We start from the raw sequence: 114,220 nt of genomic DNA on the forward strand, positions 1-114,220 counted from the left end.
AACCTCCTGAGTCGGGCTCTTGCGTGGTTTGCCGTGATTCAGTCTGACTCGAAAAGCGGACGATCGAGAGTAACAAGTGTGACGCCATTCGCGAGCGGATGCATTCTTAAGCAACGCTCAGGCACACGAGGCCTGCAGCGCATGCATCGTTTTCCAGTACGTGAAGAAGCGTCCGGCGAAGATGCCCGCGACGATGCCCGATACGGCGGCGTCGATCATCGTATAGGTCGACAGTGCGGCCAGGTTCGTCGCAGTCGCGAGTTCGAAGCCGAGCCAGAACTTCGCGATGAAGGTCGCGGCGATCAGCGCCATCGGCAGAAGCGAGCCCGGCAGCATCACGGTGCGCGCCACCGGATCGACGATGAAGCGGCTGCGGCTCGCGATGAACACGCCGCCCACGATGCCCGCGCCCAGCATGACGATCCACACAGCGATGTCGGTCCATCCCGCGAGCGGCGACGACATCAGATGCGAGATGCCCATGCCCGCGAAAATCACCGGAATGATCGCGAGCTTCGACAGCGGCGCGGTGCTGGCCTGCATCGCCTTGAAGCCGCGAAAGAGCAGGAAAGCGAGCAGCACCCAGACCCACGTCGGCGTGCCTTGAATGATGGCGATTGGCGTCATGTTCATCTCCTTGCGAGCGGTTGTTTGATGCGCATCATGACGCCGCAGAATTAGCCGCGAATGAGCCAGAGAATCGCGCTTGCATCGTGCGAATTAAGCGGCTTCAGAATAAGCGCCGCGCGCCGGGTAAAATGCGGCGCCAGCCCGTTATCCGGCCGCATACGCGTGTGACCCGCGCGCAGCGGCGTTGCGGGCCGCGTCCGCCTCACGAAGGCCACGCATCGTGCGTTCGCGGCGTCCGGTCATCCCGCGCGCCGCCGCCACCGCCGGCACACACACGAGACACACGACCCACCCGACCCACCCGACACACCCGACACGCAACGACATTCGAGGAACGTTTTCATGCTTGCCCGCATCACCCGCCTTTTCCCGCTCTGGGCCGTGCTGGTTTCCATCGCCGCCTACAGCACGCCGTCGTCCGTGACGGGCATCGCGCCACACGTCACGACGCTTCTCACGGTCATCATGCTGTCGATGGGCGTCACGCTTTCCATCGACGATTTCAGGCGCGTGTTCACGCGGCCCGCGCCGGTCATCGCGGGCATCGTGCTGCATTACCTCGTGATGCCGCTCGCCGCGTGGGTCATCGCCAAGGCGCTGCGCATGCCGCCCGATCTGACGGCGGGCATGGTGCTCGTCGGCAGTGTCGCGAGCGGCACCGCGTCGAACGTGATGATCTATCTCGCGCGCGGCGACGTCGCGTTGTCCGTCACGATCAGCGCGCTGTCGACGCTCGTCGGCGTGTTCGCGACACCGCTGCTCACGCGTCTTTACGTCGATGCATCGATCACCGTCGACGTGCACGGCATGCTGATGAGCATCCTGCAGATCGTCGCGTTGCCGATCGTCGTCGGCCTCGTCGTGAATCATTTGTTCGGCAAGTTCGTGCGCAAGATCGAATGGATGCTGCCGCTCGTGTCGATGGTGTCGATCCTGCTCATCATCGCGGCGGTCGTCGGCGGCACGCAGAAGAGCATCGCGTCGGTCGGCATGGTCGTGGCGGTGGGCGTCGTGCTGCACAACGGCATCGGCCTGCTCGGCGGTTATTGGGGCGGGCGGCTGCTCGGCTTCGACGAAGCCGTCTGCCGCACGCTCGCGATCGAAGTCGGCATGCAGAACTCCGGTCTGGCGGCGACGCTCGGCAAGCTGTATTTCACGCCGATCGCGGCGCTGCCGGGCGCGCTCTTTTCCGTGTGGCACAACCTGTCCGGGTCGATGCTCGCGGGTTATTGGGCAGGCCGTCCGGCCAAGGGCGCCACGCGCGATACGGAAACCGAAAGCGCCGTCGCGCGCCACGGATAACCGCCGCGAGCAGGAACGGACACGGAAAGCGCGCCCGCTGCGGCGCGCTTTTTTTTCGATCAGATCCGTTCCGCTTTGTATCGCCAAGTATCCGCCGACACCGCCGACACACAGCGATGCACAGCGCGCCCATTCCGAAATTTCCGCGATACATGACGACGCTGAAATACGGCACATGGCCCGATGTGCCCATTCCATTTTTTCCGGAAGACCGATCTCATGTCCCTCATCGTCATCGCATTCCTGGGCGGTGTGTTCACCGTCCTCAGTCCCTGCATCCTGCCGGTCGTGCCGTTCGTCTTCGCGCGCTCGGACCGGCCTTTCGCTACCGAACGTCTGCCGCTCTTCGCCGGGCTCGCGGGCGCGTTCGCGCTCGTGACCGGCATCGGCGTCGCCGGACTCGCGGGCGCCGCGCAACTGAATCAATACGGCCGCTGGATCGCGCTCGCGACGCTCGCGCTGTTCGGCGCGGCGCTGCTGTTGCCGTCGCTTGCCGAACGCCTCACGCGGCCGTTGTCCGCGCTCGCGGATCGCATCGTCGCGCGCTCGCAGACGCAAGGAACGACGCGCCGCATTGCTTCATCGATATTGCTGGGCGCCGCGACCGGCCTCCTGTGGGCGCCGTGCGCGGGTCCGATCCTCGGCGTCATCTTCACGGGCGCGGCGCTGCACGGCGCGAACTGGCATACGGCCGCGGCGCTCGCTGCGTATGCCGTTGGAGCGGCGAGTTCGCTTGCCATCGCGTCGAGTCTCGGCAAGCGCGCGCTGGACCGCGTTAAGCGAACGCTCGGCGTGGGCGAGCATGTGCGCCGCGCGATGGGTGCGCTCGTCGTATTGAGCGTGGCCGCGATCGCGACGGGCCTCGATACGCGTCTGCTCGCGCTCATTCCCGGCACGCCGACGAACGGCATCGAAAGCAGGCTCGTCGGTGTGTTGAACGCGAAGCACACGCCGCACGATGCACGGCCCGGCGCACGCATGATGCGCGTGTCAATGCCATCGACGCTGCCGGTGCAAGGCAGACTGCCGTCGCTCGATGGCGCGACGACGTGGCTCAACACCGCGCCGCTCTCCGCCGATGCATTGCGTGGCAAGGTCGTCGTGGTCAACTTCTGGACGTACTCGTGCATCAACTGTCTGCGAACCTTGCCGTATCTCAGGACCTGGTCGCAGCGTTATCGCGATGACGGGCTCGTCGTGATCGGCGTGCATACGCCCGAGTTCGGCTTCGAGCGCGATACGGGCAACGTGAAGCGCGCGCTCGCGAACCTGAACATCGGCTATCCGGTCGCGGTCGATAACGCGTACGACATCTGGCGCGCGTTCGGCAATCAATACTGGCCGGCGTTCTATATCGTCGATGCACAAGGCCGCGTGCGCTTTCATCATTTCGGCGAAGGCGGTTATCGCGAAGCCGAGGACGCGATCCGTCAGTTGCTTGCGGATAACGGCAAGCCGATGCCATCGCACGATGCGCAAACAGTGCAGGGCAGCGGCACACAGGCCGCGGCCGATCCCGCGAACATCGGCTCGGACGAAACTTACGTGGGCTACGCGCAGGCGCAAGGTTTCGCGTCGCCGCAACGCGTGAAGCGCGATACTGTCGATACTTACTCGTTGCCCGCGCAACTGCCGCTCAACGATTGGGCGCTTTCAGGAAAGTGGAACGTCGGCGCGGAGTCGGCCGTTCCGGCTGCGGCACAGGCGCGTATCGCGTTTCGGTTTCATGCGCGCGATCTGCATCTCGTTCTCGCGCCTTCGACGGACGGCAAGCCGGTGCGTTTTCGCGTGACGATCGACGGCGCAGCGCCGGGCGCATCGCATGGCGCCGACATCGCCGCAGACGGCACGGGCGTCGTGACGAACGCGCGTCTTTATCAGCTGGTGCGTCAGTCCGGGGCCGTCGAGGATCGGACCTTCGAGATCGAATTTCTCGACCCGGGCGCGCAGGCGTACAGCTTTACGTTCGGATGAGCGCAACGGTTCCGATGCGGCCCATTGCAACCCGCACCGCGTCTGCTTTTCAATGATCCGTGACGAAGGTCGGGTGACGCGTGCGAATCTCGTCCACCTGACTGAGCGTGCCGGAAAGATGCTTGCGCAACGCGGCATCGGCGGCGTCGGCATCGCCTTTTTCGATGGCATCGACGATCTTCGTATGGTCGCGCACCACGGCCTGCGTCTTGCCGTCGACCGGCAGATGCAGTCGCCGCAAACGATCGATATGGCCGCTCAGTCTGCGCACGAGATCCCATAGCTGCGGCACGCCCGCGGCCTCATACATCTGCCGATGAAACGACTGATCGAGGGCCGAGAACTGCTCGATGTCCTTCGGCTCCATCCATTCCATTTGTTCGGCGATCGTCGCGCGCAGCCGCGCGACCAGCGACGCCCTGTGTTCGCGCGCGAGCGTGCGCACGACTTCGAGTTCGATCGAGCGCCGGAGAAAATGCGCCTGCATCGCCGACGCCACGCTGATCCGGCTCACGACCGTCGCGTGCTGCGGAAAGATATCGACGAGTCCTTCCTCGCCGAGCTTCATCAACGCGTCGCGCACGGGCGTCTGACTGAGGCCGTAACGCGTCGCGAGTTCGGTACGCGACAACACCGTGCCGGGCTCGAGTTCGAGCGACAGGATCATCGCGCGCAGCCGCTCGAAAACTTGCGGCGCGGCATGACGAGAACGGTCGAGGCGATGAACGGACGCGGAATTATTCATATCGGATCGAAAGGGAGCGCACTGAAACATTAGTACTATAGCCGCGCCGATCTCCAATTGGTAAGCCAGAGACGGATGGGCGTTTACCCGACTCACGCACTGATACATTAGTGCTTTACCATGCGGTATTCCACTAATTTCCGGAACGCCGACATGACTCGCGATATCGCCATCACCCAGGTTCGAATCACGCCGATCGCATTTCGCGACGGCCCGCTGCTCAACGCGGCGGGCATCCACGAGCCGTGGGCGTTGCGCGCGATCGTCGAACTCGAAACAAGCGATGGCCGCGTCGGCATCTCCGAAACCTATGGCGACGAGCCGATGCTGCGCGTGCTCGAACAGGCGAAAGACCTGGTGATCGGCTTGTCGCCGTTCGACCTGAACCGGATGGAAGAACGCGTGCGCGCGACCATCACGGCGACGCCCGGCGCGGTCGAGTTCGAGCTCGCGCCCGGCTCGCATGCCGCGAAGAACGCGCCGAAGGTCATCAGCACACTGGAAGTGGCGATGCTCGATCTGCAAGGGCAGATCGTCGGCGCGCCGGTCGTCGATCTGCTGGGCGGCAAGGTCCGCGACGCGGTGCCCTACAGCGCGTATCTGTTCTTCAAGTACGCGGAGCACATCGACAAGCCGTATGCGCCCGATGCGTGGGGCGAGGGCATCAGCCCGGAGCAGATCGTCGCGCAGGCGCAGCGCATGTTCGATCTGTACGGTTTTCAGAGCATCAAGCTGAAGGGCGGCGTGTTCGAGCCGGCGCATGAAATCGCGTGCATGCAGGCGCTTGCGAAGGCGTTCCCCGGCATGCCGCTGCGTCTCGATCCGAACGCGAACTGGACGCTCGAAACCAGTATCGAGGCCGCGCCGCAACTCGACGAAATTCTCGAATACTACGAAGATCCGTGCCCCGGACTCGAAGGCATGGCCGAACTGCAGAAGCACACGAAGCTGCCGCTTGCGACCAATATGGTGATCACGACAATGGAGGACTTTCGCCGCGGCTGCAACATGGGCTCGATCAAGGTTCTGCTCTCCGATCACCACTACTGGGGCGGTCTGCGCGCCACACAGACGCTCGCGCGCATGGCCAAGCTCTGGGGCTTCGGCATGTCAATGCATTCGAACTCGCACCTCGGCATCAGCCTGATGGCGATGACGCATGTCGCCGCGAGCGTGCCGAACCTCACGTATGCGTGCGACACGCACTATCCGTGGCAGGAGGAAGAAGTCATCAAGGGTGGCCGCGTGAAGTTCGACAACGGCGCGGTCCGTGTGCCGACGACGCCGGGTCTCGGCGTCGAACTCGATCGCGAGAAGCTCGCCGAACTGCACGAGCAATACAAGACGTGCGGCGTGCGCAATCGCGACGACCTTTCGCAGATGCGCAAGTATCAGCCGGACTTCACCGGCAAGAATCCGCGCTTCTGAGTCCAAGAAAAAACGCAGCGCCCCATTCAGGTTTCTGGAGACGAACCAATGAGCAGTTCCAGCGTGCTCTCGAGCGCCGTTCGCAAGGTCAAGTGGCATGTGCTGCCGCTTTTCGTCGTGATGTTCATCGTCAATTACATCGACCGCGTGAACATCGGCTTCGTGCGTCAGCATCTGAGCGCGGATCTCGGCATCGGCGCGGCGGCTTACGGGCTCGGCGCGGGCCTCTTCTTCGTGAGCTACGCTGTGTTCGAAGTGCCGTCGAACATGTTGATGCAGCGCTTCGGCGCAAAGGCGTGGCTCACGCGCATCATGATTACATGGGGTCTTGCGGCCGTCGGCATGGCGTTCGTCAAGGGCGAAACCTCGTTCTACGCGATGCGTCTGTTGCTCGGTGCCGCCGAGGCGGGCTTCTTTCCGGGCGTCGTGTTCTATTTCACGCAATGGCTGCCGCGCGATGAACGCGGCAAGGCGATGGCTGTCTTCCTGAGCGGCTCGGCGCTCGCATCGGTGTTTTCCGGGCCGATCTCGGGCGGGCTGATGCTGATCGAAGGGGCGGGCCTGCATGGCTGGCAGTGGATGTTCATCATCGAAGGCATGGCGTCGGTCGTGCTCGCGGGCTTCGTATGGATCTGGCTCGATTCGAAGCCGCGCGATGCGAAGTGGCTCACGCCCGCCGAGCAGGATGCGATCGTCACCGAGATCGAGGACGAGCAGCGCCGCCGCGATGCGGTACACGCAATGAAGCCGTCGTCATGGAGTCTTTTGCGCGATCCGCAAATCCTGATCTTCTGTCTGATTTATTTTTCGGTTTCGCTGACGATCTACGGCGCGACGTTCTGGTTGCCGAGCATCATCCGCAAGATGGGCCATCTGAACGATTTCCAGGTCGGGCTGTTCAACTCGATCCCGTGGCTCATCTCGATCGTCGCGATGTATATGTTCGCGGCGCTGGCGGCGCGCTTCAAATTTCAGCAAGCGTGGGTTGCGTGCGTGTTGCTGATCGCGGCGGTCGGCATGTACGCGGCCGGTCAGGGCAGTCCTGCCTTTTCGTTCGTCGCGATCTGCTTTGCGGCGATCGGCTTCAAGGCTGCGTCGTCGTTGTTCTGGCCTATTCCACAGGGCTATCTCGATGCACGCATCGCCGCGCCGGTACTTGCGCTTATCAATTCGATCGGCAATCTCGGCGGCTTCGTCGCGCCAGCGGCATTCGGTTTTCTGGAACAGAAGACGGGCTCCATTCAGGGCGGATTGACGGGGCTCGCGGTGATGTCGGTCGTGGCGGCGGGCGTCGTGTTCATCGCGCGGATGGCGCCCCGGGAAGGGCGCGGCGTGCCGGCGTTGCAACCGGGCGTGCATAAATGATTCGACGTGCGCAGCATTGACGCGCGGCACGGGATTTGCGGCTCACGTGGGCTCGTCACAGGGCTCACTACCACAGGAGGCGCCATGAGTATCTTTTCCAATATCCTGAACAAGATCTTCCATCACGACAGCGCACCGGCCAGCGCCCCGAGTACGGGCCAGGCCGCCGCACCGCAGTCCGCGCCGGCGGGCGGCACGCCGCAGGCCGCGCCCGCTACATCGACCGCTGCCTCGACTCCGGCGCAATCCGCCGCGCCGATGCAGGAAGTGGACGTCGAAGCGGTCCTGACGCAAATGCAGGCCAATCACAGCGAGCAACTGAACTGGCGTACGTCGATCGTCGATCTGATGAAACTGCTCGGTCTGGACAGCAGCCTGTCCGCGCGAAAGGAACTCGCGTCGGAACTGCATTACACCGGCAATACGGAAGATTCCGCCGCGATGAACATCTGGCTGCACAAGCAGGTAATGCAAAAGCTCGCGGAAAACGGCGGCAAGGTGCCGGACGATCTCAAGTAAGCACGTGCCTTTTAGCGCCGCGCACGCCGTTTCTTCGGCTTGCGCGGCGGCGTCAGCGCGGCTGTCAGTATTGTCGACGCTTGCCGCTTCGCTTGCGCGGTAGCGCGGCCTCGCGTCGACCCGATTATCGCGTTCGCCCCGGAAAGCCACATGCTGAGGAACGGGTTCTTTTTCGTCCAAGGGTTCTTCATCATGGGCCTCCGGTAGCGTGCGCGTGCTCAGTGCAAACGCATCGTGTTGTCGCCGGCGTCCTTCGGAATCTTCGCTTCCAGTTCTTCCTTGCGCTGCATCAGCTTTGCACCCAGCGCGTCGAGATCGGCGCCGGACTTGCGCAATTTCGGAAAGAGTTCCGATTCTTCTTCTTCGATGTGGTGACTTACCATCTCGCTCATCACCTTGAACGTCGCATCGAAGCCTTTGTCGCCAGCCTTCAGTTTCGTGAACTTTTCGATCAGCACTTTCACGAGGTAGTGTTCGACGTAAGCCTCTTCGACGTCAGGCCGATCGTCTTCATCCAGCGCTTCCTGCGCGGCCGGATACAGCAGTTCTTCCTCGATCATCGCGTGCACGGTCAGTTCTTCGCAGGCGCGTCGGACGAGCGTGGTCTTGGCGTCGAGATCGTTTTCTTCCGCTTTCTCGAATGCGTCGAAAAGTTTCTGCACGGCGCGATGATCGTCGATGAGGATCTGAATCGCGTCCTGGGAAGACGCGCTGCGGGTTGCGGTAGCGGTCGTCGGTTCGGTGGGGGTTTGGCGCGCCATCGTGATCTCCTTTTTTCGGAAAGTGGGGTTCACGAACCTGAGCAAAGCGCGGGCCTAGCTTGCAGCCGACTGACGAAGCCGCCTCCGAACTTTCCCTATGTCACGATCCTAACAAGAATGCTATAAACTGAGATCAATCTATCAAAAACTGTTGTGCGTCGCACAAGACGCCGGCATATCGATCTCATGCTGGAAACTGCATCGAAGTCCATCGTCGCGTGGCCCGGAAAGGCCCAGGCTCACAGCGCCCGCAATCCCGGCGTGCCGTTCGATTTATCGTGGCTCGACGGTCTGCGCGTCAATCAGTCGGCGGTGACGCGCCGTGCATCGACGCTCGGCACGCGCCGCGCCGTCAAGAAAGATGCGCAGGCGGCGTGGCTGCTGAAGGCCATCACCTGCATCGATCTCACGACGCTCTCCGGCGACGATACACACGGCCGCGTCGAACGTCTCTGCGCGAAGGCGCGCCGTCCGTTGCGCGACGATCTGCTCGACGCGCTCGGCATGATGCCGGCGTCGATCACGACAGGCGCGGTGTGCGTCTATCACCGTTACGTGAAGACTGCCGTCGATGCGCTCGAAGGCAGCGGCATTCCGGTGGCGGCCGTATCGACGGGCTTTCCCGCCGGCCTCAATCCGCACGATCTGAAGTTGCGCGAGATCGAGGCGTCGGTGAAAGATGGCGCATCCGAGATCGATATCGTCGTCACGCGCGAGTATGTGCTGACAGGAAACTGGAAAGCGCTCTACGACGAGATGCGCGATTTTCGCGCGGCATGCGGCGACGCGCACGTGAAGGCGATTCTCGCGACCGGCGATATCCGCACGCTCTCGAATGTCGCGAAGGCGTCGATGATCTGCATGATGGCCGGCGCCGATTTCATCAAGACATCGACGGGCAAGGAAAGCGTCAACGCGACGCTCGGCGTGTCGCTCGTGATGGTCCGCATGATCCGCGAGTATCTCGCGCGCACGGGCGTCATGATCGGCTTCAAGCCGGCGGGCGGCGTATCCACCGCGAAGTCCGTGCTCGAATATCAGATCCTTATGAAGGAAGAGCTCGGGCGCGAATGGCTCGAAGCGGACCTGTTCCGCATCGGCGCATCGAGTCTGCTCGCGGATATTGAGCGCCAGCTCGAACATCATGTGAGCGGACGCTATTCGTCGTTCAACCGCCATCCTGTGGCCTGATTCAACCGACTTCACTACACAGCCTCATGAGCGTTGCCGAATACTTCTCCTCGATGGAATACGGACCCGCACCGGAAGACGATCGCGCCGCGCGCGCATGGCTCGATCAGCACGACGGCCGCTTCGGTCACTTCATCAACGGCGCATGGCGCGACAGCGGCGACGCCGCACGCTTCGACTCGCGCGAACCCGCGACGGGCCGCGTGCTCGCATCGATCGCGCAAGGCAGCGAGGCCGATGTCGATGCCGCCGTGCAAGCCGCGCACGATGCTCTCGAAGGCTGGCAAGCCATCGGCGGCGCTGGGCGCGCGCGTCATCTGTATGCGCTTTCGCGCATGGTGCAGCGGCATAGCCGTCTCTTCGCCGTGCTCGAATCGCTCGATAACGGCAAGCCGATCCGCGAGTCGCGCGACATCGATATCCCCCTCGTAGCAAGGCATTTTCTGCATCACGCGGGATGGGCGCAGTTGCAGGACAAGGAGTTCGCGGACTGGGCGCCGCTCGGTGTGATCGGTCAGATCGTGCCGTGGAATTTTCCGCTGCTGATGCTTGCGTGGAAGATCGCGCCCGCGCTCGCGCTCGGCAATACGGTCGTGCTGAAGCCTGCCGAATTCACATCGCTGACGGCGCTGCTGTTCGCTGAACTCGCGCACCGCGCGGGCTTGCCGAAGGGCGTGCTCAACATCGTCACCGGCGACGGCAGCACGGGCGCGGCGCTCGTCGAACATCGACGCGTCGCGAAGATCGCGTTCACGGGATCGACCGAAGTGGGCCGTCAGATTCGCGCGAATACGGCGGGCTCGGGCAAGTCGCTCACGCTCGAACTCGGCGGCAAGTCGCCGTTCATCGTGTTCGACGATGCCGATATCGACAGCGCCGTCGAAGGCGTCGTCGATGCGATCTGGTTCAATCAGGGACAAGTATGTTGCGCGGGCTCGCGTCTGCTCGTGCAGGAAGGCATCGAAGCACGCTTCGTCGAGAAGCTCAAGCGCCGCATGGATACGCTGCGCGTCGGCACGTCGCTCGATAAGGGTATCGACATGAGCGCGGTCGTCGACGACATTCAGCTCGAACGCATTCGCGCGCTCGTCGATAAAGGTGAAAGCGAAGGCTGCGAAATCTATCAGTCGCCGCGCGCCACGTTGCCCGAGAGCGGCGCGTTCTTTCCGCCGACGCTCGTCACCAACGTCGCGCCCGCATCGACGCTCGCGCAGGAAGAGATCTTCGGCCCGGTCCTCGTGACGATGAGCTTCCGCACGCCGGAAGAAGCCGTCTCGCTCGCGAACAACACGCGCTACGGCCTCGCCGCGAGCGTGTGGAGCGAGAACATCAGCCGCGCGCTCGACGTCGCGCCGCGTCTTCAATGCGGCGTCGTGTGGATCAACGCGACCAATCTCTTCGATGCGGCCGTCGGCTTCGGCGGATATCGCGAGTCGGGCTTCGGCCGCGAAGGCGGACGCGAGGGCATCTACGAATACCTAAAGCCGCGTGCATGGTCCAAGCTGCCGGTTCGCGGCGAAGCGAAACCGTTGCAGGCGCAGCCGGATTCGCTCGTCGATGCGGGCAACGTCAGCGCGCTCGATCGCACGGCGAAGCTCTTCATCGGCGGCAAGCAGGCGCGGCCCGACAGCGGTTATTCGCGGCTCGTGCGATCGCCTGCGGGCGAGATTGTCGGCGAAGTGGGCGAAGGCAGTCGCAAGGACATTCGCAATGCAGTCGCGGCTGCGCGCGGCATGACGAAGTGGTCGTCGGCGAGCGCGCACAACCGTGCGCAGGTGCTGTACTACCTCGCGGAAAATCTGAGCGCACGCGCCGATGAATTCGCGAAGCAACTCGTTACGCGCGCCGGTTCGAGCGAGCGCGATGCGAAGCGCGAGGTCGAGGCATCGATCGCGCGATTCTTCACGTATGCCGCATGGGCCGACAAGTACGATGGCGCCGTGCATGCGCCGCCGCTGCATGGCGTTGCGCTCGCGATGCACGAAGCGCTCGGCGTGATCGGCATCGTGTGTCCGGATGAAGCGCCGTTGCTCGGCTTCGTGTCGCTCGTCGCGCCCGCGCTCGCGCTCGGCAATCGCGTGGTCGCGGTGCCGAGCGAAACATGTCCGCTCATGGCGACGGACTTTTATCAGGTCGTCGAGACATCGGATGTGCCGGGCGGCGCGCTGAACATCGTCACCGGCGATGCGCGCTCGCTGGCTCAGACGCTCGCGCAACACGACGATGTCGATGCGCTCTGGTGCTTCCACGGCGCGGCGCTGTCGGCGATGGTGGAGCGCGAGTCGATCGGCAATCTGAAGCGCACGTTCGTCGATCAGGGCCGCGTGTTCGACTGGCACGATGCCGCGAGCGAAGGGCTGCCATTCCTTCGTCAGGCAGTGCAAGTAAAGAACATCTGGGTGCCGTACGGAGATTGATCTAAAGAATTGACCGGGCGCAGAACTCGATACGAGACGCGCTCACGCATGGAGGAGACGCTGTGCTGAAGAACATCGATCCGCTTTTGAACGCCGATATCCTGTACGCGCTCGCCGCGATGGGCCACGGCGATGAAGTCGTGATCTGCGACGCTCATTTTCCCGCCGATTCCGTCGCGCGCAAGACCGTGCTGGGCCGCGTGCTGCGCATGGACGGCGTGAGCGCGCCGCGTGCGGTGCGCGCCGTGCTTTCGGTGCTGCCGCTCGATACGTTCGTCGACGATCCCGCGGGCCGCATGGAGATCGTCGGCGATGCAACCACGTTGCCTGCCGTGCAGCGCGAAGCGCAACGCGAAGTGGACGAGGCCGAAGGACGCGCATTGCCCTTCGCACCGGTCGAACGCTTCGCTTTCTACGAGCGCGCGAAGAACGCATATTGCGTGATCGCGACGGGCGAGGCGCGCGGCTATGGCTGCTTCATCTTCAAGAAGGGCGTGCAGCTCGCGCCGGATGCGCCCGAAGCCGCGCACGGAGGCACGCGATGAGAAGCGTCGTCATTCTCGGCATCTATGTGACGGACCTCGCGTTTCGCGCGCAGCGCATGCCGTTGCTCGGTGAAACCGTCGCGGGCTCGGCGTTCAAGATGGGTCCGGGCGGCAAGGGCTCGAATCAGGCCGTGGCCGCCGCGCGCGCGGGTGCGGACGTGATCTTTCTAACGCGCATCGGCGCGGACGCGTTCGGCGACATCGCGCAATCGACGTGGGGCGCGGAAGGCATCACATCGCGCGCGATCGTGATGAACGACGTCGCGACGGGCGCCGCGCATATCTATGTCGACGAGAACACGGGCGGCAACGCGATCATCGTCGCGGCGGGCGCGGCAGGCGCGCTCGTGCCCGAAGACGTCGATGCGATCGAAGACGATATTGCCCGTGCCGGCGTCTTCGTCACGCAACTCGAACAACCGATTCCCGCCGCGCGGCGCGGACTCGAACTCGCGCGCAAGCATGGCGTGACCACGGTCTTCAATCCCGCGCCGGCACTGCCGCTTCCCGACGATATCTATGCGCTGTGCGATTACATCACGCCGAACGAAACGGAAGCGGCCGCGCTGACCGGTGTTGCCATAACGAATGTCGATGACGCACGCCGCGCCGCCGATGTGCTCTTGAAGAAGGGCGTGCGTGCCGTGATCGTCACGCTTGGCGAAGCGGGCGCGCTCTTGCATACACCGCTTGAATCGACGCTCGTGCCCGCGTTCGATTGCGGCCGCGTCGTGGAGACGGCCGGCGCGGGCGACGGCTTCACGGGCGGTTTCGCGGCCGCGCTCGCACGCGGCGAAGGTCCGGCCGATGCAGTACGCTTCGGCTGCGCGCTCGCGAGCATTTCGGTGACGCGTCCCGGCACCGCGCCGTCGATGCCGCGTCTCGATGAGATCAACGCATTGTTAGCGGAAAGGAGCGTCACGCAATGAAAGCGTCGAAGTGGCTCGCCGATCGTCAGTTCAATTTTCTGATCGGCGTGAACGTGCTCGTCGTGATCGTCGCAACGTGGATGTCGCACGGCCAGTTCCTCGACATCGACAATCTTCAATCGATGGGCGGCCAGTTGCCCGAGCTCGGCCTGCTCGCGCTCGGCATCATGTTGTCGATGGTGTCGGGCAACGGCGGTATCGATCTGTCGGGCGTCGGCCTCGCGAATCTGTCGGGCATGGTCGCCGCGATGCTGTTGCCGCATATGGTCTCCGCCGACGATTCGCCCGCGCTCTATACGGCGGTGTTCGTCTGCATCGTCGTGGGAATGGGCGGGATCGGCGGCTTGCTCAACGGCGTCGTGATCGCGAAGCTGAGGCTCACGCCGATCCTCTGCACGCTCGGCACGCAACTGCTCTTCACGGGCATTGCGGTGGTGTTGAGCAACGGCGCGTCGGTGCGCGTGGAGTATGTCGATCCGCTGTCGAACATCGGCAACGGCACCTTTCTGCAAGTGCCCATCTCGCTGTGGATCTTCATCGCCGCCGTTCTGCTGCTCGGCTGGATACTCAAGCGCACGCCGTTCGGCCTGCGTCTCTATCTGATGGGCACGAACCCCAAGGCCGCGTTCTATGCGGGCATTCCGCGCGCGCGCATGCTGATTCTCACGTATGGCATGTGCGGCGTGCTCGCATCGCTCGCGGGTCTCATCAGCGCGACGCATACGTCGAGCGCGAAGTGGGACTACGGCAACTCGTATCTGCTGATCGCGATCCTGATCGCGGTGATGGGGGGCGTCAATCCGGCGGGCGGCTATGGACGCATCGTGTGTGTGTTTCTCGCCGCGACGGTGTTGCAGTTCCTGTCGAGCCTCTTCAATTTGCTCGGCGTATCGCAGTTCTTCGGCGATTGCGCGTGGGGCTTCCTGTTGCTCGCGTCGCTTGCTTTCGCGGGCGGCGAGCGCGTGCGCGCGATCTTCGGCATCGGCGGTGCCGCGCCCAGGCGCAATGTTCCACCGCCGCCCGCATCGACCGGACGTTAGTGTTGCGTGTGATGTTCAAAGAAACCAATCGATAGATCAAGGAGACAACGCAATGAAGCTGAGCAAACTGGGCACCGCGCTCACCGCGGTCGCACTCGCGGCGGGCGCGATCGCTGCGGCACAGGCCGCGACGAACGAGACCATCGTGACGGTCGTGAAGGTGACCGGCATCAACTGGTTCAATCGCATGGACGAAGGCGTGAAGGAGTTCGGCAAGGCGAATCCGAACATCAATGCGTATCAGACGGGACCGGGCCGCGCCGACGCCGCGCAGCAATTGAAGATCATCGAAGATCTGATCGCGAAGAAGGTGACGGCGATTGCGGTCGTGCCCTACGATCCGCCGACGCTCGAACCCGCGCTCAAGAAAGCGATGGATCGCGGCATCAAGGTCGTCACGCACGAAGCAGACAACGCGAAGAACACGATGGTCGACATCGAAGCCTTCGACAACACCGCATACGGGGCGGGCCTGAACGAGCGGCTCGCGAAGTGCATGAACAACCAGGGCAAATGGGCGGTGCTGGTCGGCTCGCTCGGCTCGCGCTCGCAGGTTCAATGGGCCGATGGCGGCATCGGCAATGCGAAGGCCAAGTATCCGAAGATGGATCTGGTCGAGCCGAAGCTCGAAACGAACAACGATGGCGAGCGCGCCTATCAGGTCGCGAAGGAAGTGCTGCGCAAGCATCCGGATCTGACGGGCTTTCAGGGTTCGTCGTCGCTCGACGTGATCGGCATCGGCCGCGCGGTCGAGGAAGCGGGCAAGGTCGGCAAGATCTGCGTGTACGGCACCGGCCTGCCGACCGAAGCGGCGAAGTTCCTCGAAAGCGGTGCGATCAACGGCATCGCGTTCTGGGATCCGAAGCTCGCCGGTCTCGCGATGAACAAGGTCGCGCAGATGCTCGTCGACGGCAAGGAAGTGCAGAACGGCGCGGACCTCGGCATCACCGGTTATAACAAGGTGACGGTCTCGAAAGGTCCGGGCAAGGGCGTGATCGTGCGCGGCACCGGCTGGGTCGATGTCGACAAGTCGAACTACAAGCAATACAACTTCTGATGCCATTCGCGAGGCGCACTGCGGTGTGCCTCGCTCAAGTACACGATATGACACCGCTCCTCGAAGTCGTCGATATCCATAAGCGCTTCACCGGCGTGTATGCGCTGCGCGGCGTGAGCCTTTCGTTCGAACGCGGCCAGATCTATCACTTGCTCGGCGAGAACGGTTGCGGCAAGAGCACGCTCATCAAGATCATCTCGGGCGCGCAACCGCCCGATGAAGGCGAACTCGTCATCGAAGGCGTGCGTCATACGAAGCTCTCGCCGCTCGAGTCACTTTCTGCGGGTATCGAGACGGTCTATCAGGATTTGTCGTTGTTGCCGAACATGAGTGTCGCGGAGAATGTCGCGCTGACCTCGGAACTGGCGGAACATGCGGGCAAGCTCGCGCGCACGTTCGATCGCCGTGCGCTCGCGCAAACGGCCGCGCGTGCGCTCGAAGCAGTCGGCCTGCCAGGTGATGGGGAGTTCCAGAAGACGCTCATCGAACAACTGCCGCTCGCAACGCGTCAGCTCGTTGCAATTGCGCGCGCGATTGCGAGCGAAGCGAAGTTCGTCATCATGGACGAGCCGTCGACATCGCTCACGCAGAAGGAAGTCGATAACCTCATCGCCGTGCTGGCGCGTTTGCGCGCGGACGGCGTCGCCGTGCTGTTCGTGAGTCACAAGCTCGACGAGTGCTATGCGATCGGCGGCGAAGTGATCGTCTTGCGCGACGGCCAGAAGATGACGCAAGGTCCGATCGAAAACTATACGAAGGCGCAGATCAGCGAGCTCATGACGGGCAAGCATCTGTCGACGGAACGCTATCGCGCGCAAGGCGACGAAAGCGCGTCGCAGATCGTACTCGACGTGCAAGGTCTCGGCCGCAAAGGCCAGTTCGCCGATGTGGCGTTCAAGCTGCACAAGGGCGAGATTCTCGGCGTGACGGGGCTGCTCGATTCGGGCCGCAACGAACTCGCGCGTGCGCTTGCAGGCGTTGCGCCCGCCGACATGGGCGCCGTGACGCTCGACGGCATGCGCGTGCGCCTGCATTCGCCTGCGGATGCGAAGGCGCAACGCATCGGCTATGTGCCGGAAGATCGCCTGAACGAAGGCTTGTTTCTCGACAAGCCGATTCGCGACAACGTCGTCACCGCGATGATCGCGAGCCTGCGCGACCGCTTCGGCCAGATCGACCGCAAGCGTGCGCAAGCGCTCGCGGAGCGCACCGTGAAGGACTTGCAGATCGCGACACCCGACGTCGACAAGCCGGTGCAATCGCTATCGGGCGGCAACCAGCAACGCGTCCTGATCGGCCGATGGCTCGCGATCGATCCGCGCGTGTTGATCCTGCATGGTCCGACGGTCGGCGTCGACGTGGGATCGAAAGACATCATTTATCGCATCATGCAGCGGCTGTCGAAGGAGGGCATCGGCATCATTCTGATCAGCGATGACTTGCCCGAGCTGCTGCAAAATTGCGACCGTATTCTGATGATGAAGAAAGGCCGCGTCGCGAACGAATATCGCGCGGATCGCTTGAACGAGGCCGAGCTTTATCACGCGCTACTTTCAGAGGCAGCATGAGCATGAGCGAATCCATCCGCCGCACGGGAAGCGAGACGATGCCGCAGCAGGCGGCGCAGGTCGCGCCGCGCGTGCGCAAGGGCAATCTGTACGCGCAACTGATGCGCAATCCGGAGTGGTTCACGGTCGGGCTGATCGTGGTGACGTGTCTGGTCGTGGGCAGCATCAACCCGCGTTTCTTCCAGTTCGCGACGCTGTTCGACATGCTGCATTCGGCGACGACGGTTTCTCTGTTCGCGCTCGGCACGCTCGTCGTATTAGCGTCGGGCGGTATCGACGTGTCGTTCACGGCGATCGCCGCGTTGACGATGTATTCGATCACCAAGGCCGTCTTCGCGTGGTGGCCCGAGTGCCCGTTCGTGCTGATCCTGCTTGCGGGCGCAATCGGCGGCGTGATTCTCGGCATCATCAACGGCATGCTCGTGCATAGGTTGAAGGCGCCGTCGCTGATCGTGACCATCGGCACGCAATATCTGTTTCGCGGGTTGCTGCTGACTTTCGTCGGCACACAGTTCTTCATGAACATCCCGCACAGCATGGATACGTTCGGGCGCTTGCCGCTGTTTTTCTATCACACGTCGGACGGCTTGCGCGCGGTGCTGCCGGTGTCGGTGCTCGCGCTCGTGATCGCGGCGGTCGTCACGTGGTGGCTGCTCAATCGCACGATGATGGGCCGCGGCGTCTACGCGATGGGCGGCTCGCTTGCGATTGCGGAACGTCTCGGCTACAACCTGCGCGCGATTCATCTTTTCGTGTTCGGCTATACCGGCTTGCTCGCGGGCGTCGCGGGCATCCTGCACGTATCGACGAACCGGCTCGCGAATCCGTTCGATCTCGTCGGCACGGAACTCGATGTGATCGCGGCGGTGATTCTCGGCGGCGCGCGCATCACGGGCGGCACCGGAACGGTCGTGGGCACGCTGCTGGGCGTCGTGCTGGTGACGCTCATCAATAGCGTGCTGATTCTCATCGGCGTGCCGAGCACGTGGCAGAAGGTCATCATCGGCGCGTTCATTCTGGTCGCGGGGACGTTGTTTGCGCTGGGACGCAGGCAGTAAAACCGTTCAGGAAAAAGCGGAACAAAAAAAGGCTCGTTCGAATGTGGAACGAGCCTTTCCGTTTTTTATCGGAACGATTCAGTCGCGTTTGCGATGCGACTGTCCTTCCTCGGTAATCACGGAATCGAATTCGGAAAGCTGCGAGAAGCGCACGGCCTTGACCTTGCCGAATTTGCTCGCATCGACGACCAGATGACGTTCCACCGCGCTCGCCATCGCAGCCTGCTTGATGGCGACTTCATGAAAGTTCCAGCACGTGACGCCGCGTGCTTCATCTACGCCGCCCGCCGACATGAACGCCTTGTTGATCCCCATGCGCCGCAAGGTCTCGACGCTCTCGTCGCTCGCGAACGATTCCGACGACGGCACGTACACGCCGCCGAGCAGGATCATCCGCACGTTCGGCTTGCGCCGCAGGATCTCCGCGACGTTGAGCGAATAACACACGACGGTCAGATGCATCTCCGTGGGAATCTGCCGCGCGAGTGTGGTCAGGGTCGTGCCGCAATCGATGAAGATGGTTTCGCTGTCCGCGAGCAGACGCGCCGCATGATTCGATGCGACGGCCTTCGCCTGCGCGAAATGATCCTCCTCTTCCTCGATGGTGTAGCCCGCATTGGGCACGTCGGCGGCGCTGACGATATAGCCGCCGAGATAGGTGAACTGGCCGGGATGCGCCGCGATATCACGGCGCACCGTCATTTCCGATACGCCGAGCAAGGCGGCCGCATCGCGCAGACGCATGACGTTCTGTTTTTCGAGCGCGCCGGAGAGGGCGCGCAGGCGGTCGTTCTTGGCCATCGGAGCGGCGCTGTGTGATGTTAGATTCTATTCGCGGGATGAAAGAATTATAACAATGCAAGCCGCGCTTTTAGCGGCTTGTGGCGGGTCGCGCGGGTAAATCCCGAGACGTCAGGACCTGCGTGTGTAGCGCAGCCAGACGACGTCGTGTTCCAGTTTTTCGACGGAGTCGAGCTTGAGATAGGCGGGCGCTTTCCACTGGTCCATCGCGACTTCGAACGATGACGTATGCGCTTCGCGTCCATCGACCAGCGGAATGATCAGCACGCTGACTTCGTCGGCGAGTTGCGCATTGACGAACGCGCCCGACACATGACCGCCGCCTTCAACGATCAGCGTTCCGATCTTTAGTTCGCGTTCGAGCGTATCGACAACGCGCTTCAGTTCGATATCGTCCTTGCCGCCGAACACATACGACGCATCGATTGATTGCAGATACGCGAGGTAGTCATCGTCGACACTCTCGGCCAGCACTTCGACGATATGTGATTCGAGCGCCGTATTGCTCTTCCACGCGACACGTCCCTTCGGATCGATGGAAATGGCGTACTGGTTCGCGTCGCGCCTGGCGAAATGATCCGTGCGAGCTATCGGCCCCTTCGCGAGTCCGCGCGGATAGTCGCGATCCTTGCCGTGCGAGATTTCCTGCATCGTCACGCGGCCGCACACCCAGGCATCGGCGTTGAACTTCGCGGCGGTGTCTTCGTATGTCGGCGACGCGTATTCGAGATTCCAGTTATCGGTGAGGCTGCGGCCGTCGACCGACGACATCATGTGACAGACGATATGCATTTCGTTCTCCAGGGGCTAAGGCGGGAAAGGGCTTCGTGCATCGATCGGTGCAAGCGCCGTGCCGCCTGCGAAGATCACGCAAACGCGAGAAAATATGTACTTGTTCCGCTTTTTTTTGAAACGCTTCCAGTCATGTCAGATATCGCCACCACCATGCCGCGTCGCGCGGACATCAACCCGAAGCCGCTCGCCGTCGCGGCGCTGCTGATCGTGCTCGGCGCGGTGTATCTCGGGCAAACCGTCGGCGCGCGTCAGGCTGCGCTGTATGTCGTCGGCGCGCTGCTAGGCGTCGCGCTCTATCACGCGGCATTCGGTTTCACGTCGGCGTGGCGCGTGTTCATCGCCGATGGACGCGGCGCCGGACTGCGCGCGCAAATGTTGATGCTCGCGGTCGGTGTCGCGCTGTTCTTTCCCGCGCTGTCCGCGGGTACGCTTTTCGGAACACCCGTGACCGGGCTCGTGTCGCCTGTGGGCACCTCGGTGATCGTGGGCGCGTTTATCTTCGGTATCGGCATGCAGTTGGGCGGCGGCTGCGCGTCGGGCACGCTGTACACGGTCGGCGGCGGCAGCACGCGCATGATCGCGACGCTCGTTGCGTTCATCGCGGGTTCCGTCATCGCGACCGCCCACATGCCGTTCTGGACCGCGTTGCCGCAATTGCAGCCGATATCGCTCGTGAAGACACTCGGCGCCGGCCCCGCGCTCGCCGTCAACTGGATCGTGTTCGCGCTGATCGCGGCGGTGAGCGTCGTCATCGAGAAACGTCGTCATGGCAAGCTCGTCGCCGCGCACGTGCAGCCGGCGCATACGTCGCCGTGGCTGCACGGGCCGTGGCCGCTCGTGGCGGGCGCCATCGCGCTCGCCGTGCTCAACTTTGCGACGCTCGCGCTGTCCGGTCGGCCGTGGGGCATCACGTCGGCGTTCGCGTTGTGGGGCGCGAAGGCGGCGGCGCTCATCGGCGTCGATACCGCGAACTGGCCGTACTGGACGAGCAAGGCCAACGCTGCCGCGCTCGCCGCGCCGATTTCGCGCGATGTGACTTCAGTGATGGATATCGGCATCGTGCTCGGCGCGATGCTGGCCGCCGCGCTCGCCGGCCGCTACGCGCCCGTGTGGCGCGTGCCGATGCGCTCGCTGATCGCGGCGATCGTCGGCGGACTGCTGCTCGGCTACGGCGCGCGGCTCGCGTATGGCTGCAACATCGGCGCGTATTTCAGCGGCATCGTGTCGGGCAGTCTGCACGGCTGGCTGTGGCTCGTCGCCGCGTTTTTCGGCAATGTCGCCGGCACACGGATGCGTCCGTTTTTCGGACTCGAAGTCGAACGCCTGCGGCCTACGTCCTGCTGAACATCACGCGCGCGATGTATTTTTGAGCGTGAAGTTGGCGACCTAGCCGTCCGGATGCAGCGAATCGCGCCTGAAGCAATGCTGCGCGCGCGGCCGAGCGCCGCTTACGCGCGTGGCCTCAAAGCGATCGCACGATATTCCGGAACGTTTCGGATCATCGGGAAACGAATTGCGTGTGCGAGACGCATCGGACTGCCGGACGATGTGCGAAAATCGCCGGCATGAAAAAGACCATTCTGCTCGTAGTTCCGGTGTTGCTGATCGCGCTTGTTCCGCTTGCGCGAGCGAGCGTCGAATCGGGCGCGCACCAGTTCAAAGAGGACGTGAAATCGGCGGGGCGCCAGACCGGGCACGCGGCCCGCGATGCTGCGCATGCTATCGGCGACGGTGCGAAGTCGGCGGGTCATGCCATCGCGGATACGTCGAAGCGCGGCTATCATGCGACCAGGAAGTGGGTGACCGGCAAAGAATAAATCGATCGTCGCCGCTCGACATCCCCGCGCGTGGCGAAGCGGAGATCGACCTCTTATTCGATGAAACGTCAGTAGACGAACCTGTTCGGCCACGCACTGCGCGCAGGGCCAACGCGAGGCTTTCGCATCGCGGGGTAGTGCTGTCTTGTGCTCGCGTTGCGCTTCGTCGTCGATCATGATGGATAGGGCGCTCGCGCTCGTCGGCTACAGCGTTGCACGAGTCCTGCGACGGGCCTCGTGCTCGGCGGCCTCATGGTCTATGAGCGCCTTGGCGCGCTGAGCGATGCCGTCACCAGCCGTGAAAGCGCGGCCATTCGACCGTGCTGCCATCGCTCGACAGCCCGTGATACGCGGGATATTGCGCGCCCGTCGCGCATGCGTGATTCGGCAGAATGCGCAGCTTCATGCCGATGGGAAAGCGCCCCGCGAGATCATCGCAATTCGCAACGGCGAGAATGCCGTGCTCCTGATTGGCACCAACGAGCTCGCAGCCTTCGAGCGGGGTGCCGTCGAGCGCGCAAGCAAGCCCATAGCCATAATCACGCGTCTGCTTCGACGTGCCGCGATCGCGGCTCATCGCCATCCATCCTGCATCGACGATGACCCAGCCCTTGCCGGGCTGATGACCGATGACGCTCGCAAGCACGCTCAACGCGATGTCGCTCGAATCGCAAACGCCGACGTTCGCCATGACGAGGTCGAAAAGCACGTACACGCCGGCGCGCACTTCGGTCACACCTTCGAGATGCCGGGCGGCGAGCGCGGTCGGCGTCGAGCCGATGCTCACCGTTCTGCACGGAATGCCCGCGTCGCGCAGACGTTGCGCCGCGTGCACGCATCCGGCACGTTCCTGTTCCGCGAGCGCGGCGAGCGCCTCGGGATCGTTCAGTTCATAGCTTGAACCCGCATGCGTCATCACGCCGCCTACTTCGATACCGCCGTCGTGCAGCACGCGGCCGATGGAGACGAGCGCGTCATCATCGGGTGTGAGACCCGAGCGATGACCATCCGTATCGATCTCCAGCCACACTTCGAATGTATCGTTCGCCGCTTTGCAGAACTCGACGATCGCCACGGCCGCCGCCACGTTGTCCGCGATGATCTTCAGATCGCAGCCGTTTTGCTTGAGCGCCAGCGCACGCGGCAGTTTCGCGGGCGCCATGCCGACGGCGTAGAGAATGTCCGCGACGCCCGCCGCGAAAAATTCCTCGGCTTCCTTCAACGTCGATACGGTGATGCCGCGCGCGCCCGCCGCAATCTGGGCACGCACGACATCGGCGCACTTGGTCGTCTTCACATGCGGGCGAAACGTCACGCCGAGTGCGTTCAGATGCGTCTGCATCCTGTCGATGTTGCGCTGCATTCGCGCGATATCGATGATGGCGGCGGGTGTGTCGAGTTGTTCGAGTTTCATGATTGCATTGTCGAGCGATGGTCAGGCGATGTCAGGCGATCGGTCCTTCGGGGAGCTTGCGTTGCCATGCGACGGCGATCGCACTGCCCACGATCAGCGCGATGCCCGCGAGCGAAAGCGGCGCGATGACCTCGCCCCACGCGATGTACGCGAAGAGCGCCGCCCACACAATGCTCGTGTAGTTGAAAGGCGCAAGCGTACCTGCGTCGGCGCGCCGAAAGGCCACCGTCATCAGGATCTGCCCGGCGGTCGCCAACGCGCCGAGCAACGCCATCAGCACGAGCGCGTCGAGCGCCGGCGTCTTCCAGCTGAACGGCAACGTGGCCGCGGTGACGACGGTTCCCACCATCGTAAAGAACAGGACCGTGGTGCGTGAATCGTCGGTCGAGCGGATCCGTTTGATCTGAATGATCGAGAGCGCGCCGCACAACGCGCTGCACAGCAAGAGCGCCGGCCCGAGCCAGTTCGACTCGCCGCCGCCCGGGCGCACGACGAGCAGCACGCCTGCGAAGCCGGCGAGCGCAGCCACCGCCGAGCGCGTCGTGAGCCTATCTTTCAGCATGAAGGGCGCGAGCACGACGACGAGCAACGTCTCCGAATACGCGATCGCCACGGCCTCGCCGAGCGGAATGTACGGCAAGCCCGCAAAGAAGAAACCAGATGCGCCGAGCAACGTCAGCGCGCGCCAGGTCTGTCCCCTGAAGTCGAGGCGCTTCATGCGATCCATCAGCGAACGCTCGCCGACGCAACACGCCGCGATAGCCGGAACGAGGCCGAACAACATGCGGAAGAACGTGAGCTCATTTGCCGGATAGTGCAGCGCGACGGCTTTCGCGAGCGTATCGACGATAGCAAAGCACAGCATCGAAGCAAGGATGAAGCCAATGCTCGCAATCGGCAGAGGGTTCGTGCGTGTGACGACGGTGGAGGGCATGACGCTCGAGGTCGTGTAGGAGCCTCGAATCATCGCATAGTTGCACCTGCCGCACGGACGTGGACCCGTTCGGGCCCGATCTCTACGGGAAAGCCATTATTTTTGATCGGTTGACTCGACGAAAAGTCCTGCTAGCATAGCTTCAACAGATCATCAGCATACTGATTGATTTCCGAAGGGGCGACGGATGGCACTCAAATTCGCGGCGAAGCTCGCCGATCTCGTGGAAGACGAACCGCTCGGCGTGACGATCGGCGAGGAGCGCATCGCGCTCTATCTGCTCGATGGAGACGTGCACGCCACGCACAACGTTTGCACGCATCAGTTCGCGCTGTTGAGCGATGGCTATATGGAAGACGGATGCATCGAATGTCCGCTGCATCAGGGGCGTTTTGACATCCGCACGGGCGCCGCGCAGTGTGCGCCGGTCACGCAGCCGATCCGCGTGTACGGCGTGCAGGTGGAAGGCGGCGAGATCTACGTCGATCTCTGATACGCGTGAAGACCATGACGCAGACTGTACTCATCATCGGCGCGGGGCAGGCGGGTGCGCGCGCGGCGCAGGCGTTGCGCACGCACGGTTACGAAGGGCGCATCGTGCTTGCCGGCGATGAACGTCATGCTCCGTATGAAAGGCCGCCGCTGTCCAAGGACGTGCTCATCGCACCGGACGACGACGATTGCTTCAAGGGCTGGGTACATACCGCCGAGCTTTACGTCGATGCGCGCATCGAATGGCTCAACGATCGTGTGTTGAAGCTCGATACCCAAGCGCATGTCGCGATGCTCGAACGCAGCGGCGCATTGCGCTACGACCATTGTCTCCTGACGACGGGCGGCCGCGCGCGCCAATTGCCGGGCGCGATCGAAGGCCCGCATGTCTTCTATCTGCGTACGCTCGACGATGCGATGCGTCTGCGTGCGCGGCTCGCCACCGCGCGATCGGTCGCCGTGATCGGCGGCGGATTTCTGGGGCTGGAATTTGCGGCGAGCGCGCGAACGCGCGGCATCGACGTCAGCGTGTTCGAAACGGGATCGAGCTTGTTGGCACGAGCATTGCCGCCGGTGCTCTCCGAACGTTTGCGCACGAAGCACGAGTCGCACGGCGTGCGCTTCATGTTCGATGCGAAGGCGCTGCAAGTCGACGCGCACGCAACCGGCGTGCAGATCAACGCGGAGAGCTTCGATCTGTGCGTGATCGCCATCGGACAGACGCCGAACGACGAACTCGCGCGAGACGCGGGCATGACGACGAATAACGGCATCGTCGTCGATCGTCATTGCCGCACATCCGCGCCCGATGTCTACGCGGCAGGCGATTGCGCGAACTTTCCGTTCGGCGAGAACGATCGCGCGACGCGTCTCGAATCGTGGCAGAACGCGCAGGAACAGGCGATCGTCGCGGCGCGCAATATCACCGGCGATGCAGTCGCCTATGCGCCGACGCCGTGGTTCTGGACCGATCAATTCGACTGGAACATCCAGATGCTCGGCCTGCCGGATAGCGCGGCCGATCGATGGATCGAACGCGCGGGCGCCGATGGCAGGACCGTGCTCATGGGCCTGCGCGATGGCGTCATCGCTCAGGTTGTCGCGATCAATCAGGGGGGCGAGTTGCGTGCGATAAGACGGCTCGTCGAAGAGGGCGTGCCGGTGGACGCCGCCATGCTCGCGGACCCCACGATCAAGCTGCGTCAGCTCGATAAGCTGCTTCGCTCCACACACTCGGGAGATCAAGGTGTACTCGTCTGAAACGATCATCGGCGTTCATACGCCTCAATCCAAGAATCCGCCGATCGAAGGTCTCGCGTGGCCCGAAGAAGGGCTGCAATGCATCCCCGACTGGGTCTATACGAGCGAAGCCGTCTATGCACGCGAGGTCGAACGCATCTTTCATGGCCGCACCTGGAACTTCGTCGCGCTCGAAGCGGAAGTGCCGAACGCGGGCGACTACAAGCGCTCGTATGTCGGACCGACGCCGGTTGTCGTATCGCGCGCGGAAGACGGCTCGATCAACGTGTTCGAGAATCGTTGCGCGCATCGCGGCGCGGAGTTCTGCCGTCACAGCCGCGGCAACAACAAGGAGTTCGTGTGCCCGTATCACCAATGGTCGTATGACCTCAAGGGCAATCTGCAAGGCGTGCCGTTCAGACGCGGCGTGAACAAGCTCGGCGGCATGCCGAAAGACTTCCGCAACGACGCGCACGGCTTGCGCAAACTCGCGGTCGCGACACGCAACGGCGTTGTGTTCGCATCGTTTTCGCACGACATGGAATCGCTCGAAGACTATCTCACGCCCGAGATTCTCGAAGACTTCGACGCCGTGTTCAACGGCAAGCGTCTGCGCGTGCTCGGCTTCTACAAGAACGAGCTGCCGTGCAACTGGAAGATGTATCACGAGAACCTGAAGGATCCGTATCACGCGACGCTGCTGCATTCGTTCCTCGTGGTGTTCGGCTTGCTCGTGGCGGGCAATCGTTCCGCGATGGTCGCCGACAGCAAGTACGGCATCCACGGCACGATGGCCTCCGCGAAAAGCGAATCGCTGTATGCCACCATCGACGAGGACAAGAAGAAGGAGATGCGCTCCTTCCACGACGGCATGACCTTGCGCGATGAACGCTTCCTCGAATTCATCAAGGAGTTCGATTCCGAATGGTCAGTGACGATGCAGACCATCTGGCCGAATCTCATCGTGCAGCGCGAGATGAATACGCTCGGCGTGCGCCATATCGTGCCGAACGGCCCCAACAGCATGATCATGCTCTGGACCATGTTCGGCTATGAAGACGACACCGAAGACATGGTGCGGCACCGTTTGCGTCAAGGCAATCTGATGGGACCGTCGGGCTTTCTCGGCCTCGAAGACAACGAAGCGATGAAGTTCGTGCAGGAAGGCGTGCGCCGTTCGGTGAGCGAGCGCAGCGTCATCAAGCTCGACGGAGACAAGATCGGCACCGCCGACAACCTCATCTCCGAAGCGGCCATTCGCGCCATGTACAAACATTATCGTGAAGTGATGGAGTTCTAGATGTTGCCAGGATTCGAGAAACAGGACATCGCGCACGACAAGGCGCTCATCGCGCGCGCGGCGGTCGAGGACTTTCACGCCGAATACTGCGCGGCGCTCGATGGCGGCGACATCGAACGCTGGCCGGAATTCTTCACCGAGAACTGTCTTTATCGCGTGACCGAGTATGAGAACGCCGCGAACGGCTATCCCGTCGGGCTCGTCTATGCGGAAGGGCGCAACATGCTGCGCGATCGCGCGGTGGCCATCGCACGCACGCAGATGTTCGCGCCGCGCCAGATGCTGCACTTCGTCTCGAACGTGCGCATTCTGAACGCGACCGACGAGGAGATCGTCGCGCAGAGCAACTACATGCTGCTGCAAACGCTCGTGGAAGGCGCAACGACCTTGCATCAGGCAGGCCGTCTTTTTGACCGGTTCGCACGCAATGGTAACGTGCTTCTTCTGAAGGAAAGACAGGCGGTCTACGATACCGCGATGATCGCCAACGATCTCGCTTACCCCGTCTGAACCTCGCTGGGAGAGAGCGCATGAGTGAATCGGAACACATGGAAGCGCCGGCCGAAAGCGGTGGCGTCGGCGCGCGCGTGAGGCGTCGCGAAGACGAACGGCATCTGCATGGCAAGGGCAAGTTCGTCGCGGACTACACATTCCCCGACTTGCAGGAAGTGGCGTTCCTGCGCAGTCCGGTTGCGCATGCGCGCATCGTCCGTATCGGCAAGCCGGCGGATCGCGCGGGGCAAGTGATCGTGCGCGGCGACATGCAAGGCGCGACCGATATCGTCGCCGATTCGAGTCTGCCCACATACAAGCCATCGTCGCATCCGCCGCTCGCGTCGGGCAAGGTGCGTTTCGTCGGCGAACCCATTGCGATGTGCTTTGCGAAGACGCGCGCGCAAGCGGAAGACATCGCAGAAGAAGTCGAACTCGATCTCGACGAACTGCCGGCGTTCCCGAACGCGTTCGTTGCACGCGACCGTACCGATGTGCGCGTGCACGATCACTGGACCGACAATCTCTTTCTCGACCTCAAGGCCGACATCGACTTCGACGAGCGTTCGAAAGACGCGCCCGTCGTCGTGAAGCAGAAGGTCGATCTCGCGCGTCAATGCATGGTGCCGATGGAAGGCAAGGCCGTGCTCGCGTACTGGGATCACACGCATTCGCAACTCGTCGTCATCACGTCGACGCAAGTGCCGCACATGATTCGCACGGTGCTCTCGCAATGTCTCGGCATCGATCATGCGCAAGTGCGCGTCATCTCGCCCGATGTCGGCGGCGCGTTTGGCTACAAGTGCGTGCTGCAGCAGGAAGAGTTGTGCATCGCGTGGCTTGCGCTGACTTACAAGAAGCCATTTCGTTTCATCGAGGACCGGCGCGAACATCTGATCGCCGGCGCGAACTCGCGTCAGCATCATTACGAACTCACCGCTTACGCCGATAAGAACGGCCGCTTGCTGGCACTCGATGCAGAGCTGCTGATCGACGGCGGCGCGTATTCCGCATGGCCCTTCACGATCGGTCTCGAAACGGGACAGGCGCTCGGCAATCTTCCCGGACCCTACGATTTCAGGGGTTATCGTTGCCGCACGCAATGCGCGGCGACGAACAAGCCGGGCTTCCTGCCGTATCGCGGCGTGGCGCGCACAGGCGTGTGCTTCGCGATCGAACTGACGATGGACGCCATCGCGCGCGCCGTCGGGCGCGAAGCATGGGAAGTGCGTCACGACAACCTCGTGCGCGGCGCGGACATGCCTTACACGAACGTCGTGAAGAAGCACTACGACAGCGGCGACTTCCAGGAAAGCCTGCGACGCGCGGTAGCGCAACTCGATGTGCCCAAGTGGCGCGCGCGGCAAAAGTCGGGCGAGAAGGATGGCCGGCTCGTCGGCATCGGTTTCGCGACGTTCACCGAGCAATCCGCGCATGGCACCGCGGTGTTCGCATCGTGGGGTCTGCCGGTCGTGCCGGGCTACGATCTCGCGACCGTTCGCATTACCGCCGATGGCGGTCTCGAAGTGCGCGCGGGCATACACTCGCACGGTCAGGGCATGGAGACGACGCTCGCGCAGATCGCGAACGAAGTGCTCGGCGTGCCGCTGCAGAAGATCAAGGTCGTGCATGGCGATACCGCGCTCACGCCGTATTCGACGGGCACGTATGCATCGCGCAGCATCGTGATGGCGGGCGGCGCGGTTGCGACGACATGCCGCGAGCTCCTGCCGCGCCTCGTTCTCATCGGCGCGCATCTGCTCGGCGAAGCACGCGACGCGGTGCGTTTCGAGCACGGCGAAGTGATCGGCGCAACGGGGCGCGTGTCGATCGAAGACATCGCGTCCGCATGGTATCTGCGGCCCGAACGCCTGCCCGCCGATGTGAACCTGGCGGGCCTCGAAGCGACGCAAGGCTTCAAACCGAAGGTCGATACGGGCGCGTTCAGTTATGCGACGCACGCGGCGGCGGTCGCCGTCGATCCGAAGACGGGCGATGTCGAGATCCTGGATTATGTGATCGTCGAAGATTGCGGACGCATGATCAATCCGATGGTCGTCGAAGGACAGACGATAGGCGGCACGGCGCAGGGCATCGGCACCGCATTCTATGAAGAGACGCTCTACGACGACAACGCGCAACCGCTCACGTCGACGCTCGCCGATTACATGCTGCCCGGACCGACGGAGTTGCCGTCGCTCAAGATCATTCATATGGAAACGCCGTCGCCTTATACCGAGTTCGGCGCGAAGGGCGTGGGCGAAGGCGGTGCGATCGCGCCGCCGGCCGCGCTCTTCAATGCCGTCAACGATGCGCTCGTGCCGATCGGCGCGAGCGTATCGGAAACGCCGTTGACGCCGCGTCGTCTGCTTGCGGCGATCCATGCGGCGAACGCGCGCAAGGCGGCGAGCAAGGAAGAACTGAGTCAGGAGGTGGCGGGATGAAAGCCGCTGCGTTCGAATATGTGAGGGCGACGTCGTTGCCCGATGCGCTCAGGGAACTGAGCGGCGCGAAGCCGATATCCGGCAGCCAGTCGATGGGCCCGATGCTCAATCTGCGTCTCGCGCGGCCGGGACGTGTCGTCGATGTCTCGCGCATTGCGGATTTGCGCAGCGTGTCGGAAGCGGGCGAATACGTGCGCATCGGCGCTTCAGTCACGCATGCCGAGATCGAGGATGGCAAGCATGCGCTGCTGCGTCATCCGTTCATGCAGCATGTCGCGGGCGGCATCGCGTATCGTGCGATACGCAATCGCGGGACGATCGGCGGCAGTCTCGCACATGCCGATCCCGCTGCCGACTGGCCGCTCGCATTGTCCGCGCTCGATGCGCGTCTGGAACTGTCGAAGGCAGGCGGCACGCGGCAAGTGCGCGCGAGCGAGTTCATGCTCGGCGCATTCACGACGTTGCTCGAAGACGGCGAGATCATCACTGCCGTGTTGATGCCGAAGCTCGGCCCGACGTTGCGCTGGGGCTATTACAAGCTGTGCCGCAAGACGGGCGAATTTGCGCATGCGAGCGCGGCCGCGGCCTTCGATGCACGCACGGGACTCGCCCGCATCGTGCTCGGCGCGCTCGATGGACCGCCGGGCGCACTCGACGATCTCGCACGACAGATCGCGCAACGCGGCCCCGACGCCGCTACCACAGATGCGCTCATGCAGGCCGTGACGAACGCGATGCCCAACGCCGACGCCATCGACAGGCAGATGCACACGGCCGCGCTCGAACGTTGTCTCGCGCAGGCGTTCGGCGTATCGAACGCGCATCCCGTTTAGAAGATCAGAAGAGACTGCAATGTCCGTCATCGAACTCACCATCAACGACCGATCCGTATGCAGCGATATCGAATCGCGTGTGCATCTCGGCGACTTCCTTCGCGACACGCACAACCTTACCGGCACGCATCTCGGTTGTGAGCATGGCGTGTGCGGCGCATGCACCGTGCTCGTCGATGGCGAGCCGGTGCGCTCGTGCATCACGTTCGCCGTCGCGTGCGAAAAGCAGAAGGTTCGCACCATCGAAGGCTTCGACGACGACGAGCTGATGAAGCGCCTGCGCCGCTCGTTCTCGATTCATCATGGCTTGCAATGCGGCTACTGCACGCCCGGCATGCTGATTACCGCGCGCGATATCGTGCAACGCTTTCCCGATGCCGACGAAGCGCGCATCCGGCTCGAACTCTCGGGCAATCTGTGCCGATGCACGGGCTATATGGGCATGGTCGCGGCGATCAAGGCGGTGCTCGCGGATCTGAAGGACAACCCGACTGAGCAAGCGCCCGCTGCACGCGCAATAACGATCGATGCGACGGTCGCCGCGCCCGCGTTCGAGACGTTCGCGGCAGCGCCGTCGGCGGCGCCGCAAGCGCCGGCGTCCGCGAGTGCGGCACCCGTCGATCAACCCGCTGCGCTTCGCAAAGGCTGGACCGCGATCGACGATAGCTTCGTCGTGCCCTTCGCGCTCGACAAGGTGTGGGCGTTCATGGGCGATCTGCCTTCGGTCACGTCCTGTCTTCCGGGCGCGGAACTCGTCGAGCACGATGGCGAAAGCGTGAAGGGCAAGATCGCGATCAAGTTCGGTCCGATGTCGGCGAACTTCGCGGGCGCGGCGCGCCTCGAACGCGACGACGCCGCGCATCGCGCGGTCATGCGCGGCGCGGGGCAGGACAACATCAGCCGTTCGCGCGCGAATGGCGACGTGACGTATGCGCTGACGAGCGAAGACGATGGCGCACGAACGCGTGTCGCCGTCACGCTCGAATACATGTTGCAAGGACCGCTCGCGCAGTTTTCGCGTTCCGGTCTCGTGAAGGATTTCGTGCGTCGCATGATCGCGGATTTCGGCGCGCGCATCACGGCGCAACTCGGCGGAGGCGACGCGCCCGAAGCAGCGGCAGCGGCATCGTCGGCGAAATTCAATGCGGGCAGCCTCGTATGGAGCGTCGTCTGGGGGCGCATCAAGCGGCTTTTCGGAAAGGGCGATTAAGCTTGCATGACGAGCCGCGCGAGGTTCGTCGTTCGATCATATCGTCAGCCTACTGATCAAATGGAGTTCAAATGAGCAAGCGGATTCGCAAGATCGCCCTCGAAGAGCATTTCGGCACGCCGGGTTTTCAGGGTTATTCGAAGAGTTTCACGCAGCATATCGCGCCCGAGGTCCTGCGCGATCTTGCCGCGCGCCTCGCTGATTTCGACGAGCAGCGCATCGTCGAGATGGACCGCGCGGGCATCGACTACACGATTCTTTCGCAGACCGGGCCGAGCGTGCAGGGCGAACCCGATGCCGCGCTCGCGATCAGTCGCGCGAAAGAGAGCAATGACTTTCTTGCGCAGCAGATCGCGCGTCATCCGTCGCGCTTCGGCGGCTTTGCAACCTTGCCGATGCACACCGCGCAAGCCGCATCCGATGAACTCACGCGTGCGGTCCGCGAACTCGGCTTCAAGGGCGCGCTCGTCAACGGTCATACGCTCGGCACGTATTACGACGACCGCGCCTACGATCCCTTCTGGGCGACGATGCAGGACCTCGACGTGCCCTTGTATCTGCATCCAACCGATGCGTTCGTGAATCCGCGCGTGCTCGATGGTCATCCCGAACTCACCGGCGCGACATGGGGCTGGGGCGTCGAAACCGGCAGCCACGCACTGCGCCTGCTCTTCAGCGGCGTGTTCGATCGCTTCCCGAATCTGAAGATCATTCTCGGTCACATGGGCGAAGGTCTGCCGTTTTTGCGCTGGCGTTTCGACAGCCGCTTCGCCGTGTACTCGCATGGCGTGAGCCTCGAACGCGCGCCTTCCGATTACATCGGCACGAACATCCTCATCACGACCTCGGGCGTGTGCTCGGCGCCCGCGCTCATCGGCGCGATCGGCGAGATGGGCGCGCAGGCGGTGATGTTCTCGGTGGACTATCCGTATGAATCGACGCAGATCGCGGCGGACTTCATCGAACGCGCGCCGCTCGACGACGCGACGCGCGCGCTGGTCTGCCACGGCAACGCGGAACGTCTCTTTCGCCTTTGACATCACGAAGAACCCAAGGACATGGAGCAGCATATGACGAAGCTTTACCGCATCGGCCAGATCGTGCCGAGTTCGAACACGACCATGGAAACCGAGATTCCCGCGATGTTGCTCGCGCGACAGACGATCCGGCCCGAGCGCTTCACGTTTCATTCGAGCCGCATGCGCATGAAAAAGGTCGTGAAAGAAGAGCTCGCCGCGATGGACGCGGAGTCGGATCGCTGCGCGGTAGAGCTGTCCGATGCACGCGTCGATGTGCTCGGCTATGCGTGTCTGGTTGCAATCATGGCGATGGGGCACGGCTATCATCGCGTGTCGCAGCAGCGCCTGCATGAGCGCACGATCGAGAACGGCGGCGCTGCGCCCGTCATCACGAGCGCGGGCGCATTGGTCGATGCGCTGAAGGTGATCGGTGCAAAGCGCGTCGTCGTCGTCACGCCGTACATGAAGCCGTTGACCGAACTCGTGGTCGACTATATCCGCAATGAAGACTACGACGTGATCGACTATCGTGCGCTCGAGATTCCCGACAATCTCGATGTCGCGCGTCATGATCCGAACCGCCTTCCCGAGATTGTCATGTCGATGCGCTATCAGGAAGCCGATGCCATCGTGCTGTCCGCATGCGTGCAGATGCCTTCGCTGCCGGTCATCGCGAAAGTCGAAGCGATGACGGGCAAGCCGGTCGTCACCGCGGCCGTCGCGACCACTTACGCGATGCTCAAGCAACTCGGACTCGAAGCCGTCGTGCCCGGCGCGGGCGCGTTGCTGTCGGGCGCATATTGAGCGAGGCGCGCATGTCGACTTATCTATACGGCGCGAATGTTCAGGCGAACGGCATTCGTCAGCACTATCTACGCTATGGCGGCGCGCGCAACGAATGCGATCCCGTGATCGTCGTGCCGGGCATCACGAGTCCGGCGGTGACGTGGGGCTTCGTCGCTGAACATCTCGGCAAGGTGTTCGATACGTATGTGCTGGACGTGCGTGGAAGAGGGTTGTCGTCGGCATCGGATGCGCTCGACTATAGCCTCGACGCGCAGGCGGCCGATTTGATCGCTTTCGCCGCCGCGATGGGCTTCGAACGATACAGCGTGATCGGTCATTCGATGGGCGCGCGCATCGGCATACGCGCGGCGCGTTCGCAGCCTGCGGGCATGGCACGTCTTGCGATGATCGATCCACCAGTGTCCGGTCCGGGACGCCGCGCGTATCCGTCGCAATTGCCGTGGTACATCGATTCGATCCGGCAATCGCGCGAGGGCATGAGCGCGGACGCGATGCGCGCCTTCTGCCCGACGTGGACCGACGATCAACTCGCCTTGCGCGCCGAGTGGCTTCATACATGCGATGAACGCGCGATACGCGCGAGCTTCGAAGGCTTCCATACCGACGACATTCACGCCGATCTCGCGCATCTGCGCATACCCGCGCTGCTCGTCACGGCGGGCAGAGGCGATGTCGTGCGCGATACGGACGTCGACGAGATCCGCGCGCTCGTGCCGCATCTTGCGCGCACGCGCGTCCATGATGCAGGCCACATGATTCCGTGGGACGACGAAGCCGGCTTTCATGCGGCGCTCGGCGATTTTCTCGGCGCTTCGATTCCGCCGCTCGTTGAAGGAGACGCACATGCCGGTCAGTGACTATCAGATGGTCGATGCGTGGACGAAGGTGCTCACGCTCTCGCGTCTCGAAGCGGGGCAGACGGTCACCATTCTCACGAGCGCGTCGACGCATCCGCAGACACTTTCGACCGCGCTCATCGCAACGCAATCGATGGGCGCGATCGTCAATCGTCTCGACTTGCCGCCGGTGAACGGCGAGAAAGCCTTGAGCCGCGATTCGCTCGCATACCTCGGCACGACGCCATTGACGGGTAACCGTGCTGCCATCGCCGCACTGAAGGAAAGCGATCTCGTGCTCGATCTGATGACCTTGCTGTTCTCGCCCGAGCAACTCGACATCCTGAAGAGCGGCACGAAGATACTGCTCGCAGTGGAGCCGCCGGAAGTGCTCACGCGTCTCGTGCCCACGCCCGCTGATCGTGAACGCGTGCTCGCCGCGCAGGCGCGCATCGCGCGTGCGAAGGAGATGCATATCGTGTCGGCGGCGGGAACGGATTTTCGCTGTCCGCTCGGCGAGTTCGAGCCGATCGCCGAATACGGTTACGTCGATGAACCCGGCCGCTGGGATCATTGGCCGAGCGGCTTCGCACTGACCTTCCCGAACGATGGCAAGGCGCATGGCCGCATCGTGATCGATCGCGGCGATATCCTGCTGCCGCAGAAAAGCTATGTGCAGGAGCGCATCGAACTGACCGTCGAAGGCGGTTATGCGACGCGCATCGAAGGCGGCATCGACGCGCAGTTGCTCAGCGAATACATGGCGACGTTCGACGATCCGGAAGCCTACGCGATCTCGCATATCGGCTGGGGCTTGCAGCCGCGCGCGCACTGGTCGACGCTCGGTCTCTACGATCGCGAGGCGACCATCGGCATGGACGCGCGCGCGTTCGAAGGCAACTTCCTGTTCTCGCTCGGGCCGAACAACGAAGCCGGCGGCAGCCGCACGACGACCTGTCATATCGACATTCCGCTACGTCATTGCGATGTATTCCTCGACGGCGAGCCCGTCGTGCGCGATGGCGTGGTCCTCGACCGCTGACACGAAAACACGCACATGTCCCACGATATCGAAACCTACAAGCGTCAGAGCTTCGGCTCGACGCTCGAACCGGTGGCGCCGGTCGGCCTGCTGATCGTCGATCTGGTGAACGGCTTCGCGAACCCGGAAGTGTTCGGCGGCGGCAACATACCACAGGCCATCGAGAACACCGTGCCCTTGCTCGCGCATGCGCGCGAGATGGGCTGGCCGGTCGCGCATAGCCGCATCGTATTCGCCGACGATGACGCCGATCACAACGTCTTCACGATGAAAGTACCGGGCCTGCTCGCGCTGAAGGAAGATTCGCACGACAGCGCGATCGTGCCGCAACTGACGCCGCGCAGCGGTGAACTCGTCGTGCGCAAGACGGTGCCTTCGGCGTTCTTCGGTACATCGCTCGCGGCATGGCTCACGCAGCACGGCGTACGCACGCTCGTCATCGCGGGCGCGGTGACGAGCGGTTGCGTGCGCTCATCTGTCGTCGATGCGATGCAATACGGCTTTCGTCCGTTCGTGCTGTCGGATTGCGTTGGGGATCGCGCTATTGCTCCGCACGAAGCGAATCTCTTCGACATGGCGCAAAAGTACGCCGCCGTGATGAAGCGCGACGAAGCGCTCGATTTGCTGAAGGATTTCTGATCATCCGCGTTTCAATCGGCGTTTCAGTCCGCATGGGATCGATATGGCCACGTCTCTTTCGGAGCGGTCGCAGCGCGTAGTTACGCGTCACGAGTTCACGCTGATCATCGCGTCTTCGTTCGGCGCGCTGCTCGAATGGTACGACTTCTATATCTACGCGGCGCTCGCGGGTACGTTCGGCATTCTGTTTTTCCCGAGCGGCAACGATACGGTCGCGTTTCTCGCGAGTCTTGCGACCTTCGGCGCGGGCTTTCTCGTGCGTCCGCTCGGCGCGCTTTTCTTTGGACGGCTCGGCGATCGAATCGGACGCAAGTACACGTTCATGGCGACCATCGTGTTGATGGGCGTCGCGACCATCGGCGTGGGCTTGCTGCCTTCGTTCGAGAAGATCGGGATGATGGCGCCCGTCTTGCTCGTCGCGCTGCGGCTCCTGCAGGGCTTTGCGCTCGGCGGCGAAACGGGAGGCGCGGCCACTTATCTCGCGGAACATTCGCCCGCGGACAGGCGCGGCTTCTATACGAGTTCGCTTCAGACCACGGCGACGCTCGGCCTGCTCGCATCGATCGGCGCGGTAAGCATCAGCCGCGCATCCATGAATGAAGCCGCGTTTCAAAGCTGGGGCTGGCGCTTGCCGTTTCTCGTATCGATCGTGCTGCTCGCGATATCGGTTTATCTTCGGACGAGACTCGCCGAATCGCCGACCTTTCGGGAGATGAAGCAGGGCAACAGGTTATCGGAGTCGCCGATAGGGGAAAGCTTCGGCCAATGGAACAACCTCAAGTACGTGCTCATCATGTTGTTCAGCACGGCATCGGGCGTGGGCGTGGTGTTCGGCACGGGACATTTCTATTCGATGTATTTCCTCCAGAACACGTTGAAGGTCGCGCCGAACTCGGTGAACCTGTTCCTTGCGATTGCATTGATCGGGGTGTTTCCGTTCTACCTTCTGTTCGGCTGGTTGTCGGATCGCATCGGAAGAAAATGGATCATGATGCTCGCGTGCCTGTTGCTCGCCGCGACCACGCAACCGATCTTCCACGCGCTCACGCATTACGCGAATCCGCAACTCGAAGCGTTCCAGAAGAGCGCGCCAGTCACGGTGCGCGCGAACGATTGCCGCTTCTCGTTGTTCTCCGCGCCCGTCACGGAGTGCGACCGCATACGTTCGTTCCTGAGCGCATCCGGTGTTTCGTATGACAGGGCGCCGTTGCAGGCGGGTCAGACGGCATCGACGGAAATAGGTTCGATCGTCGTGCATGGAAGCGACAAGCGCGAACTGGAGAAGGCGTTGATCGCATCGGGATGGTCGGCGCGCGCTGATCCATCGAAAGTCGATGCGCCGATGGTCGTCTTCCTGATGTGGCTCCTGCTGCTCTATCTCGCGATGGTCTATGGCCCGATGGCCGCGTTCATGGTCGAACTGTTTCCGGCGCGCATCCGCTATACGTCGCTTTCGCTGCCGTTTCATCTCGGCTCAGGCTGGTTCGGCGGGATGCTGCCGTTCGTCGTCTCGGCGATGGCGGTCGCGCGCGGCAACGTCTATTTCGGGCTGTGGTATCCGATCGTCATTGCCATCGTGTCGTTCGCGGTCGGTGCGCTCTTCGTGCCCGAAACGTACCGCCGCGACATCACGCAGTAGTTAGCGCACAGTAGTCAGTCGAAATGCTTGAGCGAAGTGCGCCCGTACTGGTTGTTGCCTTCGACGAGCCGCATCATCATGCGCACGAAATGAACGCGTTCTTCAGGGCTCAGCGGGTCCAGAAACTTGACCTGGGCTTCTCGCATGCTGCCGTACATGTCCTTCATCACGCGCCGTCCTTTCGCGGTGATGTTGGCGATCTTGAGGCGCCCGTCGTGAGGGCTGGGCTCGCGCTTGACGAGGCCGCGCTCCTCGAGACGGCGCAGCACGTCCGCCATCGTCGTGCGATCGACGCCGACTTCCGCGCACAGCGATGTCTGATCGAGCCCGGGCCGCTCGCTCAGCGTGGTGAGCAGGCCGTATTGCACGGGCGTGATGGCGAAGTCCTTGCAGCTCTCGAAGAAGAGCGCGATATGAATCTGATTGAGCCGCCGGATCAGAAACCCCGGGCGCTGCCACAAGTGTCCGGTCTCGACGCCGCCATCGGAAACAGCAGCTTTTTTCTCGGCAACGGTGCCCATCCTTAACCCTTTTATCGAAGAAGTTTCAGTCACGCGGGAATCCAGAGATTGTAGGTGCAATCACAGTTGCGCTTCCAATTTTTTCCGGATACAAATCTATCCATCAGCGTACTGACGAAATGCTGAGGGCCGGAGCACCGAATGTCAATCATGGAAGTCAACACACGAAATCGATAGAACGATGCGTCGCTCAGGCGTCGTGCGCTAACGAAGCAAGAGCGCATGATTAATCAGCATGCTGATTAAATGGCGAATGCGTTGAACGTCACCTCACCCAGAGTTTGGAGCCAAAGATGAGTTCTACCCCTGTACAGACGGACGACGTCGCCATGCACGGGCGATCGATGTCACGCAACGATATCAAGACGCTGATGCTGGCGTCGCTCGGCGGTGCGCTGGAGTACTACGATTTCATCGTCGCGGTGTTCTTCACTAAGCTGCTCGCCACTGTGTTCTTTCCGCCGCAAACGCCCGAATGGCTCGCGCAGCTCGAAGTGTTCTGCATCTTCGCGGCGGGCTATCTCGTGCGTCCCATCGGCGGCATCTTCTTCGCGCACTTCGGCGATCGCATCGGCCGCAAGAAGATGTTTGCGCTGAGCCTCTTTCTCATGGCCGCGCCGACCTTGCTCATCGGCTTGTTGCCTAGCTATGCGACGCTCGGCATCGTCGCGCCGCTGCTCTTTCTTTTGTGCCGTGTTTTGCAGGGTCTTTCCGTCGGCGGGGAAGTGCCGGGCGCGTGGATTTTCTGCTCGGAACACGTGCGGCGCGATCGCATCGGTCTCGCATGTGGTCTTCTGATGTCGGGTTTGTGCACCGGCATTCTGCTTGGCGCGTTGTCGGCGAAGTTCCTCATCGGCAACATGGAGCCGGCGGATCTGAAGAGCTGGGGCTGGCGTCTGCCGTTCATCGCGGGCGGCCTGTTCGGGCTGATCTCGGTCTACTTGCGCCGCTATCTGCAGGAAACGCCGGTGTTCGAAGCGCTGCGTGCGAAGCGCGAAGCGGATGCGCGCCTGCCGCTCGCGGTCGTGCTGAAGGAACATCGCGGCGCGGTGATCGTCTCGCTGCTGGCGACGTGGGTCTTCTCCGGCATCTTCGTGCTGTACTTCCTCTACACGCCAACGTTCCTGCAAGCGCAATTCCACTTCGCGCCGAAGGACGTGTTCACGAACAACTCGTGGTCGATCTTCGGCCTGATCGTTGGCAGCACGTTCGCGGGATGGGCAGCGGACAAGATCGGCGGCGGCCGCGCATATGCAATCGGCAGTGTCGCGATGCTGTTCGTCACCGGTGCCTTCTACATGAACCTGAACGCGGGCAGCCAGTCGGTGTGGGCGCTGTATATCCTCGGCGGTTTTCTGATCGGAACGATCACGCTCGGGCCGTACATCATCGTCAAGAGCTTTCCGCCGGAAGTGCGCTTCACCGGTTTCGCGCTCTCGTACAACACGGCCTACGCGATCTTCGGCGGCACCGCGCCCGCGATCGCCTCGTTCCTCGTGGGGCGGCAGGGCATCACGATGGCGCCTGCATGGTACATTGGCGCGCTTTGCGTGCTCGGCGTGATCATCGGCCTCGTGTGGCGTGCGCCCGTGCATGCCGAAGCGGCGGCGCATTGAGGCCGGGCCTTTGAAACGCGGCGTTTTTCGTGTCGACGCCGATGCGGAAAACGCCTCTTTCCGGGCAACCTACATGTCTGTTGGCGGCGCATCCGATACCGGCATCGGCCGGTCGTGGCTTCTGTATTTCTCGCTCGCGTTCGCGAGCATGAGCTTCTCGGCGACGGGACCGGTCGCCATCATCATCGCGGCGTCGCGGCAAGGCGGCTTGAGCTTCGCGCAGACGTCGTCGTGGCTGTTCGCGTCGATCGGCATCAACGGGCTCGCGAGCATCGCGATCAGCTGGAAGATGCGCCAGCCCTTGCTGTTTCTCTGGACGATTCCGGGTGCGATCCTCGCCGCGCCGGTGATCGCGCAATACGGCTTCGGGGCGGCCGTCGGCACCTATCTCGTATGCGCAGCGGTGCTGGTCGTGCTCGGCGTGACGAACCTTGTCGCGTTGCTCGATCGATGGGTTCCCATGCCCGTCGTCATGGCGATGATCGCCGGTCTCTTCATCAAGTACGTGCTCGCCGTCGTGCAGTCGACGGTGGCCGCGCCGCTGATCGGCGCCGGCATGCTGATCGCGTTCTTCGGTCTGATGTGGCTCGAACGGCGCAATGCCGCGCCCATGCCGCCGCTCATCGGGGCGATGCTGGCCGGCGCGGCGATTCTCGTCGCAACCGGCTTTCGCCTCTCCGGCAATGGCGGCGGCGCATGGACGGCGACGCCCGCGCTCGTCGTGCCGCGCTTCGATCTACACGCGATATCGCAACTGCTGCTGCCGATGCTCATCACCGTGCTCTTCGTGCAGAACGCGCAAGGCATCGCGGTGACGCGTGCGTCGGGGTATCGGACGTCGTTGCGGATGGTGACGATCCTGAGCGGCGTATTGAGCGCGATCACCGCGCCGTTCGGCGGCTGTCCCTCAGTGCTCGCGGGGCCGAGCAACGCGATTCTCGTCTCGGGCGGCACGCATGGCCGGCATTACATCGGCGCGTCGATCGCGGGCGTCATATGCGTGGCGATCGGCGTCTTCGCCACGGCATATGTGTTTCTGCTGACGAGTCTGCCCGCCACGTATATCGCCATTCTCGCGGGACTCGCGATGATGGGCGTGCTCGAGAAGTCGTTCGTCGGCGCGTTTCGTTCGACTATGCCGCTCGCCGCGACGATCGTCTTCGTGGTCACGCTGAGCGACGTGACCTTGCTTGGTATCGGCGCGGCGTTCTGGGGCGTCGTCGCGGGTTGTGTCGTTTATTACCTGATCGAGAAGCCGCGCGCGAACGGCGCGCGCGCGTGAGTCATCGCATCGCGCCGGCGAGATTCTCCGCTTCGAGGCCCACGATCAGATCGACTTCGCCGTTGGCGAGCGTCTGCGTCGCCGGTACGCCCGCTGCCTGCAACGCAGCGCCGTCGAGCCGCGATGCATCGCCGAGCGCGACGCGCAAACGCGTTGCCGCGAGCGGTTCGAGTTTCACGATGTTGGCCGCGCCGCCGAGCGCCGCGCGGATCTTCTCCGCGCGCGCCTTCTGCTGCGCGCTGTCCTGCGCAATCGCTGCAACCGGCGCATTCGCTGCATCCGAGGCAGCAACGGCCACCGCGCCCGCAACGGGCAGATCGGCGTCGCTGCCCGCCGTTTTCAGGTAATCCTGCATGTCGGTTTTCATGTTCTCCGACAGCGGCCCGAAGATCGCCTGCACGCCATTGCCGACGCGCACGACGCCCGCCGCGCCGAGCGCCTTCAACCTGGCATCGTCGACGAGCGATGGATCGTTCACCGTGATGCGCAGCCGCGTGATGCACGCATCGAGGCTCTTGATGTTCGATCGCCCGCCGAACGCGAGCACGAGATCGCGCGACCGTCCGCCCGCGCTGCTCGGGCTGACCGGCGCGCTCACGGCGGTATCGTCCTCACGTCCCGGCGTCTTCAGGTTGAAGCGGCTGATGACGAAACGGAACACGACGTAGTAAATCGCTGCATAGATCGGTCCCAGGATGAACACGTACCACGCGTGCGTCGCCTTGTTGCCGATCAGGTTGAACATCAGGAAATCGATCGCGCCTTGCGAGAACGTGAAGCCCATGTGCATGTTCAGCGTATTCGCGACGAACTGCGCCGATGCCGCGAGACACGCGTGAATGAAGTACAGCACGGGCGCGACGAACAGGAAGGCGAACTCGATCGGTTCGGTGATGCCGGTGAGAAACGAAGTCAGCGCCGCCGACACCATCATGCCGCCGACAGCCACTTTCTTTTCAGGCTTGGCGCAATGCCAGATCGCGATCGCGGCTGCCGGCAGACCGAACATCTTGAACAGGAACGCGCCCGACAGAATGCCCGCGGTCGGATCGCCGGCGAAGAAACGGTTGATGTCGCCATGCACGACCTTGCCGGTCGTCGGATCGAGGAAGCTGCCTGCCTCGAAGAAAAACGGAACGTTCCAGATGTGATGCAAGCCGAATGGAATCAGCAGACGTTCGACGAAGCCGTAGACCGTCGCCGCCGTGCGCGGGTCGGAGACGGCGGCCCATTGCGAGAACGCCTTGATTGCACCGCCGATCGGCGGCCATACGACCGACAACACCGCGCCGAGCACGATCGAGCCGATTGCGGTCACAATCGGCACGAAGCGTTTGCCCGCGAAAAAACCGAGATACGGCGGCAGTGCGATGCGGTAATAGCGGTTGAACATCCACGCCGCGAGACCGCCCGCTAGAATGCCGCCGAACACGCCGGTCTGAATGGACGGAATGCCCATGATCATCGCCGGTTCGACGCCTTCGACCTTCGCGATCACGCCGAGCGTCGCCGTCATCACGAGATAGCCGATGGTCGCGGCGATGCCCGATACGCCGTCGTTCTCGGTGAAGCCGAGCGCGACGCCGATCGCGAAGATGAGCGGCAGATTGCCGAATATCACGTCGCCCGCGTTCTTCATCAGGTCGAGCACGATGGCGGGCACATAGCCGTGGAAGTCCGTCGCGCCGAGCCCGAGCAGCAGGCCCGCGACGGGCAACACCGCGACCGGCAGCATCAGCGATTTGCCGACTTTCTGCACCACCCCGAATGCGTTCTTGAACATTTTCATGTCTCCGCTTGTTCCGCTTGTTCCGTTTATTTCGCTTATTCAGCGTACTGGGCGAGCAGGGCGCGCACTTCGGCGGCCGTACCCAGCGTGATGACTTTTGCCGCGAGCGCGCGGGCTTCGTCCATCGTGAGGCGCGCGAGCTGCGCCTTGATCGAGCCGACGGCGGGCACGCTGACCGACAGTTCGTCGACGCCGAGGCCGACGAGCACCGGCACGGCCATCGCGTCCGATGCAATGCCGCCGCAAATGCCGACCCACTTGCCGTGCTTGTGCGCGCCTTCGACCGTCATGCCGATCAGACGCAGCACCGCCGGATGCAGCGCGTCGGCCTGCTTGGCGAGTTTCGGATGCCCGCGATCCATCGCGAGGGCGTATTGCGTCAGATCGTTGGTGCCGATAGAGAAAAAATCGACTTCCCGCGCGAGCGGCTCGGCGATCAGCGCCGCAGACGGCACTTCGATCATCACGCCGACCTTCACGTCACCGATGCGCTCGCCTGCTTCCTCCTGAAGAATGCGCCTGGCCGCGCGCACTTCCTCGATCGCGGCGACCATAGGAAACATGATGTGCAGATTGCCGATCGGCGCGGCCCGCAGAATCGCGCGCAACTGCACGCGGAACATGTCCGGACGATCGAGGCTCACGCGCACGCCGCGCAGGCCGAGGAACGGGTTGTCCTCCTTCGGCAGCGGCATGTAGGAGAGCGGCTTGTCGCCGCCGACGTCGAGCGTGCGCACGACGAGCGGCCGTTCGCGTCCGAGCGCTTCGGCGACCGCGCAATATTCGGCGGCCTGTTCGTCTTCCGATGGCGCGGTGTCCCGGTTATCGAACAAAAATTCGGAACGCAGCAGTCCGACGCCTTCCGCGCCTGCCGCGACCGCATCGCGCGCTTCCTGCGCGTTCCGGATATTTGCAACGACTTCGACGCGATGTCCGTCGGCGGTGAACGCCTCTTTGCCTGCCGCGACTTTTTCTTCGTCGCGCTTTTTCGCCTGACGCGCGATGCGTTCGCGCGCCTTCGCGAGATCGTCGTCGCTCGGGTTGCGCCGCAGGCTGCCATGCGAGCCGTCGAGCACGACGAGCGTGCCATCGGGCAATTGCAGCGCTTCTTCGTCGATGCCGCAGATCGCCGGAATGCCGAGCGAGCGCGCGAGAATCGCGACATGGCTCGTCGCGCCGCCGGTCGTCGTGCAGAAGCCGAGCACCTTGCTGCGATCGAGCGCGGCCGTGTCGGAAGGTGAAAGCTCCTCCGCGATCAGGATCGATTCGCCGGGCACGTCGATACGCGCTTCTTTCACGCCCGCGAGCAGCGCCAGCACGCGCCGGCCGACATCGCGGATATCGCCCGCGCGCTCACGCAGCAGCGCGTTGTCGACATGTTCGAGATTGGCCGCCTGCGTCTCAAACGCGCCGCGCCACGCGAAGCCCGCGCTCTTGCCGTCGCTGATGCCGGCGATGGCCGCATCGTTCAGATCGGGATCGTCGAGCAGTTCGAGATGCGCATCGAGAATCTGCGCCTTCGACGGATCGGTGAGCTTCGCCTTCAAGGCCTCGATCTGCTGACGCGCTTCGTGATGCGCCGCATCGAGCCGCGCGCGCTCGCGTTGCGGCGATTCGCCCGCTTCGGCCACGTCGATGACTTCCCGGCGGAATTGCACGATCTTTCCGACCGCGAGCCCCGGCGACGCCGAGACGCCCGTGAACTCGTTCGCGTCGGCGTGCGCGCGAACGGCCGGCGCGGCCGCAGTGCCAGCATTGACCGCATCGGCTGCGGCGGGCGCGGGCGCATCGCCGGGCTTTTCGCCGGAGCCCGACGCCAGGAGACGCGCGAGCGCGGCAGCGGCTTCGCCCGCGTCGGGACCGGCGGCTTCGACGCGCAGTTTGTCGCCGAATTTCGTCGCGAGCGCCATCAACGCGACCACGGACTTCGCGTTCGCGCTGTCGCTGCCGCGCAAAACGCGGATATCGGATTTGTACTTCTTCGCCTCGGCTGCGAACACGGCGGCGGGCCGCGCGTGCAGGCCTTGCGGATTCGGCAGATCGACTTCGCCGGACTGAATCGCGCCGGTCGTGCCGCTCGCGGCATCGTCGCGTGCGCCGCCGACGAATTCGACCGTCAGCGCGACGTCCTTGCCCGCCGTGACGAGGCCCGTTGCCGGCACGTAGCGCGTAACGAGCTCGCCGTTCGCGATGACCATCTGCGTGAGCAGGCTCACGGCGCGCGCGCCGACGACGAGCGGATCGAAGCGGATCAGCGGCTGGCCGGTCACGACCGTGTCGCCTTCCTTGACGAGCGGCGTGAAGCCTTCGCCGCGCAGCATCACGGTGTCGAGTCCGATATGGATCAACACCTGCAGGCCGTTCTCGGCAGTGATCGTCGCCGCGTGCGCCGCGCGATGCAGCTGCGTGACCGTCCCCGAAAGCGGGGCGAGCAATTCGTCGGAAGTGGGATCGATCGACACGCCGTCGCCGACCATCTTTTGCGCAAAAACCGGATCGGGCACGGTCTCGAGTTGCACCATCACGCCGGAGAGCGGCGCCATCAATTCGATTCGCGCCAAACGTTGAGGAGCTTTCATCTGATCGACTCCTTGTCCTTTAACGATATGAGCTGCAACCGGCCTGAGGTAAATCATAGGCAACGGCTTCATGGTTCGCTGACCGAATGAATGCGCGTAAGACAAAGCCCGGACTTTGTCATGAAACGTTGCATTAGTTCGGAATCTGAAACGCCGCATTCTTCTTCCGGAACGCTGCGGCAAAACGCGCGCTATTGTTTCGCGCCGCAGCAGTGAATTCTAGAGACCGCGCTCGAACCGCAGCGATCCGTCGCAGCGCCCGTCTGACTGTCTCACTAAGCTTGTTATTACTAATGTGCAAGCGAAAGGAGCGCGAATCATGATCTACCGCAATAAAACCGAAGCTTATTGGGAGCCGCTGTTGACAATCGCCCGCGACGAACTCGGCATCGAAACATTCGATTCGACGGGCAAGCCGAGCGCCGATATCCGCCTGTGCCGTGTCGAGGACATCGGACGCGCACTCGAACGCGCTTACGATTTCGGTCTGCTCGTCGGACATACGGTGACGCGCGCAGAGTCGGCGAAGGAACCGTGCGCGTGATCGCAGCGATTGCCGCTTGGCAGTCGATTGGAACGATGTGTGCAGGCGTTCGAAAATTGGAAGGCCCGCCGCCGCCAAGTCATCGCATCAGGTGATTCTTCGTCAGTCGTTGCGTCGTTTTCATAATGACGTTATGATTTTCATCAACTCGCCGCGCTGTCGCACGGACGCACGGACGCGCGGCGCAGGCAAGTACGCATATCGATGTCTTACTTCTGAGCGCACGACCGCGTCGCAGCGGCAACCTGATGAAATCGGAAACGACGAAGCAACAACTGGCACAACAGCCGGCGCAAGCGGTTCCAAAGGCGTTGAAACGCTATCTGTCGCTCGATGACTTCGAGATCGCCGCGCGGCGGCATCTCCCACGGCCCATCTTCGGCTATATCTCGGGCGCGGCCGAGCGCAACGCATCGCTCGACGACAACCAGCGCGCCTATTCCGAATATCGCTTCGTCACGCGCGTGCTTCGCGATGTTTCACGCCGCACGCAGGAAACGACACTGCTCGGGAAGACGTATCGCGCGCCGTTCGGCATCGCGCCGATGGGCATATCCGCGTTATCCGCTTACCGCGGCGACCTCGTGCAAGCGGAAGCCGCACGCGAAGCCGGTATCCCGATGATCATGAGCGGATCGTCGCTCATTCCTCTCGAGACCGTCGCGAAGGATGCGCCGGGCACATGGTTCCAGGCGTATCTTCCCGGCGAATCGCAGAAGATCGAAGCGCTGATCGAGCGCGTCGAACGGGCAGGCTACGACACGCTCGTCCTCACCGTCGACACGGCCGTGCTGGCCAACCGCGAGAACAACATCCGCACGGGCTTTTCCACGCCGCTCAAGCCGAGCGCGAGGCTCGCGTGGGATGGCGTCACGCGCCCTCGCTGGCTGCTCGGCACTGCGCTCAGGACACTCGTCAAGCACGGCATGCCGCATTTCGAGAACTCGTATGCGACCCGGGGCGCGCCCATCTTCTCGGGGCGCGTGGTGCGCGATTTCGGCGCGAAGGATCATCTGAACTGGACTCACTTGCGTCAGATCCGCGCGCAGTGGAAAGGCAAGCTCGTCATCAAGGGCATCATGGCCGCCGATGATGCGATCGCGGCGCGCGATCATGGCGTCGAAGGAATCATCGTTTCCAATCATGGCGGGCGGCAACTCGACGGCACGGCGGCGCCGCTTCGCGTATTGCCCGACATCGTCGACGCAGTCGGCGGCGATATCGCGGTGATGATCGATGGCGGCATCCGCCGGGGCACCGACGTATTAAAGGCGCTGGCGCTCGGCGCGGATTTCGTTTTCGTCGGCCGTCCGTTCAACTATGCCGCATCGGTGGCCGGCAAGGCGGGCGTCGCGCATGCGATCGGCATTCTGCATGGGGAAGTGCAACGCAACCTCGGTTTGCTGGGACTCAATCGTATCGACGAGTTGAGTCCGGACGTGCTCATCAGACTGCCGTCGAGCTTCGCCGCCGCTGAAAGGCATAGCCAATGAAGCAGGCAATGAAGGATGACGAACAGATCGACCGGTCCGTCGCCGCAGTCGATCGCACGCTCTCGTTGCTCGAAGCCTTTCTGGATGATCCTGGCGGGCGGTCGCTGTCGGAACTCGAGCAGCGAACGGGCCTCTTCAAGAGCGTCATCCTCCGGTACATGATTTCGCTGGAAGCGCGCGGATTCGTGCACAAGGAGCCGGACGGGCTGTACCGGCTGGGTTACAGGGCCGCTCAGTTCGGCCGCGCATTCGAAAATGGCGTGGATATGGTGGCGACGCTGAAGCCGGTTGTCGAACGGCTGAGCGAGAGGACGGGAAGCAGCGCGTCGATCTATGTGCGCGACGGCGACTGGCGCGTCTGTCTGTTGCGCGCGGAACCGGAGCGCGATGTGCGCGTCGCGATCCGTGCGGGCACGCGGCGTCCGATGGACAAGTCGGCGTCGAGTCTCGCCTTCAGGCGTTTCGAGCGCAAAACCGTGCAGGCGTTTGCGACGGCGGGCGTGACGGGCATCGCGTCGTCGGCGGGCGTGGGCGATCCGCTGCTTGCGTCGATGGCCGCGCCGCTCTTCGGCATGGCCGATGCGCTCGTCGGCGTGCTGACGCTGTCGGGCGTCATCGGCCACTTTCATGTCGACGATGAAAAATTGCGCGCGCTGCTCTACGAAGAAGCGATCGCGGCCAGCGCGTTGCTCGGCGCGGCGCCGTGAATCCGCTAACGGCGCTCGCCGGTGCCGTACATGCGCTCGCAGAACGCGACGCTCGCGCCGAGCCGCCGGGACAGATCGGACGCAGCCTGGAGTTGCGGCGCAATGAGTTCGCCGGTATCGCGCGCCGCGTTCAGGCGCGATGCCGGACCGGACAGCGTCAACGCGGCCATGAACTCGGCGTCGGGACCGAAGACGGGCGTCGCGAATGCAGCGGTGTGCACGTCGCGCGCGCCTGACGTGAAGAGCGGTAGCGGCGGCGGTTCCGCAAAGATCGGCTCGCGAAGTCCCCAATAACGAATCACCTGGCCGATGGCGGTGTCGTCGAGCGGAAGCGACGTTCCCGCAAGCCGCGTTTCGCGCAGACCTTCCGACGGCTCCGCGCGAAAGAGACACAGCCGCTTCGCTTTATCGAGCACGTAGTAGGAGGCGCTCTCCTTCGTTTGCGCCGCGAGCGCGAACAGTACCGGCTCCACGACCGACGACAGATGAAACGACTGCTCGTAGAGCTTGCCAAGATAAAGCACGCGCGCGCCGAGTGCGTACATGCCGTCGTCGGAACGCACGACATAGCCCATGCGTTCGAGCGAGTTCATCAGCCGGTACACGGTGGTCTTGTGCATGCCTGAAGCGGCAGCAAGCGCGGCAAGCGACAGTTTTTCCTTGCCGAGCCTGAAGCAGTCGAGCAGGCCAAGCGCCCGTTCGACCGCGATCACACCGTCGTTTCCCATCTTGCCTCCGTGTCGTTCATTTCTGCGGTCCGTTTGTCGAGCATTGTACACAGTAAAACGATGGTGCATACAGTAAAAGGGTAAACGCCACTGTCCCAGATAGCTTACGCACGTTAAAGTGGTTTCACTTCGTACACCACTGTTGCACACAGTACAACTTTGCCCTGAGGAAAATTCATGAGCACCGACACGAATCAATCGATCATTCGAGACATCGACCGCGTTTCTCCCGAACTCGTCGAAGCGGCGGCAAAGTTCCAGGCCGCAATCCTCGCCGACGTCGCCGGGCGCCGCGGCACCGTGCACGGCCGCGTGAAGCCGCTGTCGCCGAAGATGAAAGTGGCGGGTCCGGCAATCACCGTCGAGGTCCGTCAAGGCGACAACCTGGCGATCCACGCCGCGCTGGCCATCGCGAAGCCGGGCGACGTGATCATCGTGGACGGCAAAGGCGACGTGAGTTGCGCGCTGCTCGGCGAGATCATGGCGACGCAGGCGAAGGTCAGCGGCATCGCGGGCATCGTCATCGACGCGGCAGTGCGCGACGCGCATGAGCTCGCGAACGGCGACTATCCGATCTTTTCCGCCGGCCTGAATCCGTGCGGCCCGACGAAGAGCGTGGCGGGTCTCGTCAACCATCCGATTTGCGCGGGCGGCACGGCGGTCAATCCGGGCGATCTGGTCGTCGGCGATGCGGACGGCGTCGTCGTGATTCCGCGTGCGGATGTCGCGCGCATCGTCGAACTCGCGCAGAAAAAGCTCGATAGCGAAACGGCGCGCATCGCGGCGATCCACAAGGGCGATGGGCGTGCCGGCTGGCTCGACAAGGAACTGCGCGCGGTCGGCATGCTGGCCGAAGGCGAGGCGCTGTAATGGACGCGAACGTTCAAAAGCCCGTTGTCATCGTCACGGCCGCCGACCTCGCGCCGCAGGCGCTCGAGATGCTCGAATCGTTCGAGGTCGTGTTCGCGGGCAAGCAGCCGACCGAGGACGACATCGTCGCGCTGTGCGAGAAGACGAAGCCGGTCGCGATCATCGTACGGTACGGCAAGGTCAACGCGCGCATCATGGATGCGGCGAAAAACCTGCAGGTCATCTCGAAGCACGGCAGCGGTATCGACGTGATCGACCAGGACGCCGCCGCTGCGCGCGGCATCGCGGTGCGGGCGGCCATCGGCGCGAACGCCGCGGCCGTCGCCGAGCACGCGTGGGCGCTCATCCTCGCGTGCGCGAAGTCGGTGCCGCAACTCGACCTTCGCATGCGCGACGGCCACTGGGACAAGTCGACGCACAAGTCCTTCGAACTCGATGGCCGCACGCTCGGCGTGGTGGGCCTCGGTTCCATCGGGCGGCGCGTGGCGTCGATCGGCGTCGCGTTCGGCATGAACGTGCTCGCCTTCGATCCGTTCGCGAAGGAAGCGCCGCAGGGCGTCACGCTCGCATCGATGGACGAGATCTACGCCGCATCCGACGTGCTCTCGCTCAACTGTCCGCTGACGGAAGAGAACCGCAACATGATCAATCGCGAGACGCTCGCCCGCATGAAGCGCGGCGCGATCCTCGTGAACACGGCGCGCGGCGGGCTGATCGACGAACCCGCGCTCGTCGAGGCGCTCGCGAGCGGCCAGTTGCGTTCGGCCGGCGTCGATAGTTTCGCCATCGAGCCGATGACGCATCCGCATCCCTTCCAGTCCGTGCCCAACGTGATTATCTCGCCGCACGTCGGCGGCGTCAGCGAAGCGGCCTACGTGAACATGGGCAAGGGTGCCGCGGCCAACGTGCTCGCGGTCATCGAGGAAAACGCCCGCAAGGTGGCGTGACTTTCGCAGGAAGACTGAGCATGTTCTATCTCACATCGCCCGAAGTGCGCGAAGCGCAGATGTTCACGCGCATGCCGGAGAAATACCGCAAGCCGGATGCGCAGACCGATTGGGCGCGCGCCAATCGCGGCGGCATGTCCACCGATTCGTTTCTCGAAGGACCGGTCTGGGATCCGCGCGGCCATCTGTATGTGACCGACATTCCGTACGGCCGCATCTTTCGCGTTTCGCTTTCGGGCGAGTGGGATCTCGTCGCGCAGTACGACGGCGAGCCCAACGGGATGAAGCTCTTCGACGATACGCATCTGCTCATCACCGACTATCGCAATGGGCTGATGCTGCTCGATATCGAACGCGGTGAGGTGAAGCCGTATCTGGAGCGTCGCAATTCCGAGCGCTTCAAGGGCGTGAACGACCTGACCTTCGATTCGCACGGCAACCTGTATTTCACCGATCAGGGCCAGTCCGGTCTGCACGATCCGACGGGGCGCGTGTATCGGCTGTCGCCGGACGGCAAGCTCGACATGCTGCTCGGCAATTGCCCGAGCCCGAACGGACTCGTGCTCTCGCCCGACGAAAAGGTGCTGTACGTCGGCATGACGCGCGGCAACTGCGTGTGGCGCGTGCCGCTGCAGGCGGATGGCTCGGTCAGCAAGGTCGGCCAGTTCTTCACGTCCTACGGCCCGAGCGGCCCCGACGGTCTCACGATCGATGCCGAAGGCCGGCTGTTCATCGCGAATCCTGGGCTCGGCCGCGTATGGGTGTTGAATCGCCGCGCCGAGCCGGTCGAGATTCTGAGCGCGCATGAAGGCGTGTCGCTCACGAACCTGTGTTTCGGCGGCGCCGACATGAAGACGCTTTACATGACCGAATCGACGAACGGTCTCGTGTTGAAGGCCGACATGACCGTTCCCGGACCGCTTCCCAAGCGGGCAAAGACCCACTGAGGCTTACTGCGCCGCCGGACAGCAAAGGATCGCGCGGCGTGAATCGAGACATTGCGCCAAAGCAGCGCAGTGGAGGAGCAAGCATGAATCTATCGGAAACCATCGATCAAACCCGCGCCGGGCGCTCGAACAGCGCGACGGGCGGCACGGCGCTCGCCAGCGACGATTTCGCCGCCAGCGAACGCACGCTCGCGAAGGCGTTCAGGCGCATCCTGCCGTTCATCTTCCTGTGCTACGTCGTCAGCTATCTCGACCGAACGAATGTCGGCTTCGCTGCCCTGACGATGAACAAGGATCTCGGCCTCACCGGCGAACAGTTCGGCTTCGCGGCGGGACTCTTCTCGATCGGCTACTTCCTGTTCGAGATTCCGAGCAACCTCATCATGCAGAAGGTCGGGGCGCGCGTCTGGATCGCGCGCATCATGATCACCTGGGGCGTGTGCTCGATGCTCACCGCGTTCGTGGTCGGGCCGAAGAGCTTCGCCGCCGCGCGCTTCCTGCTCGGCATCGCGGAAGCCGGTTTCACGCCCGGCATCTATCTGTATTTCACGCACTGGTTTCCCGGCAAGTGGCGCGCCAAGGTGACGGCGGCGTTTCTCGTCGGCATTCCGGTCGCGAACATGATCGGCTCGCCGATCTCCGGCGCGTTGCTGCAACTGGGCGGATTGCACGGCCTGAAAAGCTGGCAATGGCTGCTGCTGATCGAAGGCTTGCCGGCGGTGCTGCTCGGCATCGCGTGTTTGTTCATTCTCGCCGATCGTCCCGGGAAAGCCACGTGGCTGAGCGATGAGGAGAAGGCCACGCTCGACCGGCGCCTCGCCGCCGAGCAAAGCGATATCGGCAGCAAGCACGGCAGCACGCTGCGCGACGCCATGACCAACTGGCGCGTGTTCGTGCTCGCGTTCGTCAACTTTTGCGGAATCGTCGGATCGGTCGGCGTCGGCTTGTGGATGCCGCAGATCATCAAGCAGTTCGGCGTGACGCATTCGGTCGTCGGCTGGCTCACGGCCGTTCCGTATCTGATCGGCGCGTTCGCGATGCTGTGGTGGGCGCGCGTGGCGAACAAGGCGCACAAGCGCGTGCCGTACGTTGCCGGCGCGTTGCTGATCGCCGCCGCCGCGCTCGCATGCAGCGCACTGACCGATGTGCCGATGCTCAAGCTCATCGCCCTGTGTTTCACCGTCAGCGGAATTCTCGCGTTCCAGGCGACGTACTGGGCGATTCCCTCCAGCTTTCTCACCGGCCGCGCCGCCGCTGGCGGACTCGCGCTGATCGTGTCCGTCGGCAATCTCGGCGGCTTTGCGGGACCGTCGATGATCGGCTCGCTCAAGCAGATGTCCGGCGGCTTCACGGTGCCGCTGCTGGCCGTGTCGGCCGTGCTGCTGATCGGCGCGCTGACGATCGCATGGCTCGGCGATCCCGGCGCGAACGCCGGCGAAGCGCGCGCCGCGCGCAAGTCGTGATTCAACGCATCACCCTAACCATTAAATCTGTCTGGAGACGAAATGTCCGTGAAGAAGGCTCCCAAGAAAGCCAACCTTAAAACCAGTCTTGCGCTTGGGACGGTCGCAGTCGCAAGCATGACGTTCGCGTCCGGCGCCGCGCGTGCGCAAAGCAGTGTGACGCTGTACGGCATCGCCGATGTCGGCGTCGAGTATCTCAACAACACGAGCGCCGGCGGTTCGCAGGTGCGGGAAGTGTCGGGCAATCTGTCGGGTTCGCGCTGGGGTTTGAAGGGCGTCGAGGACATGGGCGGCGGGCTGAAGGCGATCTTCAACCTCGAGGCCGGCTTCAACATCAACGACGGCACCAGTTCGCAATCGACCCGCGGTCTCGGCGCGAACGCAACGACGACGTCGCGTCTCTTCGGCCGTCAGGCGTGGGTCGGTCTCAGCTACAAAGGGCAGCAGTTGACGCTTGGCCGCCAGAACGCGCTGATCTATGAACAGTCCGTGACGTTCGATCCGATGGGCGTGTCGTCGCGTTATTCGGCGCTGTCTCTGGACTATGCGCTGGCTGCGCGTATCGATAATTCGGTGAAATACACCGGCAAGTTCGGCCCGCTGACCGCGCAGGCGATGTACAGCACGCGCTACGACACCGGCTACGGCGCCGAAGTGCCGGGCGCGCTCATCACGGGCCGCTTCTTCAGCGGCGCGTTGACGTACTCCAGCGGTCCGATCGCGGCCACCGCCGTCTACGAACAGCGCAACAGCAACACGCAGACGACGAACACGAGCACCGAACGCCGCGCGCTCGCCGCCGCGACGTACAACTTCGGTCCGGTGACGGCCTATGCGGGCTATCGCTATCTGCGCGCATCGAACGCGTTCTTGCCGACGAATCCCATCGCCGTGGCCAACGGTTCCGACGCGAACGCCGCGAACCTCTACTGGCTCGGCGCGCAATATCTGATCACGCCGTCGTTCCAGCTTACGGCGGTCGGCTACTACCACGACGTACATTCGACGGGCGCGGACCCGTGGCTTGCCGTCCTGAACGCTGACTACTTCCTGTCGAAGCGGACCGATCTGTACGCGAGCGTCGCCTACGCGCACAACAAGGACAACTCGGCGCTCGGCGTGAACGGCTACGGCACGGTTACGCCAGGGCATAACCAGACCGGCGTGACCATCGGTCTGCGCCAGAAGTTCTGACGAGGACACCGCCGTGCAGATCGTCCATGCGCCTCATTTGCCCGTCCGCGAAGAATGGCTCGCGCTGCATCAAGAGCCGATTCTCGAGCCGGATCTGCCCATCGTCGATGCACACCATCATCTGTGGGACCGGCAAAGCGGGCGCTATCTGACGGACGAGTTCGCGAAGGATGTCGGCAGCGGGCATCGCATCGTGGCGAGCGTGTATGTGCAGTGCCGCTCGATGCTGCGTAAGCACGGTCCCGCCGCGATGAAGCCGGTCGGCGAAGCGGAGTTCGCCAACGGCATCTCCGCGATGTTCGCAAGCGGCGCGTATGGACCGACGAAAGCGTGCGATGCGATCGTCGGCGGCGCGGATCTCGCGCTGGGCGATGCGGTCGCGCCCGTGCTCGAGGCCATGCTTCAGGTCACGGGCGGACGCTTGCGCGGCATCCGCAATCCGCTCGCGTGGCATGCGAGTCCCGAGGTGAGTTCGAGCCCCGTGACGCCGCCGCGCGATCTCATGGCGAACGCGGTCTTCCGGCAAGGCGTGGCGAATCTGGCGCGTTACGGTCTGTCGCTGGACGCGTGGGTTTATCACACGCAACTGGCGGAGCTTTACGCGCTGGCGCGCGCCGCGGCGGATGTCACTGTCGTCATCGATCACTTCGGCGGGCCGCTCGGCGTCGGACCGCATGCGAATAAACGAGAGGACGCCGCAGCGCAATGGCGCCGGCAGCTTGCGCGGCTGGCGAGCCTGCCCAACACGCGCATGAAGCTGGGCGGCGCGGGCCTGACCGTGTTCGGCTTCGATTTCGCGTCGCGCGCAACGCCGCCGTCGTCGGAGGAGCTGGCCGCTGCATGGCGACCTTATTTCGAAACGTGCATCGAACTGTTCGGCGTGAACCGCTGCATGTTCGAGAGCAACTTTCCCGTCGACAAGGGGATGTTCAGCTACGCCGTGCTGTGGAATGCCTTCAAGCGGCTTGCGCATTTCCTGTCCGCGGATGAAAAGGCCGCGCTGTTCAGCGGCACCGCCGCGGCGACGTATCGCTTGCGGCTATCAGGAGACGAATGATGAAAACGAGTGCAAACATGGCAGCAGGCGCAGTCGTGCACGAAGAAGAGGGCAGGCGTTACAAGGACATCACGCGCGGCGAATGGCGTTCGCTGACGCTCGCCGGTCTCGGCTGGACTTTCGAGAGCTATGACTCGTTCCTGCTCTCGCTTCTTTTGCCGACGCTCGCGCTGCAATTCGGTCTGACGAAAGCGCAACTCGGGCTCTTCACGAGCATCACGGCGGCGGGACAGATTCTAGGCGGCATTCTGTTCGGCTACGTGTCGGATCGGCTGGGGCGGGTTCGCACGGCGCTGCTTTGCATCGGCATCTATTCGCTGTTCTCGGGGCTGCTTGCATTCGCGCCGAACGAACACTGGTTCGCGACGATCCGCTTTTTCGGCGCACTCGGCATGGGCGGCACGTGGACGGCGGGCGCGGCGCTCATCGCCGAAACGTGGCACGCGAGCCGTCGCGGTAAGGGCGGCGCGCTGATGCAGATGGGCTTGCCCATCGGCGCGATTCTCGCGATCACGATTTCAGGCATCGTCAGCGGCGTCAACGACGGTCTCGCGGGTCACGGATGGCGCGTGCTGTTTCTCATCGGCGCGCTGCCGTTCTTCATCCTCTTCTTCGTCGCGCGCAAGACGCCAGAATCGCCGATCTGGCTCGAACGCAAGCATGCGAAGGCGCAAGCAAAGACCGCTTCCGTCGATGCGAAGCTCAACGTGCGCGGCCTGCTCACCGCCTTCATGTTCATCTTCTTTCTGCAATACCTCTATTGGGGCGTCTTCACGTGGACGCCGATGTTCCTCGTCACGGTCAAGCACCTCGATTTCGTGCATAGCCTCAAGTTCGTGCTCGCATTGCAATTCGGCGCGATCTCGGGCTTTTTGCTGTTCTCCGCATTCGTCGATCGTCTTGGCCGCCGGCCGATGTTCATGGCGTATCTGCTCGTCGGCGCGGCAGCGGTGTTCGGCTACATCCTGTCATCGAACGCGCTCGTGCTGATGGTCGCCATCTTTTTCACGGGCTTCAGCGTCAACGGCATCTTCGCGGGCGCGGGACCGTTCCTCGCGGAGATCATCGGCAATACGGCATCGCGCGGCTTTCTCATGGGCCTCGCCTACAACGGCGGCCGGCTCGGCGGATTCATCGCGCCGCTCGTCATCGGAACGTTGGCCTCGACTGCGGGCGGCTTCGTGCTGGGCTTGTCGACGACCATCGTCGCGTTCATCGCCGCCGCGATCGTCGTGTTCTTCGCGCCGGAGACGCGCGGCAAGACACTCGCATGACGACGGCCGCCAGTCAGCCGGGATGGATCGGCAGGCTCTTTCCCGCCCTCAACGAAGCGCCGCTGCGGCGCTATCTGAGCGGGCAGGTTGCATCGGTGCTCGGAAGCTGGACGCAGAACGTCACGCTGAACCTGCTCGTGTATCACCTGTCGGGATCGGCGGCGATACTCGCGCTGCTCAACTTTCTGCTGTATGGGCCGCAACTGGTCGTCGCGCCCGTCGCCGGATCGCGTATTCGCGCGGAGAACGCGCGCAGCGTGACGCTCTGCGTGCTGACGACATCGCTCGTATTGACGGGCAGTCTCATCACGCTGTCCGCGTTGGGCGTGCTGAACGTGCCGCTGATTCTCGCGCATGCGCTGGCAATCGGCATTTCGAGCGCGATCGAAGTGCCCGCGCGTCAGGTGCTGCTGTTGACGAGCCTGCGCGATACGAGCCTGACATCGAACGCGGTCGCAATGAACACGATGGTCTACAACGTCGGCCGCATGGTCGGCCCGACGATTGCGGGCTTCGTATATCCGACGCTCGGCCCGCGGGCATCGTTTGCGATTTATGCACTCGCGCTCTGCTTCATGGCGGTATGCGTGCGTTCGATCCGGCTCTCCGCCAACGTACGTGCCGCGCGCCCGGACAGCAGCTTGCGCGATGCAGTCGGCTACGTGATGTCGGACGCGTTTTCCGCGCGCTATCTGCCGATTCTCGCGTGCATCGGTCTGTTCGCGGCGAGCTATCAGACGCTCGTGCCGCTTCTCGCGGACCGCGCGTTTCACGATGCCGCGCACTATACCGGCGTGTTCTTCGCGTGTGCGGGCGCGGGTTCGCTGAGCTCGGCCGTGCTGCTGTCGTCGGCGCTCGGGCCGCGTGCATCGGCGCGGTTCATCGCTTGGGCGCCGTGGACCGCGATCGTCGCGCTGCTGGTGCTCGCGACGACGAGCGCGGTGGGCGCATCGATGCCCGCGTTCTACGCGCTGGGGTTCAGCCTCACGTTCGCGGCGACATCGACGAATGCAACGATCCAGCGCCGATGCCCCGAGCACGTGCGCGGCGGACTCGTCGGCATGTACGGCATGGCCTACAACGGAACGATGCCGTTCGGCTATCTGCTCGTCGGCACGGTGTCCGAGGCGCTCGGCGTGCGTCACACATTCGCGGCGATGGCCGTGGTGCTCGCAGTGGGCATCATGTCCATCGTCGCCTGGCAAAGATTCAAAGTACAGCGCGAAGGCGCATAGGATTGGAGACGAACATGGCAATTGCAGGCAACGCGACGCTCGAGCATCAGACGATGCGCAAGGTCATCTGGCGGCTACTGCCGTTCCTCATGGTCTGCTATCTGATGGCGTTCATCGATCGGGGCAACGTCGGCATGGCGTCGCTTCAGATGAATCACGACATCGGCATGTCAGCGAAGGTATTCGGGCTGGGCGCGAGTCTCTTCTTCGTGTCGTACTTCATCTGCGAAGTGCCGAGCAACATCGCCCTCGAAAAGTACGGCGCGCGCGTCTGGATCGCGCGGATCATGATTACGTGGGGACTGGTGTCGGCAGCGACCGCGCTCGTGCATAACGCGACGACGTTCTACATTCTGCGGTTCCTGCTCGGCGCGGCCGAAGCCGGCTTCGCACCGGGCGTTCTGCTGTATCTCTCTTACTGGGTGCCGAAGGCGTACCGTGCGCGCGTGGTCTCGACCTTCATGGTGTCCATTCCGGCGGCGAGCTTCATCGGCTCGCCCATCTCGGCGCTGTTGCTGCAGATGGATGGTCTTGCGGGTCTGCGCGGCTGGCACTGGCTCTTCATCCTCGAAGGCGTGCCGACGGTGCTGCTCGGCATCGCGTGTCTCTTCATGTTGACGGACAAGCCCGCGAAGGCGTCGTGGCTCAACGAAGACGAGCGCACGTGGCTGCTCGGCGCGCTCGCCGCCGACAGCGCACAGCCGAAGAAGGTCGCCGCGATGCCGTTGACGAAGCTCTTTCGCAATCGCTATGTGTTGTGCCTCGCGCTCGTCGATACGTGCGCGTCCGCTGCAGGCAGCACGCTATCCGTGTGGCAGCCGCAATTGCTGAAGTCGTACGGGCTCAGCGTGTTGCAGACGGGCATGCTGAACGCCGTGCCGTATGCGCTGGCATCGGTATTGATGATCTTCTGGGGCCGCCATTCCGACCGCACGAAGGAGCATCGCTGGCATACCGTCGTGCCGATGCTGCTGATCGGCGGCGGTCTCTTCGCCACGTCGCTCAGCGGTTCGCTGCTGCCGACGGTGTGCATGCTGTGCGCCGTGCTCGTCGGCGCGTATGCGTTCAAGGGACCGTTCTGGGCGCTCGCATCGGACATGTTGTCGAACAGCACCATCGCAGCGGGGCTTGCGACGGTCAATGCCATCGCGAATCTGCTCGGCGGCGGCCTGATGGTGAACGTCTACGGCTGGGTCAAGGAAGCGACGGGCAGTTATTCGCTTGCGCTCATGCCGCTTGCCATCCTCACGCTGGTCAGCGTCGCGACGCTGCTGCTCCTGACGCGCAACGGGCAATCGGGGCGCGTCGTCGGCAAGACGGAGGCGGCCTAAGCATCGAAGAATCGGCGCGAGGCGCGCGTCACCCGGGCGGACCTGCGCGTCGTCGTGACGTGCAGGTCCGCTGCCCGCCTCAAGCAAGGCGATAGACGTTCGACACCGTGCCCCGGAACAACGCCTGACGATCTTGTGCGCTCGCATCCGTGGTGAGACGCTTGAATGCATTCCAGCCGTTGCTGAACGGGTAAGAGCCTTTGTCGACCGGAAAATTGCTTTCGAACATGCAGCGATTCGCACCGAACGCTTCGATGCACGTATGCATCCACGGCTTCCATGTCTCAGCGAGTTCGATGGACGAGGGCGGCTTCTCGCCCTGTTCGAAGTCGAAGCCGTTGATCCTCATGCCCGGCCCGCCCAGCTTCACATAAACGTTGGGCAACTGGGCGAGTTCGCGCATGGAGCGCGACCACGCATCGAAGTCTTCTTTCCGATGATCCGTATAGCTGCCGATTCGCACCACGTCACCGCAATGGTTGATCATGAACGGCGTATCGGGATTTGCCTTGGCGAGGTCGAACCGCTCGGGAAGCTGAGGGAAGAAGAGCCACGCATCGTAAGAAATGCCCAAAGACTTCAGTTGCGCCACGCCCGCACGATAATTCGCGTCGAGCAGCAAGCCGCGCGGAACCGCCGAAAGCGGATTCACGAGCGTTGCGTCGGCGTCCCACGTCACCAGATGACGCACGCCTCGCAGGCGGCCGTCGCCCGCTTGCAATTCGGCTTCGAGCACGTCTCGCACCGCGGCCCCGCGCCTGAGATCCGCATATCCGACGATGCCTCTCGCAACCTCGGGCTTATCCTGCTGCATGGGCGCGGTGACTTGCGCGACATACTCGATCTCGCCGACAGAACGAAGCGCTTCCGGACCCGTCGCCGGAGCGTGCGTGTGTCGATTCGCGTGGGCGAAGAGTTCGCCATCGACAAGGGCGCGTCCTGCAAGGTGCTGCTCGCTTTCACCGAGACGCAGGACCCGCGCTGGCAGGAGATTGGGACCAGCTATGGGCGGTCTCGTTTGGCGAGCGTGATCCGGAAACGGCGTCGGCATCGGTGCCCGTGTTCGACTCGTTCGGGAGCTGCAGGGCGCGTTGACGCTATCGGGACCGAAAGGCCGCTTCGACGCTCCGGTGGTCATCAACGAAGCAGTGACGACGCTGCTCGATAGCGCGCGTCGCGCGACCGTCGCACTCGGCGGGAAGGGATCGCGGTACGACCTGAGTATCGAGAACCTTGCGCAGACACCGGTGGTTGTGGGCGGCTCGGTGCCGCGTTGAGGGGGTGAGGTTCGGGCTGCGCGATACTTCCGATCAATGCTCGTCAACGTCGCGCGGGATCGTCGTCGGAAGCCTTTTCGCTGACGATCTCCATATCGACGGTTCGGCCATCGTCGCCGAACGTGCGCGCTTCCCGGCGCAGCGCGCGCGTCTTCCACCACAAGTAGCCGACGACGACCGTGCCGATCCCGAACAGGATGGCGAGCAGGATCAGCGACAGCATCGCCGCTGCCACGAGCACGAGCACGCTCACCACGACGGCCACCGCGCGGCCGAGCCAGCCGGGGCCGCCGGTCCCTGTCTCATTGTCGTAAGCCACGCGTCGTGGCGGTTCGCCGTTATCCATTGCCTGTTTCTCCGCTGCGGTTTGGCGACTGGCGTAATGCACCGGGCGGCGGCCCTGCGCCTGAACCCGGTCCGCCGACGTTGCGAGTGCAAACGTCCTCAATCATAAATCGCTTCGGGAATTGTCGAAGTTTTGCGCGTCCCGATAGGCTGTTACCGGTAACGCATGCGATTGCACGCGCGACCCGCCGTCGCTATACTGGCTCCGCGATCGAGTGGCCTGACCACTACGATTGGCCTGACCGCAAGACGAATCAAGCAGACAGACTGGAAGCGTCGCATCGGCACCCCGTCGATGCGTCCGGAAGGGGCGTGCTGTAGATGAAGTCGCTCGGCGCCGCTCCATAAGAAGAATGAAAGGAGACGACTCGATGTTCCGTAAAGGATCGCAGGTGAGCGCCGCGCTGACGCTCGCCGCTTGTGCGTTCGCTGGCAGCGCGCACGCACAGGTCGCCACGGGCGACACGGCGCAGAAGAAGATCGCGTTGTCGAACAGCTTCGCGGGCAACGCGTGGCGGCAGTCGATGCTCAAGAGCTGGAGCGCCGTCGCTCAGCAGGCCGTGGCGGACAAGAAGGTCGCGGCCGCGCCCGCCTTCACGACCGCCGAGAATCAGGTGACGGAACAGGCGCAGCAGGTCCAGAACCTGATCCTGCAAGGCTATAACGCGATCGTCATCGACGCGGTCTCGCCGACCGCGCTCAACGGCACGATCAAGAAGGCGTGCGCCGCGGGCGTGGTCGTCGTGTCGTTCGACGGCGTCGTTGACGAGCCGTGCGCGTATCGCGTCAATTTCGACTTCAAGGGCTGGGCGGAGCAGGGCGTCGACTATCTGGCGACGAAGCTCAATGGGAAGGGCAACATTCTGGAGGTGCGCGGCGTGGCCGGCATTTCCGTCGACAACCTGATGCACGAAGGCGTGCTCGACGGGCTCAAGAAACATCCGGGGCTGAAACTCGTCGGCTCGGTGAACGGCGACTGGACGCAATCGGTCGCGCAGAAAGCAGTGGCCGGCATCCTTCCGACACTGCCGCAAGTCGATGGCGTCGCCACGGAAGGCGAGATGTCGTTCGGCATCGCGCAGGCGTTCAAGGCCGCGAATCGCCCGGCGCCGCCGATGATCATCGGCAGCACTTATCCCGAACTGCAATGGTGGAGCGAGCAGGCGAAGACCGGTTACGAGTCGCGCTCGCTGTCGAATCCGCCGGGCGCGGTGTCGTTCGCGTTCTGGGTCGCGCAGCAAGTGCTCGCGGGCAAAAAGATTCCGAAGGAAGTGACCATCAACGTGCCGCTGCTCGCCATCTCGCAGCAGGAGTTGCCAGCGAAGCTCGCCGCGACGCCGCCGGGCGGTATCGCCGATGTGACATATACGCTGCCGCAGACCGTGGCCTTGCTCGACAAGAAGTAAGCACGCGACGTCGCCACGCATGGAGGCATGTGAATGGGCGCAACAACCAGCACGGAAGAACAGCGCGCGCTGATTCGCTTCGAAGGTGTCGGCAAGACCTTCGGGCGGGTGCGCGCGCTCGCGGACATCGACTTCGCGTTCATGCGCGGCGAGTGCGTCGGCATCGCGGGACATAACGGCGCGGGCAAATCGACGCTCATGGCCGTGCTCGCGGGCGTCTATCCGCCGACGCAGGGCCGTATCGAAGTGGACGGCCAGAACGCGCCGCACTACAACGCCAACGCCGCGCGCGAAGCCGGCGTGCGCTGCGTCTTTCAGGAGCTATCGCTCTGCGCGAACCTGACTGTCGCGGAGAACATGACGATCGTGCATCCACGCTTGCAGGGACGCGGCTGGCGGCGCAGGGCCACCGCGCTCATGCGCGAGAAGCTCGAGGAAATCTTTCCGGGCAATGGGCTCAAGGGCAACGAACTCGTGTCCGATCTGACGCTTACGCAACAGCAGATGGTCGAGATCGCGCGCGGGTTCACGGTGACGGACGCGCCCGTGCGTCTCGTGATTCTCGATGAACCGACGTCCTCGCTCGATGCCCATACCGCCGATCAACTGCTCGCCTTCGTGCGGCGCGCGGCGGAACGCGGTATCACATGCCTGCTCATCACGCACATGCTCGGCGAGATAGAGCGCGTCGCGGATCGCGTGATGGTGATGCGCGACGGCGGCATCGTCGGCGTGCTGCCGGGCAGCGAGGCGAACCGCGCGTCGATCATTCAGGCGATGGGTCAGCATCTCGAAGCGGAGAAGACGCCGGCCGCAGCACGCCTGCGCAACGAACAGCGCGACGAAAAGCCGTTCCGCTGGCACGTCGGCGCGCGAAAACATACGTCGATCGAGGCATCGCGCGGAGAGATCGTCGGCTTTGCAGGACTTGCCGGGCAAGGTCAGACCGAAGCGCTGCTCGGCATCTACGAGGCAGCGACGGGCCACGGCGCGGGGCGCATGAAGGCCGCGTTCGTCGCGGGCGATCGCGGACGCGACGGCGTGTTCCCCGTCTGGTCCATCGCGCAGAATCTCGATCTGCGCTGGCTCGTCGGCGGCGCGAAACGCAAGCACGGTCTCGTCGATCTCGCGGCGGCGCGCGCGCTCGTCGATACGTGGCGCGCGAAAATCGGCATACGCGGCGCGCCGATGAGCGCGGGCATCCTGTCGCTTTCGGGCGGCAACCAGCAGAAGGTGCTGTTCGCGCGCGCGCTTTCGTCGGACGCGCAGCTCATTCTGATGGACGACCCCACACGCGGTGTCGATGTCGGCACCAAGCGCGACATCTACCGGCTCGTTCACGACGAAGCCGCGAAGGGTCGCACCTTCATCTGGTACACGACGGAAAACGAAGAGCTGTCGCATTGCGACCGCACGTATGTCTTCCGTTCGTCGGCGGTGACGCGCGTCTTGCATGCCGACGAATGCACGGAAGAAGCGCTGCTTGCAGCGAGTTTCGAGGAGCAGGCCGCATGACATCCGCGCGTATAACGTTCCGGGACACGCAAGCGCGTCTGCGCGCGCTGCTTCCCGCCATCTCGCTCGTCGCGGTGCTGGTGCCGATTCTCATCATGCAACCCACGGTGATGAGTTATTTCGGTTCGAGCTTGCTGCTCAATCTCGCCGTGCCGATCGTGCTCGCCACACTCGCGCAGCTCGCGATCATCACCGTCAACGATCTCGACTTGTCCATCGGTCCGTTCGTGAGTCTCGTCGCGTGCATCGGCGCGACGCTGCTCGTCAAGGAGCCGTGGCTCGGCGCGCTCGCGCTCGTCGCCTGTGTGCTCGCGTATGCGGCTGTCGGCGCGCTGATCGAACTGCGGCAGATTCCGTCGATCGTCGTGACGCTCGGGCTCTCCTTCGTATGGAGCGGGCTCGCCATCGTGCTGCTGCCTTCGCCGGGCGGCACGAGCCCAGGCTGGCTCGGCACGGCAATGAGTTACCAGACGCCGTTGATCGCCGCGCCGATCGTGTGGTCGGTGCTGATTGCCATCGTCGGGCATCTTCTCTTGATGCGGACCTCGGCAGGCGTGCGCATTCGCGGCGCGGGCGGCAATCCGCGCGCGATGCGGCGTTTCGGCTGGTCGCTCGTGCGCAGCAAGGCGACGCTCTATGGCATCGCGGGCGTGTTCGGCGTGCTGTCCGGGCTTTCGCTGCTCGGGCTCACGACTTCCGCCGATGCGAACCTCGCGCTGCGCTACACGCTGCTTTCGATTGCGGCGGTCATACTCGGCGGCGGCGAATTCGTCGGCGGGCGCGTATCGGTCATCGGCGCGGTGCTCGGTGCGATCACGCTCACGCTCGCGGCGTCGTTCCTCGCCTTTCTCAACATTTCGGCGGACTGGCAAGTCGGTATGCAAGGCGCGATCCTGATCGTCGTGCTGTCGTTGCGCGTGCTGCTGCAACGCGGGGAGCGGCAATGAAATCGCAGACATCGGGCGAAGCGATCGCCAACGACGACACCGCTTGGGCACGGCTCAAGGGCATCCAGGCGCCGTGGGCGTGGTCCTTCGTCGGGACCGTGCTCGTGTGGTTCGGCATCGTCGGCATCTTCGGGTTCGGCATTGCGAGCAATGTCGCGCAGACGGCGCTCACCTACGGCGTGTTCATGGTGCTGGTCGGTCTCGGGCAGATGCTCGTCATCACGTCGGGCGTCGGCAACATCGACCTCTCGGTGCCTTCGACGATCGCGCTTGCGGGCGTCGTCGGCATGCACGCGATGGGCGGCGTCGACGGGCAGATCGCGCTCGGCGTGGCGGCGGCGCTCGGCGTGGGCGTCGCGGTCGGGATTGCCAACTACATGCTGATCCGGCTGCTGCGCATTCCGCCGATCATCGCGACGCTCTCATCGAGCTTCATCATTCAGTCGATCGCCATCACGCAAGGGCGTCAGCTTCCGCCGCCGCCGCCCGCACTCGGCGCGTTCGCCACGAGCCGGCTCTTTCATGTGCCGTATATCGCGCTCGTGGCGCTCGCGTTGTCGGTCGCGCTTGCCGTGCTGCTTCATCGCGCGGTGTACGGGCGCAGGCTCTCGGCCATCGGGCAGAATCCGCGCGCCGCATGGCTCGCGGGCGTGAACGTGCATCGCACGCGCTGTCTGGCGTATGTGCTTTCGTCGATGATCGCCTCGCTCACGGCGCTTCTGCTCGCGGCGACATCGGGCGGCGCATCGCTCGATATGGGCGTCGAGTACATGCTGATCTCGATCGCCGTGGTCGTGATCGGCGGCACGCTGGTCACGGGCGGCAAGGCGACGATCGTCGGCGTGTGGGGCGCATCGATGTTCCTGTTTCTCACGAACGCCGCGCTCAACGCGATCGGCGCCGATGCGGGCGTGCGCTCGATCGTCTACGGCGTGCTCATCATCGCGGTGACGGTCGCGGCGGGTGGCAAGACGGCGCGGTGACATCGCAATCTGCAAGAACAACACAAGGACAAGGAGACATGAAACCCAGCGATTTCGAAGTGCATGATGCGCGTTTCAGGCTGCTGCTTCAGCCGAACGCGTTCCTTTCCCGCCTGACGGACGAATGCCTCTGGGCCGAAGGTCCGGTCTATTTTCCGGCGACGGACCTGCTCGTATGGAGCGACATACCGAATAACCGCATGCTGCGCTGGGCGCCGGGAATGGGCGTCGGCGTGTTTCGCGCGCCGTCGAACTACAGCAACGGCAACACGCGCGACCGTGAAGGGCGGCTCGTGAGCTGCGAGCATGGCGCGCGGCGCGTGACGCGCACGGAGCACGACGGCAGCGTGACCGTGCTTGCCTCGCACTTCGAAGGCAAGCGGCTGAATTCGCCGAACGATGTCGTCGTCGATTCGAAGGGCGACATCTGGTTCACGGATCCCGACTACGGCATTCTGAGCGACTACGAAGGCTATCGCGCCGAAAGCGAGATCGGCCGGTGCAACGTCTATCGCATATCGTCCGACGGCGCGCGCGTGCAACTCGTCTGCGACGACTTCGTGAAGCCCAACGGTCTTGCGTTTTCGCCGGACGAATCGCGGCTCTACATCGCGGATTCCGCTGCTTCTCACGACGACGCAGCGCCGCGACACATCCGCGTGTTCGATGTATCGGGCGAAGGCGCATTGCGCAACGGACGCATGTTCATCGAAATGCAAGGCGGCGTGCCGGACGGCATGCGTATCGACGAGCACGGCAATGTCTGGACGAGCGCGGAAGACGGCGTGCACTGCTATGCGCCCGACGGCACGCTGCTCGGCAAGATCCTGATACCCGAGGTCGTCGCGAATCTGACGTTCGGCGGGATCAACCGCAATCGCCTGTTCATCGCGGCGACGTCGTCGCTCTATTCGCTTCATGTCGGGGTGCGCGGCGCAGGGCGTTGAGAACATCAATAACGGAGACGAGCATGAAGATCACAACACTGGCCGTGGCGCTGTGCATGGCGACGGCATCGATGGGCGCGTCGGCGCAGGTCGCAACGGGCGATACGTCGTCGATGAAGATCGCGCTGTCGAACAACTACGCGGGCAATAGCTGGCGCCAGCAGATGCTCAAGAGCTGGGCCAACGTCGCCGATCCGGCCGTGAAGCAGAAGGTCGTCGCGGCGGCGCCCAGCTTCACGACGGCCGAAAGCCAGGCGACCGAGCAGGTTCAGCAGATTCAAAACCTCATCCTGCAAGGCTTCAAGGCCATCGCCGTCGATGCCGTGTCGCCCACCGCGCTTAACGGCGTCATCAAGCAGGCGTGCGGCGCGGGCGTGACGGTCGTATCGTTCGACGGCATCGCGACCGAGCCGTGCGCGTATCGCATTGCGGTGGACTTTCAGGGCATGGGCCGCATGCAGGTCGATTATCTGGCCAAGCGCCTGAACGGCAAGGGCAATCTGCTGGAGATTCGCGGACTCGCGGGCGTTTCCGTGGACGACGAGATTCATCAGGGCATCGTCGATGAACTCAAGAAGTATCCGGGGATGAAGATCGTCGGTTCGGTGCACGGAGACTGGACGCAGACGGTCGCGCAGAAACAGGTCGCGGGCATTCTGCCGACCTTGCCGAAGATCGACGGCGTGGTCACCCAAGGCGGCGACGGCTTCGGCGCCGCGCAAGCGCTCAAGGCCGCGGGCCGGCCGACGCCGATCATCATTCTCGGCAACCGGCAGGAAGAACTCGCGTGGTGGGCCGATCAGAAGAAGAGCGGCTACGAAACGATGTCGGTGACGATTCCGCCGGGTGCGTCGTCGTTCGCGTTCTGGGTGACGCAGCAGATTCTCGCAGGCAAGAAGATGCCGCACGACATCCGTATGCCGGTCCTGGAAGTGAAGCCGGAAGAGCTCGACGCAGTACTCGCCAAAACGCCTGCGGGCGCGCTGGCGAACAAGGAATACACGCGCGAGGAAGTCGTCGCAGTGGTGGACGGGAAGAAGTAGAAGAAGCGGGGCATCGCGCGTTCGTCGTCCACTCGCGCGATGCCCGATTGCACCTTCAGCGGGATTCATCGCACCACGACTGGGTCGCCGCTGAACCCGAATGGGTCACGCTCGATGGCGCGCCTCCGCGCCGTTCGAGCCAAGTCTTTGTATTAGCACGAGAAGTTATCGTTGGCACGGACAGTGCATTACGGGTTCAACTTGTATTCAAGATTGAACTCATGAAAGCGACCGCTGCCACCGACGATAACGCTCCGCACACCGTCCCCTCGCAGCGGATCGTCCCGCGCGCATCGCGACATTCGACAAGTTAGGCATCCGTACTAATGCGCCCGGCCGGCTGCGCACGTATCGGCACAGCTTCGTCCCATCACCCAGCGATCAACTCAAACAGGAAGCAACATCATGACCAATCGCCGCCAGTTCATCCAGGGCGCGGGCGCACTCGCGCTCGGCAGCGCGCTGCCGTTCGATCTCGCCTTCGGCGCAAGCAACCTGACCGTCGGCGTGATCTATGTCGGCGCGAAGGGCGATTACGGCTATAACCAGGCGCAGGCGCAGGCCGCGGCGATCATCAAGAAGATGCCGGGCGTGAAGGTGGTCGAGGAAGAGAACGTGCCCGAGACCGTCGCCGTGCAAAAGACGATGGAAGCGATGATCGAGCAGGACGGCGCGACGCTCATCTTCGCGACTTCGTTCGGTTACTTCGATCCGCACGTGCTCAAGATGGCCGCGAAGTATCCGAAGGTCCGCTTCGCGCATTGCGGCGGCCTGTGGAAGCAGGGCAATCCGCCGAACATCGCGAGCTACTTCGGCTATATCGATGAATGTCAGTACCTCAACGGCGTCGTCGCCGGGCATACGAGCAAGAGCAAGAAGCTCGGCTTCGTCGCGGCCAAGCCGATTCCGCAAGTGCTGCGCAACATCAACGCGTTCACGCTCGGCGCGCAATCGGTCGATCCGTCGATCACCACGCATGTCATCTTCACCGGCGACTGGTCGATGCCGGTCAAGGAAGCCGAAGCGGCCAACAGTCTCGTCGATCAGGGATGCGATGTGCTGACCTGTCACGTCGATGGCCCGAAGGTCGTCATCGAAACGGCGGAGAAGCGCGGCGCGATGAGCTGCGGTTATCACGCGAGCCAGGCCGCGCTCGCGCCGAAGGGTTATCTGACCGGCGCGGAATGGGACTGGGCGACGCCGTTCAAGGAACTCGTCACGGATGCGCAAACCGCCAAGCCGCAACCGAACATCCTGCGCGGCGGCCTGAAAGAAGGCTTCGTGAAGATGTCGCCTTACGGCGCGAAGGTCGCCGCCGATGCGAAGTCCAATGCCGACGCGATCAAATCGAAGATGGCCGCGGGCGACTACGTGATCTTCAAAGGTCCGATGAAGGACAACAAGGGCGGCAGCGCCATTGCATCGGGCACGGCCTACGCGCAGACGGACATCAAGCTGGAAAGCATGAACTATCTCGTCGCGGGCGTCGTCGGGCAGATCTGATTCATTCCTTCGCGGAGCGGTCATGCGTTCTTATCCTCTGTTACCGCGCGTGGCGCTCGGCGCATTACCCGTCTTGCCGACGTTGTGCGCGCTCGTCGGCACGTTGCTGCTGTTCTCGCTCTTCCTGCTCGTGCAAGGCCAGCCCGCCAGCGATGCGCTCGTGCTGATCGCGCAAGGCGCATTCGGCTCGTCGTTCGCATGGCAGAGCACGTTGCTGCGCGCCGCGCCGCTGATGCTCACCGCGTTGTGCGTTGCGTTGCCCGCGCAGGTCGGCTTGATCGTGATCGGTGGCGAAGGCGCGCTCGCGCTGGGCGGCCTCGCATCGGCGGTCGTGGCGACCGTCGTGCCCGCCGCGATGCCGTGGTTCATCGCCGCTCCGTTGATGGCGCTCGCCGGCATGATCGCGGGCGGCGTGTGGATCGGCGCGGTCGGCGCGATTCGGCAACTGCGCGGCGTGAACGAGACCATCAGCAGTCTGTTGATGTCGTATATCGCGATCGCATTGTTCAAGCATCTCGTCGAAGGTCCGTTGCGGGATCCGGCGAGTCTCAACAAGCCCTCGACACCGCCCGTACCCGATGCATTCGCCATCGGTTCATTGCCCGGCCTCGACGTGCATTGGGGCCTGCTCTGGGGCGCGCTCGCATGCGTCGCGGCGTGGGTCTTCGTGCGCCACAGCACCAAGGGCTTCGCGATGCGTATCGCGGGCGGCAACAACCATGCGGCGAAACTCGTCGGCCTGCCGGTGAACACGCTCGCGATCGCGGCGTGCGCGATGGGCGGCGCGGCGGCCGGTCTCGCGGGCATGTTCGAAGTCGCGGCGGTGCAGGGCAGCGCGAACGCATCGCTGCTTGCCGGTTACGGCTATGCGGGCATTCTCGTCGCGTTCGCCGCGCGTCAGAATCCGTTGGCGATCATTCTGTGCGCGGTGCTCGTCGGCGGTATCGAAGCAAGCGGTTCGCTGTTGCAACGCCGCCTCGGTTTGCCCGATGCCACCACGCTCGTCCTCCAAGGTCTGCTCTTCGCCAACCTGCTTGCATGGGAAGCGATGGGCGGCCGTCTCGCGGCATGGCGCATCCGGTTGCAGGCGATGTCGGTCGCGCAATCGCCGGTTCGACTGGAGGGCACCCATGTTTGATGCACATTCACCTGTCGCCGTGTTGCTGCTGTCGCTGTTTGCGGGCGCGATTCGCGTGAGCACGCCGTATCTCTTCGTGAGCATCGGCGAATGTCTGACGGAGAAGGGCGGGCGCGTCAATCTCGGTCTCGAAGGCATTCTCGTCTCCGGCGCGATGACCGGTTATGCCGCCGCGTTTCTTTCCGGTTCGCCGTGGCTCGGCGTGCTTGCGGCCGGTTGCGCGGGTTTGCTGCTCGGCTGTCTGCACGGTCTCGTGTGCTCGTTGCCGCGCGTGTCGGACATCGCGTTCGGCATTGCGCTCATGCTCGTCGGCACCGGCCTCGCGTTCTATCTCGGCAAGCCGTTCATCGAACCGCAAGCGCCGATGCTGTCATCGCTCGACTTCGGCGCATGGGCATCGTCGCCGCAGTTGCATAACGCGCTGCATGTCAATCCGCTCTTCATCATCGGCGTGGTATTGGCGTTCGCGCTGCAATGGGGCTTGCGCCATACGCGCTGGGGCATGGCTTTGCGTCTCGTGGGCGAGAACGCGGAAAGCGCCCGCGCGATGGGTTATCCGATCACCCGCGTGCGCATTCTCGCGACGACTGTCGGCGGTTGCTTCGCGGGCGTGGGCGGTGCATATCTGTCGCTGGTGTATCCAGGGAGCTGGAACGAAGGCTTGTCGAGCGGACAAGGTCTGATGGCCGTCGCGCTCGTCATCTTCGCGCGCTGGCAGCCGTTGCGATGTTTGTGGGCCGCGCTGATCTTCGGTGCCGCGGGTGCGCTCGGTCCTGCGTTGCAGGCCATCGGCGTGACGAGCGGTTATTACCTTTTCAATGCCGCGCCCTACGTGCTCACGCTCGTCATCATGATCGTCAATTGCCGTCCCGACCGCACGCTCGCAGGCGCGCCCGGCGAACTGAGTCTCACGCGCTGAACGCTATTTTCACGGAGCCAAACCCATGAGCCGCTTCATCGAAGCACGTCCTTATCCGTGGCCTTACGACGGCAATCTGCGCCCGGACAACACCGCGCTCGTCATCATCGACATGCAGACGGATTTCTGCGGCATTGGCGGCTATGTCGACAAGATGGGCTATGACCTGTCGATGACGCGCGCGCCGATCGAACCGATCAGGAACGTGCTCACGCTGATGCGTGAACAGGGCTTCACCATCATTCATACACGCGAAGGGCATCGGCCCGATCTGTCGGACTTGCCCGCCAACAAGCGATGGCGAAGCCGCCGCGCGGGCACGAACGGCGTGGGCATCGGCGATGAAGGGCCTTGCGGCAAGATCCTCGTGCGCGGCGAACCGGGCTGGGAGATCATCGACGAACTGAAGCCGGTCGAAGGCGAGATCGTCATCGACAAGCCCGGCAAAGGCTCGTTCTGCGCGACGGACCTCGACATGATATTGCGCACACGCGGCATCGTGAATCTGGTGCTGACGGGCATCACGACGGACGTATGCGTGCACACGACGATGCGCGAAGCGAACGATCGCGGTTTCGAATGCACCATCCTCGCAGACTGCTGCGGCGCGACCGATCAAGGCAATCACGACGCCGCGCTCAACATGGTACTGATGCAAGGCGGGGTGTTCGGCACGGTAGCGGATTCGAAGGCCTTGCTCGCAACACTGGGGCGCTGACCATGAACGCCCCGACCAAAGCGATGAGCGTGGAAGTGCTCGGCGCGACGAAGCGCTTCGGCGCGTTCACCGCGCTCGACAACGTGACGCTCAAGGTGCGCGCGGGCACCGTGCATGCGCTGCTCGGCGAGAACGGCGCGGGCAAGAGCACGCTCGTCAAAGGGCTCGTAGGCTACGGCGTGCTCGATCACGGCGAGATCGTCGCGGATGCGCGGCAGGTGAAGATCGCGTCGCCGCGCGATGCGCAGACGCTCGGCATCGGCATGGTGTATCAGCATTTCACGCTGGCGGCGGGCTTGTCGGTGGAAGAAAACCTGCTGCTCGCGCGCGGACGTCTGCCCTGGAAGATCGACTGGCCGAAGGAACGTGCCGCGCTCGATGCCTTCATGCGTTCGATGCCCTTTCGTCTGCCGCTCGATGCGCCCGTTTCCGGTCTTGCAGCGGGAGAGAAGCAGAAGCTCGAAATCCTCAAACAGCTTTATTTGCGGCAGCGTTTCCTGATTCTCGACGAACCCACATCGGTGCTCACGCCGCAGGAAGCCGACGAAGTGCTCGGCCTCATGCGCGACTTTGCCACGCGCGGCGAACTCACGGTGTTGATGATCACGCACAAGTTCCGCGAAGTGATGGCGTATGCGGACGATGTCACCGTGTTGCGCAAGGGCCGGCTCGTCGGCACGAGCGCGGTCGCGGACACGAGCCGCGACAGGCTGGCTGCGTGGATGATGGGCGATGCGGCATCGAAAGAGGACGATCCGGAACTCACCGGGACGCGGCCCGAACGCAAGCCGCTCGATGCTGACGCGCCGGTACGTCTCGCGCTTTCGAGCCTTGACGTTATCGACGATCGTGGACACCGCGCGGTGCGCGACGTATCGCTCAACGTGAAGTCGGGCGAGATACTCGGCATCGCGGGCGTATCGGGTAATGGCCAGAAGGAACTGATCGAAGCGCTCGTCGGCCAGCGCCGCGTGCACGGCGGTGAAATGCGCATGCATGGCGAGCCGTATCGTGCGACGCGTGAGGAGATGACGCGGCTGCGTGTCTTTGCATTGCCTGAGGAACCGCTGCGCAATGCGTGCGTCGCGAACATGAGCATCGCGGATAACCTCGCCTTGCGCGACTTCGATCGCGCGCCGATGAAGCGTCACGGCTGGCGTCTAGATCGCCGTGCGATGCGCGAGCGCGCCGAACGTCTCATCGCCGAGTTCAACGTCAAACCGCCGGTGCCCGCGCGCGCCATCGGCACGCTGTCGGGCGGCAATGTGCAGCGCGCCGTGCTCGCGCGCGAGCTGGGGCAGGCGGTCAATGTGCTGATCGTCGCGAACCCCGTATTCGGGCTCGATTTCGCATCGGTCGCGGATATCCACGCGCGCATTCTCGCCGCGCGCGATGCGGGCGCTGCGGTGCTGCTCGTCAGCGAAGACCTCGATGAACTGCTGGAACTCGCGGATCGCATCGTGGTGATCGCGGAAGGGCGGCTCGTACACGAAACAGCCGCGAGCGGCGCGGATCGCGTCGCACTGGGAAGACACATGGCGGGTCATGTCGAAAGCGCCGCGGGCGAGTCGACAGAGCCGCTCGCCGTTCACGCATAAGGGAGCAAGGAAGAATGAGTTCGAGCGGTCTCGGTGGATTGAACAAGTCGCCGCAAGGCATCGTCGTGGGTCTCGTGCAGTTGCAGAATCCCGATGTCGCCACGCCGGAACAACTGGCCGCGCAGACGCGGCGCATCGTCGAACTGATCGGCAAGGCACGCCGCAATAACCCGTCGATGGATCTCGTCGTATTCCCCGAATACATGCTGCACGGCCTATCCATGGATACGAGCGATGCCATCATGTGCTCGCTGGACGGTCCCGAAGTCGCGGCATTCAAGGCGGCGTGCATCGAGCATCGCATCTGGGGATGCTTCTCGATCATGGAGCGCAATCCGGGTGGCAATCCGTACAACAGCGGGATCATCATCGACGATAAAGGAGAGGTGCAGCTCTACTATCGCAAGCTGCATCCGTGGGTGCCGGTCGAGCCGTGGGAACCGGGCAATCTCGGCGTGCCGGTGTGTATCGGGCCGAAGGGCGCGAAGCTCTCGCTCATCATCTGTCATGACGGCATGTTTCCGGAGATGGCGCGCGAGGCCGCTTACAAGGGCGCGGAAGTCATCTTGCGCACGGCGGGCTATACCGCGCCCATTCGCCATGCATGGAAGATCACCAATCAGTCGAACGCGTTCCAGAACCTCGCGCAGACCGCCAGCGTGTGTCTGTGCGGCAGCGACGGCACGTTCGATTCGATGGGCGAAGGCATGTTCTGCGATTTCGACGGCACCGTGATGGTCGAAGGCAGTCATCGCCCTGATGAAATCATCACATGTGAGATGCGCCCCGACCTCGTGCGCGAAGCGCGCATTCACTGGGGCGTGGAGAACAACATCTATCAGTTCGGGCACCGTGGCTATGTGGCCGTCAAGGGCGGCGCGCAGGATTGTCCGTACACGTTCATGCAGGACATGGTGCGAGGCGAATATCGTTTGCCATGGGATGATGAAGTCGTCGTAAAAGACGGGACGTCATGCGGCTTTCCGAAACCCGAACGCCGATACGAGGGCTGACGCAATGCCTACCCTGACGCATGCTCGACCATCGCCGTTCACTTTCGATGCGGCGCATACGGCATTGATCGTCATCGACATGCAGCGCGACTTCGTCGAACCGGGCGGCTTCGGCGAAGCGCTCGGCAACGATGTGTCGCTGCTCGCGTCGATCGTGCCGACCGTCGCGCAACTGCTCGGCCATGCACGCGAGCGCGGCTGGCTCGTCGTACATACGCGCGAGTCTCATGCGCCCGATCTCTCCGATTGCCCCGACGCGAAACGGCTGCGCGGCGCACCAAGTGCGCGCATCGGCGATATGGGGCCGATGGGCCGCATCCTCGTGCGCGGCGAACCGGGCAATGCCATCGTCGATGCGGTCGCGCCGGTCGCAGGCGAGATCGTCATCGACAAGCCCGGCAAAGGCGCGTTCTATGCGACGCGCCTTGGCGAGGAGCTCGCGCGATTCGGCATCACGCATCTCGTGTTCGCGGGTGTCACGACCGAAGTGTGCGTGCAGACGAGCATGCGCGAAGCGAACGATCGCGGCTACGAATGCGTGTTGATAGAAGACGCGACGGCGAGCTACATTCCGTCGTTCAAGACCGCGACCATCGAGATGATTCGCTCGCAGGGCGGCATCGTTGGATGGACGGCCACGCTCGCCGATCTGGTGGAAAGCCGATGGAACTGAATCGTCCTGAAACGGTGGCTGAAGTCGAGCGGGCGTTCATCGCCTACGAGAAAGCGCTCGTCGATAACGATGTGGCAACCATGAACGCGCTCTTCTGGCATGCGCCGGAAACGGTGCGATACGGCATCGCCGAAGTGCAGCATGGCGGCGAAGAAATCCGCCGGTGGCGTGAGACGTGCGCGCCGGTGCCGCGTTCGCGGCGTTTGCATCGAACGGTGGTGACGACGTTCGGCGTGGACTACGCTTGCGTGAGCACCGAGTTCACGAGCGACGCGACGCCTTTGCTCGGGCGTCAGATGCAGACATGGGCGCGCATCGGCGATGCATCGAATGCGTTCGCCGGATGGACTATCGTCGCGGCGCACGTGAGCCTCATCGAAGCGCCGTGAAAGACGCATCAGCCGGAGACAGCGAATCAACTCGCCCAAACTTACGGATGGCAGCGCCGTGCGCGCCATCCAGAGCGCCAATCCGCTTGCCGAGCAGGTGTATCAGCAGTTGAAGCGTGACATCTTCAGCTTTCGTCTGTTTCCGGGCGACCGCTTTTCGGAGACCGACATCGCACAATACTACGGGGTGTCGCGCACGCCGATGCGCGACGCGCTCTTTCGCTTGTTGCGCGAGGGCTATCTCGAGGTCGGATTCAGGCGTGGCTGGAAGGTATCCGAGATCAACTTCGCCCAGCTCGATCAGTTGTATGACTTGCGTATCGTGCTGGAGACCGCGTCACTCGACAAACTGGCGAGCACCGCGCCGCCGCATCCGGAGATCGATGCGCTCAAGGCGCTCTGGTGCGTGTCGCCCGATGCGCAGCAAAGCGATCCGGTCGCGATGTTCGGCATGGACGAGGACTTTCATCGCGGACTCGTGCGCGCGAGCGGCAACGATGAAATGCTGCGCGTGCATAACGAAGTGACGGAGCGCATCCGCATCGTGCGGCGGCTTGATTTTCTGAAGCCGCATCGCACCATCGCGACCTATGACGAGCACGCGAAGATGCTGCGTTTCATCGATCGAGGCAAGTGCGGCGAAGCGGCCATGCTGCTGCGCGCGCATATCACGCAAAGCAAGCTCGAGGTGCGCAAGATCACGGTTTCGATGCTGACCGAGGCTCGGGACAGGAAGTTGCCGTTCGTCGGGTGAGGGGCGAGGATCTGGCGGCGCTGGTGCGCTTCGCAAAAGTGGTTCGAGTCATACGGCGCCCCGCGCTCATCCCCAGCTAATTCGGCAAGCATAAGCTCGGAGCCAGTTACATGTCCGAGGCTTCGTCATGGCTGACTTCCTGTTCCTGCTCTTCTTTTCCGCCGCGCTCGGCGGGTGTGTGGTCACTCGCATACTGAGCGAGCGGCATTTCCGCGCACGGGAATCGCGCCAGAAAGTGCGCCTGCGACGCCGGCTCGAGTATGCCTACATGCAGGGCGCGATCGATGGACAATCGCAGTCCGTCGATGTCGACGCTTTCCACACGCGCATGGCCGTATGGCTCGCGACGACTAACGCGAGTCCATCGGCAAGCGGGCCGGGCGCATCTTCGTCCATGAAGGGCATCGACGAGAATGCGCCCATCCATCGAAACGTTGCCGCTAACGTCCCGGATGCAGGACCACCTTGGTCCAGCCATGCTCGCGCACGTCGAAGTGCTTGTATGCTTCAGGCGCCTGGTCGAGTTTCAACTCATGCGACACGATGAAAGATGGCTTCGCGCGGCCCGCGTGAATCAGGTTGCGTAGCTGCCGGTTGTACGCCTTGACGTTGCACTGGCCCGTGGCGATGTGCTGGCCCTTGAACCAGCACTTGCCCCAATCGAAAGCGATCTGCCCTTTCTTCGCCAGTTCGTCCTCCGCGCCCGGGTCTTCCGGCACGAACACGCCGACCACGCCGATCCCGCCCGTGAATTTGACCGACGACACCAGATTGTTCATCGTCAGATTGGGGTTCTCATGGCGGTGCGGAGACGGATCGTGACACTGATAGCCGACGCATTCGCAACCCACGTCCGCGCCCATGCCGTTTGTCAGGTCCATCACGCGCTGCACCGGATCTTCCTTCGAATAATCGATTGCAGTTGCGCCGATCGATTCAGCAAGCTTGAGACGGTCGGGATGGCAATCGACCACCATGACGCTGCGTGCGCCCTTTATCATGGCCGAGTGCGCGGCCATCAGACCCACCGGTCCTGAGCCATAGATCACGATAGCGTCTCCGGGCTTCACGCCGGCAAGTTCTGTCGCGTGCCAACCGGTCGGGAATATGTCGGCGCACATCACGCAGATCCGAACCGCAGATGTTGGTAGTGGTGATTCTGACGATGGCGTCGGTCGGACGCTCGATCTTGGGATCCGGCACATCTTCTACTGCGACCTGGCGAGGACCGCGATATACAACGGCTTTCATATCCTTCTCCCGATTAGCGACTGCAACAGGCCGAGGCCGCATGGAAAGGTCTGGCGGACGACGGCGTCGATGACCCGCAAGCGCACCCGCGGAGCGTCCCTCTCACATTTAGACCGGAATCTCGCGAACAGCGTCTGCTATTGATGGTGAACGCGAGAAAGCCTTTAGCCAGCCTAACTAGCTAGTGCCGGACGCTCCGGTTGAGTCGTGTCGGTGCGCGACGAATTCGGCAGCTATCCGCGTGCCCGATTTTTGTCGAACGAGGCTGCTGATGGCCGAGCGTGCCTGGCGCGCCTTTGAAGCGACGGATCGATCAGCGTCGTCGCGGAAAACTGCATCGCCTCTGCATATTTTGCAAGTAGCTGGTCGCCGGCGTCGCATCGGCGATGCGGTCTGGAACGGGCTTGTCCACGACGGCACAGCGCAATCAGCGCGTGCGTCGACGCGGCGCACGTGAGGGCGCCTTCTTGACGTGGACAACGATGAAAACGACCGGCTGACGTTGAAGCGTCCATCGTAGCCGCGCCGTTCCCAAACGTAGCCAATTGTCCTACGATACGTGCTGTCGCGAACAAGTGGAGCAGGGGCGTGGAAGACTTTCAGGTGCTCGATCACATCACGGACGGCGTGATGTTGCTTGACCGGCAATGGAAGTTTCGCAACGTCAACCGCACGGCTGCGCGGCTGCTGAAGCGTTCATCGACGGAGTTGATCGGCAGGGAAATCTGGGCCGAATATCCCGATCTCGTCGGGTCGAGCTACGAGCGGGCGTATCGGCAGGCGGCCGAGACGGGATCGCCCAGCAGCGCGACCGAGTTTTATGCGCCGCTCGATACGTGGTTCGAAGCGCGGGCCTTCCCCTGCGAAGACGGCATCACCGTGCTGGTCCGCGATGTCACCGAGGCACGCGCGATGTCGGAACGCTTGTCGGATCAAGCATCGCATGATTCGCTCACCGGCCTCATCAACCGGCGCGAACTGCTTGCGCGTCTGAACCACATCGTCGATGAAGGCACCGCCGCTTCCGTCGATGTCCTCTTCATCGATCTCGATCGCTTCAAGGAAATAAACGATACTTTCGGCCACGCGGCGGGCGATGAAGTCCTGCATGTCATCGGCGAGCGACTGCTGGCGTGGTGCGGCGGACGCGCGCATGCAGCGCGCATGGGCGGTGACGAGTTCGTGATCTTCCTCGTCGATGCGCCCGAGGGCGAGGCCGCGCGCGTCGCTCGTGACGTCATCGCGCGCATGCGGGAGCGCATCGAGACGCCGTCCGTGCGGGCGTCGATTAGTGCGAGCATCGGGTTGGCGCGCTATCCGGTATCGGCCGCAAACGCCGATGAACTGCTGCGCAATGCCGATGCCGCGATGTACCACGCGAAGCGCTCAGGCGGCTCGCGCACGTGGGCGTTCGGCAAGCATGACGCTCAGCGTCTTTCGCATCGTCTTCGGCTGCGCGCCGATCTGGAGAACGCCAGCGCGACGGGGCAATTCGAGCTGCACTATCAGCCGCAATTGAACCTGGTCACGGGTTGCATCTATGGGGCAGAGGCGCTGCTGCGCTGGAACCATCCTCAACTGGGTTTGCTTGCGCCCGCGAGTTTTCTCGAAGTCCTGCTCGAATCGCCCGCCTACGAGGCGACGGGAGGATGGTTGATTCACCTCGCGTTACGCCAGGCCGCGCAATGGCAGACGACCGGCCGCGCGCCGTTCAAAGTTGGCGTCAATCTTTCGGCGGCGATGATTCAGAACGCCGATCTCGCGGCGCTGGTCTCTAAAGCCGCCGACGCTGCCGGTGTATGCGCTTCGGTGCTCGACATCGAAGTGACGGAGACGGCCGTCGTAAGTGACTTCCTCGCCGCTTCGCGCTCGCTTGCGGCCGTCCGGAAGCTCGGCCCGACCGTCTCGCTCGACGATTTCGGCACCGGTTACTCCAGCCTCTCCTATCTCACGCAATTGCCGGTCGATCGCATCAAGATCGATAAGTCGTTCGTGCAACAACTTACCGTCGACGACACTCGCCGTCAGGCTCGCTCGATGATCGAAGCGATGGTGGCGCTCGCTCGCGCGCTCGATATGCAAACGGTCGCGGAAGGCGTGGAGAACCAGGAACAGCTTGCGCTCGTGAGGCAGCTCGGTTGCGATGCGGCGCAAGGATACTTCATCGGCAAGCCGGTGACGGCCAAGGACATCGATCCGCACGCAAGGATGCAGGGCGCTGGATCGTCGTCGTCACGCGACGCCGCAAGCGGCTCGCGATAGTCGGAAGGCAGCGTCGCGTTGACGCGTTGTTCTCATGCGTCTTATTCGCCGATTGATAACCTAAGAACATCAATCGTTGAGAACATTGCACTTATCGTTTTGATGGCAAAAGCTCATCATCCCGGAAAGACAAGAGCGGGCAGACCGCATATCCGGGATTTCAGGAGACACATCGATGCATCCCTCACCTTCTACCTTTTCGCCGGGCCACTCGAAGGCCGCGGCGGTTTTCCGCGTCACAGCCGGCAATTTCCTGGAGCAGTTCGACTTCTTCCTGTTCGGCTTCTACGCGACGCAAATCGCCAGCGTGTTCTTTCCGGCATCGAGCGAGTTCGCTTCGCTGATGATGACGTTCGCGGTCTTCGGCGCAGGGTTCCTGATGCGTCCGCTGGGCGCGATCGTGCTCGGCGCGTACATCGACGACGTGGGCCGTCGCAAGGGGCTGATCGTCACGCTGTCCATCATGGCGAGCGGCACGATTCTCATCGCGTTCGTTCCGGGCTACGCGACGATCGGCCTTCTCGCGCCCGCGCTCGTGCTCATCGGACGTCTGTTGCAGGGATTCTCCGCGGGCGCGGAACTGGGCGGCGTGTCGGTCTATCTCGCCGAAATGGCCACGCCGGGGCGCAAGGGCTTCTTCACGAGCTGGCAGTCCGCGAGCCAGCAAGTCGCGATCGTCGTGGCCGCCGCGCTCGGCTTCGTGCTCAATCAATCGCTCGACAGCGCGGCCATCGCGAGCTGGGGATGGCGCGTGCCGTTCTTCGTCGGCTGCATGATCGTGCCGTTCATCTTCATGCTGCGCCGCAATCTGGAAGAAACGCAGGAATTCAAGGCACGGCAGCATCGCCCGAGCATGAAGGAGGTGTTTCGCACGCTGGTACAGAACTGGACCGTCGTGATCGCCGGCATGATGCTGGTCGCCATGACCACGTCGAGCTTCTATCTGATCACGGTCTATGCGCCGACGTTCGGCAAGACGGTCCTGCATCTGAGCACCGCGGATAGTCTGCTCGTGACCTTGTGCGTGGCCGTGTCGAACTTCGTGTGGCTGCCCATTGGCGGAGCGCTTTCGGATCGGATCGGCCGCCGCCCGTTGCTCGTCGGCATGACGCTGCTCGCCATTGCGACCGCCTATCCCGCGCTGTCGGTACTCGCGCATGCGCCCAGCTTCATGAACATGCTGCTCGTGCTACTCTGGCTCTCGTTCATGTACGGCATGTACAACGGCGCGATGGTCGTCGCGCTGACCGAGGTGATGCCGGTTCACGTGCGCGTGGCGGGCTTCTCGCTTGCTTATAGTCTTGCGACGGCGGTATTCGGCGGCTTCACGCCCGCGATCTCGACGGCGCTCATTCACATGACCGGCGACAAGGCCGCACCCGGAATCTGGATGAGTTTCGCCGCCGCATGCGCGCTTCTCGCGACATTCGCACTGTATCGCCGGCGCGCGGTGACGCTGACGCCGGCTCACTGATGCGTGGCTCGCAGCGCCGAGACTTTATCGAATCCGACACGACTCCCATCATGAGACATCTGCTTCCGAAACTCTGCGCGGCAGCGCTTATCGCAACTTCAGCCGCCGCGTTCAGCGTGCAGGCCGCCGACCTGCACGTCATGAGCTCGGGCGGCTTCACGGCGGCGTACAAGGCGCTCGGTCCCAGGTTCACGTCCGAGACGGGCAACACGCTCGATACCGCGCTGGGCCCGTCGATGGGCAAATCGCCGGAAGCCATTCCCAACCGGCTGGAGCGGGGCGAGCCCGCCGACGCCGTCATCATGGTCGGCTATGCGCTCGACGATCTCATCAAGCAGGGCAAGGTCGTGCCCGGCTCGCGCGTGGAACTTGCGGATTCGCGCATCGGCATGGTCGTGCGCGATGGCGCGGCGAAGCCCGATATCAGCTCGCCGGAAGGCCTTAGGCAGACCTTGCTGCATGCGAAGTCGATTGCGTATTCGGATAGCGCGAGCGGCGTCTATATCGAACGGGAGTTGTTCTCGAAGCTCGGCATCGAGGATCAAGTGAAGCCCAAGGCGAAGATGATCCCGCGCATACCGGTTGCGTCGGTCGTGGCGAACGGCGACTTCGAGATCGGCTTTCAGCAGGTGAGCGAGTTGCTGCCGGTCAAGGGCGCGACCTTCGTCGGCAAGATTCCCGAATCGCTGCAGTCGGTCACGCGCTTTGCCGCCGGGATTCCCGTGAGCGCGCAGCATCCGAAGGAAGCGAAGGCGCTCCTGGATTATCTGGCGTCGCCCGGTGTCCAGGCAGAAGTGAAATCGACGGGACTCGATAGCGTCGCCACGCACTGACGCAACGTTCGACGTCAACTTCTCGAAGCATTGCTCGCGTGGTCCGCTGCGTTGCCGGCATCGCCCGGCGGTGACGCGCGCAGCATGTGCGCGAGAAGCGCGCGATCGCATGCGGCCCTAACCGCACACCACCTGCCAATTGCCCGCGGCGAAAACCCACGGCTTCCTTTTTTTCGTCTGTGATACGGCGTGTTTTCACTTCCTATACGAGGAATGGACTTTGCGCCGGACAAAGACTCGACATTCGGGTCGCAGACATGATCGTTCGAATCGCACAATATCCGCTGAAAAAGCGCCTGTTGCTCGGCATCGCATCGATAGCCGTCGTCCTCGTGGCACAGCAAGCGCTGACTATGATTGCGCAGGGGCGGCTTCCGTTCCTCCTTATCGGCGCAGCGCTGCCGTTCGTCACCGTTCTGTTTGGCACTTTCTCGGGAGCATTGCTTCTCGTGACCGGGATCGGGTTCGGCGCGCTGTGGATGGAGCCGGTCGGCAGCCTGGACGTCTGGCGGTCAAATGACCAAATTGTGCTGCTGGCTTACACAGTCGTCGGCGCATTGTTGGTAGTCGCCGGACAGCAATTGGCAAAGGTAGCCCAACGCGCGGGGAGGGCGGAAACAGCGACGCATGATGCGGCAGATCGCCTTTTGCAGGTCGAACGCGATGCGCGACATCGGTTCGACGTCGCGCTAAACAGTGCGGGCGTGCCATTTTTTATCGTCACCCCAGTTCTGCGGGACGGCCACATCGCGGAGCTTCGGTGGGACTATCTCAACGAAGCGGCCGCACGGCTATTCAACCCGGCCGCAGGGGTCGTCGTTGGCAGTTCGACCTTGTATGTACGTCCCGCGGGGTGGGATGCTGACCTCCTGCTGAGCCGTCTGGCGCCACTTGCCGAGCGCGACGGGCGCGACGCCTTTGATGTGCAAGTGCAAGGCGAGGATGGCGAGCAATGGTTCCACGTCGTCGCCGCATCGTTACAAGGATCGGTCGTAGCGTGGTGCGGTGACGTCACGCCGCGCGTCCGGGCGGAGCAGGCGCTATCAGAGGCTGACCGTCGCAAGGACGAGTTTCTGGCCACACTTGCCCATGAACTGCGCAACCCGCTCGCGCCGATCAGGCAGGTCGCGGAGATTCTGGAGCAGCCGGGCGTGACAGACGAGCGCAGGCAGTGGTGTGTCACGGTGCTTCGCCGGCAGTCGGCTGCGATGGCCCTCCTCTTGGACGATTTACTGGACGTGTCACGTATCACACGCGGGGCGCTGACGTTGCGCAAAGAGGTGGTGGCGCTGAGGGAGGTCATCGACGAAGCAGTCGAGATCGCGAGGCCCATTCTTGAAGGCAAGGCTCACGAGCTTGTAATTGAATCGCCTATCCGCCCATTGCATGTCGAGGCCGACCGCCTGAGACTCGCGCAGGTACTGGGCAACTTGCTAACGAACGCCGCAAAGTACACGCCACCGGGTGGGCGCATCGTATTGGCAGTCACGGCGGATGATGCCGAGATCGTGCTCTCGGTCGAAGACAATGGGATCGGAATCGAACCTGACAAGCTGTCGGCCATCTTCTCAATGTTCTCACAGATCAATCCCGATCATCACCGCGAGGGAGGGCTCGGTATCGGACTCGCGCTGTCCAAATCGCTGATCGAGTTGCATGGAGGCCGGCTGACGGCGTCGAGCGCTGGCAAAGATCTGGGAAGCTGCTTTTCGATTCACCTTCCAGCCGAGTGCCGGGCGGTGGCCGCGCCGATGCCGGCGCGCGATGCGCCGGCCGTTGCGTTGGCGAAGCGTTGCATTCTGGTCGTTGACGACAACATCGATGCAGCGGATGCGCTCACCGCCGTCCTTGAGCTTGAGGGACACGAGGTGCGGACGGTCTATTCGGGCGAGGAAGCCATCGACGTACTAGACCACTACAGCCCGGAGGTGATTCTGCTCGATCTAGGGCTACCGGGCATAAGCGGAATCGACGTCGCGCGGCGGATTCGCGCGACACCTGCAACGAAGGATGTGACGTTGATAGCCATCACCGGCTGGGGGCAGCCTCAAGACAGAGAGCGAACCGCAGAAGCAGGATTCGACTTCCATTTCACGAAGCCCGTTGACGTCGTCCAGCTCAACGAGGCGATCGAAAGCGCGGGCGCGGCCGCTTGACCGGAAGGCACTCGCGAGGCGCACTCGCTGCCCCGGTGGACCATGCCTTGTTGATCGTCAAGCACGGATGATGATGGAGGCTCGAATGTGCTATGGAAACCCGCAACAAACGCTCACCGAAATCCTGAAGGTGCGTCGGCTGGAGCCTGATCGATACGGCCACACTGCGCTCGACAACTTTGAGCACTTTTGCGCGTATTCGGGCTGCGACGCATCAATACAGTAACTCAACGATTTTTCTCGCAGAGAGTTTCGTATCTTGACCGGGGCCAAATGCTAGGCAGTGCATGAACGCACGCCGCGTTCTGACGCGAAGCGGGCATGATAGCGCGCTAGTGGTTTTCTTCAATACATCTCTATGTCACCACGAATAGTCTTCGAGATATTTAGTATAACTAATGCACTTTGCGTTATTGAACTAACCGGCGATCGGATCATACTGCGTCCAACCTTAGCGCAAGCTTAAGAAGAGAAAATTGATTCAAAGCCAACCAGGTTGAAAGTCCGGTGCGTCCATCGGCGTGTCGGTGTTTCCACCAACAATGGCTCTTGCGCATCGCGGAGTGTTCTCTTGTTCCGAGGGATGCGACTTTCGAATCTCCGACCATCGATTTACAACGCGACGCATTCGGTTCTTCAAGGCAGCCGCAATGAAAAAGCAAGACTGTCGCCATCTAGGATCGTTTGGGGACGCCACAAGAAGCCTTCGACGCGCTTCGAAGATTACAAAAAAACATCGCGCCCGCGACGCGGAGCTTTCATCAAGTGTACGGTCATCAACGGTTCTATATAGGAACTATCAAATTAATTGTTGTGCATTGTTAGAGATGCTTGCGCATGCTTACGCCGTTAGTTCTGTCCACCAAAGGGGAATTGTTCCATGAAATTGCCTGCGCTCGCGCTACTGCTCGCTGTCACCGCTTTCGTCGCCGGATGCGGCGGAAATGACGATTCGAGTCCGGCCTCATCGAGTCCGAATCTGATTACCAATGTTGCCGTTCCCAATGCATCGAGCCCGCCGTTCAGTTTCGATATCGGCTACGCGGAAGCAGGCCGCTACTATCTGGCCGATCGCAACAACAAGGCGGTCGACGTCGTCGATACGAAATCGAACGCGCTGATCGCGCAGATTCCCGGCCCGTTCGCGGGCGTCGGCAAGACGACCGACGTATCCGGTCCCGACGGAATCGTGGGAATTACCGGCACGAACACGCTTTATGTAGGCGATGTCGATTCGGTGAAGATCGTCGATACAAATGCACAAAAGACCATCAAGACGATCGCGATCAGCAATTCAGGCTCACGAGTCGATGAAGGTTGCTACGACGCAGACGATCATCTCGTGATGTACGCAAGCCCCGGCGAGACGCCGCCCTATGTGACTATCCTCTCGACTTCGACGCAGTCCATCGTGTCGAAGCTGGTCTTCAATGGCTCGGCGGGACTTGAGGCATGTACCTATGATTCGACCACAAAGAACTTTTATATCAACAACGATGGGACCACCGCGAACCCCGACGGGGAACTCGACGTCATCCCGGCGAACACGGTGAGCTCTGGTACGCTTAAGATCAGCAAGGCGTTTCCGCTCGGCAAGTGCGCGCCCACCGGCCTGGCGCTCGGACCTAACAGCGACATTCTCGTGGGCTGCGATCCTTCGGCGGGCGATCCGCTCATCACGCTGATTCTCGACCGAAATACCGGCGCGCAACTGCCGGCGCTGCCGTTCGGCGGCGTCGATCAGGTGACGTACGACTCCGCGTCGAACCGATATTTCCTTCCGGCGCGGCACTATGTATCGAGCGGCACGGCGGCGGCGTCGGGATTTAGCCCGCAGATGGGTGTGATCGACGGTACGACGCGACAGTTGCTATACAAGGTGGCGATTGGAGCGGGCGCGCACTCTGTCGCTGTAGATAGTACGCTCGGCCAGGTTTATGTGCCCTTCCAGCCCAGCACTTCGAGCCAATTTCCGAATGGCGGCATCTCGGTCTTCACGACGAAGTAAGCGACGCAAGTAAATGCTGTAATGGCAAACCCGCCGGGGCTCGAATCGAACTCCGGCGCGTCTCTTTCGACCAGACGATAACCTCTCTTGCACTTTCGGCAGCGTTCGTGGCCGCGGCGCCTAAAGCACCGGAGCTCGGATGACGAGAACAAGCGATGAGCGCCACTGCATACGAACAAATCTCGCTGCTTTGTTGATTCGAGCCAGGACCCCCTCCGAGTTTTTCAGACGACGCGCAGCATCGTGTCCGGCATGTCCTTACGCCCGCGGAAGGGGAACCGCGCGGGACGTCTATCGTGTTCCACGGCAACGAGGAATCAGCGAAGCTGCCGCCCGCTGATGTGTTCGCGCGCGCGGGCTATCGGTCGGTCATCGTCGAATATCCGGGGCACGTCGAACGTCCGGGCGTGCGCACGATGAAAGCCGCCGTCGCCGCATTACGCGAGGCATTTTCCGCGACGTGCGGGCAATGACCGGGACGGATTTATGTGGCGGGAGAATCATTGGGCGCGGGCATCGCTTCGCAGGTGATCGGCGCGAAGGAGTCTCAAATCGCGGGCGCCGTGCTGATCACACCACGTGATTCGCTCGCTGCCGTCGCAGCGGAAAAATTCCCGTTCTTTCCAGGGCCGCGAGTCAGCCGATCCTCGGGTTCACGACCGAGACCGTCGGGCCTGCCGTTATCCAGTCACCCAGGAACCAGTCCTGCTTCCATACCGGATTCGTGCTTGTGATCGCGCCCGTCACGACGTAGCCACTCGGATACAGTCCGCCGACGCTGAATGGGCAATCGTCCGGGTCGCTATCGATATGGTTGGTGATCTGAATGTCGACCGTCCTGGCGACCGGTCCCGCGAGCGATCCCAGGAAGATCTGAATGCCTGCACCGGCGCAACCCATCGTCCTCGGGTTGACGATCCTGATCGCGCGGAGCACCGCCGTGTTGTCATTCGGCTCGATGTCAAGGCCCGCCTGCGGCGCCGTGCCGGCTATGTTCCGCCACACCGGGTTGTCGAAGGTGATGGTGTCGCCCGAAATGATCGTCGCACCCTGGCGACGACAGCCATCCGCGAGATGATTGCTGATCGTGATGGCCTTGCTCGTCACACCGGTATTGTTATAGCTATTGGCGATGTAAATGCCGTCGCCCCAGCAATCGATAGTCGTCGGCGACGAAATCGTGACGTTCGAACTGCCGGCGATCGAGATGCCCATGCCCCACTCGCCCGACGTGGCCGCATTGAGCGACTTGCTGCCGTCGAGGTATGGCGACTCGACGATCACGTTGCTCACATCCCAGACGCGCATCATCTGATATGAGTCGACATTGTGAGCCAGCAGTTTGATCGAAGCGCCCTGTGCAAAGCGGATGTGCGTGTTCGAACGCAACGTCAGGCCGGTGCTGTCGATCCGGCTTTGCCCAGTGATAAGGAGAATCTGCCCGACCGATCCGTCTATCGCGGCCTGCAGCGCGACGCGATCGTTTGTCGTTCCGTCGCCCTTCACGCCGAAGGACACGTCCGTCAGGCAACCGTTTGGAACGGTGTCGCTCGCGCTGCGCGTGCTGGTAGCCGTACCCGGACTGGCATCGCTCGTGCTCTGAGAACCGGTGGCCGTGCTCGGAACGGTGCCGTTCGCGTCCTGCGAGCCTGTGCTCGCGCCCGGACTCGTCTTGTTCGACGCGCCCGCTGCAGTGGGTGAATTCCCGCCGCCGCCGCAAGCCGCCAGCACGAGAGAGCCGGTGCCGAGGACGAGCGTCGAAACGAATCTTCGACGCATCGTGTTGCAGATATTGAGGCGTGTCGAGGCCACGAGCAATTCTCTCGATTGACAGGTGCGCGACTCAGCGAAGTCGAGTCGATTTGCGCCTTAAAGGGGATGAAGCGACAGGCGACGAACAAACGTCTCGGCGCTTGTTTTGTTTACGGCGAGAAAATCAAAATCCTTAGCTGCGAGGCGCACCAAGATTGTTGATGTGCATTCAAAGAAACAGTGACTCGGTCGAGAGGGCCCAGCATTTATGAGGCGCCAGAAGCGGCCGTCGCCGAATCATGAACGTGAACTGCTGGAGCGATAGGTCGAATCTCTTCGACGCGACATACGGAAGTTGGAGTTCGAGCGCGACGTCTCCAGGAACGCGAACGAACAAAAAAAAAGGATGGGCATCGGCCTGCAACTTCTGAGCAACCAGGAGATGTTGGTTGATGCCCTGAAACAATCCTCTTCTTTGCCGGAGTTGTTAGCCTTGAGGCTTGCTCGCAGATCCTGCTTCTATCACCGCGCACGTCGGCTCGTCGCTGATAGAGATGCGGATGCGCGTCGCGTCATCGCAGACATCTTCGAGTGCGCTCACCGCTGTTACGGCTATCGTCGGCTGCGCGCAGCCTTGATAAGACATCAACTGTTCATCTTGAAGAGAGTGGTGCGACGCTTGATGCGACAGAAAGGTTAGATCGCAGCCACGACCAGACAACATCGCTACGGCTCCTACCGGGCGAAGTAAGCCCTGCGCCGGAGAATCTTATCAATCGAGTTTTGCGTGCAGCCGCCCCGAATCAGTCGGTGAAGAGTTGGCTATTGCGCACGGTAGTGGCGGCTACGCGCTCCGACTTGCGCAACTCGCCAAGACGGCGTTCCCCGCAGCGATAAGAACGGTCGAGGTGACCACCGCGCGCTATTGCGTCTTCGCCGCGAAACGCAGCGATACCCCAGCGCGCGATGCCGATTTCGGCGGCGGCGGTTCGCGGCCTCACGTTTCGGATCGGGTGCCTGATTCATGCCGCCGCGCCGGCCATGGCATAGCGCATCCCGACGAGTTCCGACGGGGCGAGATTCGGATTCACAACCCGAGATAGAGCACTGACGCCGCCGCTGATTCCTGCTTACTTCGGGTGGCTTGCGATGAAATTCTTCATGGCCATGTACGACGCCTTCTTAGTCTTGCCATCGCTTTGCAGCATGCCGTAGTTGCCTTCCTGCGAGTCGTACAACTCGAAACCTTGAATCGACTGAATGTTGTACTTTGAGGACTGGGTGTAGTACTGCTGCATCATCAGGTTTCCGGTCAGGTAAGAAGCGATGGTGTCATTCGTTCCATACTCCGGACGCACGCCGTACTCGTTGATCCAGACGGGCTTGCCGAAAGAACTGATGATGCCGAGAATATCGTGACAGCCGGTGCCGCCGCACGCATTCGTAATGTCGCCCTGGTCGGAATACCAATGCCAGGCAGTGATGTCCCAACTGACGGTCGGATGACCGTGTGTTCCGTCGGGCTGTGAGCCGTCGAGGAGCATTTGGAAGAACGCAATGTGCTTCCATGTCCCATCGACAATGATCTTCGCCGAACTGTCAACCGACTTCACTCCCGCGATCATTCCACGGATCACGCCCCTGGCGATCGTGAACGGCTGGTTGCTGTATTGCCACCAGATGTTGCCGTCGTAGTTACCGGCCAGCGCAGAAGAATCCAGCTCGTTGGCGACTTCATAGTACGTGTACTTGTACGTCTGAGCCGTTTGCTGACCCATTGCGAAGCCCGCACTGTAGGCGGATTCCTCGGTGTCGAAGCCCAATCCGAGCAGCATCACCGGATAAACCTGAACGCCGCCTGCCGCGAATTGCTTGGCAACGGTCGCCAATACCTTGGCGGATGCTAAGTTGTACACGTCGTTACGGAAGATCTTTACGCCAAGGTCCTGGAGCTGCGAGAGCTGTGTTCCGTAGGGCGTGTTGTCGTACGCGCCGCCGTTGGTTATGTGCCCGTTCATGCCGTAGAAGACAGAAGCCGGGACCGTCGCCTTTGTGGTGGCCTCTGGCAGTTCGGTTGCCTTGACCGTGGGAGCATCGACGGCGCCTTCACTGCCGCCGCCGCATGCCGCGAGCATCAGACTCGTAGCGACGGCAACCATGGCCGCCGAGATTTCGACTGAACGAAAACGGTTGCGCAAGGAATGACTAGATTGGTTCGAGTTGTTCATGATAGTAAGTAATACGAAGTGATGCCGACCGAGGACATGGGAGCGCAAAGTGATGGCCTTCACCTCAACAATTCCCTGAACGAGGCAAGGGTCGTATCTCAGCGATAAGCACTACGGATTAAAGCCACGGATCAGAGGCTGGCGCGCGGGCGCTTCAAGGCTGTGCAGCCGACGTAACGGACAGCGCATATTGCGCAAGCGCTATCCACGAGGCGGCGCTCACGCAGATGGGTTAGTCATATTTACCGAATGGCTGAAGCCTTATACCTAGTTTTACGACTCATGACTCGATTTCTTTAGATGAACAGTGAACGCAATGCCGAATCTACGAGGCCCGGCTTCCTCTGTTCGGCATTTTTTTCTGAATCGACGGCGTTAAAGGCGACGCCTTCGCTAACGAGGAGGTCGTCATGGAGCCGCTTGATTCCGCTGGCGACGCAGAGTGCCTCGGAACAAGGGACGGCTGACCGGTCAAGAGCCGCCGTTGAAGCGCCGTCAAATTTGGGGAATCGGACGGGGCTCCACATTTCGTCCGACGCTTGGGAATTGGCGCTGTTTAGCCTTTCGATCCACAGCAAGCTTCACGCGACCACAGGTGCAGAACGTCTACCTGGAAGGCCTCGTTGTAACTCGGGCGATGCTCATTTAGAGAACGCATAGACCGGTGCAGTTTTAAATCACAGAGCAGACTCGTCAAAGTGACTCTGCCTGGATTTTGACGTGGGATTGAAGCCTGCCGATTATTTGTTCCGAGTCGGCTGCACGCTTTGGCACACGTCTCGACGCGCCACTAGGCGCGCATCGATAGATCAACGTCGCTTTCGTGCGCCGCATGATGTGCGTGCCATACGCACTGTCATCGAGTCCGATCGCGCGCGGCACGCGACAGCGTTCTTTACGGAACTTGAGCGCGTCGAGCATTGCGGGCTCGTGCCACTGTTGCAAGAAGTGCGACTCGCCCCTAAGGATTAGTCGTCAGCACTGGCGCGATCGCGCGTTGCGGCTGTTCAACTGCGCAGCGGGCACGGGGATGGCTGACTTAGGGCACAGGCAACGCCTGCGGCATGCGGTTCGCAATGCGATTCGCATCTCGGTATCCTCCTCGTTTAGTCATCTCGCGATGGCAGGGACCAATATTGTCAATGTGCCCGGTCAAAAGGGAAGGAGTCGGACGAGCGCGACGGGGTGTAGCGGGACCGGCATTTGAAACAGTCCTGGCACCCGCGCTCATCGCGGGCGTGGCTTCGAGTCGCCCCACGGCACCGATGGCCGGATCGTGTTCCATGACCTGCAATCCGAGCGTTCGACTGCGACGCGGTCGCATCGTATTGGACCTGCATTGCTTCACCGGCCAGCTTCGAGTATTAAGCGGTGTCCTGCTTCATCGCGGCACAGCGATTGACGAGGAGACGAGCGGAATAACCGGGCTGCTCTGGCGAGCGCGAAAGGACTCCCATGATGCTACGTAATCGGCGTAACCAATCAACCGCCGCGGAAACGCACGGTGCGGAGCGCGGACTTGACCGCTTCGAGGGATTCAGTGACGCGGTGTTTGCGATCGCGCTGACCCTGCTTATCGTCGAGATCAAAGTCCCCGGATCTCCTGAGGGCGTGCATGGCTATCGGGATCTGGCAGGCGCGATGGCGGAGCAGTGGCGAGAATGGCTCGCGCTCGTTCTCTGCTATGTCGTTATCGGGGCCTACTGGCTGCAACACCATTATTCGGGTCGCGTCTATACGAAGAGTGATCACCTGTTCGGCGTGATGAACCTCTGTTTTCTGCTGGCGATCGTCGTCATCCCTTATCCGATCCGCCTGTGGTGCTTCCATCTCGGCACGGGCTTCGAGCCCGCCGCGTCAGTGACCCTGGTTGCGGGTCTTGCCTTGACCGCCTGCACCTGGATGGGGAAGTGGTTGTATGCAATGCCAGGCCGCCGGCTGATGGACGAACGGCTCTCGTTGGATTTTCTCCAGCAGATGACACGCCGTTACTGTGTTGCGACGCTGGTGCAGATCGCTGCAATTCCCATCACGATCGCGGCTTGGCGCGTCGGCGTGGCCATAGCACTGCTGTGCGTTGCCTTCTTTCTACTGCCGTCGCCTACGCCACGCTACAAGCACGGAGCGGAGCCGAGCGAGGCTGAGAAAGCGAACAAGTAGCTATGCGCGACGTTGAAAAGCGTCGCCTCGCGAGGATCAATAAACTGCGTAGCGACGTTACATGCCCTGTCGTGACCAGGTGCGCACTGGTCGATGCAGTCACCTCGAATTTACGTTCCGTACAAACAAACTGGCTAACTCTCGAGCGCGCCGAATCTTGTCATAGCGAAATCGCTGATCGTCTGCATCGCTCTTAACGTTTTGATTCGGCGACAGGGCAAGCACTACGAAGTGCTCGCAAGATGTTCGGCTTTCTCCAACATCGAACCGTCGGAGTGTTGTTTGCGTCCACCGCATGATGCAGATTCGCGCGCGGATTGAACTCGGAGTCGCCCAGAATCTCGGCTCAAGCCGGTAAAGGGCGTCTTTCACATTCATTGGCACACCTCATGCAAGAGTCCGGGTGGCGACGTTCACGCCATTCACTTCAATCTTGCCAGGAGACCGGCCATGACTATGCTGCGCATCCACGATTTACCTCGCTCCGATACCCTGCCGCGCGGAGCAATGCGCTCCATCCGCGGTGGCATCGCCACGATCACCCTTCCGCCGAACGGCAACCCGGGTCCTTTGCCACCATCCATGCCTGGGTCGTGGCCCGGCGTCGCCGCGATTCTGAAGGACCTGCACATTCCGGTGACATGGCCCGGGCAACCGGTTCCTCAGACGCAGGACCCACGTCTGCTTTGACCACGGTCAGAGCCGAGCGTCTGACGTCCACGCGAATCTCGTGAGCGTCGGCATTCCGCTTGTGGTCGCGAGCATCGTGCTTCTCGTGTATCAGGCGACGGGCGTTCGCAGCGCGCTCTCAACGATGCGTTGCTGCAACCCGTCGCCCACAGCGACCGCACGCCGTTACGACGCGCTGTCCCGCAACAGTACCGCCGTGCAGATAAACGGCGACACAAGGACTGCGGCGAACAGCCGGTGCTCAATGGCTTCGATCTCGACATCCGCTCGGGCGACGTCGTCGCGTTGCTCGGACCGGGCGGCTCGGGCAAGAGCACGCTGCTTCGCTGCATCAATCATCTCGAAGAGTGGCAACAAGGCGAGATACGCGTAGGCCGACGGCGTATGGGCTTAAGCGATAACAGGCGGCGCATGAATCCGCGCGAGCGTGACGCAGGCAGTCGACGCCAACTGGGTCGTACATGGTTCGATCCGCAAGGACGTGTTCACGAATTACGAGAAGCGTTCATCTTCTTTAGGTTGAGTTCGAACGCATGAAGCGTTGATCGGCGGGATTCAAGACTTCGATACCTCCCGCTGTCAATCCGACAGCTTGACTGTCCAGTCAAACAAGCACTGAATGGCCTGCCGCTTGACGCGCAGCCACATGCGCGGCGTCTTGCACCACTGAGACGAGCGGCCTGTGCATCTATCCACAACCTTCAAGAAACGCTCGCGAAGGGACTGGCTGGTCACGTCCGTTCGCATCGGCGGGCGAGAAGAGGGCATCGGCTGCACTTCGGCGATGCGTATCGCGCACCAACGCGTTTCGTCGCCTTACGTGCAAGTTTGTCCGTACTTGTCACTTTGCAAGGAAACGGACATGCGGTCAGGCACGCCGCGCCAAGTATCGCCCGATAGCGGCCAAGCGCGCGAAGACGGAACGGAAGCCGCTAAAGGCTAGGCGTCCCTGATCGACGCACGCGAAGGATAACTCTCATGCGACCCGCCAAAGTGCCTGCCACAGTCATTACCGGTTTCCTTGGAGCCGGCAAGACGACACTCGTAAATCATCTGCTCGAATCCACGCGGCCGATGCAGATCGGCATCGTCGTGAACGAATTCGGCGAAGTCGGTATCGACGGCCAGTTGATCGTCGCCGATGAACGCGCCGTGATCGAGATCAACAACGGCTGCGTCTGCTGCACGGTCCGCACCGATCTTGTCGCCAGCGTGCGCGACATGTTGATGCGCTTCGGCGATCGCCTTGAGCGGCTCATCATCGAAACGTCGGGCCTCGCCGATCCTGCGCCGGTGCTGCAGACCTTTCTCGCCGATCCCGACATGCGCGAGCGCGTGGGACTGGAATCGGTGGTCGCCGTGGTCGATGCGATGCACGCGCAAGCCCAGCTTCATGACGAGATCGCGCGTGAGCAAGTGGTATTCGCGGACCGCATCGTCATCAACAAGACCGACCTCGTTTCGTCCGATGCCGTCAATGCGCTCGTTGCGGCAATCCGCCGGCTCAATCCGACTGCACGCATCGAATACGCGCAGCGTTCCCGGATCGACGCGCATGCGCTTTTCGGCACGCGTAGCTTTTCGGTCGACAGCCTGCTCGCCATCGAGCCGAATCTGCTCGACGAAGACGGCCACGATCACGAACACGACGACAGCATCGCATCGTGCGCGATCGTGGTGCCCGGCGGCATCGACGCGACGCGTTTCAACCGCTGGATCAATCAGCTCGTGCAAACGCAAGGCACACAACTGCTGCGCATGAAAGGCGTGCTCAACATGCACGACGAACCGCGACGCCTGCATTTTCATAGCGTGCATATGTTGCTCGACACCACGTTCGGCCGCGCATGGATGCGCAACGAAACACGAGAGAGCCGTTTCGTGATGATTGGCCGCAACATCGACGCAGCGCGAATGCGCGACGGACTTCTGAGTTGCAGGTACTGAAGCCTTCATTCATTTCTTCTTCAAGGAGCTACGCATGAAAAAGACAGAGGCATACACGGTGAGCATCGGCGTTTTGGCGGTCGTCGATACATGGCTCACCGGCACGATCTTTCCGGTTCCCGTCTGGGTGACGTTCATCGCGTGGGCGTCGTTCTTCGTGCTCGGCGGCGGGCGCGCGGGCTTCGTCAAGAGCGTGGCGTCGAATCTCACGGGACTCGTCATCGCTTCACTTACCTTGCTTTGCATTGCGACGACGAGCGGCGGCGCGATCGCGGTAGCCGTGCTGGTCGGCATCGGCAGTGCGGCGATGGTTCAGGCATCCAGGATCAAGTTGCTCGACGTCTTGCCAGCGATCGTCTGGGGCTTCGCCTCGACGGTCGGCACGACGGTCGCAACGGGCAAGGCGATCACCACGGCGGGCATCGGTAATCCGGCGCTGGTCGCGGCCGCCGCGCTCGTTACCGGCGCAGTCTTCGGCTTCGTCTCGGAAGTGGTCGGCGAAGCTCTGCAATTCAGACGCGAGCATCGGCTCGGATAAGACCGTTTCCATTCAAGCGGAGCAAAACATGAAGCTGCAACATCATCTTGGCGGCATCGAAAATCTGGGGCCGGTCAGCACTGAAAAGCGCGTATTCGTCGAGCCATGGGAGAAGCGCATCTTCGGCATTCATACTGTGATGATGGCGGAGAGTGCACATCTGTCGGACACGCCGCATCGCTATCCGGTCGACACGTTGCCCACCGCCTTCAAGAGCAACTGGACTTGGGCCTCGCTGCGCACCGGCGCCGAAGACATGCAGCCGTTCGAGTACTTCAAATATCGCTACTACGAGAAATGGCTCGGCGGCATTGCGCAGTTTTTCGTCGATCAGGGGTATGTGTCGGCAGAGGAACTCGCAGAGAAAACCGCCCACTACAGTGCGCACCCGGACGCGCCGCTACCCGATCGTCCCAGTGCCGAACTCGCCGCGCAGATCGACGCCTATCTGCAGAATGGCGACTCGGGCTATCACGCGCTCGACGGCGCGGCGCGTTTTCGAGCGGGCGATACCGTGCGTATCGCCGATCCCGAAGCGGTGGATCACACGCGCTTGCCGGGTTATCTGCGCAACAAGACAGGCGTGGTGGATCTCGTCTATCCCGGCGCGTTCTCCTATTTCGTCTCGACGGGCGTGGACGGGATCGGTGCGCCGATGCCTGTATATCGCATCGCCTTCGACGCCGCGTCGCTCTGGGGCGCCGCCAAAAGCGAGCCAAATACAACCATCTACGCCGACCTGTACGAAGCCTACGTGCAGTCAGCCGACTGAACTCGATTGAAGCCAACCACGAGCGAACCCATGAGCCAACTCTTCGAATTTTCCGACGACCGCGAAGCATCGAGCGCCGCCAAAGTGCGTGCCCTGGAAGCCTTGTTGATCGAAAAAGGCGTCATTGCTACCGACTCCGTCGATGTCGTGCTCAAACACTTCGAGACAATGGCCGGCCCGTTCAACGGCGCGAAGATCGTCGCTCGCGCGTGGGTCGATCCGACCTACGCGAGGCGTCTCGTCGCGGACACGCCTAAGGCGATCGCCGAACTCTCGCTTCCGCTCGGCATGGCGGGCGCGGAAGGCGAGCATATGGCCGCGGTCGCGAACGATGCGAACGTGCATAACCTGATCATCTGCACGCTGTGTTCGTGTTATCCGTGGCCGGTGCTCGGCTTGCCGCCGTACTGGTACAAGGATCCTGTATTTCGCGCGCGCGGCGTGCGCGAACCGCGCGCCGTCTTGCAGGAATTCGGCGTACAGGTGCCCCCCACGAAGGAGGTAAAGGTGTGGGACAGCAGCGCGCAGATCCGCTGGTTCGTGGTGCCCGAGCGTCCCGCACACACGGAGCATCTGAGTGAGGAGGAACTCGCCGCGCTCGTTACGCCCGAGTCGATGATGGGCGTCGCACTCGTCGAAGCGCCCGCGGCTTAAGGAGGTGCCATGTTCACGCGTTTCGAAGAATATGCTGCCACGTCAATGCTCGGCGCACCGGATTCTCCGCCGCGTCTCGACGGCAAGCTGCTGTTCACCAATCGCTGGGAGCGAGATGTGTTCGGCCTCGCGCTCTCGCTATCGAAGGCGGGATGTTTCGAGTGGGAGGACTTTCGCCAGAGCCTGATTGCGTCCATCGGGAAGTGGGAAGCGATCGAATGCGCGAATCAGCCGCGCTGGGACTACTACGAACGTTTTCTCGAAGCGCTGCTGAAGGTGATCGAGACGAGCGGCGTGCTGTCGCGTCGAGAGATCGAAGCGATCGTCGCGGCGCGCAGCCGCTAACATTTTTCTGACTCTTCCGGAGATACTTTATGAATCACGCTGCCCTTCATTCCGCTGACGCGTTCGAACCGATTCCGCTGCGCGAACTGCTGCCGTGGATGATCTTTGGCGGTTTGCTGATGCTGCTGGCGCTGTATTTCGTCGGCGCGGAGCAGGGTGCTACCGCGATCTTTCAGGGCACCGCCATTCACGAATTCGTGCATGACGGACGCCATCTGCTGGGCTTTCCCTGCCACTGACGAGGAGACGACGATGGTCGGAAAACTGTTGATGCGCGGCATGCTCGTTGGCCTCATGGCGGGACTGCTGGCGTTTTGCTTCGCGCGGGTGGCGGGCGAGCCGCAAGTCGAACGCGCGATCGCTTTCGAGGCCCATGAAGCGCACGAGCACGCTCACGCCGGCGACGCGCCCGAGCCTGAAATCGTCAGTCGTGAAATGCAAGCGGGCGTGGGCTTGCTGACCGGCGTACTCGCGTACGGCGCTGCATTCGGTGGGCTCTTCGCGTTGTGCTTCGCCTATGCGTGGGGACGCGCGGGAAGCATGGGCGCGCGGCCGCTTGCGGCATGGCTTGCGCTCGCGGCTTTCGCCGCCCTGGTGGTGCTGCCGGCGCTGAAATATCCGGCGAATCCGCCTTCGGTGGGCGCGGCGGAAACCATCGGCGTTCGCACCGCGCTTTATTTTTTCTGCATGGGGATTTCCGTCGCCATTACACTGCTGTCGATAGCTTTGCGGCAGGCCCTTTCGCGCAAATGGCGCGATGCCGACGCGACGCTCGCCGGTCTGCTGGCTTTCGCGATCATGGCTGCTGCGATGCTCGCGCTGTTGCCGGCTATCGACGAGGTGCCTGCCGAATTTCCCGCCACGTTGCTGTGGCAGTTCCGCGTGGCGTCGATCGGCATGCAGGCAATTATCTGGACGGTCATCGGCGCTGCGTTCGGTGTGGCGGCGGAGCGCATGGCGCTGCCCGGTGCAGCGCGCGTGCGTCGAGGCATGCCCGTGAGCGAATCTGTTCTCAGAGGATCCGGATATCCGAGATGAAACGCATCAAGGTCGGTATGCTCGTCTTTCCTGGTTTTCAACTGCTCGATATCGCCGGGCCGAAGGATGCGTTCGCCGAAGTCAAGGTGCTGAGTGCAGGGGAGTGCGAGTACGAAATGATGATGGTCGGCACGACGCGCGGCACGGTGCAGTCGTCGAGCGGTCTGACGACCGTGCCGGATCGTACGATCTTCGATCCGTGCCCTGAGTTCGACACCATCATCGTGCCGGGCGGGCTCGGCATCTTCGATGCCTTCGACGATCCGGCGCTGAGCAACTGGCTGCGCGCGCAGCATCGGCAGTGCCGCCGCGTGTCGGCCATCTGCAACGGGTTGTTTGCCCTCGGCTCGGCGGGGCTGCTCGACAATAAACTGGTGACGACTCACTGGATGGATGTGCCCCGGCTCGCCAGCACTTTTCCGAAGGTGCGCATCGAGCCGGATCATATCTTCGTTCGCGACGGCAGCATCTACACGACGGCCGGTGTCACGGCGGGCATCGACCTGTCGCTTGCGATGATCGAAGACGACTTCGGCCGGCAAATGGCGCTCGATGTCGCCAAGTATCTGATCGTCTATCTGAGGCGCTCGGGCGGGCAGTCCCAGTTCAGTCCGCTGCTGGAAACGCAGGCCTCGCCTGGTTCGCAGACTATCGAAGTCCAGCAATTCATGCTGGATAACCTGCATGTGGATCATACGGTAGCGTCGCTTGCCGAACGCGTGCATATGAGCGCGCGCAATCTCTCGCGCATCTTCGCCAAGGATTGCGGCATCACGCCGATGACTTATCTCGCCAATGCGCGCATCGATGCCGCGCGGCGCTACCTGGAAGCCACGGACTTGCCGTTAAGAGTCATCGCGCACCGGTGTGGCTTCCAAGACACCGACAAGTTCCGCCGCACGTTCCTGCGCCGTCTGCAAATCCATCCGGCCGAGTATCGTGACCGCTTCAAGCCGAAAGCGGCGGCTGGAGCAAGGTGACGAAAAGTCTTCTGCTGCCAATCGAATACAGTACTCGCAAGAGCAGTCCGAAGCGGCTGAGCGTATCGCCGGAGCGACGAGTTTGCGTGCCCGCTTGGCGTTGTTGTCGACCATAGCGAAGATCTGGCTCGCGTGCTCGCCGGAGATCTCGTGGAGACTGCGAGAATATGGGCCACTAGCATGCCAATGAAAGTTCTTTGTCATGGTGAACAGCGTGAAAACGTCCGCGAGCAATGCATTCGGGCCGCCGGAGACTTCGTCGCGCGCGTCGGAGCCGAGGTCGTAGGAACTGGCAGATCGTCTCGTGTCTTCGTCAGCATGCGTTTCTCCCTCTGCTAGACAGCATCGCAGCAACGCGACGTGATCACTTCATGTGTCGACAAACGCGTTGCCAATGCGAGAAACCGACCATCTCAAATCACGCCGGTCGGATTCACGACTCGCAGTCTCCAGCCCTCATCGAGCACAAGCAATGCGACATCGCCGCTGATCGCGTGCGGCGCACTGAATCGGTGATGTGCGGACGTCTCGACAGCAACCCGTTGAGCGCAGCTCGCAATGCCGCGTGACCTTGGACCACGTCGCCGTCGGTCGTTCGCATCGTCGCGACGTTGCTGAATATCGACATCGGCGCATCGAGGTCGCCAGAATTCATCGCCGCGTCGAAGGCCTTTGGTATCTCTTCAGGCGTGAGACGGACGAATGCTTATTTACGAGCGCGTCAGCGAATTCTTCAATGATCGACGCGACTTCGACGGGAGATTCAAGCGGTGACAGGTGCCCTGTCGAAGGCACAATGCGCAGAACCGCGTGCGGGACACGCGGGAGCAACTCGGCTTCCAGAGTCTCGATACGATCGACCTGGTCCAGCTCGCCGGAGATCACAATGGTCGGTGCTACGATCGCCGCGGACTCGGAAGAGATGTCCTCTCGCAGTGCCACGTTTGGCCACCCCGCCTTGGCCTGCGGCGCGCCCTTAAGGCTGTCTTCAATCACCTGTTCGCGCTGCGCCACGTCCAAGCGCTTTGCTGTCAACACGTGGTCGATTACAAATTCGACCGACTCACGCGTTTGGTATGCGCCCGCAAGTGTTGCGCGCTCTGCGTCGGAGAGGAGCATCGGCGTGGGAGGAGAGGGCGCAACGAGCACCAACCCTGCGAGCCCTGCTGGACGATGCGACGCAATCAGTTGCGCGACTTTCCCGCCCATCGAATGACCGATGAGCACATAACGTTCGAGCGTCAGCGCATCGATCACCCCTTGTGCGTCCGCAGCCATGTCAGCAATGCCATAACCGTCGGATGGCGCCTCGGATTGTCCCCAACCGCGATGATCGGTTGCAACGATCCGATACCGGTCCCGGAGTTGCTCGGCGACGGCGTTCCACGTGCGCGACGAACCGCCGTAATAGTGCAGGAATACGAGCGCCAAGTCGCCGCGCCCGGATTGCTCAACGTGAATCGCAACGCCGTTCGACTGAATCTTCATGATGTTTTCCCTTATCGACTGTATGGAGACAGCTTAGATTCAGTTCTAGAATTTGATAATTGCCTTAACAGTATCGGCAGTCGATAAACACGTTATCGAATAGGAGCAGGAAGATGGATCGACTCACGGGAATGGGTGTGTTCGTCGCCGCCGTCGAGGAGGGCAGTCTCGCGGCAGCCGCGCGGCGTTTCGGAGTCTCCGCGGCAATGGCCGGCAAGCACGTGAGCGCGATCGAGTCCGAGTTGAATGCGCGACTGCTGCAGCGAACCACGCGCCGACTGAGCCTGACCGACACGGGACAGCGGTATTACGAGCGTTGCAAGCGGATCCTGGAGGCCTATGACGAAGCGAACCGTGAAGCGCGTGATGCGCAAGGAACGCTCCGCGGCACGTTGCGCATCGCGGCGCCGGTCACGTTCGGCGCCATGCACCTCGGCGAGGTCGTCGCACGCTATCTCGACGATCACCCACAGGTGAACGTTGACGTGCTGCTCGGGGACCGCTATGTCGACTTGATCGATGCGGGCGTCGATCTTGCGATTCGCATTGGGCGTCTTAGCGATGCGAACCTCGTCATTCGGCCGATCGCACGCTGTCGCATGGTGTTGTGCGCATCGCCCGTCTATCTGAAAGTCAACGGCATGCCGCGCACGGTTGCAGACCTTGCAGACGCACCGCGGCTCGCGTTCAGCGAAGCCGTGTCGTCCGGCGACTGGACGTTGCGCGACGCGAAGAAGCGGCAGCATGTCATCGATGGACCTTGCAGGATGGCCGCAAACAACGTGCAGATGCTGCTCGCTTCGGCCGTCGCGGGCGCCGGCATTGCGTTCGGCCCGAGTTTTGTGTTCGGCCCAGATCTTCAACGAGGTGAGTTGATCGAGCTTTTGCCGCACCTGCGCGCCGATGACCTTACGATTCAGGCGGTCTACCCGAGCGCGCGCCGCATCGCACTCAAAGTTCGCCGCTTCGTCGACTATCTCGATCAGGCTTTCGGCGACGATCCGCCGTGGGATCGCAGTGCCGGCGCCTGATGCGCAGCTCAGGAAGGTCAGTGCGAACAGCGGATCACTTCGCGGAGAATCCCGGCATGAGAATGGGGGTCCTTGTCGACGAGCACCTTGGCGTCAGGTTACGTCGCATCGTCCCGTATGCATCGATGATCGCTGTCATGTTCACACCTTCACGTGTGAATTGTTGAACGGCGTTCGCGCGCTCTAGCCGAGCAGAGACTCGAGCACGATAAGGCATTCTCAATGCCGCGTCGTCGGCGCGCACTGCGTCTGCGGCTGCCGCTATACCGAAGAAGTCGAGAGAGAGCGGCGTCTGGAAGGAGCATGTCGAAACCAGGCAGCGTCGGCATGGCCCGTTCCTTGGCGGCTCGCAGCAGCGGCGTTGGCTGATGCTTCATGAGGATGTCGCAAACCTGCGCATTCGGTTGCAGGCGCTCCGGCGGCCGCACGATGTCTTAAGGGTGGCGCGAGGGGACCGTCGCTTTGAAGGGGCGCACTAACGTTTGATGCGGCTGCATCCCGAGATCATCGGGACGGCGGGGCGCATCGGCGTGCTGCGCGACTTGTTCGCGACGATGCGCGCATATGGCGATGTCTGGTTCGCTACCGGTGCGCAGGCCGCATCGTGGTGGCGCGAACGATACCACGCCAACGAGCCCGGGCATCCAGTCGAGGTATTCGAGCGTCACAGGAACACCGTCGTATGAACGTGCGGGAACGCGTCCTGTCGGAACAGCGCGACCTTCATTGCGGATTCGACGTTCGATGACCTGCCGCATGAGGTCGTCGGGAAGGCAAAACGGCATCTGCTCGATATGCCCGGCGCGGCACTCATGGTCGCGCGCACCTCGCCAGCGCGAGTGGCGCGCTCGATCCACTCCGGCTGCGAAACGCTTCTACAGCCGTTATCGAATCAACTGGACATGGCGGTCAAGCGTCGCCTGACGTCGCCGGACAAGACACTCCATGCGTTGGCAGGGGCCGCGAACGTCTGACATCGGCGAATGCCCGCGCGCTGCGCAGAGGATCCGGCCGGGCTCGGCCAGCTGCGTGCAGGTCAAGCAATCGAAGTCCGCTATGCAACTCGTTCCTCCAGCGCCCTCGCGTTCAGAGTGCGACGTCCTCGATCACCTCCCATCGCAACGAGCGAATCCTGTGGTCGACGAAATAGCCGCCGCCTTCGGTGTAGCGCAGATAAAGCCGCCCGCAGGACGAACATTCCCACACGCCGCAGCGGTTATACGGAAAGAAGCGCGGCGCGATCGGCGCATCGGCGGACCAGTAGTTCGTCTTGCCGGGCAGATATTCGGCGAAAGTCGGCTCCGGATCGTGCTCCGACAACAGCGTGCCGATCTGGCGGAATTGCGATTCGTCGAGCGAAAGCGGCTGGGATTGCCAGCCATCGAGCGGCGTTTTCGTGCACGCGCAGGGTTGCGGCGCGCGGGCTTGCGCGCGTCGTGCAAGGTCGGTCAGCGCGGCGGCGTCGAGAAAGTGGGGCATGGAGATAGACAGTCGATGAAGCGAGCGCGCCATCATGCGCGCGTTCGCGGCGGTTCGGCAAGGCGTCAGCCGTTCATCATGCGATCGCGCTGAACCGCGACCCACGCACGATCGAAACGGCCTTCCGCGATCGACTTGAGCGCCGCCGCCTCCTTCGCCGCCTGCTTGCGCGCGCCTTCGATCACCGCTTCGACATCCGCTGACGCGATGGCCAGCACCCCATCCTCATCGCCGACGACGATATCGCCCGGATGCACGACCATCCCCCCGACTGTCACCGGCACGTTGATCTCGCCCGGCCCGTTCTTGTACGGCCCACGATGCGTGACGCCGCGCGCATACACGGGAAAGTCGCGCTGGCCGAGCGCGCCGACATCGCGGATCGCGCCGTCGATGACGAGACCCTGCACGCCGATGCTTTGCGCGAAGCTCGCCATGATGTCGCCCATCAGCGCCTGCGTGAGCTCGCCGGCGCCGTCGATGACGAGCACGTCCCCGGGGCGGCAGTAGTCGAACGCGCGATGGATCGCGAGATTGTCGCCGCCGCGCGTGCGTACCGTGACCGCGGTGCCGGCCATCGGTTTCGGCCGGTGATACGGACGCAGTCCGGTCGTACCGCTCACGCGGGCCATGTTGTCGCTCAGGAGCGATACCGCAAGCTCGCGCAGCGCGGCGAGCGTCGCGGGGCTCGCCTGAGCCGCGGATTCGTATTCACGCCATCCCGCCGGGTTCATACCGTCGCTCCTTCGTTCGATCGTTGCCGTTTCAGTTGCGCGGAAAGCCGTCCATACACCGCGCGCGCGTTGTCCTCGAAAATCCGCTGGCGATCCGCGTCGCTGAGCCATTCGATCGCGTCGATATAGCGGCGCGTGTCGTCGAAGTAGTGACCTGTTTCGGGATCGATGCCCTGCACCGCGCCGATCGTCTCCGACGCGAACAGGATGTTCTTCGCCGGAATCACCTTGGCGAGCAACTCCGCGCCCGGCTGATGGTAGACACAGGTATCGAAGAACACGTTGTTCAGCAAATACTCGGTGAGCAGCGGCCGCTTCATGTCCTGCGCGAGTCCGCGATACCGTCCCCAGTGATACGGCACCGCGCCGCCGCCGTGCGGAATGATGAACTTGAGCGTGGGAAAATCCGCGAACAGATCGCCTTGCAGCAATTGCATGAACGCCGATGTATCGCCGTTGATGTAATGCGCGCCGGTCGCGTGGAAGTTGGGATTGCACGACGACGAAACGTGGATCATCGCGGGCACGTCGAGTTCGACCATCGCTTCGTAGAGCGGATACCACGAGCGGTCGGTGAGCGGCAGCCCGGACCAGTGCCCGCCCGAAGGATCGGGATTCAGATTGCAGCCGATGAAACCCAGTTCTTTCACGCAGCGGCGCAGTTCGGCGATGCAATTGTCGGGCGCGACGCCCGGCGCTTGCGGCAACTGACAGACGCCGACGAAATTACGCGGAAAGAGTTCGACGACGCGATGCACGAGGTCGTTGCATGCTTCCGACCAGACCGCGTTGGCCTTCGCCGTTGCCAGATGATGGCCCATGCCGGCGGCGCGCGGCGAGAAGATCGTGAGATCGGTGCCGCGTTCGCGCTGGATGCGAAGCTGGCCGTTCTCGATGCTTTCGCGGATTTCATCGTCGGTAATGCCGGGGCGCGGCGGCGGCGATGCGCCGTCCTTCAGCGCGGCGATCTGCTGTGCGCGCCACGCTTCGTGCTGCGGCGGCGAGGTCGTGTAGTGACCGTGACAATCGATGATCATGCGTGGTTTTCCTGTCGTTGTGCGCCCGCTTCGTGCGAATCGGATGCGGGCAGCGAAGCGTCTTCGTCGTCGGCGGGCTTCACGCGCATGACGAGCGCGATGATCGTCGCGACGACGAGGAACGCCGCGATCGTCAGCAGCGCGAGCTTGAAATTACCCGTCGCGTTGCGCACGAGCCCGATGCTCCACGGCCCGACGAGGCCGCCGAACTGCGCGATCGTGTTGATGAGCGCGATGGTCGCCGCGCCCGCCGCGCCGGTCCTGAACGACGAGGCGAGACTCCAGAACAGCGGATTGCCTGCGTAGATGAAAAGGCCGGTCACGCATAGCAGCGCGTAGGCGATGACGGGATTCGGCGCATACGCGCTGCCCGCGATCGCGAGGGCACTCATGCCGTAGACGAATGCGAGATGCTTCTTGCGGTCGCCGGTGCGATCCGAACTGCGGCTGATGATGAACGTGCCGAGCACGCCGAGAAGCGGTGGCGCGGCGGAAAGAAAGCCGACTTCGATGTTGCTCAGATGACCGAGACTCTTGACGATCTGCGGTAGCCACAGAAAGAGCCCGTAGATGCCGACGAGCGCGCAGCCGAAGAGACACGCAAGGCACCATACGCGGACATCGCCCGCCACGCGCAGCAGCGGGAAGTGCGCGTTGCCGCCGACCGCTTCGCGTTCCGCCGCTAGCGTCGTTTCGAGCCAGCGCTCTTCGTCGTCGGCGAGCCAGTCGGCGTCGGCGGGGCGCTCGGTCATGATGCGCAGCGTGACGAGGCCGAGCAGCATGGCCGGAATGCCTTCGAGGATGAACATCCATTGCCATCCCTGCAGGCCGAGGATGCCGTTCGCGTAGGTCATCAGCGCGGTCGAGATCGGGCCGCCGAGCACGGCGGAAAACGATCCCGCGATGATGTAGCCGCCGACCGCGCGCGCCCGATAGCGCTCGGGGAACCACTTCGTCAGATAGACCGCGACTCCCGGCAGGAAACCCGCTTCCATGACGCCTAGCAGAAAGCGCAGCAAATAGAAGCTTTTGTCGTCGAAAACGAATGCGGTGACGGCCGCGACCGCGCCCCACGTGAGCAGGATACGTGCGATCCAGCGGCGCGCGCCCACGCGATGCAGCAGCAGATTGCTCGGCACTTCGAGCACCATGTAGCCGACGAAGAAGATGCTGCCTGCGAAGCCGAACACGGCGGGGCTGAAGCCGAGCGCCTTGTTCATGTCGAGCGCGGCAAAGCCGATGTTGATGCGATCGAGATAGTTGAAGAACATCATCGCGAAGAGCAGGGGCATGAGCCGCCCGTACACCTTTCGCATGGTTGCTGCTTCGTTGAATTGGGCCATGCCGTCTCCACGTTCTTTTCATCGGATCGCGAGGCTCTGCGGCTTCGCTTTACAAACGGCCAGCGCCGCTCGTCTGTCCATCGGGCTGCGCGCAAGGAATGCCGGCCCCGGACATTAAAATCGATGATAAGTAGCGCGCCGGCTCGCGTCCAAGACGCGTTCCTTATGCTTGTATAAGGTAATCCTTATAGCGTGGCGTCTGAGAGCGGCGGCGGAAGACAGCCGAGAAAGGCACGCAGATGCGCCGAGTCATCGTCGGTGCGGAATGTGGCAGCGAGCGTCGACCAGCGCGCCGCGCCGGGTCCCGAAAGCTGACGGAACACGACATCGGCGCGTCCGTGCCGCGCCACCGATTCGCCGACGAACGTCACGCCAAGCCCCGCCGCGACGAGCGCGATCGCCGTCTGGATTTCGTAAGCCTGATGAGCGATGAAGGGCGTCACACCCGCATCGCGATAGAGAGACTGCACCGTGCGCTTGAACTGCGCGTTCTGATGCTTCGGATAGACGATGAGCGGCGTATCTCCGAGCTCGGCGATACTCACCTTCTTCCTGCGCGCAAGCGGATGATCGGGCGACAGCACGGCGACCACATGTTCACGCAACAGCGGGTACGCCGTGCAACCGGCGATTGACAACGGCTGCCGTCCGATGCCGACATGAATGCGCAGATCGCGCAGTGCGTCGGTCTGCTCTTCCGTCAGCATCTCAAACAGCTTGAGCTCGACTTCCGGATAAGAGTGATGAAACGCCTTCAACGCGGGCGGCAGAATGCTGTACATCGAGGATCGCGTGAAGCCGATCGACAGCCAGCCGCGCCGCCCCACGCCGATTTCCTGCGCGCCCACACTGGCCTGCTCCCACGAACCAAGAATCTGGCGAGCTTCGGTGCAGAGATATTGGCCCGCCTCGGTAAGCCGCAGCGGACGTCTCGCACGATCGACGAGCTGTGTGCCGAGCCGCTCTTCAAGGAGCCGAATCTGCTGACTCAGCGCGGGCTGCGCGATGTGCAGGCGTTCGGCCGCGCGGCTGAAGTTCAATTCTTCGGCAAGAATGACGAAGCACTGCAAGGACCTGAAATTCATCTCGACGTTCCTGAATGCGTTGACAAACGCTCCTTAACGTTTGAGTGTGCGGATGCCGGCGGTGTGTAGTCTCGCCGAATGCGCGACGACTGGACTAGGGCGCGCCACGGGTCCGCGACGCACTTGAGCGTGCCGTGTGCGCCGACCTCGATCGTAGAGCCAGTGCGCTCGGCACCGGTAATGCGCCCACGGTTCGAAGCCATCGGGAAGACTCAGAGACGGCGCGGCGGATCACCAAGAATAGCAGGGAAGGACGGCGTGCTGCGGGCTCTGTACGAGCACGAGCACGGGCATCGGCAGCATCGACGAGCCGGTTTCGATCACGCCGCTCGAAACATCTGCAATCGAACCTGCGCTCAATACGGTTAGGTATCCCGTAGAGGTCTCCATGCGCGACCGTTCTTCCGAGCGGATGCGCAAGCTGCGGCATGCACGCAACGCCGCGTTGCTTGGAGGGCTAACTTCACTCATTGACCGCGGGAATTGTGCAACACTACTGTCACAATTCAATTTTCGACAGCCTGGCGTCAGCGTGACGTCCATTCAAAGGAAATCGATTCGCCGTGCTGTTTCTTCTCAATCTGCTCTCCGGCGTCGCCCTCCTGGTCTGGGGCTCACATATCGTTCGCACCGGCATTCTCCGGGTCCTCGGCGCCGATCTCCGCGCCATTCTCGGGCGCAGCACCGGCAACAAGACGCGCGCGTTTCTGGCGGGCATCGGCGTGACGAGTCTCGTGCAGAGTAGCAACGCCACAGCTGTCATCATCACTTCGTTCGCCGCGCAGGGACTGGTGCCGCTCGCAGCCGGGCTGACGGTTCTGCTCGGCGCGGATGTCGGCACCGCGTTGATGGCGCGGGTGCTGACGCTCGATCTGTCGTGGCTTTCGCCGATCCTGATCCTGTTGGGCGTGCCGCTTTTCCTCACCCGCAAGCAGACGCGGGCGGGGCAGGTGGGCCGAACCGTCATCGGACTGGGTTTGATCTTGCTGGCGCTGCATCTGATCGTCGAAGCGGCTCAGCCGATGATGCAGGGTGCCGGCGTCAGAGTGATGTTCGGCGCGCTGACGGGCGACACGATACTCGACGCGCTCGTGGGCGCGGGTTTCGCGATGCTCTCGTATTCGAGCCTCGCCGCAGTCCTGTTGACGGCGACACTGGCGTCGTCAGGCGTCATCTCGCTGAAGGTTGCCTTGTGTCTGGTCGTCGGCGCGAATCTGGGCAGCGGACTCCTGGCCCTCTTGAATGCGCTGCCGCAGAACGCGGCGGCACGGCGTCTTTCCGCTGGCAGCTTCGCCTTCAAACTGGCCGGTGCGATCATCATTCTTCCTTTCGCATCGCTGCTCGCACGCGGATTGCCGGTTCTGATCGCCAATCCGCGCGAAGCCATAGTCGGTTTCCATGTGATTTACAACACCGTGCGCTGCTGCGCGTGCCTCTCGCTCGTCGAACGGGTCGCGGCAATCAGCCGGCGTTTGCTGCCCGATCGCACCGTGGCAACCGGCGAGCTGCGTCCGCTGTATCTCGATCCCGCTGGCCTCGTGACGCCCAGCCTGGCGCTCGCGAATGCTTCGCGTGAAGTGCTTCGCATCGGCGACATCGTGCGCGTCATGCTCGATCACGTCTCCGATCTGCTCAGACGCAATGATCTCGCCGTCGCGCGGCAGACGATGCGCATGGACGACGACGTCGACCAGCTCTATGCGGAAGTGAAAAGCTATCTGACGCTGATCTCCCGCGAGCAGCTCGACGAGGCAGAAAGCCGTCGCTGGACGGACATCATTTCGCTGACGATCAATCTGGAACATGCGGGAGACATTATCGAGCGAATCGTAAGCGACATTGAAGAGAAGAAAATCTCGCAGCGGCTCGCGTTCTCGGAACAGGGCCTCGGCGAACTCGACGATCTGCATGCGCGGCTCGTCAGCAATCTGCGGCTTGGACTGTCCGTGTTTCTCAACAACGATCTGCGATGCGCCGAGCAGTTGCTGGCCGAGAAGGAACGCTTTCGCGATCTGGAGCGTGCCTACTCGCACAAACATCTGGACCGGCTGGCGGGACAAAGCTCGCGCAGCGTGGAAACCAGCGCGCTGCACCTTGATCTCATCGGCAATATGAAGCGGTTGAATTCGCTCTTCTGTTCGACGGCGTATCCCGTGCTCGATGCGGCGGGCGCGCTACATGACACGCGTCTGCGCAAGCGCTCGCTCGATACGCTGCACGTCAAGGAATGACGCAGCTTACGCAAGCACCAGGTCGCCCACGGTCTTCTTTAGCGCCCGCAGATCCGCGGCCTCGCCGGACTTGCGATCGGTCACCAGAACGTCGATGTCGCGAGGCGCGCAGAACGTGATGCGGCTGCGCTGGCCGATCTTGCTGTGATCGGCGAGGATCGCGACGCGGTCCGCATTCTCGACCATCGCCCGCGCAATCTCGGCTTCCGCACGATCGAAGTTGCTCGCCCCGTGCCGCTGATCGATGCCGACAGGCGAGAGCATCGCCAGGTCAGCGCGGTATCGACGGATGTCGAGCACGGTCGTCGCGCCCGTGGTGGCCGCGGCCCGCTCGCTGAGCATGCCGCCGAGCAGGATGACTTCGTTCATCGCGCGCACGCGCTCATGAGGTCCGGATGTGCCGCGCAACCGCAGCGCGACGTCGACAGAATTCGTGACGATGGTGAGATTGGCGAGCTTCGCCAGCTCGTCCGCGAGAATGGCGGTCGTGGTTCCCGCATCGACGAATACGGTTTGCCCGGCGTGAACGATGCCGATTGCCGCCCGCGCAATGGCCGACTTCGCGCGCACGTTCGCGCGGGCGCGTTCGGCGATAGGCGCCTCGTCGCTCGACAGCACGGCGCCTCCATGCACGCGCCGCAACGCACCCGCCTGTTCCAGATCGAGCAAGTCGCGGCGCACCGTTTCGCGCGACACGGAAAGCTCCGCCATGATCCTCTCGTTCGAGACACGGCCGAGCATCGACAGAAGCGCGCGTATGCGCTGATGACGGTCTTTCTGCCACATAGGAAATGCTCGGATTGTGGAAGCAACAATGAGAATTGCGCTGGCACGCTGCTGTTCAGCTTACATCCGCCAAAAGCGGAAGTTGTACTTTTTTGGCAGCTTGCAAATTTGAGGATTTGAAACTAGCCTGCATCAGCAATTGGCGGTTCTCTTCAACGCACTACCTTCCTTTCGGAAACAGCGATGACGATGAAGCGTATCTGGGCGGGCCGTCTCTTTTCGATCTCCACGGCAGCGGGACTCGCGGCGGGCGGCATCGACGCCGCATCGGCCGCGCCATCCGAGGCGCTCGTGGCCGCGGCGAAGCAGGAAGGGCAGTTGACCACCATCGCGTTGCCGCACGACTGGTGCGGATACGGCGCGCTGATCGACGCGTTCCAGAAGAAGTACGGCATCCACGTCAACGAACTGAATCCGGATGCGGGCTCGGGCGACGAGATCGAAGCGATCAAGGCAAACAAGGGCAACAAGGGTCCGCAAGCGCCGGATGTCATCGACGTCGGCCTGTCGTTCGGTCCCTCCGCGAAGAAAGAAGGCTTGTTGCAGCCTTACAAGGTATCGACGTGGGATTCGATCCCGGCCGCGTCGAAGGATTCGGAAGGCTACTGGTACGGCGACTACTACGGCGTGCTCGCGTTCGAAGTCAACGCGGACATGATCGACAAGCCGCCGTCCGACTGGGGCGATCTGCTTAAATCCGACTATCGCAACGCGGTCTCGCTCGCGGGCGACCCGCGTTCGGCCAATCAGGCGATTCAGGCTGTCTATGCGGCGGGCCTTTCGCAGACGAAGGGCGACGCGTCGAAGGCCGACCAGGCGGGCCTCAAGTTTTTCGCCGATCTGAACAAGAGCGGCAACTTCGTGCCGGTGATCGGCAAGGCGGCGTCGCTTGCGCAAGGTACGACGCCGATCATCGTGCGCTGGGATTACAACGCGCTTGCCGATCGCGACACGCTCAAAGGCAATCCGAAAGTACAAGTGATCGTGCCGAAAACGGGCGTCGTCGCGGGCGTCTATGTGCAGGCGATCAGCGCGTACGCACCGCACCCGAACGCCGCGAAATTGTGGATGGAATTCCTTTACTCCGACGAAGGGCAACTCGGCTGGCTGGCCGGATATTGCCATCCGATGCGCTATAACGAGCTGGTCGCGCAGAAGAAGGTGCCGCAGGCGCTGCTCGCGAAGCTGCCGCCGGCATCGGCTTACAGCAACGCAGTGTTCCCGACGCTCGATCAGCAAAACGCCACGAAGGACGCCGTCACCAAAGACTGGAATCAGGTCGTCGGCGCGAACGTGAAGTAGCCGCGAGTTCGCCTGAATGAGCGCATCTCCGCAGCCAGGCGCTTCCGGCCCGGATCTGCTGACGCCGGCCGCGCCCGCGCCGCAGTCCGGTCCGACTCGCGCGAGCCGTAGCGCGGGCTGGCTCACCTATGCGGGCGTCGCGCCCTTCTTTGCGTTCGCGCTGCTCTTCCTGTTGTTGCCCACCGCTTTTCTGATGATCGGCGCGTTTCAGGATGCGCAGGGACGCTTCACGCTGGCGAATCTTCGCGAACTGTTTCAGCCCGCCGTGCTCGATGCGTACTGGATCAGCGTGAGGGTGAGCGTGGCATCCGCCGCCGGCGGAACGCTCTTCGGCGCGTTGCTTGCCTGGGCAGCGGTGCATGGCCGGCTGCCGGCGTGGGTTCGTCCGACGCTCATGACATTCTCGGGCGTCGCGTCCAACTTCGCGGGCGTGCCGCTCGCGTTCGCATTCATCTGCACGCTGGGACGCGTGGGCCTCGTGACGGTGCTGGCGCGCAAGTACCTCGGCTTCAATCTCTATTCCACCGGCTTCAGCATCCTCAGCTTCGTCGGACTGACCATTACCTACCTGTACTTCCAGATTCCGTTGATGGTTCTCATCATCACGCCCGCGCTCGACGGTCTCAAACGCGAGTGGCGCGAAGCGTGCGACTGTCTAGGCGGCACGGCCGCGCAGTACTGGCGATACGTCGGTTTGCCGGTCCTGTGGCCGAGCCTTCTCGGCGCGGCGCTGCTTCTCTTCGCCAACGCGTTCGGCGCAGTGGCCACGGCCTATGCGCTGACGGGCAGTTCGCTCAACATCGTGCCGATCCTGCTGTACGCGCAGATTCGCGGCGACGTGCTGCATAACCAGAACCTCGGTTATGCGCTCGCGCTCGGCATGATCGTGGTCACGGGCTTGTCGAACGGCGGCTACATCTGGTTGCGCGCGAGAGCCGAAAGGGGACGCGCATGAAGACGCGCATGAAGACGCAATCGCGCGCGGGCGCCTGGATCGCGATGATCGTCGGCACGCTGTATTTTCTGATTCCGCTCGCGGCCACCTTCGAGTTCAGCCTGCGGATGCGCCGCGACACTTACAGTTTCGACGCGTATCGGGTGGTTCTGGGCGATCCGCGTTTTCAGGCGTCGTTCGGCTACTCGGTGCTGATGGGCTTGCTCACCATCGTGATCGGCGTGCTGCTCGTCGTTCCAACCGCGTATTGGGTGCAACTGCGTCTGCCAAGGCTGCGGCCGGTCGTCGAGTTCATCACCTTGCTGCCGCTCGTGATACCGGCCATCGTGATCGTCTTCGGTTATCTGCGCATCTATAACAGCAGCTCCGTCCTGCCGCTCACCGCCAACGAGCGTGCGACCGATCTGCTGCTCGTCTTCGGCTACGTCACGTTGTCGTTGCCGTACATGTACCGTGCCGTCGATGCGGGCATGCGCGCCGTCGACGTCCGCTCGCTGACCGAAGCCGCCGAATGTCTCGGCGCCGGCTGGACGACGATCCTTTTCCGCGTGATCTTTCCCAACGTGCGCTCGGGGATTCTGTCCGGTGCGTTCCTGACGTTCGCCGTCGTGATCGGCGAATTCACGATCGCGAG

General features: G+C 62.8%; 106 protein-coding genes and 4 pseudogenes (1 of these 110 running past the window's edge). 83 read left to right on the forward strand and 27 right to left on the reverse strand.

The features are described 5' to 3' along the window. Positions 1-117: 117 nt before the first annotated feature. Complete coding sequence (locus AWB77_RS08305; RefSeq protein ID WP_061134093.1) at positions 118-627, reverse strand: DUF6622 family protein; 510 nt, start codon at positions 625-627, stop codon at positions 118-120. A gap of 345 nt (positions 628-972) precedes the next feature. On the opposite strand from AWB77_RS08305, the gene panS reads away from it, so the two are divergent. Continuing rightward, entirely contained in the window at positions 973-1,932 is a 960-nt protein-coding gene (gene panS / locus AWB77_RS08310; protein ID WP_061133927.1) for a ketopantoate/pantoate/pantothenate transporter PanS, read from the forward strand. Positions 1,933-2,151: 219 nt separating this feature from the next. Next, positions 2,152-3,906, forward strand: coding sequence for a cytochrome c biogenesis protein DipZ (locus AWB77_RS08315; RefSeq protein ID WP_061133928.1), 1,755 nt, complete (start codon positions 2,152-2,154; stop codon positions 3,904-3,906). Between the two features lie 49 nt (positions 3,907-3,955). On the opposite strand, the gene AWB77_RS08320 is transcribed toward AWB77_RS08315, so the two are convergent. Next, positions 3,956-4,651 (reverse strand): GntR family transcriptional regulator, encoded by a 696-nt coding sequence (locus tag AWB77_RS08320; protein ID WP_061133929.1) that lies wholly within the window; start codon positions 4,649-4,651, stop codon positions 3,956-3,958. Between the two features lie 153 nt (positions 4,652-4,804). Here AWB77_RS08320 and AWB77_RS08325 point away from each other — a divergent pair, with 153 nt between their 5' ends. The 3 genes from AWB77_RS08325 (at position 4,805) to AWB77_RS08335 (ending at position 7,963) form a co-directional block, all read left to right on the forward strand. Next, on the forward strand, positions 4,805-6,079 hold the full coding sequence (locus AWB77_RS08325) for a glucarate dehydratase family protein (protein ID WP_061133930.1): 1,275 nt from the start codon (positions 4,805-4,807) through the stop codon (positions 6,077-6,079). Between the two features lie 48 nt (positions 6,080-6,127). After that, positions 6,128-7,444 (forward strand): MFS transporter, encoded by a 1,317-nt coding sequence (locus tag AWB77_RS08330; protein WP_061133931.1) that lies wholly within the window; start codon positions 6,128-6,130, stop codon positions 7,442-7,444. Positions 7,445-7,528: 84 nt separating this feature from the next. Beyond that, positions 7,529-7,963 carry a DUF3597 domain-containing protein gene (locus tag AWB77_RS08335; protein ID WP_061133932.1) on the forward strand — a complete coding sequence of 145 codons (435 nt, stop codon included), beginning with the start codon at positions 7,529-7,531 and terminating at the stop codon, positions 7,961-7,963. A gap of 218 nt (positions 7,964-8,181) precedes the next feature. Here the strand turns inward: AWB77_RS08335 and AWB77_RS08340 are convergent, their stop codons facing one another. Beyond that, positions 8,182-8,724 (reverse strand): hemerythrin domain-containing protein, encoded by a 543-nt coding sequence (locus AWB77_RS08340; protein WP_061133933.1) that lies wholly within the window; start codon positions 8,722-8,724, stop codon positions 8,182-8,184. Positions 8,725-8,910: 186 nt separating this feature from the next. Here AWB77_RS08340 and deoC point away from each other — a divergent pair, with 186 nt between their 5' ends. The 8 genes from deoC to AWB77_RS08380 all read left to right on the forward strand — a co-directional run bounded on the left by deoC (position 8,911) and on the right by AWB77_RS08380 (position 18,529). Beyond that, positions 8,911-9,915 (forward strand): deoxyribose-phosphate aldolase, encoded by a 1,005-nt coding sequence (deoC, locus tag AWB77_RS08345; RefSeq protein WP_061133934.1) that lies wholly within the window; start codon positions 8,911-8,913, stop codon positions 9,913-9,915. Positions 9,916-9,941: 26 nt separating this feature from the next. Beyond that, positions 9,942-12,332: an aldehyde dehydrogenase family protein gene (locus AWB77_RS08350; RefSeq protein ID WP_061133935.1), complete on the forward strand. Its 2,391-nt coding sequence runs from the start codon at positions 9,942-9,944 to the stop codon at positions 12,330-12,332. Positions 12,333-12,394: 62 nt separating this feature from the next. Beyond that, a complete protein-coding gene (locus AWB77_RS08355; RefSeq protein WP_061133936.1) occupies positions 12,395-12,877 on the forward strand; it encodes an RbsD/FucU family protein in 483 nt (160 codons plus the stop codon). Further along, entirely contained in the window at positions 12,874-13,806 is a 933-nt protein-coding gene (rbsK, locus tag AWB77_RS08360; protein ID WP_061133937.1) for a ribokinase, read from the forward strand. Before AWB77_RS08355 ends, rbsK begins: the two co-directional genes overlap by 4 nt. Then, positions 13,803-14,846 carry an ABC transporter permease gene (locus AWB77_RS08365; protein WP_061133938.1) on the forward strand — a complete coding sequence of 348 codons (1,044 nt, stop codon included), beginning with the start codon at positions 13,803-13,805 and terminating at the stop codon, positions 14,844-14,846. Before rbsK ends, AWB77_RS08365 begins: the two co-directional genes overlap by 4 nt. 52 nt (positions 14,847-14,898) lie before the next feature. Beyond that, the gene (locus AWB77_RS08370; protein WP_061133939.1) at positions 14,899-15,903 is read left to right on the forward strand and encodes a substrate-binding domain-containing protein; all 1,005 of its coding nucleotides are present in this window, start codon (positions 14,899-14,901) and stop codon (positions 15,901-15,903) included. A 47-nt stretch (positions 15,904-15,950) separates the two neighbouring features. After that, positions 15,951-17,471 (forward strand): sugar ABC transporter ATP-binding protein, encoded by a 1,521-nt coding sequence (locus AWB77_RS08375; protein ID WP_061133940.1) that lies wholly within the window; start codon positions 15,951-15,953, stop codon positions 17,469-17,471. Positions 17,472-17,509: 38 nt separating this feature from the next. Next, the gene (locus AWB77_RS08380) at positions 17,510-18,529 is read left to right on the forward strand and encodes an ABC transporter permease (protein WP_244158504.1); all 1,020 of its coding nucleotides are present in this window, start codon (positions 17,510-17,512) and stop codon (positions 18,527-18,529) included. Positions 18,530-18,607: 78 nt separating this feature from the next. Here the strand turns inward: AWB77_RS08380 and AWB77_RS08385 are convergent, their stop codons facing one another. After that, the gene (locus tag AWB77_RS08385) at positions 18,608-19,330 is read right to left on the reverse strand and encodes a DeoR/GlpR family DNA-binding transcription regulator (RefSeq protein ID WP_061133942.1); all 723 of its coding nucleotides are present in this window, start codon (positions 19,328-19,330) and stop codon (positions 18,608-18,610) included. Positions 19,331-19,441: 111 nt separating this feature from the next. Continuing rightward, entirely contained in the window at positions 19,442-20,122 is a 681-nt protein-coding gene (locus AWB77_RS08390) for a dihydrofolate reductase family protein (RefSeq protein ID WP_061133943.1), read from the reverse strand. A gap of 132 nt (positions 20,123-20,254) precedes the next feature. On the opposite strand from AWB77_RS08390, the gene AWB77_RS08395 reads away from it, so the two are divergent. Together AWB77_RS08395 and AWB77_RS08400 are read left to right on the forward strand one after the other, a co-directional pair. After that, positions 20,255-21,469: a YeeE/YedE family protein gene (locus AWB77_RS08395; protein ID WP_061133944.1), complete on the forward strand. Its 1,215-nt coding sequence runs from the start codon at positions 20,255-20,257 to the stop codon at positions 21,467-21,469. 221 nt (positions 21,470-21,690) lie between these two features. Beyond that, entirely contained in the window at positions 21,691-21,942 is a 252-nt protein-coding gene (locus AWB77_RS08400) for a hypothetical protein (RefSeq protein ID WP_061133945.1), read from the forward strand. A gap of 289 nt (positions 21,943-22,231) precedes the next feature. Here AWB77_RS08400 and AWB77_RS08405 read toward each other — a convergent pair whose 3' ends face one another. Together AWB77_RS08405 and AWB77_RS08410 are read right to left on the reverse strand one after the other, a co-directional pair. After that, a complete protein-coding gene (locus AWB77_RS08405; RefSeq protein ID WP_061133946.1) occupies positions 22,232-23,356 on the reverse strand; it encodes a DSD1 family PLP-dependent enzyme in 1,125 nt (374 codons plus the stop codon). Positions 23,357-23,387: 31 nt separating this feature from the next. Further along, positions 23,388-24,290 (reverse strand): DMT family transporter, encoded by a 903-nt coding sequence (locus AWB77_RS08410; protein WP_061133947.1) that lies wholly within the window; start codon positions 24,288-24,290, stop codon positions 23,388-23,390. Positions 24,291-24,477: 187 nt separating this feature from the next. On the opposite strand from AWB77_RS08410, the gene AWB77_RS08415 reads away from it, so the two are divergent. From AWB77_RS08415 to AWB77_RS08475, 13 genes are all read left to right on the forward strand, one after another. Further along, positions 24,478-24,783 carry a non-heme iron oxygenase ferredoxin subunit gene (locus AWB77_RS08415; protein WP_061133948.1) on the forward strand — a complete coding sequence of 102 codons (306 nt, stop codon included), beginning with the start codon at positions 24,478-24,480 and terminating at the stop codon, positions 24,781-24,783. A gap of 14 nt (positions 24,784-24,797) precedes the next feature. After that, the gene (locus tag AWB77_RS08420) at positions 24,798-26,042 is read left to right on the forward strand and encodes an NAD(P)/FAD-dependent oxidoreductase (RefSeq protein ID WP_061133949.1); all 1,245 of its coding nucleotides are present in this window, start codon (positions 24,798-24,800) and stop codon (positions 26,040-26,042) included. Next, a complete protein-coding gene (locus AWB77_RS08425; RefSeq protein ID WP_061133950.1) occupies positions 26,029-27,321 on the forward strand; it encodes an aromatic ring-hydroxylating dioxygenase subunit alpha in 1,293 nt (430 codons plus the stop codon). The genes AWB77_RS08420 and AWB77_RS08425 overlap by 14 nt, the downstream gene beginning before the upstream one ends. Next, positions 27,322-27,831 carry an aromatic-ring-hydroxylating dioxygenase subunit beta gene (locus tag AWB77_RS08430; protein ID WP_061133951.1) on the forward strand — a complete coding sequence of 170 codons (510 nt, stop codon included), beginning with the start codon at positions 27,322-27,324 and terminating at the stop codon, positions 27,829-27,831. It begins immediately after the preceding gene. Positions 27,832-27,851: 20 nt separating this feature from the next. After that, a complete protein-coding gene (locus tag AWB77_RS08435) occupies positions 27,852-30,257 on the forward strand; it encodes a xanthine dehydrogenase family protein molybdopterin-binding subunit (protein WP_061133952.1) in 2,406 nt (801 codons plus the stop codon). Continuing rightward, positions 30,254-31,090 carry an FAD binding domain-containing protein gene (locus AWB77_RS08440; protein ID WP_061133953.1) on the forward strand — a complete coding sequence of 279 codons (837 nt, stop codon included), beginning with the start codon at positions 30,254-30,256 and terminating at the stop codon, positions 31,088-31,090. The genes AWB77_RS08435 and AWB77_RS08440 overlap by 4 nt, the downstream gene beginning before the upstream one ends. 19 nt (positions 31,091-31,109) lie before the next feature. Continuing rightward, on the forward strand, positions 31,110-32,300 hold the full coding sequence (locus AWB77_RS08445) for a xanthine dehydrogenase family Fe-S subunit (protein WP_061133954.1): 1,191 nt from the start codon (positions 31,110-31,112) through the stop codon (positions 32,298-32,300). A gap of 71 nt (positions 32,301-32,371) precedes the next feature. After that, positions 32,372-33,337, forward strand: a complete 966-nt coding sequence (locus tag AWB77_RS08450) for an amidohydrolase family protein (RefSeq protein WP_061133955.1) — start codon at positions 32,372-32,374, stop codon at positions 33,335-33,337. Positions 33,338-33,370: 33 nt separating this feature from the next. Further along, a complete protein-coding gene (locus AWB77_RS08455) occupies positions 33,371-34,123 on the forward strand; it encodes a maleate cis-trans isomerase family protein (protein ID WP_061134094.1) in 753 nt (250 codons plus the stop codon). 11 nt (positions 34,124-34,134) lie between these two features. After that, complete coding sequence (locus AWB77_RS08460; protein ID WP_061133956.1) at positions 34,135-34,983, forward strand: alpha/beta fold hydrolase; 849 nt, start codon at positions 34,135-34,137, stop codon at positions 34,981-34,983. Next, on the forward strand, positions 34,970-36,004 hold the full coding sequence (locus tag AWB77_RS08465) for a 2,5-dihydroxypyridine 5,6-dioxygenase NicX family protein (protein WP_061133957.1): 1,035 nt from the start codon (positions 34,970-34,972) through the stop codon (positions 36,002-36,004). Before AWB77_RS08460 ends, AWB77_RS08465 begins: the two co-directional genes overlap by 14 nt. Before the next feature lie 15 nt (positions 36,005-36,019). After that, positions 36,020-36,643 carry an N-carbamoylsarcosine amidohydrolase gene (locus AWB77_RS08470; RefSeq protein ID WP_061133958.1) on the forward strand — a complete coding sequence of 208 codons (624 nt, stop codon included), beginning with the start codon at positions 36,020-36,022 and terminating at the stop codon, positions 36,641-36,643. A 43-nt stretch (positions 36,644-36,686) separates the two neighbouring features. Continuing rightward, entirely contained in the window at positions 36,687-38,282 is a 1,596-nt protein-coding gene (locus tag AWB77_RS08475; protein ID WP_061133959.1) for an MFS transporter, read from the forward strand. Positions 38,283-38,296: 14 nt separating this feature from the next. Here the strand turns inward: AWB77_RS08475 and AWB77_RS08480 are convergent, their stop codons facing one another. Continuing rightward, positions 38,297-38,803, reverse strand: coding sequence for a MarR family winged helix-turn-helix transcriptional regulator (locus AWB77_RS08480; RefSeq protein WP_208601507.1), 507 nt, complete (start codon positions 38,801-38,803; stop codon positions 38,297-38,299). Between the two features lie 293 nt (positions 38,804-39,096). Between AWB77_RS08480 and AWB77_RS08485 the strand changes: the two genes are divergently transcribed. Continuing rightward, entirely contained in the window at positions 39,097-40,419 is a 1,323-nt protein-coding gene (locus AWB77_RS08485; RefSeq protein ID WP_061133960.1) for an MFS transporter, read from the forward strand. Positions 40,420-40,492: 73 nt separating this feature from the next. Continuing rightward, a complete protein-coding gene (locus AWB77_RS08490; RefSeq protein WP_061134097.1) occupies positions 40,493-41,701 on the forward strand; it encodes a benzoate/H(+) symporter BenE family transporter in 1,209 nt (402 codons plus the stop codon). 1 nt (position 41,702) lies between these two features. On the opposite strand, the gene ptsG is transcribed toward AWB77_RS08490, so the two are convergent. Both ptsG and ptsP read right to left on the reverse strand, forming a co-directional pair. Further along, the gene (gene ptsG / locus AWB77_RS08495) at positions 41,703-43,484 is read right to left on the reverse strand and encodes a PTS glucose transporter subunit IIBC (RefSeq protein ID WP_061134096.1); all 1,782 of its coding nucleotides are present in this window, start codon (positions 43,482-43,484) and stop codon (positions 41,703-41,705) included. A gap of 41 nt (positions 43,485-43,525) precedes the next feature. Continuing rightward, on the reverse strand, positions 43,526-46,069 hold the full coding sequence (ptsP, locus tag AWB77_RS08500; RefSeq protein ID WP_061133961.1) for a phosphoenolpyruvate--protein phosphotransferase: 2,544 nt from the start codon (positions 46,067-46,069) through the stop codon (positions 43,526-43,528). Positions 46,070-46,388: 319 nt separating this feature from the next. Here ptsP and AWB77_RS08505 point away from each other — a divergent pair, with 319 nt between their 5' ends. From AWB77_RS08505 to AWB77_RS08515, 3 genes are all read left to right on the forward strand, one after another. Further along, a complete protein-coding gene (locus AWB77_RS08505; RefSeq protein ID WP_061133962.1) occupies positions 46,389-46,613 on the forward strand; it encodes a DUF6900 domain-containing protein in 225 nt (74 codons plus the stop codon). Between the two features lie 248 nt (positions 46,614-46,861). After that, on the forward strand, positions 46,862-48,106 hold the full coding sequence (locus tag AWB77_RS08510; RefSeq protein WP_061133963.1) for an alpha-hydroxy acid oxidase: 1,245 nt from the start codon (positions 46,862-46,864) through the stop codon (positions 48,104-48,106). Positions 48,107-48,114: 8 nt separating this feature from the next. After that, on the forward strand, positions 48,115-48,813 hold the full coding sequence (locus AWB77_RS08515; protein ID WP_061134098.1) for an IclR family transcriptional regulator: 699 nt from the start codon (positions 48,115-48,117) through the stop codon (positions 48,811-48,813). 5 nt (positions 48,814-48,818) lie between these two features. Here the strand turns inward: AWB77_RS08515 and AWB77_RS08520 are convergent, their stop codons facing one another. Continuing rightward, positions 48,819-49,541, reverse strand: a complete 723-nt coding sequence (locus AWB77_RS08520) for an IclR family transcriptional regulator (protein WP_061133964.1) — start codon at positions 49,539-49,541, stop codon at positions 48,819-48,821. Positions 49,542-49,718: 177 nt separating this feature from the next. On the opposite strand from AWB77_RS08520, the gene AWB77_RS08525 reads away from it, so the two are divergent. The 9 genes from AWB77_RS08525 (at position 49,719) to AWB77_RS08565 (ending at position 59,859) form a co-directional block, all read left to right on the forward strand. After that, entirely contained in the window at positions 49,719-50,411 is a 693-nt protein-coding gene (locus AWB77_RS08525; RefSeq protein WP_061133965.1) for an RraA family protein, read from the forward strand. After that, the gene (locus tag AWB77_RS08530; protein WP_061133966.1) at positions 50,411-51,358 is read left to right on the forward strand and encodes a hydroxyacid dehydrogenase; all 948 of its coding nucleotides are present in this window, start codon (positions 50,411-50,413) and stop codon (positions 51,356-51,358) included. The genes AWB77_RS08525 and AWB77_RS08530 overlap by 1 nt, the downstream gene beginning before the upstream one ends. Before the next feature lie 20 nt (positions 51,359-51,378). Then, complete coding sequence (locus AWB77_RS08535; RefSeq protein ID WP_061133967.1) at positions 51,379-52,305, forward strand: SMP-30/gluconolactonase/LRE family protein; 927 nt, start codon at positions 51,379-51,381, stop codon at positions 52,303-52,305. Positions 52,306-52,388: 83 nt separating this feature from the next. After that, positions 52,389-53,768 (forward strand): MFS transporter, encoded by a 1,380-nt coding sequence (locus AWB77_RS08540; protein ID WP_061133968.1) that lies wholly within the window; start codon positions 52,389-52,391, stop codon positions 53,766-53,768. A gap of 42 nt (positions 53,769-53,810) precedes the next feature. Continuing rightward, complete coding sequence (locus tag AWB77_RS08545) at positions 53,811-54,962, forward strand: porin (RefSeq protein ID WP_061133969.1); 1,152 nt, start codon at positions 53,811-53,813, stop codon at positions 54,960-54,962. A gap of 13 nt (positions 54,963-54,975) precedes the next feature. Further along, complete coding sequence (locus AWB77_RS08550) at positions 54,976-56,019, forward strand: amidohydrolase family protein (protein WP_061133970.1); 1,044 nt, start codon at positions 54,976-54,978, stop codon at positions 56,017-56,019. Further along, positions 56,019-57,293: an MFS transporter gene (locus AWB77_RS08555; protein ID WP_061134099.1), complete on the forward strand. Its 1,275-nt coding sequence runs from the start codon at positions 56,019-56,021 to the stop codon at positions 57,291-57,293. The genes AWB77_RS08550 and AWB77_RS08555 overlap by 1 nt, the downstream gene beginning before the upstream one ends. Further along, positions 57,290-58,528 (forward strand): MFS transporter, encoded by a 1,239-nt coding sequence (locus AWB77_RS08560; RefSeq protein WP_061133971.1) that lies wholly within the window; start codon positions 57,290-57,292, stop codon positions 58,526-58,528. Before AWB77_RS08555 ends, AWB77_RS08560 begins: the two co-directional genes overlap by 4 nt. Before the next feature lie 14 nt (positions 58,529-58,542). After that, positions 58,543-59,859 carry an MFS transporter gene (locus AWB77_RS08565; protein WP_061134100.1) on the forward strand — a complete coding sequence of 439 codons (1,317 nt, stop codon included), beginning with the start codon at positions 58,543-58,545 and terminating at the stop codon, positions 59,857-59,859. Positions 59,860-59,938: 79 nt separating this feature from the next. On the opposite strand, the pseudogene AWB77_RS08570 reads toward AWB77_RS08565, so the two are convergent. After that, positions 59,939-60,736, reverse strand: a pseudogene (locus tag AWB77_RS08570) (amidohydrolase family protein); the annotation flags it as partial. Between the two features lie 3 nt (positions 60,737-60,739). Between AWB77_RS08570 and AWB77_RS35310 the strand changes: the two are divergent. Next, a pseudogene (locus tag AWB77_RS35310) lies at positions 60,740-61,136 on the forward strand (IclR family transcriptional regulator domain-containing protein); the annotation flags it as partial. Positions 61,137-61,179: 43 nt separating this feature from the next. On the opposite strand, the gene AWB77_RS08580 reads toward AWB77_RS35310, so the two are convergent. Beyond that, entirely contained in the window at positions 61,180-61,482 is a 303-nt protein-coding gene (locus AWB77_RS08580) for a hypothetical protein (RefSeq protein WP_061133972.1), read from the reverse strand. A gap of 370 nt (positions 61,483-61,852) precedes the next feature. Between AWB77_RS08580 and AWB77_RS08585 the strand changes: the two genes are divergently transcribed. The 15 genes from AWB77_RS08585 to AWB77_RS08655 all read left to right on the forward strand — a co-directional run bounded on the left by AWB77_RS08585 (position 61,853) and on the right by AWB77_RS08655 (position 77,027). Further along, on the forward strand, positions 61,853-62,887 hold the full coding sequence (locus tag AWB77_RS08585) for a substrate-binding domain-containing protein (RefSeq protein ID WP_061134101.1): 1,035 nt from the start codon (positions 61,853-61,855) through the stop codon (positions 62,885-62,887). A 33-nt stretch (positions 62,888-62,920) separates the two neighbouring features. Then, a complete protein-coding gene (locus AWB77_RS08590) occupies positions 62,921-64,402 on the forward strand; it encodes a sugar ABC transporter ATP-binding protein (RefSeq protein WP_061133973.1) in 1,482 nt (493 codons plus the stop codon). Next, the gene (locus AWB77_RS08595) at positions 64,399-65,349 is read left to right on the forward strand and encodes an ABC transporter permease (RefSeq protein WP_061133974.1); all 951 of its coding nucleotides are present in this window, start codon (positions 64,399-64,401) and stop codon (positions 65,347-65,349) included. Before AWB77_RS08590 ends, AWB77_RS08595 begins: the two co-directional genes overlap by 4 nt. After that, on the forward strand, positions 65,346-66,332 hold the full coding sequence (locus AWB77_RS08600) for an ABC transporter permease (RefSeq protein WP_061133975.1): 987 nt from the start codon (positions 65,346-65,348) through the stop codon (positions 66,330-66,332). Before AWB77_RS08595 ends, AWB77_RS08600 begins: the two co-directional genes overlap by 4 nt. Positions 66,333-66,370: 38 nt before the next feature. Further along, a complete protein-coding gene (locus AWB77_RS08605) occupies positions 66,371-67,279 on the forward strand; it encodes an SMP-30/gluconolactonase/LRE family protein (RefSeq protein WP_061133976.1) in 909 nt (302 codons plus the stop codon). A gap of 23 nt (positions 67,280-67,302) precedes the next feature. Next, positions 67,303-68,322, forward strand: coding sequence for an ABC transporter substrate-binding protein (locus AWB77_RS08610; protein WP_061133977.1), 1,020 nt, complete (start codon positions 67,303-67,305; stop codon positions 68,320-68,322). A gap of 405 nt (positions 68,323-68,727) precedes the next feature. Further along, complete coding sequence (locus AWB77_RS08615) at positions 68,728-69,825, forward strand: BMP family ABC transporter substrate-binding protein (protein ID WP_061133978.1); 1,098 nt, start codon at positions 68,728-68,730, stop codon at positions 69,823-69,825. Between the two features lie 22 nt (positions 69,826-69,847). Further along, positions 69,848-70,963, forward strand: coding sequence for an ABC transporter permease (locus AWB77_RS08620; protein ID WP_061133979.1), 1,116 nt, complete (start codon positions 69,848-69,850; stop codon positions 70,961-70,963). Then, positions 70,956-71,882: an ABC transporter permease gene (locus AWB77_RS08625; protein WP_061133980.1), complete on the forward strand. Its 927-nt coding sequence runs from the start codon at positions 70,956-70,958 to the stop codon at positions 71,880-71,882. Before AWB77_RS08620 ends, AWB77_RS08625 begins: the two co-directional genes overlap by 8 nt. A 25-nt stretch (positions 71,883-71,907) precedes the next feature. After that, positions 71,908-72,600, forward strand: coding sequence for a biuret amidohydrolase (biuH, locus tag AWB77_RS08630; RefSeq protein ID WP_061133981.1), 693 nt, complete (start codon positions 71,908-71,910; stop codon positions 72,598-72,600). Positions 72,601-72,602: 2 nt separating this feature from the next. Then, a complete protein-coding gene (locus AWB77_RS08635) occupies positions 72,603-74,198 on the forward strand; it encodes an ABC transporter ATP-binding protein (RefSeq protein WP_061133982.1) in 1,596 nt (531 codons plus the stop codon). A gap of 14 nt (positions 74,199-74,212) precedes the next feature. Beyond that, positions 74,213-75,211, forward strand: coding sequence for a formamidase (locus AWB77_RS08640; RefSeq protein WP_061133983.1), 999 nt, complete (start codon positions 74,213-74,215; stop codon positions 75,209-75,211). 4 nt (positions 75,212-75,215) lie between these two features. Further along, on the forward strand, positions 75,216-75,884 hold the full coding sequence (locus tag AWB77_RS08645) for a cysteine hydrolase family protein (protein ID WP_061133984.1): 669 nt from the start codon (positions 75,216-75,218) through the stop codon (positions 75,882-75,884). Next, positions 75,875-76,273, forward strand: a complete 399-nt coding sequence (gene hpxZ, locus AWB77_RS08650; protein ID WP_061133985.1) for an oxalurate catabolism protein HpxZ — start codon at positions 75,875-75,877, stop codon at positions 76,271-76,273. Before AWB77_RS08645 ends, hpxZ begins: the two co-directional genes overlap by 10 nt. A 58-nt stretch (positions 76,274-76,331) precedes the next feature. Further along, complete coding sequence (locus AWB77_RS08655) at positions 76,332-77,027, forward strand: GntR family transcriptional regulator (RefSeq protein ID WP_096031101.1); 696 nt, start codon at positions 76,332-76,334, stop codon at positions 77,025-77,027. A gap of 106 nt (positions 77,028-77,133) precedes the next feature. Here the strand turns inward: AWB77_RS08655 and AWB77_RS35660 are convergent, their stop codons facing one another. Both AWB77_RS35660 and AWB77_RS08660 read right to left on the reverse strand, forming a co-directional pair. Then, positions 77,134-77,349, reverse strand: coding sequence for a hypothetical protein (locus AWB77_RS35660; protein ID WP_157694776.1), 216 nt, complete (start codon positions 77,347-77,349; stop codon positions 77,134-77,136). Positions 77,350-77,467: 118 nt separating this feature from the next. Beyond that, positions 77,468-78,076: a zinc-binding dehydrogenase gene (locus AWB77_RS08660; protein WP_445343883.1), complete on the reverse strand. Its 609-nt coding sequence runs from the start codon at positions 78,074-78,076 to the stop codon at positions 77,468-77,470. 790 nt (positions 78,077-78,866) lie between these two features. Here AWB77_RS08660 and AWB77_RS08665 point away from each other — a divergent pair. The 6 genes from AWB77_RS08665 to AWB77_RS35665 all read left to right on the forward strand — a co-directional run bounded on the left by AWB77_RS08665 (position 78,867) and on the right by AWB77_RS35665 (position 87,484). Continuing rightward, positions 78,867-80,540, forward strand: coding sequence for a sensor domain-containing protein (locus AWB77_RS08665; RefSeq protein WP_061133987.1), 1,674 nt, complete (start codon positions 78,867-78,869; stop codon positions 80,538-80,540). A gap of 175 nt (positions 80,541-80,715) precedes the next feature. Then, positions 80,716-82,014, forward strand: a complete 1,299-nt coding sequence (locus tag AWB77_RS08670) for an MFS transporter (RefSeq protein ID WP_061133988.1) — start codon at positions 80,716-80,718, stop codon at positions 82,012-82,014. Between the two features lie 50 nt (positions 82,015-82,064). Continuing rightward, positions 82,065-82,847: a substrate-binding domain-containing protein gene (locus tag AWB77_RS08675; RefSeq protein ID WP_061134102.1), complete on the forward strand. Its 783-nt coding sequence runs from the start codon at positions 82,065-82,067 to the stop codon at positions 82,845-82,847. A 257-nt stretch (positions 82,848-83,104) separates the two neighbouring features. Continuing rightward, positions 83,105-85,003: a hybrid sensor histidine kinase/response regulator gene (locus tag AWB77_RS08680; RefSeq protein ID WP_061133989.1), complete on the forward strand. Its 1,899-nt coding sequence runs from the start codon at positions 83,105-83,107 to the stop codon at positions 85,001-85,003. 880 nt (positions 85,004-85,883) lie between these two features. Further along, positions 85,884-87,011, forward strand: coding sequence for a YncE family protein (locus AWB77_RS08685; RefSeq protein ID WP_061133990.1), 1,128 nt, complete (start codon positions 85,884-85,886; stop codon positions 87,009-87,011). A gap of 296 nt (positions 87,012-87,307) precedes the next feature. Beyond that, positions 87,308-87,484 (forward strand): hypothetical protein, encoded by a 177-nt coding sequence (locus AWB77_RS35665; RefSeq protein ID WP_157694777.1) that lies wholly within the window; start codon positions 87,308-87,310, stop codon positions 87,482-87,484. Positions 87,485-87,647: 163 nt separating this feature from the next. On the opposite strand, the gene AWB77_RS08690 is transcribed toward AWB77_RS35665, so the two are convergent. Continuing rightward, on the reverse strand, positions 87,648-88,529 hold the full coding sequence (locus tag AWB77_RS08690; RefSeq protein ID WP_244158495.1) for a right-handed parallel beta-helix repeat-containing protein: 882 nt from the start codon (positions 88,527-88,529) through the stop codon (positions 87,648-87,650). Positions 88,530-88,620: 91 nt separating this feature from the next. On the opposite strand from AWB77_RS08690, the gene AWB77_RS36790 reads away from it, so the two are divergent. Together AWB77_RS36790 and AWB77_RS36795 are read left to right on the forward strand one after the other, a co-directional pair. Next, positions 88,621-88,842, forward strand: coding sequence for a hypothetical protein (locus tag AWB77_RS36790; protein ID WP_244158496.1), 222 nt, complete (start codon positions 88,621-88,623; stop codon positions 88,840-88,842). Positions 88,843-89,007: 165 nt separating this feature from the next. After that, a pseudogene (locus tag AWB77_RS36795) lies at positions 89,008-89,588 on the forward strand (IS3 family transposase); the annotation flags it as partial. On the opposite strand, the gene AWB77_RS35670 reads toward AWB77_RS36795, so the two are convergent. The 3 genes and pseudogenes from AWB77_RS35670 to AWB77_RS36800 form a co-directional block, all read right to left on the reverse strand. Next, positions 89,567-89,764, reverse strand: coding sequence for a hypothetical protein (locus tag AWB77_RS35670; protein ID WP_157694779.1), 198 nt, complete (start codon positions 89,762-89,764; stop codon positions 89,567-89,569). The pseudogene AWB77_RS36795 and the gene AWB77_RS35670 sit on opposite strands and share 22 nt — an antisense overlap. A gap of 129 nt (positions 89,765-89,893) precedes the next feature. Then, positions 89,894-90,991, reverse strand: a complete 1,098-nt coding sequence (locus AWB77_RS08700; RefSeq protein WP_061133992.1) for a hypothetical protein — start codon at positions 90,989-90,991, stop codon at positions 89,894-89,896. 801 nt (positions 90,992-91,792) lie between these two features. Continuing rightward, a pseudogene (locus AWB77_RS36800) lies at positions 91,793-91,867 on the reverse strand (integrase); the annotation flags it as partial. A gap of 579 nt (positions 91,868-92,446) precedes the next feature. Here AWB77_RS36800 and AWB77_RS08710 point away from each other — a divergent pair. The 11 genes from AWB77_RS08710 to AWB77_RS08750 all read left to right on the forward strand — a co-directional run bounded on the left by AWB77_RS08710 (position 92,447) and on the right by AWB77_RS08750 (position 100,115). Then, a complete protein-coding gene (locus AWB77_RS08710) occupies positions 92,447-93,151 on the forward strand; it encodes a TMEM175 family protein (RefSeq protein WP_061133994.1) in 705 nt (234 codons plus the stop codon). Between the two features lie 450 nt (positions 93,152-93,601). Next, the gene (locus AWB77_RS34280; RefSeq protein WP_074168861.1) at positions 93,602-93,841 is read left to right on the forward strand and encodes a hypothetical protein; all 240 of its coding nucleotides are present in this window, start codon (positions 93,602-93,604) and stop codon (positions 93,839-93,841) included. A 129-nt stretch (positions 93,842-93,970) separates the two neighbouring features. After that, a complete protein-coding gene (locus tag AWB77_RS36805) occupies positions 93,971-94,378 on the forward strand; it encodes an ATP-binding cassette domain-containing protein (protein ID WP_082852615.1) in 408 nt (135 codons plus the stop codon). Positions 94,379-94,819: 441 nt separating this feature from the next. Then, complete coding sequence (locus AWB77_RS08715) at positions 94,820-95,788, forward strand: CobW family GTP-binding protein (protein WP_061133995.1); 969 nt, start codon at positions 94,820-94,822, stop codon at positions 95,786-95,788. A gap of 34 nt (positions 95,789-95,822) precedes the next feature. After that, on the forward strand, positions 95,823-96,326 hold the full coding sequence (locus tag AWB77_RS08720; RefSeq protein ID WP_061133996.1) for a DUF1097 domain-containing protein: 504 nt from the start codon (positions 95,823-95,825) through the stop codon (positions 96,324-96,326). A gap of 28 nt (positions 96,327-96,354) precedes the next feature. Then, on the forward strand, positions 96,355-97,098 hold the full coding sequence (gene nthB / locus AWB77_RS08725) for a nitrile hydratase subunit beta (protein ID WP_061133997.1): 744 nt from the start codon (positions 96,355-96,357) through the stop codon (positions 97,096-97,098). A gap of 30 nt (positions 97,099-97,128) precedes the next feature. Continuing rightward, positions 97,129-97,752 (forward strand): nitrile hydratase subunit alpha, encoded by a 624-nt coding sequence (gene nthA, locus AWB77_RS08730; protein WP_061133998.1) that lies wholly within the window; start codon positions 97,129-97,131, stop codon positions 97,750-97,752. Between the two features lie 9 nt (positions 97,753-97,761). Continuing rightward, a complete protein-coding gene (locus tag AWB77_RS08735) occupies positions 97,762-98,097 on the forward strand; it encodes a nitrile hydratase accessory protein (protein ID WP_061133999.1) in 336 nt (111 codons plus the stop codon). Positions 98,098-98,126: 29 nt separating this feature from the next. After that, on the forward strand, positions 98,127-98,336 hold the full coding sequence (locus AWB77_RS08740; RefSeq protein ID WP_061134000.1) for a CbtB domain-containing protein: 210 nt from the start codon (positions 98,127-98,129) through the stop codon (positions 98,334-98,336). Positions 98,337-98,349: 13 nt separating this feature from the next. Further along, the gene (locus AWB77_RS08745; RefSeq protein WP_061134001.1) at positions 98,350-99,135 is read left to right on the forward strand and encodes a CbtA family protein; all 786 of its coding nucleotides are present in this window, start codon (positions 98,350-98,352) and stop codon (positions 99,133-99,135) included. Continuing rightward, positions 99,132-100,115: a GlxA family transcriptional regulator gene (locus AWB77_RS08750; RefSeq protein WP_061134002.1), complete on the forward strand. Its 984-nt coding sequence runs from the start codon at positions 99,132-99,134 to the stop codon at positions 100,113-100,115. Before AWB77_RS08745 ends, AWB77_RS08750 begins: the two co-directional genes overlap by 4 nt. 651 nt (positions 100,116-100,766) lie before the next feature. Here the strand turns inward: AWB77_RS08750 and AWB77_RS08760 are convergent. After that, a complete protein-coding gene (locus tag AWB77_RS08760; RefSeq protein ID WP_061134004.1) occupies positions 100,767-101,603 on the reverse strand; it encodes an alpha/beta fold hydrolase in 837 nt (278 codons plus the stop codon). Positions 101,604-101,716: 113 nt separating this feature from the next. On the opposite strand from AWB77_RS08760, the gene AWB77_RS08765 reads away from it, so the two are divergent. Together AWB77_RS08765 and AWB77_RS08770 are read left to right on the forward strand one after the other, a co-directional pair. Continuing rightward, positions 101,717-102,634, forward strand: coding sequence for a LysR family transcriptional regulator (locus AWB77_RS08765; protein ID WP_061134005.1), 918 nt, complete (start codon positions 101,717-101,719; stop codon positions 102,632-102,634). Between the two features lie 485 nt (positions 102,635-103,119). After that, complete coding sequence (locus AWB77_RS08770) at positions 103,120-103,320, forward strand: hypothetical protein (RefSeq protein WP_061134006.1); 201 nt, start codon at positions 103,120-103,122, stop codon at positions 103,318-103,320. A gap of 400 nt (positions 103,321-103,720) precedes the next feature. On the opposite strand, the gene AWB77_RS08775 is transcribed toward AWB77_RS08770, so the two are convergent. The 6 genes from AWB77_RS08775 to AWB77_RS35680 form a co-directional block, all read right to left on the reverse strand. Continuing rightward, positions 103,721-104,113, reverse strand: coding sequence for a hypothetical protein (locus tag AWB77_RS08775; protein ID WP_061134007.1), 393 nt, complete (start codon positions 104,111-104,113; stop codon positions 103,721-103,723). Positions 104,114-104,178: 65 nt separating this feature from the next. Further along, complete coding sequence (locus AWB77_RS08780; protein ID WP_061134008.1) at positions 104,179-104,847, reverse strand: RraA family protein; 669 nt, start codon at positions 104,845-104,847, stop codon at positions 104,179-104,181. Beyond that, entirely contained in the window at positions 104,844-105,884 is a 1,041-nt protein-coding gene (locus AWB77_RS08785) for an amidohydrolase family protein (protein WP_061134009.1), read from the reverse strand. The genes AWB77_RS08780 and AWB77_RS08785 overlap by 4 nt, the downstream gene beginning before the upstream one ends. Next, complete coding sequence (locus tag AWB77_RS08790) at positions 105,881-107,227, reverse strand: MFS transporter (protein ID WP_061134010.1); 1,347 nt, start codon at positions 107,225-107,227, stop codon at positions 105,881-105,883. The genes AWB77_RS08785 and AWB77_RS08790 overlap by 4 nt, the downstream gene beginning before the upstream one ends. A gap of 185 nt (positions 107,228-107,412) precedes the next feature. Then, a complete protein-coding gene (locus tag AWB77_RS08795) occupies positions 107,413-108,312 on the reverse strand; it encodes a LysR family transcriptional regulator (protein WP_061134011.1) in 900 nt (299 codons plus the stop codon). Positions 108,313-108,543: 231 nt separating this feature from the next. Next, positions 108,544-108,855: a hypothetical protein gene (locus AWB77_RS35680; protein ID WP_157694780.1), complete on the reverse strand. Its 312-nt coding sequence runs from the start codon at positions 108,853-108,855 to the stop codon at positions 108,544-108,546. 20 nt (positions 108,856-108,875) lie between these two features. Between AWB77_RS35680 and AWB77_RS08800 the strand changes: the two genes are divergently transcribed. Beyond that, positions 108,876-110,543: a Na/Pi cotransporter family protein gene (locus AWB77_RS08800; RefSeq protein ID WP_061134012.1), complete on the forward strand. Its 1,668-nt coding sequence runs from the start codon at positions 108,876-108,878 to the stop codon at positions 110,541-110,543. A gap of 6 nt (positions 110,544-110,549) precedes the next feature. On the opposite strand, the gene AWB77_RS08805 is transcribed toward AWB77_RS08800, so the two are convergent. After that, complete coding sequence (locus AWB77_RS08805; RefSeq protein WP_061134013.1) at positions 110,550-111,329, reverse strand: DeoR/GlpR family DNA-binding transcription regulator; 780 nt, start codon at positions 111,327-111,329, stop codon at positions 110,550-110,552. Positions 111,330-111,512: 183 nt separating this feature from the next. Between AWB77_RS08805 and AWB77_RS08810 the strand changes: the two genes are divergently transcribed. The 3 genes in view from AWB77_RS08810 to AWB77_RS08820 are tightly spaced (at most 16 nt apart) and all read left to right on the forward strand, a layout consistent with a single transcriptional unit that may run on beyond the window. After that, positions 111,513-112,631 (forward strand): ABC transporter substrate-binding protein, encoded by a 1,119-nt coding sequence (locus AWB77_RS08810; protein ID WP_061134014.1) that lies wholly within the window; start codon positions 111,513-111,515, stop codon positions 112,629-112,631. Between the two features lie 16 nt (positions 112,632-112,647). After that, positions 112,648-113,586, forward strand: a complete 939-nt coding sequence (locus AWB77_RS08815) for an ABC transporter permease (protein WP_061134015.1) — start codon at positions 112,648-112,650, stop codon at positions 113,584-113,586. Between the two features lie 8 nt (positions 113,587-113,594). Continuing rightward, positions 113,595-114,220: the 5' portion of an ABC transporter permease gene (locus AWB77_RS08820; protein WP_061134104.1), read on the forward strand. The gene runs 166 nt beyond the window's last position; 626 of the gene's 792 nt are visible here — the first part of the coding sequence; the start codon lies at positions 113,595-113,597; its stop codon lies beyond the right edge, outside the window.

This window comes from Caballeronia fortuita (assembly GCF_001544835.2).
In the GTDB taxonomy this organism is placed as follows: Bacteria; Pseudomonadota; Gammaproteobacteria; order Burkholderiales; family Burkholderiaceae; genus Caballeronia; species Caballeronia fortuita.

What these genes read in the sequence shown, in the direction of transcription:
- AWB77_RS08305 (WP_061134093.1), bottom strand. Translation starts at nt 627, where the DNA reads ATGACGCCAATCGCCATCATTCAAGGCACGCCGACGTGGGTCTGGGTG.
- panS (WP_061133927.1), top strand. Translation starts at nt 973, where the DNA reads ATGCTTGCCCGCATCACCCGCCTTTTCCCGCTCTGGGCCGTGCTGGTT.
- AWB77_RS08315 (WP_061133928.1), top strand. Translation starts at nt 2,152, where the DNA reads ATGTCCCTCATCGTCATCGCATTCCTGGGCGGTGTGTTCACCGTCCTC.
- AWB77_RS08320 (WP_061133929.1), bottom strand. Translation starts at nt 4,651, where the DNA reads ATGAATAATTCCGCGTCCGTTCATCGCCTCGACCGTTCTCGTCATGCC.
- AWB77_RS08325 (WP_061133930.1), top strand. Translation starts at nt 4,805, where the DNA reads ATGACTCGCGATATCGCCATCACCCAGGTTCGAATCACGCCGATCGCA.
- AWB77_RS08330 (WP_061133931.1), top strand. Translation starts at nt 6,128, where the DNA reads ATGAGCAGTTCCAGCGTGCTCTCGAGCGCCGTTCGCAAGGTCAAGTGG.
- AWB77_RS08335 (WP_061133932.1), top strand. Translation starts at nt 7,529, where the DNA reads ATGAGTATCTTTTCCAATATCCTGAACAAGATCTTCCATCACGACAGC.
- AWB77_RS08340 (WP_061133933.1), bottom strand. Translation starts at nt 8,724, where the DNA reads ATGGCGCGCCAAACCCCCACCGAACCGACGACCGCTACCGCAACCCGC.
- deoC (WP_061133934.1), top strand. Translation starts at nt 8,911, where the DNA reads ATGCTGGAAACTGCATCGAAGTCCATCGTCGCGTGGCCCGGAAAGGCC.
- AWB77_RS08350 (WP_061133935.1), top strand. Translation starts at nt 9,942, where the DNA reads ATGAGCGTTGCCGAATACTTCTCCTCGATGGAATACGGACCCGCACCG.
- rbsK (WP_061133937.1), top strand. Translation starts at nt 12,874, where the DNA reads ATGAGAAGCGTCGTCATTCTCGGCATCTATGTGACGGACCTCGCGTTT.
- AWB77_RS08365 (WP_061133938.1), top strand. Translation starts at nt 13,803, where the DNA reads ATGAAAGCGTCGAAGTGGCTCGCCGATCGTCAGTTCAATTTTCTGATC.
- AWB77_RS08370 (WP_061133939.1), top strand. Translation starts at nt 14,899, where the DNA reads ATGAAGCTGAGCAAACTGGGCACCGCGCTCACCGCGGTCGCACTCGCG.
- AWB77_RS08375 (WP_061133940.1), top strand. Translation starts at nt 15,951, where the DNA reads ATGACACCGCTCCTCGAAGTCGTCGATATCCATAAGCGCTTCACCGGC.
- AWB77_RS08380 (WP_244158504.1), top strand. Translation starts at nt 17,510, where the DNA reads ATGCCGCAGCAGGCGGCGCAGGTCGCGCCGCGCGTGCGCAAGGGCAAT.
- AWB77_RS08385 (WP_061133942.1), bottom strand. Translation starts at nt 19,330, where the DNA reads ATGGCCAAGAACGACCGCCTGCGCGCCCTCTCCGGCGCGCTCGAAAAA.
- AWB77_RS08390 (WP_061133943.1), bottom strand. Translation starts at nt 20,122, where the DNA reads ATGCATATCGTCTGTCACATGATGTCGTCGGTCGACGGCCGCAGCCTC.
- AWB77_RS08395 (WP_061133944.1), top strand. Translation starts at nt 20,255, where the DNA reads ATGTCAGATATCGCCACCACCATGCCGCGTCGCGCGGACATCAACCCG.
- AWB77_RS08400 (WP_061133945.1), top strand. Translation starts at nt 21,691, where the DNA reads ATGAAAAAGACCATTCTGCTCGTAGTTCCGGTGTTGCTGATCGCGCTT.
- AWB77_RS08405 (WP_061133946.1), bottom strand. Translation starts at nt 23,356, where the DNA reads ATGAAACTCGAACAACTCGACACACCCGCCGCCATCATCGATATCGCG.
- AWB77_RS08410 (WP_061133947.1), bottom strand. Translation starts at nt 24,290, where the DNA reads ATGCCCTCCACCGTCGTCACACGCACGAACCCTCTGCCGATTGCGAGC.
- AWB77_RS08415 (WP_061133948.1), top strand. Translation starts at nt 24,478, where the DNA reads ATGGCACTCAAATTCGCGGCGAAGCTCGCCGATCTCGTGGAAGACGAA.
- AWB77_RS08420 (WP_061133949.1), top strand. Translation starts at nt 24,798, where the DNA reads ATGACGCAGACTGTACTCATCATCGGCGCGGGGCAGGCGGGTGCGCGC.
- AWB77_RS08430 (WP_061133951.1), top strand. Translation starts at nt 27,322, where the DNA reads ATGTTGCCAGGATTCGAGAAACAGGACATCGCGCACGACAAGGCGCTC.
- AWB77_RS08435 (WP_061133952.1), top strand. Translation starts at nt 27,852, where the DNA reads ATGAGTGAATCGGAACACATGGAAGCGCCGGCCGAAAGCGGTGGCGTC.
- AWB77_RS08440 (WP_061133953.1), top strand. Translation starts at nt 30,254, where the DNA reads ATGAAAGCCGCTGCGTTCGAATATGTGAGGGCGACGTCGTTGCCCGAT.
- AWB77_RS08445 (WP_061133954.1), top strand. Translation starts at nt 31,110, where the DNA reads ATGTCCGTCATCGAACTCACCATCAACGACCGATCCGTATGCAGCGAT.
- AWB77_RS08450 (WP_061133955.1), top strand. Translation starts at nt 32,372, where the DNA reads ATGAGCAAGCGGATTCGCAAGATCGCCCTCGAAGAGCATTTCGGCACG.
- AWB77_RS08455 (WP_061134094.1), top strand. Translation starts at nt 33,371, where the DNA reads ATGACGAAGCTTTACCGCATCGGCCAGATCGTGCCGAGTTCGAACACG.
- AWB77_RS08460 (WP_061133956.1), top strand. Translation starts at nt 34,135, where the DNA reads ATGTCGACTTATCTATACGGCGCGAATGTTCAGGCGAACGGCATTCGT.
- AWB77_RS08465 (WP_061133957.1), top strand. Translation starts at nt 34,970, where the DNA reads ATGCCGGTCAGTGACTATCAGATGGTCGATGCGTGGACGAAGGTGCTC.
- AWB77_RS08470 (WP_061133958.1), top strand. Translation starts at nt 36,020, where the DNA reads ATGTCCCACGATATCGAAACCTACAAGCGTCAGAGCTTCGGCTCGACG.
- AWB77_RS08475 (WP_061133959.1), top strand. Translation starts at nt 36,687, where the DNA reads ATGGCCACGTCTCTTTCGGAGCGGTCGCAGCGCGTAGTTACGCGTCAC.
- AWB77_RS08480 (WP_208601507.1), bottom strand. Translation starts at nt 38,803, where the DNA reads ATGGGCACCGTTGCCGAGAAAAAAGCTGCTGTTTCCGATGGCGGCGTC.
- AWB77_RS08485 (WP_061133960.1), top strand. Translation starts at nt 39,097, where the DNA reads ATGAGTTCTACCCCTGTACAGACGGACGACGTCGCCATGCACGGGCGA.
- AWB77_RS08490 (WP_061134097.1), top strand. Translation starts at nt 40,493, where the DNA reads ATGTCTGTTGGCGGCGCATCCGATACCGGCATCGGCCGGTCGTGGCTT.
- ptsG (WP_061134096.1), bottom strand. Translation starts at nt 43,484, where the DNA reads ATGTTCAAGAACGCATTCGGGGTGGTGCAGAAAGTCGGCAAATCGCTG.
- ptsP (WP_061133961.1), bottom strand. Translation starts at nt 46,069, where the DNA reads ATGAAAGCTCCTCAACGTTTGGCGCGAATCGAATTGATGGCGCCGCTC.
- AWB77_RS08505 (WP_061133962.1), top strand. Translation starts at nt 46,389, where the DNA reads ATGATCTACCGCAATAAAACCGAAGCTTATTGGGAGCCGCTGTTGACA.
- AWB77_RS08510 (WP_061133963.1), top strand. Translation starts at nt 46,862, where the DNA reads ATGAAATCGGAAACGACGAAGCAACAACTGGCACAACAGCCGGCGCAA.
- AWB77_RS08515 (WP_061134098.1), top strand. Translation starts at nt 48,115, where the DNA reads ATGAAGGATGACGAACAGATCGACCGGTCCGTCGCCGCAGTCGATCGC.
- AWB77_RS08520 (WP_061133964.1), bottom strand. Translation starts at nt 49,541, where the DNA reads ATGGGAAACGACGGTGTGATCGCGGTCGAACGGGCGCTTGGCCTGCTC.
- AWB77_RS08525 (WP_061133965.1), top strand. Translation starts at nt 49,719, where the DNA reads ATGAGCACCGACACGAATCAATCGATCATTCGAGACATCGACCGCGTT.
- AWB77_RS08530 (WP_061133966.1), top strand. Translation starts at nt 50,411, where the DNA reads ATGGACGCGAACGTTCAAAAGCCCGTTGTCATCGTCACGGCCGCCGAC.
- AWB77_RS08535 (WP_061133967.1), top strand. Translation starts at nt 51,379, where the DNA reads ATGTTCTATCTCACATCGCCCGAAGTGCGCGAAGCGCAGATGTTCACG.
- AWB77_RS08540 (WP_061133968.1), top strand. Translation starts at nt 52,389, where the DNA reads ATGAATCTATCGGAAACCATCGATCAAACCCGCGCCGGGCGCTCGAAC.
- AWB77_RS08545 (WP_061133969.1), top strand. Translation starts at nt 53,811, where the DNA reads ATGTCCGTGAAGAAGGCTCCCAAGAAAGCCAACCTTAAAACCAGTCTT.
- AWB77_RS08555 (WP_061134099.1), top strand. Translation starts at nt 56,019, where the DNA reads ATGAAAACGAGTGCAAACATGGCAGCAGGCGCAGTCGTGCACGAAGAA.
- AWB77_RS08560 (WP_061133971.1), top strand. Translation starts at nt 57,290, where the DNA reads ATGACGACGGCCGCCAGTCAGCCGGGATGGATCGGCAGGCTCTTTCCC.
- AWB77_RS08565 (WP_061134100.1), top strand. Translation starts at nt 58,543, where the DNA reads ATGGCAATTGCAGGCAACGCGACGCTCGAGCATCAGACGATGCGCAAG.
- AWB77_RS08580 (WP_061133972.1), bottom strand. Translation starts at nt 61,482, where the DNA reads ATGGATAACGGCGAACCGCCACGACGCGTGGCTTACGACAATGAGACA.
- AWB77_RS08585 (WP_061134101.1), top strand. Translation starts at nt 61,853, where the DNA reads ATGTTCCGTAAAGGATCGCAGGTGAGCGCCGCGCTGACGCTCGCCGCT.
- AWB77_RS08590 (WP_061133973.1), top strand. Translation starts at nt 62,921, where the DNA reads ATGGGCGCAACAACCAGCACGGAAGAACAGCGCGCGCTGATTCGCTTC.
- AWB77_RS08595 (WP_061133974.1), top strand. Translation starts at nt 64,399, where the DNA reads ATGACATCCGCGCGTATAACGTTCCGGGACACGCAAGCGCGTCTGCGC.
- AWB77_RS08600 (WP_061133975.1), top strand. Translation starts at nt 65,346, where the DNA reads ATGAAATCGCAGACATCGGGCGAAGCGATCGCCAACGACGACACCGCT.
- AWB77_RS08605 (WP_061133976.1), top strand. Translation starts at nt 66,371, where the DNA reads ATGAAACCCAGCGATTTCGAAGTGCATGATGCGCGTTTCAGGCTGCTG.
- AWB77_RS08610 (WP_061133977.1), top strand. Translation starts at nt 67,303, where the DNA reads ATGAAGATCACAACACTGGCCGTGGCGCTGTGCATGGCGACGGCATCG.
- AWB77_RS08615 (WP_061133978.1), top strand. Translation starts at nt 68,728, where the DNA reads ATGACCAATCGCCGCCAGTTCATCCAGGGCGCGGGCGCACTCGCGCTC.
- AWB77_RS08620 (WP_061133979.1), top strand. Translation starts at nt 69,848, where the DNA reads ATGCGTTCTTATCCTCTGTTACCGCGCGTGGCGCTCGGCGCATTACCC.
- AWB77_RS08625 (WP_061133980.1), top strand. Translation starts at nt 70,956, where the DNA reads ATGTTTGATGCACATTCACCTGTCGCCGTGTTGCTGCTGTCGCTGTTT.
- biuH (WP_061133981.1), top strand. Translation starts at nt 71,908, where the DNA reads ATGAGCCGCTTCATCGAAGCACGTCCTTATCCGTGGCCTTACGACGGC.
- AWB77_RS08635 (WP_061133982.1), top strand. Translation starts at nt 72,603, where the DNA reads ATGAACGCCCCGACCAAAGCGATGAGCGTGGAAGTGCTCGGCGCGACG.
- AWB77_RS08640 (WP_061133983.1), top strand. Translation starts at nt 74,213, where the DNA reads ATGAGTTCGAGCGGTCTCGGTGGATTGAACAAGTCGCCGCAAGGCATC.
- AWB77_RS08645 (WP_061133984.1), top strand. Translation starts at nt 75,216, where the DNA reads ATGCCTACCCTGACGCATGCTCGACCATCGCCGTTCACTTTCGATGCG.
- hpxZ (WP_061133985.1), top strand. Translation starts at nt 75,875, where the DNA reads ATGGAACTGAATCGTCCTGAAACGGTGGCTGAAGTCGAGCGGGCGTTC.
- AWB77_RS08670 (WP_061133988.1), top strand. Translation starts at nt 80,716, where the DNA reads ATGCATCCCTCACCTTCTACCTTTTCGCCGGGCCACTCGAAGGCCGCG.
- AWB77_RS08675 (WP_061134102.1), top strand. Translation starts at nt 82,065, where the DNA reads ATGAGACATCTGCTTCCGAAACTCTGCGCGGCAGCGCTTATCGCAACT.
- AWB77_RS08680 (WP_061133989.1), top strand. Translation starts at nt 83,105, where the DNA reads ATGATCGTTCGAATCGCACAATATCCGCTGAAAAAGCGCCTGTTGCTC.
- AWB77_RS08685 (WP_061133990.1), top strand. Translation starts at nt 85,884, where the DNA reads ATGAAATTGCCTGCGCTCGCGCTACTGCTCGCTGTCACCGCTTTCGTC.
- AWB77_RS08700 (WP_061133992.1), bottom strand. Translation starts at nt 90,991, where the DNA reads ATGAACAACTCGAACCAATCTAGTCATTCCTTGCGCAACCGTTTTCGT.
- AWB77_RS08710 (WP_061133994.1), top strand. Translation starts at nt 92,447, where the DNA reads ATGATGCTACGTAATCGGCGTAACCAATCAACCGCCGCGGAAACGCAC.
- AWB77_RS34280 (WP_074168861.1), top strand. Translation starts at nt 93,602, where the DNA reads ATGACTATGCTGCGCATCCACGATTTACCTCGCTCCGATACCCTGCCG.
- AWB77_RS08715 (WP_061133995.1), top strand. Translation starts at nt 94,820, where the DNA reads ATGCGACCCGCCAAAGTGCCTGCCACAGTCATTACCGGTTTCCTTGGA.
- AWB77_RS08720 (WP_061133996.1), top strand. Translation starts at nt 95,823, where the DNA reads ATGAAAAAGACAGAGGCATACACGGTGAGCATCGGCGTTTTGGCGGTC.
- nthB (WP_061133997.1), top strand. Translation starts at nt 96,355, where the DNA reads ATGAAGCTGCAACATCATCTTGGCGGCATCGAAAATCTGGGGCCGGTC.
- nthA (WP_061133998.1), top strand. Translation starts at nt 97,129, where the DNA reads ATGAGCCAACTCTTCGAATTTTCCGACGACCGCGAAGCATCGAGCGCC.
- AWB77_RS08735 (WP_061133999.1), top strand. Translation starts at nt 97,762, where the DNA reads ATGTTCACGCGTTTCGAAGAATATGCTGCCACGTCAATGCTCGGCGCA.
- AWB77_RS08740 (WP_061134000.1), top strand. Translation starts at nt 98,127, where the DNA reads ATGAATCACGCTGCCCTTCATTCCGCTGACGCGTTCGAACCGATTCCG.
- AWB77_RS08745 (WP_061134001.1), top strand. Translation starts at nt 98,350, where the DNA reads ATGGTCGGAAAACTGTTGATGCGCGGCATGCTCGTTGGCCTCATGGCG.
- AWB77_RS08750 (WP_061134002.1), top strand. Translation starts at nt 99,132, where the DNA reads ATGAAACGCATCAAGGTCGGTATGCTCGTCTTTCCTGGTTTTCAACTG.
- AWB77_RS08760 (WP_061134004.1), bottom strand. Translation starts at nt 101,603, where the DNA reads ATGAAGATTCAGTCGAACGGCGTTGCGATTCACGTTGAGCAATCCGGG.
- AWB77_RS08765 (WP_061134005.1), top strand. Translation starts at nt 101,717, where the DNA reads ATGGATCGACTCACGGGAATGGGTGTGTTCGTCGCCGCCGTCGAGGAG.
- AWB77_RS08770 (WP_061134006.1), top strand. Translation starts at nt 103,120, where the DNA reads ATGCGGCTGCATCCCGAGATCATCGGGACGGCGGGGCGCATCGGCGTG.
- AWB77_RS08775 (WP_061134007.1), bottom strand. Translation starts at nt 104,113, where the DNA reads ATGCCCCACTTTCTCGACGCCGCCGCGCTGACCGACCTTGCACGACGC.
- AWB77_RS08780 (WP_061134008.1), bottom strand. Translation starts at nt 104,847, where the DNA reads ATGAACCCGGCGGGATGGCGTGAATACGAATCCGCGGCTCAGGCGAGC.
- AWB77_RS08785 (WP_061134009.1), bottom strand. Translation starts at nt 105,884, where the DNA reads ATGATCATCGATTGTCACGGTCACTACACGACCTCGCCGCCGCAGCAC.
- AWB77_RS08790 (WP_061134010.1), bottom strand. Translation starts at nt 107,227, where the DNA reads ATGGCCCAATTCAACGAAGCAGCAACCATGCGAAAGGTGTACGGGCGG.
- AWB77_RS08795 (WP_061134011.1), bottom strand. Translation starts at nt 108,312, where the DNA reads ATGAATTTCAGGTCCTTGCAGTGCTTCGTCATTCTTGCCGAAGAATTG.
- AWB77_RS35680 (WP_157694780.1), bottom strand. Translation starts at nt 108,855, where the DNA reads ATGGACGTCACGCTGACGCCAGGCTGTCGAAAATTGAATTGTGACAGT.
- AWB77_RS08805 (WP_061134013.1), bottom strand. Translation starts at nt 111,329, where the DNA reads ATGTGGCAGAAAGACCGTCATCAGCGCATACGCGCGCTTCTGTCGATG.
- AWB77_RS08810 (WP_061134014.1), top strand. Translation starts at nt 111,513, where the DNA reads ATGACGATGAAGCGTATCTGGGCGGGCCGTCTCTTTTCGATCTCCACG.
- AWB77_RS08815 (WP_061134015.1), top strand. Translation starts at nt 112,648, where the DNA reads ATGAGCGCATCTCCGCAGCCAGGCGCTTCCGGCCCGGATCTGCTGACG.